This is a genomic window from Halobellus sp. MBLA0158 (genome assembly GCF_041477585.1).
GTDB lineage: Archaea > Halobacteriota > Halobacteria > Halobacteriales > Haloferacaceae > Haloquadratum > Haloquadratum rubicundus.
In genome coordinates, this window is sequence record NZ_JBGNYA010000001.1 from 1 (window position 1) to 110,267 (window position 110,267).

Below are 110,267 nucleotides of genomic sequence, written 5' to 3' on the forward strand. Positions count from 1 at the left end.
ATGTTCAGAGCCTTCCGTTCGGAGGTGGAGGCGGCGGTCGAATCGGCGCTGTCCGCCCTCGACCTCCCGACCGACGACCTCGGGGTCGAAGAGCCCCCGGAGGATATGCCGGCGACGCTGGCGTCGAGCGTCGCGTTCCGCCTGGCCGGCGAGGTCGGCGCGCCCCCGCCGGCCGTCGCCGAGGACGTCGCCAGCGAGATCGACCCCGACGGCTACGAGTACGTCGACCGCGTCGACACGCAGGGCCCGTACGTGAACTTCTACGTCTCCGAGGCCTACTACGCCGACGCCCTCGACGCCGGCCGGGACGCCGGCTACGGCGAACTCCCCGCGACGGGCAAGTCCGTCGTCGTCGAGCACACGAGCGCAAACCCGACCGGCCCGGTCCACGTCGGCCGCGCGCGGAACCCCATCTTCGGCGACGCCGTCGCCCGCCTCCTCGAATACGCCGGCAACGACGTCGAGACGCACTACTACGTCAACGACGCGGGCCGACAGGTCGCGGTGTTCACCTGGGCCTACGAGACCTTCGACGAGTCGGATCTGCCCGACCCCGAGCGCGACCGCGCGGACTACGATCTGGTGCGCTACTACCGGAAGGGCAACGACTTCCTCGAATCCGCCGACGACGAGGCGGTCGCCGAGGCCGAAGCGGAGATCGCCGAGATTATGCAGGGCCTCGAAGCGGGCGACGAGGCGACCTTCGAGCGCGTCGCGACCGTCGTCGATCAGGTGCTCTCGGGGATGCGGACCTCCCTGGAGCGCCTCCCCGCGGAGTTCGACCGGTTCGTCAAGGAGACGGAGTTCATCCGGAACGGCGACGCCGACGAGGTCGTCACGCGGCTGAAAGACTCCGATGCGGCCGTCTACGAGGAGGACGCCTGGCAGTTGGACCTCTCGGAGTACGGCATCGAGAAGAACCTCGTCTTCCTCCGCTCGGACGACACCACCCTCTACACCACCCGCGACCTCGCCCACCACGAGTGGAAGTTCGACAACTACGACGAGGCCGTGACGGTCCTGGGCGAGGACCACAAGCTCCAGGCCGAACAGCTGGAGGCCGCCCTCGACGTGCTGGGCAACGAGACGGACAAGCTCAGACAGACGTTCTACTCGTGGGTGAACCTCCCGGAGGGCGGGATGTCGACCCGCGAGGGCACGGGCGTCGACCTCGACGACCTGCTCGACGAGTCGGTCCGCCGCGCCCGCGAGGAGGTCGAAGACCGCCTCGACACCCGGATCCGCAACGACGACCTGAGCGAGGACGACATCGACCGCATCGCCCGCCAGGTCGGGATCGGCGCGGTCCGCTACGACATCGTCTCCAAGCAGCCAACGAAGGGGATCACCTTCGAGTGGGAGCGCGCGCTGGACTTCGAGGCGCAGTCGGCGCCGTACGTCCAGTACGTCCACGCGCGGTGCTGCGGGATCGAGAGCGAGGCGGCCGAGGCCGGGATCGAGCCCGCCGCCGACGTCTCGGTCCTCACGACCGACGCCGAGCGCGCGCTCATCGAAGAGATCGCGCGCTTCCCCGCGGTGATCGAGCGCGCGGCCGACGACCTCGAACCGCACGTCGTCGCGACGTTCGCCCGCGATTTCGCGGAGACGTTCAACACCTTCTACCGCGAGTGCTCGGTGCTCAACGCCGACGACGAGGCGGTCTCGGCCGCGCGGCTCGGACTCGTCGAGGCGGCGCGCCACACCGTCGCGAACGCCCTCGACGTCCTCGGAATCGAAGCGCCCGAGTCGATGTGAGTCGGTCGGCCCTCCGCTGAGGCCGAGCGGCTCGGATCCGGGACGGCGCTTACAGGAACGGGAGCGCGATCGGGCCGACGGTCCCCGCCACCAGCGAGCCGCCGACGACGAACACCGCCGCGGCCCCGGCGCCCAGCGCCAGCAGTAGGAACAGGACGAGCCACCAGAAGGGAACGCGCGAATCTTTCTCTGCCATACCGACGACTCACCGCACCCGAATAAAAGAAGGTCCCGCTTCGGGCCGCACAGCGGGCGCCCGGGGAAGGGGCACGCCCGACCGCCTCATAGTGATTACTCTCACTGTTTCCCGCCGAACGCCACCCCCGGTGACGGCGTTCAGTGGGAAGAGACGAGAGTAATCACTATCAGCCGAAGAAGCGACCGAAGAGCCCTCGTCCGTTCTCGTCGTCTTCCTCGCTCTCGTCGCTCTCGTCGCCGTTCTCGCCGTCTCCGGTATCGGCGGTGTCGCCGTTCGCGGCCGATCGGGTCGACGACGCGGCCGAGTCGCTCGTCGAGGCGACTTCGTCCGCATCTCCCTCGGAATCGGTGCCGTCGGCGTCCGCGTCACCCTCGGAGTCCTCGTCCGCCAGCGACGTCGTGTACACGCCGCTGTCCGGGTCGTCTGCGACGGCGCCCTCGCGGCCAGCGTCGAGTTCGTCGGGGTCCGCGGGCTCGACCAGCGGCTCGTCCGACGGGGGCGCTTCGGCGTCGTCGACCGCCGCGGGCGACTCGGCCGCGTCGGGAGCGGCGTCCGATGCTGATTCCGAGTCCGGCTCGGAGTCGGCCGCGGCGGCCGTCTCCTCCTCGTCGGGGTCGACCGCGTCAGGATCGAGATCGGCCTCGTGGGAGCCGGCAACGACGATGTCGTCACCGTCCTCGGAGACGTACTCCGCCAGCGCGTCCTCGGGGGAGTCCTCGTCGGTCTCGCCATCGGTCTCGCTGTCGAGATCGATGTCGACGTCGGGGCTGGGGGCGTCGACCGAGACGTCCTCGTCCGGCGCGTCGGATTCCGGCTCCGCGGCGTCCGATTCCGCGGCGTCTGACGCGACGGCGTCCGACTCAGCGACGGTGCCGGCGCCGGCGCCGGCGTCGGCGTCGGCGTCGATCTCCTCGTCCGTGACAGTCGCCGCGAGCGTGCGGAACGCCGCCGCGGCGTCGCTGCCGGGCGCGAAGGTGGTCAGCGGCTCGCCGGCCGCCGCGGCCTGCCCGATCTCGGCGGCGTCGGGGACCGTCCCGAGGATGTCGGCGTCGAGGTGTGCGGCCACCACCTCCGAGTCCGCGTCCGCCGGCGCGGCGCGGGTGAGGACCGCGCCCGCGACGGGGATGTCGAGGCGGTCGGCCACCTGGCGCGTCTTGTCGGTGTCGCCGAGGGCGTCCCGGGTCGGCGTCGACACCAGGATCGCCTCGTCGACGTGGGTGAGCGGGACGACGGTGTCGTTGCTCAGCCCCGCTCCCGTGTCGAGGATGACGTACTCGTAGCGCTCGCGAAGCGCCGCCAGGACCGACTCCATCCCCTCGGGATCGGCGCGGGAGAAGGCGTCGAGGTCCGGCGAGCCGGGGACGACGGCCATCCCGTGCGGCCCCTCGTGGATCGCCTCTTCGACGTCTGCGCCGGCGGATTCCGACCCGCCCGCGCCGTCCGAATCGCCCGGCGCTCCGCCGTCGTCCGCCAGGACGTCGTGGAGCGTCACGTCGCCGAGGGAGACGCCGAGCGCGCTCGCGAGGTTCGCCATTCCGAGGTCCCCGTCGACGACGGCCACGTCCGACCCCGCGGCGGCGAGCACCGCCGCGAGGTTCGCCGCCGTCGTCGTCTTGCCGACCCCCCCTTTCGCGCTGACGACTGCGTATACACGGCCCATAGTCCTGTCTGAGACTCCCACGTCGGGGATATAAATCTGTCCGGGGAATGCGCCGCCGCGGCGGGGGCCGACGCCGCGACGGTCCGGCCGCGAGGGGGTCGCCGCCGGACACGCCCGTAGTCGCAGGTTACTTACCCGCCGGCCGGGCTAGTACTGGTAATGAGTACCGACGCCGAAGAAGTAAACGAAGACCGCCGGAAGTACGAATTTCGGAAGGTCATCGAGGAACTCAAAGACTACGAGGGTTCCGGCACGCAGCTCGTCACGATCTATATCCCCGAGGACAAGCAGATCTCCGACGTCGTCGCCCACGTCACCCAGGAGCACTCCGAGGCCTCCAACATCAAGTCCAAGCAGACCAGAACGAACGTCCAGGACGCGCTCACGTCGATCAAGGACCGCCTGCGCTACTACGACACCTACCCGCCGGAGAACGGCACCGTCATCTTCTCCGGCGCGGTCGACGCCGGCGGCGGCCAGACCGACATGGTGACCCGGGTGCTCGACAGCCCGCCCGAGCCGATCCAGTCGTTCCGCTACCACTGCGACTCGAACTTCCTCACAGAGCCCCTAGAGGAGATGCTGACCGACAAGGGCCTCTTCGGCCTGATCGTCCTCGACCGCCGCGAGGCCAACGTCGGCTGGCTGAAGGGCAAGCGCGTTGAGCCCGTCAAGTCCGCGTCGTCGCTGGTCCCCGGCAAGCAGCGGAAGGGCGGTCAGTCCGCCCAGCGGTTCGCCCGCCTGCGCCTGGAGGCCATCGACAACTTCTACCAGGAGGTCGCGGGGATGGCCAACGACCTGATGGTCGCCAAGCGCCACGAGATCGACGGCATCCTGGTCGGCGGCCCCTCGCCGACGAAAGACGAGTTCCTCGACGGCGACTACCTCCACCACGAGCTCCAGGACCTCGTCGCCGGGAAGTTCGACGTCTCCTACACCGACGAGTCCGGCCTCTACGACCTCGTCGACGCCGCCCAGGACGTCCTCGCCGACCAGGAGGTGATGAAGGACAAGGCCCAGATGGAGGAGTTCTTCAAACAGCTCCACAACGGCGAGAAGGCCACCTACGGGTTCGGGCCGACGCGCAAGAACCTGATGATGGGCGCGGTCGATCGCCTCCTCCTCTCGGAGGACCTCCGCTCCGACGTCGTCGTCTACGAGTGTCCGAACGGCCACGAGCAGTACGAGGTGGTCGATCAGCGTCACGACGATCCCGGCCACGTCTGTACCGAGTGCGGCGAGGAGGCCGAGAAGACCGACCGTGACGACGTGATCGAGCACCTGATGGAGATCGCCGAGCAGCGCGGCACCGAGACCAAGTTCATCTCCACGGACTTCGAGAAGGGCGAGCAGCTGTACGACGCCTTCGGCGGCGTCGCCGGGATCCTGCGGTACTCGACCGGCGTCTAGACACGGCACCTTTTGCGCTGCGGACCGGCGATGCCGGTCCTCGGCAAAAGCTGCACCAAAAGCACATCGTCACCCCCTCAGCGCGGCGGAGCCGCGCTTCGAGGGTTCCTCGGCCCGCTCGCTCACTGCGTTCGCTCGCGGTGCAGCGGTGTACCGTACTTCCGGCTTCGGCCCCCTCGCCACCGACAGTCTCCAGTCGATCCCACCGCTCAGTACCCGAGCAGCGACTCCAACTGCTGGCGGCGACGCCCCAGATCGGCGTGCGGGTCGACGTCGCTGTCGGCGGCGAGTCGGTCCAGCGTCAGGAACACGTCGGCGCCGCCGCGCTCGGCGTGGTCGACGAGCGCCTGAATCGCCGCCCGGTTCGTCGCGAGCGCGTCGAGCAGGCCGAGGAGGAGCACGACCGCGACGCTGCCGTCGCCGTCGGGGATGGCGTCCGGGAGGTCGGCGGCGTCGTGGTGGATCTCGGGGGCCGGATCTGTATCGGCATTCACGTCGGCGTCCGCATCCACGTCGGCGTCGCCAAGCGCGACCGTCCGGAGACAGCGCGGGCAACTCCCGACGACGGCGGCGTCCTCGGGGGCGAACTCCCGCAGGGCCGGCGGGACCTCGACGGAGACGAGCGTGCGGTCGCAGTCGGGGCAGCGAGCGGCCATACTGTGGCTACGCCGCCGGGGAGAAATACGCTGTCGGTCGGCGAGCGGAGCGCGTCCGGGCGACGACAGCGACGGCGAGCCGGCCCCGGATCGGTATCCCTATTCGCGGGGCGGTCGTAGCCGCGGTCGAGAATGGCATCTGACGCCCGCTCGCTTGAGGACCCGCGGACGCACCTCCGCGCGCTCGGGGGCGCACTCGTCGTCGTCGTGCTCGTGGTGCTGCTGGCGTCGGTCGCGGTGTCGCTCGGCTACCCGCTCATCGACGCGGCCGGTATCGCCCGCGACGGCGCCCTGGGGCTGGCGCTCCGCAGCGCGTTCCAGTTCGTCGGCTTCGGCGTCGCCGGCGTCGGCTACCTCGTCGTCACCGACCAGACGGACCTGGTCACGGTGCGGTTCCCGACCCGCGCGGACGCGAAGTGGCTCGCGGGCGGCTTCGTCGCGCTGCTCGGACTCTACCTCGCGGTCTCGGGCGTCCTCACGGCGCTCGGGATCGAGGGCGCCGAGAGCACCATCGTGATGCAGGGCAGCGACCAGCCGGTCTACTTCCTCTATCTGATCCCGGTGACGATCCTGCTGGTCGGGCCGATGGAGGAGCTGATCTTCCGGGGGATCGTCCAGGGGCTGTTCCGACGGGCCTACGGCCCCGCCGTCGCCGTCGCGGCCGCGAGCGCGGTGTTCGCGGCGGTCCACCTGACGTCCTACTCGGGGGAGGGCCTCCTGGCGACGCTCGCGACGGTCCTCGTGCTCGGGGGCGTCCTCGGGATCGTCTACGAGAAGTGCCGGAACCTCGTGGTGCCCGCGGTGGTCCACGGGCTCTTCAACACGGTGCAGTTCCTCGCCGTCTACGCGACGACCACCGGAGTCGTCAGCGGCTGGTGAGCGGTCGCGGAAGCGACGTTCGGTCGCCTCAGGCCGGGTTCTTCCGCGCCAGTTCGGTGCCGCAGATGGGACAGCGGTCGCGGTTCTCCTCGAACTCGCGGCCACACCCCTGACACTGGAAGGTCCACTCGCGCTTCTCGGAGATGCCCTCGCGGGCGATGATCTTCACCGCGACGTCGACGTGGTCGGCGACGTTCTGCATCGCGTAGTCGTCGGTGACGAGCGTGGCGTCGAGCTCGAACGCGGCCGCGAGCAGGCGGACGTCGGTCTCCGAGAGCGTATCGGAGTCTCCGGTCTCGCGGGCCGCGCGCTGGATCTTCTCGACGGTCCCTGCCGCGGGGATGTGGACGTGCATTCCGGACCCCTCGTCGGCGTCGTAGCGGTAGGAGGCCTCGCCTTCCAGTTCCTCCCGGACCATCGGAATGGACGCGATGTCGTCTGTGGTGTGGTACTCGTGGATGAACGCCGAAGAATCGAGAACCTGCATCTGAGCTGATCTCCGTTCGCCTGCGTTACTGTTGGACCACGACGCAGTCGTCGACGCTCTTGACGCGCGAGACTGGGATGCTGAACTTCTCTTCGCCGTCGTCTTGGGTCGTCTCGAAGCGGTGCTGGTCGATGCTGACGTCGTCGAACGGCGACACGAAGAGGTCGCCGATCGCGCCCGTCTTGAGATCCATCTGGATGTTGTGGAGGACGCCGATGTACGTCCCGTTCGAGGTCATCACTTCCTTCCCGGAGAGGTTCTCCGCGAGTTCGTCCGGCATACCCCAGGATACTGCGCACGCCTACATAAACTCCACGGGGGCGTCTGACGGAATCTCCGGGCACATCGGCATCTACGCGTCGAAACCGCCCGCGCGTTCGGTCGCCGACGTCCCGGACACGATGGACTTAACTACAGTCCAGCAGTCACCTATAGGCAAGGAACTTCTCCGGGGTGATTCTCTATGTCTGACACCGACGCCGTCGAGGGGGCCGAAGCCGACGAAGCGGACGGACTGCGGACGCCGATCGTCGCCGTGCTCGGTCACGTCGACCACGGCAAGACGACGCTCTTGGATACGATCCGCGGCTCCGCCGTGAGCGAGGGTGAAGCCGGCGCGATCACCCAGCACATCGGCGCGACCGCCGTTCCGTTGGAGACGGTCTCGGAGATGGCGGGCGACCTAGTCGATCCGACCGACTTCGACCTTCCCGGGCTCCTCTTCATCGACACGCCCGGCCACCACTCGTTCACGACGCTGCGCTCCCGCGGCGGGGCGCTCGCCGACATCGCGGTCGTCGTCGTCGACGTCAACGACGGCTTCCAGCCGCAGACGATCGAGGCGCTGGAGATCCTCCAGCGCACCGGCACGCCGTTCGTCGTCGCCGCCAACAAGATCGACACCACCCCGGGCTGGAACCCCAACGACGGCGCGCCCATCCAGGCCACCTACGAACAGCAGTCCGAGGGCGCCCGGGGCCGCCTCGACGAGAACCTCTATGAGATCATCGGCGATCTCTCCGACGAGGGCTTTTCGGCCGACCTCTACTGGCGCGTCCAGAACTTCACGAAGAACGTCGGCGTCGTGCCCCTCTCGGCGATCACGAGCGAGGGCGTCCCGGACCTGCTTGCGGTCCTGATGGGCCTCTCCCAGCGGTACATGAAAGAGCAGATGGCCATCGACGTCACCGGCCCCGGCGCGGGGACGGTCCTGGAGGTGAAAGACGAGCGGGGGTTCGGCGCGACCGTCGACGTCGTCCTCTACGACGGGAGCATCCGCGCGGACGACGAGATCGTCGTCGGCGGCGTCGACGGCCCGATCGTCACCGAGGTCCGGGCCCTCCTCCAGCCCCGACCGAACGCCGAGATCCGCGTCGAAAAGCGGTTCGACAAGGTCGACGAGGTGCGCGCGGCGGCGGGGATCAAGGTCGCCGCGCCCGAACTCGACGACGCGATGGCGGGCGCCCCGATCCGGGTGATCCGCGACCGCGACAGAGCGGACGTGATCGAGGAGGTCGAGGCCGAACTCGCGGAGATCCAGGTCTCGACCGAGGAGGAGGGCGTCGTCGTCAAGGCCGACACGCTCGGCAGCCTGGAGGCGATGGCGAACGCCCTGCGCGAGGTCGAGATCCCCATCCTCCGCGCGGAGGTGGGCGACATCGCGCCCCGCGACGTCGCGGTCGCCTCGACCGCCAACGAGACGAAGCACAAGGCGATCCTCGGCTTCAACGTCGACGTCCTCTCGAACGCCGAGGACGAACTCGACGAGAGCGACGTGACGCTGTTCGCCGACGACGTCATCTACCAGCTCGTCGAGGAGTACGAGGAGTTCGTCGACGAACTCGAACGCGCCCAACAGGAGACCGTCCTCGACAAGATCGTCCGGCCGTGTCGCTTCCGCATCCTCGAAGACCACGTCTTCCGACAGTCGGACCCCGCGGTCGTCGGCGTCGAGGTGCTCTCGGGCACGCTGAAGAACAACCAACGGGTCGTGAAGTGGGAGGGCAACGAACCCACCCGCGTCGGCCAGCTCTCGGGGATCCAAGAGCAGGGCGAGGACGTCTCGGAGGCGCGCTCGGGGACGCGCGTGTCGGTCGCCATCGACGGGCCCACCGTGGGCCGCCAGATCGAGGAGGGCGACGAGCTGTGGATCGAGCTCCCCGAGAAGCACGCGAAGATCCTCGAACAGGAGCTGTCGGACGACATCCCCGCCGACGAGCTGGAGGCGCTGACGGGCTACCTCGACAAACACCGAAAGCGCGACCCGTTCTGGGGCAAATAGCGACTCTGACCGCGGGCGAAGCTACCGCGCCGTCGGCGTGAGGCCGTCGCCGACGGTATTCATCACCTGGAAGGCGGCGGAGGCGGCGAGGCCGCGGGCCACCTCGTCGCGGTCCTCGTCTGTGAGCCCCGATTCGAGGTCTTCCTCGTCGGGGGTAAAGCCCGCGCTGACCGGGCGACCCGCGGGGGGACGGACGGCGACGGTCGCCTGCGGGCCGTTGGCGCCGTAGGTGAGCTCGGAACCGACCGCGTAGCCCTCGGGCAGATACGCCTCCGTCCGCGAGACGATGCCGGCGACGGCGCTGCGGAGCCGGCGTACCTGCGCTGACGAGAGGTCGACGTCCTCGGGCTTGCCCGCGTCCACGACGCCGGGCGCGCCCGCGTACGGATTGTTTCCGTTCATCGGATGAATAGTCCCGGGTAGGGGGACACGCCGTATAAAAGCGTCGCAACCCCCAATACGTTCGTCGTCCGATCCCGCGGGCGTCGGTCGACCCTCAGAAGATCGGCTCGCTGTCGCCGTACACCGCGAGGGTGACCGCCGTGGTGTAGCCCTCCCCGTCGGCGTCGGCGGTCGTCACCGTCACCTGCTCGTCGACGAACTCCCACTCGCGGAGGTCGCGCCCGGATGCGAGCCCGACGACGACGCTCCGGCGGACGGCCGCGGGGTCCTCGCCGGCGGCCTCGTAGAAGAGCCCCGGACCGGGACCGGTCGCCCAGCCGAGCGCCGCCGAGACGGTGCCGACGCCGCCGGTCGTCGCGCGGGCCTCGACGACGGTGAGCCGCTCGCCGGCGGGGCCGAGGTCGGGCGCGGTGCCGACCTCCTCGACGGTGGCGTCGGCGGGGACGACAGAGGAGACGGGGACCAGATTGTAGTTGTGGACGTTCGCGTCCGCGAGGGCGGCGTCGTAGGAGGCCATCTTCGTGGCCGCATCGCCCACGCCGCGGACGACTCGGATGGTGTTCATACCCGAAGGCAACGCCGCGGAGAATAAGCGGTTACGATCCGGACTCCCGGAGATCGGCGAGAGCGGGCCCGGGACCGATGGGCCGGCGAGCCGGCAGAGCTCAGTACTGGTAGGTCGTCGGACCCGGAATGGTCGTCTGCTCGTCGGCGTCCTCGATCTTCTCGTAGGCGTCGTCGAAGTCCTCGCGGCGGATCTCGGTGCGGCCGTCGCGGATGGCGAACATCCCCGCCTCGGTCGCCAGCGCGGCGATGTCGGCGCCGGAGTAGTCCTCCAGCGACGCCGCGATCTCGCCGAAGTCGACGTCGTCGGCGACGTTCATCTCGCGGGTGTGGATCCGGAGGATGTGCTCGCGGCCCTCGACGTCGGGCTTGGGGACCTCGATGAGGCGGTCGAAGCGCCCCGGCCGGAGGATCGCCTCGTCGAGCATATCGAAGCGGTTCGTCGCGGCCATAATCCGGACCTCACCGCGCTCCTCGAAGCCGTCCATCTCCGAGAGCAGCTGCATCATCGTCCGCTGGACCTCCGCGTCGCCGGAGGTCTTCGAGTCCGTCCGCTTCGAGGCGACGGCGTCGATCTCGTCGATGAAGATCACCGCGGGCTCGCGCTCGGCCGCGAGGTCGAAGAGGTCCCGGACCAGCCGCGAGCCCTCGCCGATGAACTTCCGGACGAGCTCGGAGCCAGCCATCTTGATGAACGTCGCGTCGGTCTCGTTGGCGACGGCCTTCGCAAGCATCGTCTTGCCCGTGCCCGGAGGGCCGTACAGCAGGACGCCGGAGGGCGGGTCGACGCCGACTTCCTCGAACATCTCGGGGCTCTTCAGCGGGTCCTCGACGGCCTCGCGGACCTCCCGCACCTGGTCGTCGATGCCGCCGATGTCCTCGTAGGCCACCTCGGGCGAGTCGTCGATCTCCATCGCCTGCGCGCGGGAGTCGGTCTCGTCGTCGAGGATCTGCTGGATGGCGAAGGAGTCGTTGATCGCGACGCGGTCGCCGGCCTCCAGTTCGGAGTCCAGGTGCGGCGACGCCTCAGTGAGGACCTCCTGATTGTTGCCGTGCTGTTTGATCACGACGCCGTCGTCTGTCAGTTCCTCGACGGTCGCGAGGTACAGCGAGGAGGTCTTCAGCGTCTCGTTGCGGCGCTTGAGCTTCTCGACTTCCTCCCGCAGTTCCTCCTGGCGGTCGGTCGCCTCCGAGAGGCGTTCGTCGAGCTCGTCGTTGACCGAGACGAGGCGCTCGTAGTGCTGGCGGATGGCCGCGAGGCGTTCGGCTTCCGACATCTCTGGATCCAGGTCCAGACGCGGCCGGTCTGGGAGCGACGGACTCCGGGACATCAGTTAGCCGCACTTGGAGGTGGGCGTAAATGTGCTTTTGGGTACGCCCGGTTCCTGTCGGTTCTTAAGTGCTCCCACCGTTCGTCCCCCGATTTTCGCGGACCCGCCTGCGGGAGGAACCGCGCAGATCCGCGGTGCTCGCACCCTACTCTTCGAGCCGCTCGCGCTGGTAATCGCCGTCGTAGACGCCCGCGTGGTCCGCCTCCGCGAGGACGAGCTGGGCCACGCGCGCGCCGCGTTCGAGCCGGACCGGGTGGTGGACCTGCAACAGCCCCTCGCCACGGCCCTCGTAGCCCGCGTCCCAGACGGCCGTGTTGAGCATACACGAATTCCGCATCAGCGTCGAGCGCGGGTAGAGGAAGCCGACGTGACCGTCGGGGATCGCGATCGTCTCCGCGTACTGGAGGATGTAGCCGCCGGGGTCGAGCGCGAAGACGTCCGCGCCCGAGACGACGTCGTCGTCCGCGTCGACGTCGCCGGCGTCGACGGGCGAGATCGACTCGCGCGCGCCGACGGTCTTGCCCTCCCGACCGACGTAGCCGGGAGCGGCGGGTTCGAGGACGTCGCCGAGGGTGAGGTCGACGCCGTTCGGCTGTACCTGGTCGTCGGTGACGGGGTCGATGTGCTCGGCGACGAAAGAGCCGGAGCGGAACATACCGGTGTGGGTGCGACCCGTCCGCAAAACCGTTCCGTCTCGTGATGTGGAACGAATCCCGGTCCCGCCCGTCGGCGACTCCGTCGAATCCCGGAGGGCGGAACCGAAACCCCACCACTGCGGTACTGTCTGTTCGTATCGAATTAGGACCAGCTATGTGTATAAGGATCATATCTCCGACCTCAAACACGCGGGATTTATAGTTGTAGACGGTCGACTGCCGGCTGTTATGGGACAGACGCTCACGGAAAAGATTCTCGACGACCACCTCGTCGAGGGCGACCTCGAACCCGGAGAGGAGATCGGGATCGAGATCGATCAGGTTCTCGCACAGGACACCACCGGAACGATGGTCTGGCTCCAGTTCGAGGCGCTCGAACTGGACGAGGTACAGACGGAACTGGCCGCGCAGTACTGCGACCACCAGACGTACCAGTTCGACTTCAAGAACACCGACGACCACCGCTTCCTGCGGTCGGCCGCGGGCACCTACGGCGCGTACTTCTCCCGTCCGGGCAACGGCATCTGCCACAACGTCCACAAGGAGAACTTCGCCGCGCCCGGGAAGACGCTGCTCGGTTCGGACTCCCACACGCCGACCCCCGGCGGCCTCGGCCAGCTCGCGATCGGCGCCGGCGGCCTCGACATCTCCGTCGCGATGGGCGGCGGCGCCTACTACGTCGAGATGCCGGAAGTCGTCAACGTCCGCCTCGAAGGCGAGCTCCCCGAGTGGTCCAGCGCGAAGGACGTCATCCTCGAGATGCTGCGCCGGCTCTCGGTGAAGGGCGGCGTCGGCAAGGTCTTCGAGTACACCGGTCCGGGCGTCGAGACGCTCTCGGTCCCCGAGCGGACGACGATCACCAACATGGGCACCGAGCTCGGCGCGACCTCGTCGATCTTCCCGACCGACGAGAAGACGAAGGACTACCTGGCGCGCCAGGGCCGCGAAGACGAGTACGTCGAGCTCTCGCCCGACGAGGACGCCGAGTACGCCGACGAGATCGTCATCGACCTCTCGGAGATCGAGCCGCTCGTGGCGAAGCCGTCGATGCCCGACAACGTCGTGCCCGTCCGCGAGGTCGCGGGCGAGTCCGTCGAGCAGGTCATCGTCGGCTCCTGTACGAACGGCGGCTACGAGGACATCCTCCCGGCCGCGAAGATGCTCGAGGGTCGTCAGGTCGACATGAAGACCGAGATGATCGTCGCACCCGGCTCGAAGCAGGCCTCGGAGATCCTCGCCCGCGAGGGCTGGACTGCCGAGATGATGGCGGCCGGCGTCAACTTCTCGGAGGCGACGTGTGGTGCCTGTATCGGCATCGGCCACGTGCCCGCCTCCGATTCGGTCTCGGTGCGGACGTTCAACCGCAACTTCGAGGGCCGCTCGGGCATCGAGGACGACTCGGTCTTCCTCGCCTCGCCGGAGGTCGCCGCCGCCGCGGCGATCAAGGGCGAACTGGTCGACCCCCGCGACCTCGCGGAGGAGCTCGGCGACCTCGAAGCGCCCGGCGTCGAACTCCCCGACGAGTACGACGGCTCGAAGACGGACATCATCGAGCCCGAGGAGGCCGTCGACGACGAACTCGTCAAGGGCCCCAACATCGGGAGCGCACCGATCGGCGAGCCGCTCGAAGCCGACATCGAGGGTGAGGTCCTCCTGAAGATGGAGGACAACATCACGACCGACCACATCATCCCCGCGACGTCGGACATCCTCAAGTACCGCTCGAACATCGAGAAGCTCTCGGAGTTCACGCTCTCGCGCGTCGACGACACGTTCGCACAGCGCGCGCTCGACGCCGACGGCGGCGTCCTCGTCGCCGGCGAGAACTACGGCCAGGGCTCCTCGCGCGAGCACGCGGCGATGTGCCCGCAGTTCCTCGGCATCGAGGCCGTCCTCGCGCAGTCGTTCGCCCGCATCCACAAGGCGAACCTCTTCAACTTCGGGATCGTCCCGCTGGCGATCGACGAGGAGACCTACGCGGACATCGACCAGGGCGACGACGTCGAGATCGTCACCGACGTCGCCGAGGCCGTCGCCTCCGGCGAGACCGAGTTCACGATCCGCGTGAACGACGACTGGGAGGCCACCGCCGAACTCGACGCCTCCGAGCGCGAGCGCCGCATCCTCGAAGCCGGCGGCAAGCTCCGCCTCACCAAGGAACAGTACAGCGAGGACAGCGGCGGCGCGGCGCCCGCCGACGACTGATCGGCACTCGCTGAGCCGCTATTCTTCCGTTTTTTCAGCTCCGAGAGCCGCGGGACCGCGAGTCGCGGTCGGCGGGGCGAGCCAGCGGACTTTTGCCGTTCAGCGCCGAACCGAGACGCGTGAGCGATCGGGATTCCGAGCGACGGCGGGCGGGCCGCGAGGACGCGGCCGGTGACGATCCGGCCCAGAGCCGGGGGGACGCGACGCTCCGCCCGGTCGACCGCGCGGACCTGCTGGACGTGCTCGCGATCGAGCGGGCGTCGTTCTCGGATCCCTGGCCCTACGCGGCCTTCGAGTCCGTCCTCGACGCGCCCGCGTTCCTTGTCGCGGTCCGAACGACGAGCGACGGGACCGAGGAGATCCTCGGCTACGTCGTCGGCGACGTGATGCCGAACCACGGCCGCGACATCGGGCACATCAAGGACCTCGCCGTCAGGCCCGACGCCCGCGGCGAGGGCCTCGGACGCCGACTGCTGCGCGAGGCGCTCCTCTCGCTGTCGCTGTCGGGCGCCGTCGTCGTGAAGCTCGAAGTCCGGGAGGGGAACGACCCCGCGCGGTCGCTGTACCGCGAGGAGGGGTTCGAGCCGACGCGGCGCGTGCCGAACTACTACAACGACGGCGAGGACGCCCTCATCCTCGTCACCGAGGTCGGCGAGTAGCCGCGTGACCGCGGCTCGCCGAGGGATCCACAGGCCCTTGTACGCCGCCGCCCTAGCGCCGACGAGATGGGATACGCCTGTCCGGTCTGCGAGACGCCCCAGCAGGACGCCCGGCACCTCGCGAACCACCTCGCCTTCACCGCGATGGTCCACGGCGACGAGCACGAGGCGTGGCTCGACGAGCACGTCCCCGACTGGTCCGAGCTGGGCGAGGCCGACCTCGGGCCCGAGGTCGCGGAACTCGCTCCCGAGGCCGACTACGACCAGGTGTTCGAGGACACGGCGCACGCGCACGGACACGAGCACGACCACGGGCACGATCACCGGCACGGCGGCGTCGATCCCGCGTCCGCGGCCGCGGCTGGCCAGGGATCGCTGGACGAGGAGACCCAGCGGATACTCGCCGAGGCGCGGGAGCTGACCGCGGAGATGCTCGACGACGAGGATGACGGAGCCGATACGGTCGAGACGGACGAGTCCGACACCGAGGAGTAACGAGCGGGACGCTCTCGGAGGCAGTAGCGAACAGCCGGCAGTCGACGAGCCCGCGCGGCGTCGCCGGGCAACCGCAGAGCCGCGCGGGGCGGGCGTCAGATCACGGCGGTGCTGGCCGCGCGTTCGGATATAAACGCTCGCGCCGCAGGGATCGGTCCGGCCGCGAGAGACCGAAAACGTTTGTGCGCGAGTCGCCGACGAGGGCGTATGGAATCGCAGGGAACGCTGTCGCCGGCGTCGATCGAGGAGGCACGGGCCGCGTTCGAGGCCGCGGGCCCGACCGCCCAGCGAGTCGTCCGAGAGACGGCGAAGGCGATGGAGTTCGACCGCGAGGAGTACCGCGAGCGCGTGACGAGCGACGTCGTCGAGCGGGTGCGGAACGCCCTCTTCGCCGATCGGCTGGCCGTCCGCACGGGCTCGCGCGCGGAGTTCGAGTCGTGGGTCGAGGACCACCCGGACTACGACGTCGAGACGATCGGCAGCGACGACGTCGACCGAATCGCCTGGCACGCCGCGCCGTTCGCCGAGACGGCGCTGGCGGCCACGTTCCAGAACGAGCCCGAGGCCGCGGTGGAGACGCTCCGCCGGCAGGCGTTCGGCCGGCTCTACCGACCGCGGTTCGAAGGCGACGGAGACGAGAACGACGGCGCCGACGCCGCGGGAGGACCGGACCGATGAGCGACGACGGCCGGCGGCACGAGTCCCTCCCCGATCCGGACCCCGAGTGGTCCGTCCGGGAGTCCGCGACCGAGTACGAGACCGGGTGGTACACCGGCGGCTACGACCTCGTCGAGCAGCCGAACGGCACGACGAAGCGGTACTACTGGGCCGAGCTCGCCACGGCGGTCGTCGTCGTCGCGGTCGAGGACGGCTCGCTCGTCTGCGTCGAGCAGTACCGGCCGACGATCCGCACGCGGCAACTGGAGCTGCCGGCCGGCATCGTCGAGGCCGGCGAGTCGTACACCGCGGCGGCGGCCCGCGAACTCCGCGAGGAGACCGGATTCGCCGCCGACAGCACGGCGCTCTTGGAGACGGTCTGGTGTGCGACCGGCGTCCTCAGACACCAGCGGGGCTACGTCTTCGCGACGGACCTCAGGCCCGTCGAGCAGGACCTCGACGACAACGAGTTCCTCTCGGTCCGCTCTCTCCCCGTCGAGGAGGCGCTCGACGCCGTGCGGTCGGGGACGCCGAACGACGCGACCCTGGAGGGGCTCCTCCTGGCCCGCGAGGAGGGGCTCATCTGAGACGGGGACAACGTGAAATACCGCCCCGCCGACTGCCTCCTATGGTCGACATCGGCGACGAAGCCCCCGACTTCACGCTGCCGCTCGCGGGCGGCGAGGCGTACAACGACATAGAACCGTTCACGCTCTCGGAGGCGATCCCGGACGGCCCGACCGTCCTGGCGTTCTATCCGGCCGCCTTCACCAGCGGCTGTACCGAGGAGATGTGCTCCTTCCGGGACTCGATGGGCCTCTTCGACGACCTCGACGCGCAGGTGTACGGCGTGAGCGTCGATCTCCCGTTCTCCCAGAACATCTGGATCCGCCAGGAGGAACTGAACTTCCCGCTGCTTTCGGACTGGGACCACGAGGTGATCTACGACTACGACGTCGTCCTCGAAGACATGTACGGGATGCTCGAAGTCGCAGAGCGCAGCGTCTTCGTCGTCGACACCGACGGAGTCGTGACCTACAAGTGGGTCAAAGAGGGGGACAACCCCGACTTCGACGAGCTCGTCGGCGAGGTCGCCGACGCGGTCGCCGAAGTGGCGGAGGCGTAGCCGACGGACACGGGCGGGTGAACGTCACCGTTAACCCCGGCGACGGCCTTCCGCACGTATGTTCGAAGATCGCCCGGACTGCGAGGAGGTCGTCCTCGTCGGCCGGTCGAACGTGGGGAAGTCGACGCTGATGCGGGAGCTGACGGGCCACTCGAAGATCACCGTGGGCCAAAAGCCCGGCGTCACCCGGTCGCCGAACCACTTCGACTGGGCCTCGGAGGGATTCATGTTCACGGACCTCCCCGGCTTCGGCTTCATGTCCGGCGTCGACGAGAGCCGCCGCGAGCAGATCAAGACCGACGTCGTGCGGTACATCGAGTCGAACGCCGACGAGATCCTCACGGCGGTCCTCGTCGTCGACGGCAAGAGCGTCATCGACATCATCGACCGCCACTCCGGCCCCGACGAGATCCCCCACGACGTCGAGCTGTTCCACTTCCTGTGGGAGCTCGACGTGCCGACGGTCGTCGCCGTCAACAAGATGGACAAGGTCGACGACCGCGACGAGCGGCTGGACGACCTCTGTGATCGCCTGGGACTGCACCCGCCGTGGAAGCAGTGGCGGGAGACGATCGCGCCGATCAGCGCCAAGCGCGGCGACATCGACGCCCTGGAGGAGGCGCTCCGGACGAACTTCCACGAGCAGAAGCGCGACGACCTGCTGAAGTTCGTGAGTTAGCGCGGCGATCTACGGTCGAAAGGTGGCTCGGCGAGAAGGTGTCATCACAAGGGGCTGAGTGGGGGTAACCCTCGTCATCGCCACCGGTCGCACATCGACGTGCCCGACGCAAGAATCCCTCGTTTGGCGCCGAGGCGGGCCCGACGTTCACGTCCACCCTGCGTTTTCGGCGTGTTCTTCGGCGACGGCTCGAACGTCCGCGCCCGATAGCAGTCCGGCCTCGGTCGCGATCCCGTCGATCAATTCTCCCGGAGTGACCTCGAACGTCGGCGCGTGGACCGAGACGTCGCGGTCGCCGTCGTAGACGAGATCGGCGGGCGAGCGCTCGTCTGGGGCCTCCCGATCAGACACCTCAGCGCCAGACGGCCGGACTTTGTCCCGCGAGGCGACGACGTAGACCGGAGCGCCGAGCGAGCGGGCCGCGAGCGCCAGGACTCTGGTTCCGGTCTTGTTCACGACGCCCCCGTCCGGAAACACGGAGTCGGCGCCGACGAGCGCCGCGTCGACGTCGTATCGGTCCAGCGCCGTCGGGAGCGCCGCCTCCGTCGTCAGCGTCACCGCCGCGTCGGTCGCGTCGACGGCCCGCTCAGCGACGTCGACGCCCTCGCGCTCGGGACGCGACTCGGCGACGAGCAGGCGAGCCGGACCCAATCGATCGATGGCCTCGCGGACCGTCCCCGAGCGCGAGAGCGTCGCGATCGCCGTCGCGTCGGCGTCGCGGAGGCGCCTCACCGCCGTCGCGGCGGCTTCCTCGTCGGCCGCGAGCGCCGCGCCGAGGGCGTCGATGGCGCGGTCGACGACCGCATCGGGATCAGGTGCGGCGCCGTCGCTCGCGCGGATCGCGTCGGCGACGACGCGGTCGATCCGGTTCGCGATCGCCGCCATCCCCGGACGGGCCGTGCGGAGGTCGCGCGCGGTCGCGGCGACCGCGTCCCAGTCGTCGGCGTCGGCCTCCGCGGCGGCGTCGCGGAGGGCTTCCAGCGCGCGGGCGGAGATCCACGCCGACCCGTGGGTGCGGTCGCTCTCGACGTCGTCGACCGTCGGCCCGACGCGGCGCCACGTCTCCCAGAGCCGCGGGACCGTCTCTCTGTCCCGGATCGCGGTCGGATCGGTCCACTCGACGGCGGCGAGCTCCTCGTTGGGCGTCACCTCGCGCGTGTCGCTCTCGAAGAGGAACGGATGGACGGTGAACGAGCCCGCCTCGTCGTCGACCGCCAGGGGCTCGCCCGCGCGCACGAGGTCGATGCGGTCGTCGGTCAGGCCGGTCTCCTCGCGGAGTTCGCGCCGCGCGTCCGCCTCGGCGTCGTCGGGGTCGCCCTCGACGTAGCCCGAGACGCCCGCCCAGCGTCCCCGGTACGTCCCGACCGCGTCGCTCCGGCGGGTGAGGAGGACCTCCCCGCGCTCCCGCACGAAACACGTGACCACGTGTGCCATCACGCCGTGATTCGGGTCGAGGGGTAACGGCCTTTTCCCGTTCCGGAGCGCGTCCGGGAGCAGGCGGGGACTCGAACGCGGGGCATACCGGAGACGCCCGCCACCACCTGTTCGCTTTTCACCGGGGCGCGCCCTCGGCCTGTATGGAGCTGTTCGCAGTCCCCGACCTCCCCGAGATCCGGGCGGGCCACGATCTCGCGGCGCTGATCCGCGACGCCGTCGATCTCCGCGAGGACGACGTCGTCTGCGTCGCCTCGACGGTCGTCTCGAAGGCCGAGGGCCGGTCCGCCGACCTCGACGACTTCCCGGCGGGGCCTCGGGCCCGCGAGATCGCCGCACGGCTGGCGGATCACACCGGCGAGGAGAAGGACCCGCGGTTCGCCCAGGCCGTCCTCGAAGAGAGCGTCGAGGTGCTGATGGAGGCGCCGTTCCTCCTGACGGAGACCCGCTTCGGCCACGTCGGCGTCAACGCCGGTATCGACCGCTCGAACACGGCCGGCGGCGACCTCCTGCTCCTCCCGAAACGGCCGAGCGAGAGCGCAGCGCGCATCCGCTCCGGGCTCTCGGCCGACCGCGTGGTCGTCACCGACACCTGCGGCCGGCCCTTCCGACACGGCCAGCGGGGCGTCGCGATCGGCTGGGCCGGCCTCGCGCCGGGGCGAGACTGGCGCGGCGAGCGGGACAGAGACGGCCGCGAACTCGACGTCACCGTCGAGAACGTCGCCGACGAGCTCGCCGCGGCCGCGAACCTCGTGGCGGGCGAGGGCGACGGCGGGACCCCGGTGGTGGTCGTCCGCGACTTCGAGTGGGGCGACCACGGCGAGAGCGACGCCCACTTCCGGGAGGTCGAGACCGACTTCGTCCGGCAGGCGATCCGGGAGTGGTCGTATGAGTGACGACGCGGGCCGTGGGGGGCGCGGCGGACCGACGCTCGGGATCGAACTCGTCCCCGACGAGCCGATTCCGGACGTCGTCGCCGAGGGCGTCGCGGCCGAGCGCGCGGGCTACGACCTCGCGTTCGTCACCTGCCACTACAACAACCGCAGCCCGTTCGCGACGCTCGCGCGGCTCGCCGCCGAGACCGGTGAATTGGAGATCGGTCCGGGGATCGCGAACCCCTACGAGCGCCACCCCGTGACCCTCGCCGCGGAGACGGCGACCGTCGCTGACCAGGCGCCGGACCGGACGGTGTTCGGCATCGGCCCGGGCGATCCCTCGACGCTCCGGAACCTCGGCCTCGACGAGGAGCGGGGGCTCCGATCCGTCCTGGAGGCGTTCGAGGTCGCCCGCGACCTCTGGGCGGGCGAGCGCGTCACCCACGACGGGACGTTCGAGGCGGCGAACGCCGGGCTGAACTTCGCGGTCCCCGGCGAGATCCCCGTCTACGTCGGCGGCGAGGGGCCGCATATGTGCCGGATGGCCGGCAAGCGCGCCGACGGCCTGCTGTTCAACGGCTCGCACCCCGACGACCTCGCGTGGGCGCACGAGCGGGTCGAGGAGGGGCGCGCGGAGCGCGACGGCGACGCGGAGGATTTCGAGTTGCTCGCCTACGCGAGCGTCAGCGTCGGACCGGACGCCGAGGCCGCCCGCGAGGCCGCCCGGCCGCCGGTCGCGTTCGTCGTCGCCGGAGCGGCGCCGCCGGTGCTGGAGCGCCACGGGATCGACGCCGACCGCGCCGAGACGATCGGCGAGCACATCAGCGCCGGAGAGTTCGGCGAGGCGTTCGAGCGCGTGACGCCGGCGATGATCGAGGCGTTCTCGGCCGCCGGGACGCCCGAGACGGTCACAGAACGGATGGCCGCGCTGTTGGACCACGCCGACGGGATCGTCGTCGGCTCGCCGCTGGGCCCGGAGCCCGAAACGGCGATCGGGCTGGCGAGCGAGGCGTTCGAGCGAGCCAGCGAGGAGTAGGCGCCGAAAAGGCAGTCAGCGGGCCGTGCGGTCGGCGGGCGCCTCGCGGGCGCTCGACCCGAGACCCGTGAGGAGATTCACGAGCGCGCCCGCGGCGAGGTACGCGAAGTACGCGACCGTCGCGGTCGTCAGCGCCGCGCCGACGACGAACGACAGGGCGGTGATCGGATCCACGCCGAGCAGCACCTCGAAGACGAAGATCCGGACGAGATCGACGACGCTCGTGAGCAACTGTACGACGAAGCCGAGTACCGAGACCATACCAGCGGGTTCGGACTCATCGTATATGTGTGTGCGGAATCGCGCAGCGAGTCGCCACCGCTAAGCCGACGCCGCCGCAGGGGTCTCGTATGGGCCGGGACCGGTCGCTCGACGAGTTCGTCGGCGGCGGAAGCGACGGCGCCGAGACCGACTCGGACGGCGACGATCACGACGCGGGCGTCGACGTCGACGCGGATTCCGATTCTGACCCCGATGTCGACGAAAGTGCCGATTCTGATCCCGGTATCGACACGGATGCCGAGTCCAATTCTGTCCCCGACGTCGACGCCGATATCGAATCTGACGCCGATTCCGACGAATCCGGCCACCCCGATCCGCAAGACGTCGAGCCGGCGGCGGCGACCTACCGGTGGGAGCCCGACGGCGCGGAGTGTCCGGCCTGCGGCGCGACCGTCGAGCGGCTCTGGTCGGGCGAGGACGGGAAGGGCCAGGTCTGTGCGGACTGCAAGGACTGGTGACGAGAGAGACCGAAAAGAAGCGGGCTATTGCTCCCCGTCGCCGTCGGCGATCCGGAGCGTGAGGACGATCACGACGAGGATCACGCCGCCGATGAGCCAGTAGCCCTCGTCGAAGTAGCCGCGATCGGCGAGCGTCCCGAAGAGCACGGGCCCGGCCGCGCCCAGCGTCGCGGTCGCGGTGCGGACGACCCCCAGACCCGTCCCGCGGACCGAATCCGAGAACGCGTCCGAGAAGTACGACTGCGTGATCGCCCCCGAACCGAGCATCGGGCTCACGAGCGCCGTGACGGCGACGAGCGCGGGGAGCCCCTCCACGAGCGGCAGGATCGCGAAGCCGACGACCGGACCGGCGAGCACCGCGACCAGCGACCAGCGGAGGCCGACCCGGTCGTAGGTCGCGCCGGCGACGGGCTTCACCACGACGCCGACGGCGAAAAAGAGGCTGAAGAGCAGCGACGCCGTCGCCGAGGCGAGGCCCTTCTCCTCGACGAGGTAGGTGGGGTACAGCCCCGTGAACGCCTGCCAGATCAGGATGTAGAGAAAGAGGATGAACGCGATGAGGACGACGTTCTGCCGGCGGAGTTCGGCGAGGACTCGCCGGGCGGTGTCCGTCGAGAGCTCGTCGACGCCGCCCGCGTCGGCGTCGGCGCTGCGGGGCAGCGCGGCCCACAGCGCGACCGCCGCGACGACGAGCAGGGGCGCGATGAACCCGAGGCCGGCCTGCCAGGCGACCGCGGCCGCAATCGCCGCGGCGATCGGCGGGAGGACGGTCTGGCCGAGGTCGCCGGTCGCCATCGTGGCGCCGAGCGCGCTCCCGATCCGATCGGGGTAGAGGTCCGCGAGCATCGTGATCCGCGCGATCGGGTACAGCGACTGGCCGACGCCGACGAGCGCGGTCGCAGCGAAGAGAAAGAGCGCGCTCGGGGCCGAGACGACCGCCGCGATCGCGACCGCGACGACGACCGTGCCGGCGGTCATCACCGAGCGCTCGCTGTATCGGTCCGCCAGGATCCCGCCGGGCAGCTGGCCGAGCGCGGACCCGAGCCACAGGACCGTGACCAGGAGCCCCGCGACCGAGAGGCTCAGGCCGTAGGTCTCCCGGAAGTACGGGAGCAGTACGGGGTAGATCATCCGCGCGCCGAGGAGCGTCCCCCACGTGCCGGCGATGGCGACGAACGGGCGGGCCTTCCCGTCGCCGAGGAGCGCCCGCGCTTCGCGACCGATCGAGGCGACGACGCTCATCGACGCGTCGCGGGGGCGTCGCCCCCGCGGGAGGGAATCGATAGACGGCGACTCATCGGGCGGAACTGGTCGCGACGGCGGTAAATCGGTGTCGAATCGGGTCTTCAGTCCATCCGCGTCCCGCGGCGGCCGAAGCCGCGGACGAGCGTCGCCTCGTCGATCGAGAGCACCGTCGGGCGGCCGTGCGGGCACGCGTACGGATTCTCGCAGGCGCCGAGGCGCTCGATCAGCGCCGCGGCCTCCTCGGCCCCCAGGTCGTCGCCCGCCTTCAGCGACGGGTGGCACGCGAGGTCCGTCAGGAGCGCGTCGCGGCCGTCGTCGGGCGACTCGCCGCGCCGGAGGGCGTCGACGGCGTCCGCGACGCTCGCGGGGTCGGCGGCGCGGCCCATCGGGGCGGGGACCGCGCGCACCCGGACGGTCGATTCTCCGAACGGCTCGATCTCGTACCCCAGCGCCGCGAGGTCGTCGCGGTGGGCGTCGACGGCGGCGCGCTGGGCGGGCGTCAGCTCCACCGTCGCGGCCGGATCGACCGGCGCGCGCGGCGTCTCGCCGTCGACGGCGGCGCGGAGCCGCTCGTAGTTCACGCGCTCGTGGGCCGCGTGCTGGTCGACGACGAGGAGGTCGTCGTCGGCCTCACAGAGCAGATAGAGCTCGCGGAACTGCCCGATGACGTCGACGTCCTCGAACGCCGACTCCGCCTCCGAGAGCGGTTCGAGCGCGTCGTCGAGGTCCATCGAGAGGTCCTCGGCGCGGCGCCTGTCGCTCGTCGAGAGCGCGTCGCGGACGGCGGCCTCGACGCCCGCCGCGACGGCGTCGGGGTCGCGGAGCCTGACCTCGCGCTTCCGCGGGTGGACGTTGTGGTCGGTCCACGAGTCGGGCAGCGACACCGACACGACCGCGATCGGCGCGCGATCGTCCGGCAGGAGGTCGCCGTAGCCCTCGACCACCGCGCGTCGGAGGCGGGCGTTCCGCACGGGGCGGCCGTCGACCGCGACGTAGACGTGTTCGCGCCGAGCGCGCGTGATCGAAGGCTGAACGAGAGCGCCCCGGAGCGTCAGGTCGCCGGCCGAGTCGCCGTCGGCGTCGAGCCCCCGCTCGGCGTCGACCGCGACCGTTCTCGACGCGACCTCGCGGTCGTAGACGCCGAGCAGCGCGTCGTCGAAGGCGCCGGTCCCGGGCGTCGAGAACACCTCGCTGCCGTCGTGTGCGAGGGAGAACGAGACGTCGGGATTGACGAGCGCGTACCGCGAGGCGGCGTCGCTCACGCGCGCGAACTCCGTCGCCGCGGCCGACAGCGACTCGCGACGGGCGGGCGCGTCGGCGAACAGCTCCCGGACGGTGACGGTCGTCCCGCGCCCGCGCCCAGTCGGCTCGACCAGATCGGCCCCCGGGCCGCCGCTCGCGACCACCCGGGTACCGCGGGGGCCGCCGTCGTTCGTCAGGAGTTCGAGAGTCGCGACGGTCGCGACGCTCGGGAGCGCCTCGCCGCGGAAGCCGAGGGTGTCGACCGCCGCGAGCGACACCCCGCGCCGGAGCTTGCTCGTCGTGTGCCGCTCGACGGCGAGTTCGGCGTCCTGCGGGCTCATCCCGCGGCCGTCGTCCCGGACGCGGATCCGCTCTCTGCCGTCGCCCGCGACGTCGACGTCGATCCGGGAGGCGCCCGCGTCGAGGGCGTTTTCGAGCAGTTCGACGACGACGTCCGCGGGCCGGGTGATCACCTCGCCGGCGGCGACGCTGGCGACCGTCTCGTCGTCGAGCCGGCGGACGGCGGCGTCGGCCTGCGCGTCCGGGCGCTCCTCACTCATTCAGTTCGCGCTGTAGGCGTTCCAGGGTGTTGAGGGCTTCGAGCGGCGTGGTCCGCGCCACGTCGAGGTCGCGGAGCTCGGCTAAGACCTCCCGTTCGGCCTCGCCGAGGTCGTCGAAGTCGCCGTCGATCGCCAGTCCCTCGGGGTGCCCGTTCGAGCCGGCGTCGAGGCCGTCGACGTAGGCCGCCAGCGTGTCTCTCGGGTCGTCAGAATCGTCATCGGCGGGATCGCCGGTCGAGACCGACGCGTCGGCTCCGGTATCGGACGAGTCCGCGTCGCCGCCGTCTCTCTCGGTCGCGGCGTCGGACGTGCTCGCGTCGGCCCCCGGCGCCGACGACTCCCGGAGGTGCTCGCGGGCGCGTGCGACCACGCGGTCCGGCACGCCGGCGAGTCTGGCAACCTCGACGCCGTAGGACGACGACGCGGCGCCCTCGGCGACGCGGTGGAGGAACGTCACGTCCGGCGCGTCCGTGTCGGCGTCCGGCGAGTCGGCACCGTCGCCGTCCTTGCCCTCGCCTTTGCTCACCGTGAAGTGGAGATTGAACGCGTTCGGGAGCTCTTCGGCGAGCGCGGTCAGGTCGTGGTAGTGAGTCGCAAAGAGCGTCGTGGCGCCGACCTCGTCGTGGACGAACTCCGTCGTCGCGCGGGCGATCGCGAGGCCGTCGGCCGTCGAGGTCCCTCTCCCCACCTCGTCGAGGAGGACCAGCGAGTCCTCGGTGGCGTCGTGGAGGATCTCGGTGAGTTCGGCCATCTCCCGCATAAACGTCGACTGGCCGCCGGCGATGTCGTCGGAGGCGCCGACTCGGGTGAAGAGCCGGTCCAGCACGGGCAGTTCGGCCGCGTCCGCCGGGACGAAACTGCCGGCCTGCGCGAGCAGGCAGATCAGCGCGACCTGGCGCATGTACGTCGACTTCCCGCTCATGTTCGGCCCGGTGATGACGGCGACGTGACCGTCGGCGAAGTCGATCCCGTTGGGGACGAACTCGGCCTGGGTCCGCTCGACGACCGGGTGCCGACCGGCGTCGATCGCGATCTCCTCGGCGCCCATCTCCGGGCGGACGTAGTCCGCGCTCGCGGCGACGGTCGCGAACGTGGCGAGGACGTCGAGCCGCGCGAGCGCGTCAGCCAGCGACTGGAGCCGCTCGGTCTCGGCGGCGACTTCGGCACGGACGTCCCGGAAGACCTCGTACTCCAGGGCGTCCGCCCGCTCTGCGGCCGAGAGGATCTCGTCCTCCCGGCGCTTGAGTTCGGGCGTGTAGAACCGCTCGGCGTTCTTCAGCGTCTGCCGGCGGGTGTAGTCGTCGGGGACGCGATCGAGGTTGGGGTTCGTCACCTCGATGTAGTAGCCGTGGACCTGATTGTACCCGACTTCGAGGGAGTCGATGCCGGTGCGCTCGCGCTCGCGCTCTTCGAGAGACGAAACCCACTCGCGGCCCTCGCGCTCGGTCGCGCGGATCTCGTCGAGTTCGTCGTCGAAGCCCTCGCTGATGACGCCGCCCTCGGTGATCTCCTGGGGCGGGTCGTCGACGATCGCCTCGCCGATCAGGTCGCGGACGTCCGCCAGTTCGTCCAGCGACTCCCGGAGGTCCGCGAGGGCCTCGGACTCGGCGTCGGCGAGGGCGTCTTTCACCCCGGGGACGACGTCGAGCGTCGTCTTCAGCGCCCGGAGGTCGCGGGCGTTCGCGCGCTCGCGGGAGACGCGGGCGGCGAGGCGTTCGAGGTCGTACACCCGATCGAGGTGGTCGCGGATCGTCTCCCGCGTGAGCGGCCGCGAGAGCAACTCCGCGACGGCGTCGTGGCGGCGTTCGATCTCGGCCTCGTCGATGAGGGGCCGTCGGAGCCACGCTTCCAGTTTCCGGCGGCCGAGGGCGCAGGCGGTCCGGTCGACGGTATCCAAGAGCGTCTCGCCGCGGCCGGGATGCCGCGAGTCGAACAGTTCCAGGCTGCGCATCGCCGTCGCGTCGATCCGGAGCGACTCCCGGAGGTCGTACCGGCGGATCCGCGAGACGTACGAGAGCGCGCCGTCGTCGCCCTGGGTGTACTCGGCGTAGTCGAGCAGCGCGCCGACCGCGCGGCGCTCGACCGGCGAATCGAGGACCGCCGTCGGCTCCGCGACGTACCGCGAGAGCGTCTCGTCGGCCCGGTCGAGCGCGAACGCCTCGGGGCCGCGGTCGGTCAGCATCGTCTCGAAGCCGAGCGCCGACGGGTCGAACCCGAGCCCCGCGGGCGCGAGCACCTCCGGGGGCGCGAGCCGTTCGAGTTCGGTGCTGATTCGGTCGGAGTCGGCGCTCGTCACCTGGCACTCGCCCGTGGAGACGTCGAGGGTCGCGAGCGCGGTCCGGGAGTCGTCGCCATCGCCTCCGGGATTTTGCCTTCCTTCCGCCTCGACGACGGCGGCCAGGTACGTCGCGCTCGCGCGGTCCAGCAGTTCGTCGTCGACGACGGTCCCGGGGCTGACGACGTTCGTGACCGCGCGGTCGACGAGGCCGGAGGCCTCCTCGGCGTCTTCGACCTGGTCGGCGACGGCGACGCGGTACTCCGCGTCCAGCAGGGGTTCGAGGTACGAGGCGGCGTTGTCGATGGGGATGCCCGCCATCGCGTAGGTGCCCGTCGAGTCCTCGCGCTTGGTCAGCGTCACCTCGCAGATCCGGGCGACGACCTCGGCGGCCTCGCAGAAGGCCTCGTAGAAGTCCCCGACCTGAAAGAGCACGATCGCGTCGGGGTGGGCCTCACAGAGGTCGAGGTACTGCGAGAGCATCGGCGTGAGCTCCTCGCGGCGGTCGAGCAGTTTCTGCGGGGGGCCCTCCGGCTGGCGGTCGCGCTCGCCGTCGGCGTCGGTCCGGGTGCCGGATTCGCCCGGCTCCGGGGCTGGCTCCTCGCTTGCGTCGGACCCTGCGCCGTTCACACCTACCGGACGGCGGCCGAAGACCAAAAGCGGACGGGAAGCCGATGGGCGGCGCGCGGCGCGGTCAGGGCTCGCCGCGGAAGCGACCGACGAGCCGGTCGCGGTAGAGATAGCCGACCGCGGACAGGGTGAGGACGACGGCGGCGACCGCGGCGGCGGCGCCGAACCGATCGGCACCGAGGAACTCGCCGACGACGTTCGCGAGGAAGAACGCCGGCGTGCGGCCGACCACCGCGAGCGCGACGAGCTGCCACAGCGGGAGCCGGGTGAGCCCGCCCGCGAAACAGATGACGTCGTCGGGGAGCCCCGGGACGAGAAAGCAGACGAACAGTCCGACGCGGGCGTAGTCGTCGCTGACGGAGTCGAAGGTCGCGAGCGCGTCGTCGTGGACGATCCGCTCGACGTACGCCCGGCCGAACCGCCGCGAGAGCCAGAAGGCGGCCGCGCTCCCGACAGTGATGCCGATCATATTGTAGAGCGTCCCCCACCACGCGCCGAAGAGGTAGCCGGCGACGACCGCCAGGATCTGTCCCGGGACCGGGGCGGCGACGACCTGCACCGCCTGGAGCGCGATCAACACGAGCGGCGCCCAGACGCCGTACTGGCCGATGAACGCCCGGAGCGCGGGGGCGTCGGTCAGGAGCGCGAGGTGCCGGCGGGCGAGGAACGAGAGCCCGGCGACGACGACCGCGACCGCGACGAGGTGGACGAGGAAGCGGCGCTTGTCCTCCGGGGAGGCGAAGATCCGCACCGAGTCGAGCCGCGTCCGGAGCCGCGCCAGGCGTTCGCGCACGCTCTGTCGGACGCCGCCGCGCTACTTGAACGGTACCCCGCCGGCGCCAGCAAAGTTACGTGGTCGCGGGGGCTATGTCGTCCCAACAGCGCGGGCCGACGCGTCGCTGTCGGCGCGGTCGGTGCCGCGCTCGCTGCCCCCACAATGACCGACGTAGACGCCCTATCAGACCCGGAGACGGAGTCGAGTTCGGTCTCCCCGCTTCCCGTCGACGAAGCGGCCGACCTGACCACGCGCATCGCCGACAACGTCGAGCGCGTCATCGTCGGCCACCGCGACGCGATCGAGCACATCCTCGTCGCCCTCTTCGCCCGCGGCCACCTCCTCTTGGAGGACGTCCCGGGCGTCGGCAAGACGATGCTCGCGCGCGCGGTGGCGACCTCGCTGGACGGCTCGTTCAAGCGGGTGCAGTTCACGCCCGACCTCCTGCCCTCCGACGTGACCGGCGTGAACGTCTTCAACGAGAAGACCCGCGAGTTCGAGTTCCGGCCCGGCCCGGTGTTCGCGAACGTCCTGCTGGGCGACGAGATCAACCGCGCGCCGCCGAAGACCCAGGCCGCCCTCCTTGAGGTGATGGCCGAAGAGCAGGTGACCGTCGACGGCGAGACCCACCGCGTCCCGGACCCCTTCACCGTCATCGCGACGCAGAACGACGTCGAGCCCGGCCGGACCTACGAGCTCCCGGTCGCCGAGGTCGACCGCTTCACGAAGAAGATCCGGCTGGGCTACCCCAGCGAGGACGAAGAGACCGAACTCCTGGGCCGGCTCACCGGCGAGCACCCCATCGAGTCCTTAGAGCCGGTGGCCGACGTCGGCGACGTCAGGCGCGCGCGGTCGACCGTCTCCGAGGTCACCGTCCGCGAGCCGGTCCGCGCGTACGTCTCGCGGCTGGCGAAGTACACCCGCGAGCACGCCCGCCTGGGCGCGAGTCCGCGCGGCGCCATCGCGCTCGTCCGGGCCTCACAGGTGCGCGCGGTCTTCGAGGGCCGGGGCTACGTCACGCCCGACGACGTACAGACCGAGGCGCCGACGGTGTGGAGCCACCGCGTCCGGACCGACACGGAGGTCGACGGCGCGACGGTCGTCGAGCGCGCCCTCGAAGAGGTCCCCGTCGAGTGAGTGGTGAGTAGCGAGCCGATGCGACCGACACGACGCGGATACGCCGTCGCGGCCGTCGTCGCCGCCGCCGTGGCCGTCGGCGCGGCGTTCGGGGCGCGCTCGCTGGACGCCGTCGTCCTCCCCGGAATCGTCGCGCTCGTCGCCGCCGCCGTGCAGGTCTGGCGCGCGCCGGCGCCGGGCGTCGAGCGCGCGCTCCCGCCGGCCGACGAGCCCGGAACGACGGGAACGGTCGAACTCCGGCTCGACGCGCCGCGGACCTACCCCGCGACGGTCCGCGATCGGCTACCGGCGGGCGTCGCCGTCGCGGGGAGCGGCGCCGACGGTGAGAGCGCTTCGGGCGAGTCGAACGAGTCGAGCGAGGCCGTCGTCGACGCCGCCATCGGCGGAGCCGTCAGCTACGAAATCGCCCGGCTGCGACGCGGGAGACACGAGATCGGTCCACTCACGGTCGTCGTGACCGACGTGCTCGGGCTCTTCGAGCGCACGATCGCGCTCGACGTCCGCAAGGACCTGCTCGTCTTCCCGCGGGTCCGGCGGCTCTCGGGGTCGGCGGAGGCGAACCTCCGGGCGCTCACCCAGTCGCGGCGGGCGACCCGCCGCGACGAGTTCGACGACCTCCGCGAGTACGTGCGCGGCGACGCGCTCCGGGACGTCCACTGGAAGTCCTCGGCCAAGCGCGGCGAGCTGATGATCCGGGAGTTCACCGCCGAGACCGACCCCGACCGCGTCACCGTCGTCGCGGGCGTCGCCGGCGCGGAGCGGCCGCGCGGCGAGGCCGAAAATGAGGACGAAACCGACTCGGGCGCGGATCCGCTGGCCGACGCGATGGCCGAGGCCGCGGCGACGGTCTGTCTCGCGCTGATCCGCGAGGGCGCGAGCGTGCGGCTCTCGACGCCCGCCGGGGAGGTCGACGCCGGCGTCGACGACACCCGCGCGGTGCTCGATCACCTCGCGGTCGTCGGCCGCGGGCCGGTGCCCGCACTCGACGGCGAGCCCGACGTCGCCGTCGTCGTCGACGACGAGCGGACCGTCGTCCGGTTCGACGGGCGCGGGCACCGCTTCGAGTCGATGATCGGAGAAGCCGACGGGGGCCTTCCGAACGGCCGATCCGCAGTCGGTGCCGACGTCGCAGCCGACGGCGACGCGGACCGTCCGGATGCGTCGAGCGGAGCGGGGCGAGTCGCACCCGCCTCCGGGAACCGCCGCGGCGGGGGGTCGTCCGGATGAGCGCCGTCGAGCGGCGGACGGGCTGGGTCGGGCGCCTGCTCCGCGGGCGAACGCTCGCCGTCGCGGGGCTGGCCGCGCTGACGTGGGCCTACGCGAGCGTCCTCTGGCGCGTGACCGACGTCGTTGGCGGGGGCCAGCAGTTCCTCGGCGTCCTCGTGGCGTCGTTCGGCCTGGCGCTCCTCGTGGGGCGGTTCGTCGGCGTCCGGGTCGCCGTCGGTCTCGCCTCGGCGCTCTTCGGGCTGGGGCTGGCGGGGTACCTGCTCGCGCTCCCGCAGAGCCAGCTCCAGCTGTTGACGCCGCAGCGCGCGCTCGCCGACACGGTGGCGCTCCTGACCGGGCTCTCGATCCTCCGGCTCGTCGGTGCGGGCGTGTGGGCGACTGCGGTCCTCCCCGGCCCTGTCTTCCTCTCGTGGTACCTCGCGGTCCGGCGGCGGTACGTCGCCGCGGCCGTCGCCGGCGGGCTCGCGCTCGGGCTCGTCGTGCTCACCGGTGACGCCGACGGCGTGACGACGCTCGTGGGCGTCCTCGGCGCGACGGCGACCGTGGCCGCGGCGACGTTCGAGCGCCACGGCGTCGACGTCGGCGGGCTCGACGCGCTGACAGTCGTGCTCGCGGCGATGGTCGTCGCCTCGGCGACGCTGACGGTCGTACCCGGAGCGGCCGGATCGCCCATTCTCCCGGACCGCGGCTCGCCCACGGTGGAGGCGAACCTCGTCGAGTCGCGGGACCGGGTCGAGATCGTCGGGAGCATCCGCCTCTCTCCCGAAATCCGGTTCACCGTCGAGAGCCCCCGTCCGCAGTACTGGCAGACCGGCGCCTACGACCGCTACACCGGCGACGGCTGGGTGCGGACCGGGACGGCGAACCGCTACGATGGCCCGCTGCGCGGACCGCCGGGGCCCACCGATCCGCTGGAACAGACCGTCACGGCGCGGGACTCGATGTCGGTCCTCCCGGCGGCGTGGCGGCCGATCTCGCTCGACGGCGCGGTGAGCGAACGCGCGGTCGTGACGCCGCAGGGGACGCTCCGACCCGGCGGGACGCTCCAGTCCGGCGAGCGCTACACCGTCCGCAGCCGGGTCCCGCAGGCGAGCCCCGAGCGCCTCCGGGCGGCCGGAACCGACTACCCCGACCGCGTCACCGACTCGTACCTCCAGCTGCCGTCGAGCACGACCCAGCGGGTCCGCGAGCGGGCCGCGAGCGTCACCGCGGACGCCGAGACGCCCTACGCCGAGGCGGTCGCGATCGAGCGGTACCTGGAGTCGAACAAGGAGTACTCGCTCAGCGTGCCGCCGTCGAGCGGCGACGTCGTCGACACCTTCCTCTTCGAGCGCGACGCCGGCTACTGCACCTACTACGCGACCGCGATGGTCGTGATGCTGCGCTCGGAGGGCGTGCCCGCGCGATTCGTCACGGGCTACACCGCGGGCGAGCGGACGGGCGACGGCGAGTACGCCGTCCGCGGGCTCAACTCCCACGCCTGGGTGGAGGTCTACTTCCCCGATGTGGGGTGGGTCCGCTTCGATCCGACGCCCGGGGGACCTCGGGAGACCGCCGAGGAGGCGCGGCTCACGGAGGCCCGACAGAGCGGCGAGACGAACGTCGACCTCCCGGGGCCGAACGAGACCGTGACGCCGCCGCCGGTCGGAGCGCCCGCGGGTGCGACCACGCCGCAGCTCCCCGCGGGAGCGACGCCGGGGGCGTCGAACACGACGCCGGGGACGACGAACGCGACGCCGACGCCGACACAGGCCGGAAGTTCCCCGGCGAGCGATAGTGGGTCGGGCCCGCTGCCGGTGCCGCTCCCGTCGCTGCCCTCGCGCCGGACGCTCCTGATCGGCGCGGTCGCGCTCGTCGGCCTCACGGCGGGCGCGAGACGGACGGGGACGGCCGGGCGGATGCGGCGGCTGCTCGCGGTCCAGTACCAGCGGCGCCGCGATCCCGAGACCGACGTCGCACGCGCGTACCGGCGGGTCGCGACCGTCCTCGAACGGAGGCACCGGCCGCGGCGGCCCGGCGAGACGCCGCGGGCGTACCTCCGATCGCTCCCCGACGGGCACGGCGGGGCGGCCGAGGCGTGCCGCGTCGGCGACCTGTACGAGCGCGCCAGATACGGGGACGGCGTCGACCGCGACGACGCCGACGAGGCCGTCGCGCTCGCGGACGACCTCGTGCGGTCGGCGACGCCGGTGCTTCGGTGGTTCCGGTCCCGCCCCTGATGCCGCGCGCGGTTCGGTGCCCGGTGAGCGTCGAGGGTCGGCGGCGCCACGGAGCCGCGACGGGCGGTCAGCGAGCGGGCCAAGCGACCGGGCGGCTGTGCGCTCGACGCGGGGTCCCGATACTGTTTAATATCCCCATCTTGTAGTTTCGGACTGTAATGTCGGAAGTCTGCTCGACGTGCGGACTCCCTGAGGAACTCTGCGTCTGCGAGGACGTCGCCAAGGAATCCCAGGAGATCACCATCCGCATCGACGAGCGCCGCTACGGAAAGGAGGTAACGATCATCGAAGGCTTCGACCCCAAGGACGTCGATATGGACAGTCTGTCCTCGGACCTGAAGTCGAAATTCGCCTGCGGCGGCACGGTCGAGGACGGCGCCATCGAACTGCAGGGGAACCACACCGGTCGCGTCGAGGACTTCCTCCGCGACAAGGGCTTCAACGTCGCCTGATCGGTACCGCCTGAGCGTCCCGCGTCGAGCGGCTTTTTCGTTCTTCACGTCGGGAGCCGCGGCGCTGTCGTGACAGCGCCCCGAACCGAAAGACCTCTGCGGGTGGACCGCGCCCATCGGATATGGTCGACTCGGATTGGTGGGTCGGCGTCGCCCTCCCCCCGCTGCTCGAAGTGGTCGGGCTGCTCGCGCTGTCCCTGTCGGACACCGTCGACGGGCCCCCGACCGCGCTGGATGTCCTCCCCGCGGCGTTCGTCCTGCTGAGCCTCGTACTGATTCCCGTGTTCGCGATCGCGCTGTATGTCGACGCGCGAGCGGTCGCGCGGAGCGCGGAGACCTGGACGCCGGATCCCCGCCTGTGGGGCGTCGCGGGCGTGGTCGCGCCCGCGGTCGGGCTCGCGCTCGTCGACTCTCCACTGCTCCTGTTCGTCGGGAGCGCGTACCTCCTCCGTCGGTTCCGACCGCGGGATCCGAGCCCCGCCGGCATCGGCCCGGACGCCCACGAGGCGGTCGGGGAGGCCGACGACCGGGGCGCGTCGGCGGCGAGCGGCCGGTCCCGAGAGCGTGTCTCCCGGTGGTACTACGGCGTCGCGCTCACGGTCGCGGCGTTCGCCGTCCTCGCGGTGGCGGTGCCGCTGCTCGGCGCCGTACTCGGCGTGTCGGCGAACGCGGAGTTCGTCTACGAGACGATCCCGACCGTGGGCGTCTTCCTCCCGCTCGTGGTGCTTTTGGCCCTCGTCGCGGCGCTCGTCCTGATCCCGGTGTTCAGCGTCTCGCTGTACCTCGACGTCCGGGCGGTCCGCGAGAGCGCGGTCGGCTGGACGCCCGACCGCCGGATCTGGGGCGTCGTCGCGGGCGTCCACCTCCTCAACGTACTCGTGCCGATGACGTGGCTGCTGTCGGTGCCCGCGGGCGGGTACTACCTCTGGCTCCGCCACCGGCGGGTCGGGCGGCCGTAGATGAGCGCCGCCGCCGCTCGAAGGCCGGGATGGCAGCCGTTCGACACCCAAGAGGAGAGCGGCGAGACCGACACACTCCAGGGTACCCTCGCGCGTGACCCCGGCGGGTCCGGAACGAATACTTATATGAACCTGTTTAATATTGGTGATCGATAAGCGATGGGACGCGGCGGGGGCGACGAAGTCGACGTCGGCGACATCTCACCAGACGCCTGGCGGCTCCTTCGGGTCGCGGCCGGCTTCGAGCAGCGGACCATCGAACGAAAACTCGACGACATCATGCAGGCTCACGTCTCGATGCTCGAAAACGACACCCGCAGCCTCTCTCGGGACCGCCTGGATCAGCTGTTCGAGCTGTATCGGACCAATTTGACCGACGAGCAGATCCGCGTGCTAGTGGAGCACTTCTGATGACACGGACGCTACGACTACCGGCGAACCGAACGGCCCTGGCACTCCTCGTCGCGCTCGTCGCGACCGCCGCGATCGCCGGCGCGCCGACGCCGCCCGGCCTCGACAGGGCGGGCCAGCTGGCGCTGGCCACGATGGCGCTGGCGGCGATCCTGTGGGTGACGAAGGCGCTGCCGCTGGCGTTGACGGGCCTTCTCATCCCGGTCGTCCTGACGATCTTCGGCGTCTACCAGCGGATGGAGGCCGCGCTGTCCGGCTTCGCCGACCCCCTCATCTTCCTGTTCGTGGCCGGGTTCATGCTGGCGGAGGCGCTCCAGACGCACAACATCGACCGGCGGCTGGCGCTGCATCTCATCAACGCGCTGGGGCGGTCGCCGCGGCTGCTCATCCTGGCGATCATGCTCTCGACGGCGTTCCTCTCGATGTGGGTGTCGAACACGGCCACGACGGCGATGATGATGCCGGTCGCGCTGGGCGTGCTGGCGGGCGTCGTCGGCCGCGACGCCCCGGGCGAGGGAGCCTCCTCGAACATGCGCGTCTCGACGCTGCTCGGGACGGCCTACGCCGCCAGCGTCGGGGGCGTCGGGACGCTCATCGGGACGCCGCCGAACGTCGTCGCCGTGGCCTTCCTCGACCGGCTGGTCGGGATCGAGATCTCGTTCGTTCAGTGGCTCGCAGTCGGGCTGCCGATCGTCGCGGTGACGCTGCCGCTGACGTGGTATCTCCTGACGTTCTGGCTGTATCCGCCGGAGATCGACGACGTGAACGAAGCCCAGTCTCAGGCCGGGGAGTTCCTCTCCGAAGAGGGGCCGATGTCGACGCACGCCCGCCGCGCGACGTACATCTTCGCGGCGACCGCCGCGCTGTGGGTGCTCGGCGGCCTCGGGTTCCTGTTCGAGGGCGTGCTCCCGTCGGCGTGGCAGGTGACGCTGTTCGGCGGGGAGGGCGCGAGCGTCTTCGGGCTGGAGGGCCACCGCGGGATCCTCTACTTCGTCGTGGTCGGCCTGCTGGCGATCCCCGCGCTCGTGGTGAGCGGCGCCGACGACTGGGAGAACCTCATCGACATCGACTGGGGGACGATCCTGCTGTTCGGCGGCGGCATCTCGCTGGCCGACGCGCTGGGGGAGACCGACGCCACCGCGTGGCTCGCGCGGTCGCTCTTCGATACCGTCGTCGGCGCGCCGCTCCCGCTCGTGGTCCTCACCGTCGTCGTATTCGCGGTGCTGGCGACGGAGCTCACCTCGAACACGGCCACGACGACCATCCTGGCGCCGATCCTCATCGGGCTGGGGAGCATCCTCGCCGGGACGCTCGGCGTCGACCCGATCCCGGCCGCCATCTTCCTGACCGTCACCGGGGCGATCGCCGCGAGCTTCGCCTTCGCGCTCCCGGTGGCGACGCCGCCGAACGCGATCGTCTTCGGGAGCGGCCACCTCGAACAGCGCGACATGATCCGCGCGGGCGTGATCCTGAACGCGGTGATGACGCTCGTGCTGACTGTGATGGCCATCCTCCTCTTCGAGTTCGTCTGGCCGCGGGTCCTCTGGTAGCCCGAGTACGGGGCGCATCCACCGTCGCGTCCGCGAGTCTCCTTTCGAACCCCGACGCGTAGCCGGACGAGCACGGTTACGTGCAGTCGGCGAGCGGGCGACCAATCCGGCCGTCCGCGCTCCCGAGCGGTCCGGACGACTACGTAGCCACCAGGACGTCACATATCGATCATTAACATTTATAGCGGTGACATTCAATGAAACGCACAGGTCGTGTATCATCGATACACGCCGGTCTAGCACCTATGACGGACAAACAGAACCGACGGACGTTCCTCAAGGTTGCAGGGAGCACAGGCGCAATCGGAATCACCGGACTCGCAGGCTGTTCCGGCGGCGGGGGCTCGGACTCCGGCGGCGACTCCTCGGGCGACGGCGGCGGCTCGACGGACAGCAGCGGCGGGACGACCGGAAGCTCCGACAGCGGACCGGAGACCATCACCCTCGGAGGGTCGATGAGTCTGACCGGCGACAACGCCGACCTGGGGCAGCTGTACAAGGACGCCTACGAGCTGACGATCCAGCGCATCAACGACAACGGCGGCGTCGAGGCCGGCGACGGCAACACCTACGAGCTGGAGATGATCCTCCGGGACGACGGGACCGACGCCTCGACCTCCAAGAGCATCTACCAGGAGCTCATCGACCGCGAGGGGGTCGACTACCTGCTCGGGCCCTACTCCAGCACGGTCACGCTCCCGGCCAGCGCGGTCGCGGCGCAGAACCAAAAGCCGATGGTCGAGGGCGGCGGCGCGAGCCCCGAGATCTTCGCGCAGGGCAACGAGTGGATCTTCGGCCTCCTGCCGACGGCGAACAAGTACGCGAAGAGCTACATCGACATGTGCCTCGCGCAGGACCCCACGCCGGAGTCGATCGCCATCCTCGCCGAGGACGGCACCTTCAGCCAGTCCACCGCCGACGGCGCGCGGAACAAGATCGAAAACACCGACCTCGAACTGGTCGTCGACCAGACGTTCCCGTCGAGCACCTCGGACCTCTCGACGAACCTGGGTCGCGTGCGCGACGCCGGCGCCGACATCCTGCTGCTGTGTGCCCACCAAAAGCACAACATCATCCTGGCGAACCAGATGGAGAGCCAGAGCGTCAACGTCGACGCCGCGATGGGGACCGTCGGCAGCCTCAACGAGTCGTTCAAGGACGAGGTCGGCGCGAACGGCGACTACATGTACGGCCCCTCCTCGTGGGCGGTCAACGCCGACTTCGAGGACCCGGTGTACGGCTCGACCGGCGAGTTCGTCTCCGCGATCGAGGAGAACTACGACTACACGCCGGACTACCACAGCGCGGCGGGCGAGGCCGTCATTATGACGTTCGTCAACGCGTTCGAGAACGTCAGCGAGATCACGCCCACCAACGTCCGCAACCACATCCGTGACGCGGAGTTCTCGACGGTCTACGGGACGGTCTCCTTCGACGACAGCGGCGTCATCAACAAGAACATGCTCGTCTACCAGTGGCAGCCCGAGCCGGGGCTCCAGATCACCTACCCGGACAACGTCGCGCAGTCGGACCCCATCTACCCGATGCCCGACTGGAGTGAGCGCTGAGACAGATGGCGTTCACGCAGTTCGTCGTCAACGGCCTGCTCATCGGGGCGATCTTCGCGGGGGTCGCCGTCGGCTTCGCGCTCATCTGGGGCGTCGTCGACATCATCAACCTCGCCCACGGCGATATGGTGATGCTCGGCGGCTACACCTCCTACTGGGCGCTGAGCCTCATCACCGGCAACGCGGAGGGCTCGCCGCTGTTGTTCCTGGCGACGATCCCGGCCGCGATCGCGGTGCTGTACGTCGTCGGGTACGTGCTCCAGCGGACGCTGGTGTCGCGGGTGATCGGAACCGACATCTTCCTCACGCTGCTCGTCACCTTCGGCATCAGCATCGCGATCCAGCAGCTGGCGATCCAGGCGTGGTCGGCGAACCCCCGGTCGATCCAGGTCGGCTTCGCCGATCCGTCGATCAACGCCGCGGGGCTCGTGATCCCGAAGATGAAGCTCGTCGCCTTCGTCGGCGCGCTCGTGCTGACCGCCGCGCTCTACCTGTTCCTGCAGAAGACGCGGACGGGGCGGGCGATCCGGGCGGTCTCGCAGAACCCCGAGGCCGCCGCGCTCGTCGGCATCGACGTCGAGCACACCCGAGCGGTCACGTTCGGCATCTCCTCGGCGATCGCCGGCGGCGTCGGGGCGTTCATCGCGACGATCCTCAACATCCAGCCGCAGATGGGCCTCATCTACACGCTCAAGAGCTTCGTCATCGTGGTGTTCGGCGGCGTCGGCTCCATCCCGGGGGCGCTCGCGGGCGGGCTCCTCCTCGGGACGGTCGAGGAACTGACCGCGGGCTTCGTCTCCTCGCAGTGGACGCTCGCGGTGAGCTTCACGCTGCTCATCGTCCTGCTCGTGGTCAAACCGAACGGCCTGTTCGGCCAGGAGGCTGAACGATGAGCACCGGCGAGTCCGACAGCGGCGAAGGACTGCTCCGGTCGATCGTCCCGCCCACGCAGGTCGAACGGGTGTTCGACTTCTGCGACGCCCACGCGTGGAAGCTGCTCCTCGCGATGGTGGTCGTCGGCGCCCTGCCGCCCCTCTTGGGGCTCCAGCAGGGCTACTACATGACCGTCATCTCGGAGATGTACCTCTTCGCCATCCTGGCGCTGTCGTGGGACATCGTCGGCGGCCAGACGGGCTATCCGAGCTTCGGAAATATGGCCTTCTTCGGGATCGGCGGCTACACCACCGCGATCTTGGTGAAGGACTTCGCCGTCGCGTTCCCGGTGGCGATGATCGCCGCCGGACTGCTCGCCGTCGCGTTCGCGGCGGTCATCGGCGCCGCCGTGCTCAGGCTGCGCGGGCACTACTTCGCGATCGCGACGCTCGGCGTCCTGCTCGCGGCCCAGCAGGTCTCGCGGATCATCGACATCACCGGCGGCGCGAGCGGGAAGATCCTGCTCGACGTCCCGCCGGGGACCGTGTTCTACTACCTCTTCTTCGGCGTGCTCGTCGCCGAGATGGCGGTCGTCTACTACCTCTCGAACACGCGGTTCGGGTTCATCCTGAACGCGATCCGCGACGACGAGGAGAAGGCGACCGCGATGGGATTCAACACGGCCTACCACAAGACGGCCGCCTGGATGCTGGCGGCGCTCTTCACCGGCCTCGCGGGCGGGGGGTACAGCCTGTTCAACACCTTCATCGACCCGCAGACGGCGTACAACGGCGCCTGGAACGTCGAGCTGATCGCGATGGCGCTGCTCGGCGGCTCCGGCACCGTCGCCGGCCCGGTCATCGGCGCCTTCGGCCTCCACACCGTCATCGAGTACGTCGAGACCGCCTTCGTCGGCTGGCAGCTCGTGATGCTGGGGCTCGTCGTGATCGTCACCGTGATCGAGTTCCCCGAGGGCTTCGTCGGGACGCTCAGGGAGTACGCCGGCGAGATGGAGTACTACAAGCGCGGCGGGATGGCCGCCGTCGAGGACGAGGAGGTGTCGAGCGATGAGTAAGGCGACTGACCCGACCGACGCGGCGGAGACAGAAGCGACCGCGAGAAGCGACGACCGGGCCGTGCTCCGGACCGACGGCGTCACGAAGCGCTTCGGCGGCCTGACCGCCGTCGACGACGTCAACGTCACGGTGAACGAAGGCGAGATCGTGGGGCTCATCGGCCCCAACGGCGCCGGGAAGTCGACGCTGTTCAACTGCATCACGGGGACGCTCCAGGCCGACGAGGGGTCGGTCTACCTCCAGGGACAGGACGTCACCGGCTGGCCCGAGTACAAGATCGCGCGGGCCGGCCTCGGGCGGATGTTCCAGGAGACCCGGATCTTCGGCGATATGACCGTCGAGAAGAACCTCCTCTTGGCCGCTCAGGAGGGCGGATCCGAGGTGAGCAGTCTGCTCCGCCGGCCGGACGAGTCGCTCCAGGCGCGGGCCCAGGAGCTGCTCGAATACGTCGACCTCGGCGGGCTCGCGAAGACGCGGGCCGGGCGACTGAGCTTCGGCCAACAGAAGCTCATCGAGTTCGCGATGGAGCTGATGGCCGAGCCGGACGTCCTCCTGATGGACGAGCCGGCCGGCGGCATCAACCCCTCGATGCTGGAGAACCTCATCGAGTACATCCGGACCGCCAACGAAGACGAGGAAGCGACGATCTTCCTCATCGAACACAACATGGACTTCGTGATGGAAATCGCCGACCGCATCTACGTCCTCGCCCACGGCGAGCGGATCGCCGAGGGCACGCCCGAAGAGATACAGAACGACCAGCGCGTCCTCGACGCGTACCTGGGGAGGGAGTGATCGTGGCGACGACTTCCGACTCTGAGACCGAAACCGATTCGGACTCGGAACCCGACCCCGAGACCGACCACGGGGACGCGCTCTTGGAGATGCACGACGTCGTGGCCGGCTACGGCAACACGACCGTGCTCCACGACGTCAACATCGCCGTCGACGACGGCCAGATCGCCTGCCTGATCGGCCCGAACGGGTCGGGGAAGTCGACGCTGATGAAGAGCATCTACGGCTTCGCCGACGTCAAGGCGGGGACGGTCACGCTCCGGGGCGAGGACATCACCGGCCGCTCGCCCCAGGAGAACCTCGCCAACGGGATGAGCTACGTCCTGCAGGAAGCGAGCGTCTTCCCGGGGATGAGCGTCCACGAGAACATGCTGATGGGCGGGTACGTCTTCGAGGACGACGAGCGCGCCAACCGCCGCGCCGAGGAGCTCTACGACGAGTTCCCGATCCTCGGAGACATCCGCGACCAGCGCGCCGGGACCCTTTCGGGCGGCCAGCGCCGGCTGCTCGAACTCGCCCGCGCGCTGATGGTCGACCCGGAGGTGATGATGCTCGACGAGCCGTCGATCGGCCTCGAACCGCGCTTCATCGACGACGTCTTCGAGCGGATCAAGCAGCTCAACGACCTAGGGACGACCATCCTGCTCGTCGAACAGAACGCCGAGAAGGGGCTCTCGGTCGCCGATCGCGGGTTCGTGCTCGCGAGCGGCGAGATCAAGTTCACCGGCACCGGCACCGAACTCCTCAACGACGACGAGGTCGGCCGGCTCTACCTGGGGGGATAACCGATGTATCGGATCCTCCTCCCCGTGGACGACGACGCGAAGCGCGCCCGCGCGCAGGCGGACTTCGTCGCCGACCTCCCCGGCATCGACGACATCGAAGTCGTGGTGACCCACACCCTGACCGACGAGGAGGTCGGGGCACCCGACGAACTGCGGAACGTCGACCGTGTCGATACGGTCCGGCTCGTCCGCGACCGCCTCGAAGACCGCGGGCTCGACGTCGAACTCGCCGAGGCCCGACACCCGCCGGCCGACGGCATCCTCGAGATCGCCGCGGAGTTCGACATCGACCACATCGCGATGAGCACCCAGCGGCGCTCGCCGGCGGGGAAGGCCCTGTTCGGAAGCGTCGCTCAGACGGTGTTGCTCGACGCCGACGTGCCGGTCACGATCGTCACGACCGACGACGAATAGACCGGCGAGTCGCGCGGTTTTTCAAGCGGAAATTCGGGATTCTTTCCGCTCGGGAGTGATATCGAATCGGAGACGTTTCGCAGACGAATCCGTTCCTTCGGAAGAACGCGTAAGGGGAGTGGACTCGCTGGGATTTGAACCCAGGGCCTCTTCCTTGCGAAGGAAGCGATCTACCACTGATCTACGAGCCCGCACTCGATTCGAGGATGGCGCGTCATTTGTACCTTCTGTTTCGTCCCCTGCGCGTGAGGCGATCACACGCGAAGAGGTGCGCGTGACGCTGACGCCTTAGCGCCGTGAGCCGACGTGTCGCGAGATCGCGGCGTCGGTCGGGGCGTCAGTCTCGGACCTGCTCAGTCCTCGAGGACGATCTCGATGCTGACGTCGTTCGGCACCTGGATCCGCATCAGCTGCCGGAGGGCGCGTTCGTCGGCGTCGATGTCGATGAGACGCTTGTGAACGCGCATCTCCCAGTGTTCCCACGTGGCGGTCCCCTCGCCGTCGGGGGACTTCCGCGCGGGCACTTCGAGCGTCTTCGTCGGCAGCGGGATCGGACCGCTGAGGTTGACCCCCGTCTTGTTCGCGATCTCGCGAACGTCGTCGCAGATGTCGTCGAGGTCGTCCGGGCTGGTCCCGGCCAGACGGACGCGTGCCTGCTGCATCTATCGCTCGTTGACGTCGAGGACCTTCCCGGCCGCGATGGTCTGACCCATGTCGCGGACCGCGAAGGACCCGAGCTCCGGAATCTCGCCCGACGGCTCGATGCTGAGCGGCTTCTGCGGTCGGACCGTGACGACCGCGGCGTCGCCGGACTGGATGAAGTCGGGGTTCTCCTCGGCGACCTCGCCCGAGGAGGGGTCGAGCTTCTGATCGATGGACTCGATCGTACAGGCGACCTGCGCCGTGTGGGCGTGGAAGACCGGCGTGTAGCCGGCGGTGATGACCGAGGGGTGCTGCATCACGACGATCTGGGCCTGGAACGTCTCGGCGACCGTCGGCGGGTCGTCGGCGGGGCCGCAGACGTCGCCGCGGCGGATGTCGTCCTTGCCGATGCCGCGGACGTTGAACCCGACGTTGTCACCGGGGCCGGCCTGCGGCACTTCCTCGTGGTGCATCTCGACGGTCTTGACCTCGCCGCCGACGTCCGACGGCTGGAAGGAGACGTTGTCGCCGGGGCTGATGGTACCGGTCTCGACGCGTCCGACCGGGACCGTCCCGATGCCCGAGATGGTGTAGACGTCCTGAATCGGCAGGCGGAGCGGCGCGTCCGTCGGCGGCTCCGGCTCCGGGAGGTCGTTGAGCGACTCCAGGAGCGTCGGGCCGTCGTACCAGGACGTGTTCTCGGACCGCTCGGCGACGTTGTCGCCCTCGAAGGCCGAGATCGGGACGTAGGTGGCGTCGTCGGAGTTGAACTGGACCTGCTTGAGGAGCTTGTTGACCTCGTCTTTGACCTGCTTGTAGGAGTCCTCGCTGTAGTCGACGAGGTCCATCTTGTTGATGCCGATGATGAGCTCGTTGATGCCCAGGGTGCGGGCCAGGAAGACGTGCTCGCGGGTCTGCGGCGCGACGCCGTCGTCGGCGGCGACGACGAGCACCGCGTTGTCGGCCTGCGAGGCGCCCGTGATCATATTCTTGACGAAGTCACGGTGGCCCGGACAGTCGACGATGGTGAAGTAGTACTCGTCGGTGTCGAACTCCTGGTGGGCGATGTCGATGGTGACCCCGCGCTCGCGCTCCTCGGCGAGGTTGTCCATCACATAGGCGAACTCGAATCCGCCCTTGCCCTTCTCTTCGGCTTCCTCGCGGTGCTGCTCGATTACGTGCTCGGGGACGGATCCTGTCTCGAACAGGAGTCGCCCGACCAGCGTACTCTTTCCGTGGTCGACGTGGCCGATGATGGCCAGGTTCTGGTGCGGTTTGTCACTCATAGGTGGGTCACGCGCTAAGGCGCTCTGTACCGCCTTCTTTGGCCAGAAAGCCCTAAAACCATTTCGATACGTAGACGGCCGAAACGCCGCAGTATCGCGGTTTGTGGGACCATCTACCACGGGTCGCTGCCGCACTTTTCGACCGGATCGACGCGGAACCGAGTCACCGAAGCGCCGGCAGCGACGCGCGGCGAGCGCGAAAGCGGCCGAAAGGAGCGAAAACGAGCCGATCGCAGGACTGCGGAGGGACCGTGTCGGTATCAGGTAAGATCGACGACGCGATTCCAGCGGCGGCGGTGCCGCAGGCTATCGGTCTTCCAGCCGACCGACGTCGCCCAGCACGGCCGAGGCGGTCTCCGGGCCGCCGGCGCCGCGGCCGCTGAGGTTCAGTTGGCCGGCGTGGTCGGTCTCCAACTGGACGATGTTCCGCGTCCCGGTCACGGCGAGGGCGGCGTTCTGCGGGACGAGCCGCGGCCCGACGCGGATGCCGTCCCGGGTCGCCTCCCCGACGAGCCGGATCGTCCGGCCGTCCTCGGCGGCCAACTCCAGGGCGCTGCCGGGGACGTTCGTGATCCCCTCGACGTCGGCGTCGTCGAGGGTGTACTCCGTCTCGCCCTCGGCGAGCACGTTCGCGAGGATGACGCACTTCAGCGCCGCGTCCGTGCCCTCGACGTCGAAGGTCGGGTCCGCCTCGGCGACGCCGAGGTCCTGGGCCTCCGCGAGGACGTGTTCGTAGTCGATCCCCTCGGCGGCCATCCGCGAGAGGATGAAGTTCGCCGTCCCGTTGAGGACGCCCCGGGCCGCCTCGACGTGCGACGGCGAGAGGTCCTCGACCGTCGAGACGATCGGGATCGCGCCGCCGACGGTGGCCTCGAAGCGGACGTTCCCGGCGCTCTCGCGCTCTAAGTCCCGGACGTCGCCGTAGCGCTCGGCGACCGGCCCCTTGTTCGCGAGGACGACGTGGCGGTCGCGCTCCAGCGCCGTGCGAAGGTGCGAGAAGCCGGGCTCGGCGTCGCCGAGCGTCGTCGGCGTCGCCTCGACGAGGACGTCGTAGTCGGCCTCCAGCGCCGCCTCGGGGTCGGCGTCGCCGACGCGGCCCTCATCGGACTTCCGGTCTAAGGCCGCCTCGGTGTCGATGCCCCCGGCGTCGACGGCGGCCGACGACGAGTCCGCGAAGGCGACGATCCGGTGGCCGTAGTCGGCCGCGAGGTCGACGACTGAGCCGCCGACCGCGCCGGCGCCGACGACCGCGAGTCGCTTGCCGCTCATACGGCTCCCCCCGCGAGGGGTTCGACCACGTGGAGGTCCTTCTCCTCGGCGATCTCGCGGACGAGCGAGATCGCTTCGGCGGTCTCGCCGGCGCGGGTCGCCATCCGGAGCCGGGCGCTGGAGGTGTCGCTGCGCCCCTCCGGCGCGTTGAGCGAGAAGTCCGCGATCGACGTCGAGGGGTACTGTTCGATCCGACGGAGCGTATCGGAGAGGTCCGTGTCGACGAGGTGGCCCACGAGGACGACGACGACCTCCTCGGCGTAGTGTTCGGCGCCCGCCTGGACGACGTTGACGCCCTCGTCGCGCAGCGCGGCGACGATGGCCTCGAAGCGGTCCGGGGTCGCCTCGACGTCGACCTCCACGGGGATGCGGCCACGCGGGGTGACGTTCCCCCGCTCGTGGAAGATCGACAGGAGGTTCCCGCCGTTCGCTGAGATGGGTTCCAGCGCCGCGAGCAGTTGCCCCGGCTGGTCGGCGAGTTCGAGCCGGATCGTGTGGGGCTGGGGCTCGCCGTCGGCGTCGGTGTCGGCGGCGTCGGCGTGGGACGTACGCGAGCGGGTCGCGCCGCCGGAATCGCCGGAGTCCGGTTCCTCGTCGGCGTCCGCGTCGGAATCGAGCGCGGACGTCACTGGCGGATCACTCCCTGGCGGGAGGGGGCCTCACGAGCCACGGTTCGGTGAGAGACGACGACTCGACGGTCCGTCCGGGCGACGGGTCGAGGTCGTGAGGTCGAAGCCGTACACATACCCGAACGTCAACCCCCGGACCGATATAAGCCTTCGTCGATGCACGCGTTGCCGGCGGCGAAAACTGCCGGCGTCCCGCCCGGCGCGCTAGATGCGCGGCAGCGAGATCGTCACCGTGGTCGCGTCGTCGTGTTCGGTGAACGAGATCTCGCCGCCGTGGGTGTCGGCGACGGTCTTTGCGACCCACAGCCCCAGTCCGCTCCCGTGGGTCAGCTGTGTGATGTCGGCCTCGCCGACGACGACGTCCCGCTCGTGGGACGGAATGCCGTCGCCCCGGTCGGAGACCGAGAGCTCGACCGCGTCGGGGAGGACCCGGACCGACGCCTCGACCGGCGGGTCGCCGTGCTCGGCGGCGTTCTCCAGGAGCTCGTCCAGGGCCGTCCGGAGGCCGTCGCTCGCGCGGACCCGCGCGTCGATGTCGTCGGGCGCGTCCACCGAGAACGCCGCGTCGGGGAACCGATCCCGCGCGTGTGCGACCGCGCCCTCGAGTACCGCGACCGGGTCGGTCTCGCGGTACTCCTCGGGGCTCCGGTCCCGCTCGCGGGTGATCGTCTTCGCGCCGTCGGCGAGGCTCCCGACCGTCTCGGCGCTGCGTTTCAGCACGTCCGCGGACTTCTTGAGCCGCTCCTCGCTCGGGACGGTCGCGACGATGTCGGCGTGGCCCGCCAGCACCTGCGCCTCGTTGCGGAGGTTGTGCCGCAGGACGCGGTTCAGCACGGCCGTCCGGCGGCGCTCCCGGGCGAGCTGTTCGGCGCGCACCCGGCGGGCGTCGTAGACGCCGATGATGACGTGGGCCGCCGCGCCGATTGCCAGGAGGTTGCCGACGGTGAACATCGACGGCGCGATCCCGCCCGACAGTCGGTTCTGGGCGTACGCGTGCGCGAGCATCACGCTCCCGAGGACGACGATTCCCAGGAGGTTCCAGATCGCGATCCGGAGCGCGTTGCGGTCGCTGAAGCCGCTGTAATACAGCAGGCCGCCGACGGCGACGAGGCCGAGCGAGACGACGCCCCCGACCGCGCCGAGTACGACCGACAGCGGGCCGCCGCCCGAAAGCAGCGGAAAGAGGTTCGGTACGAGCAAGACGAGACCGGTGGCCGAGATGATGGCGCTCGCGAGGAGCCGGACGGCGGAGGGCCTCGCAGGAGCGACAGACTCCGGCGGCGAGCCGAACCCGACCCGATCGAGGAGCGTGAGGAGTTGTGTGCGCATCTGCTGTTGGCTACTGGTCGGACACCCGCTTGAAATTATGGGGCCGAGTATCGGTGTCGATAGCGGACGGGAAAAACGGAACCGCGTCGAACCGCGGGCCGACGGCGCGCGTGACGCGCGGGGTCACGCGGGCGTCAGATCGTCAGAACTGGTCGACCGACTGCGGGAGTTCGAGCTTCATTCCCTTGCGCTCGCGGATCTCCATGATCTTCTCGCGCTGGAGGTTGTCCGAGAGCACGCGGAAGCCGGCGTTCTCGGTGTTCCACGAGGCGCGGCCCTCCGTCGCCGAGCGGATGTCCGAGGAGAACCCGATCATCTCTTCGACGGGCGCGATGCCCTCGATGACCATCAGGTCGCCCTCCTGGAACATGTCGTCGACGCGGCCGCGACGGCCCTGGATCTCGCCGGACGCCGAGCCCATGTGCTCGGAGGGAACGTCGATGCGGACGTTCTGGATCGGCTCTAAGAGCTTGATGTCGGCGTCGATCAGCGCGCGGTGGACCGCGTCGCGGACGGCCGGGATGACCTGTGCGGGACCGCGGTGGATCGTGTCCTCGTGGAGCTTCGCGTCGTGGAGCCGGAGCAGCGCGCCCTGGACCGGCTCGTTGGCGAGCGGGCCGTCGTCGAGCGCCTCTTCGAGGCCCTCGATCACGAGCTCCATCGTCTCGTTGAGGTGCTGGATCCCCTTCGTGTCGTCGATGAGGATGTTCGTCCCGTGGATGTGCTCGACGTTCTGGGAGGTGTCCTTGTCCATCCCGGCCTCCTGCAGCGCCTCGCGGCGCTCCAGTTCGGGCATATCCATCGAGGCCTCGCCGAGCTTGATCGCGTCGACGACGTCCTCCGGGAGGGGCTCGACCGTGATGTAGAACTTGTTGTGGCGGTTCGGCGAGACGCCCTCGACCTCGCGGGAGGCGTCCTGCGGCGACTCGCGGTAGACGACGATCGGTTCGCCGGTCTGGACCGGGATGCCCTGGTTCTTTTGGATGCGCTGGGTGATCACTTCGAGGTGGAGCTCGCCCTGGCCGCTGATCAGGTGCTCGCCGGTGTCCTCGTTGATCTCCACCCGGATGGTCGGGTCCTCCTTGGCGACCTGCTGGAGCGTCTCGATGAGCTTCGGCAGGTCGTCCATATTCTTCGCCTCCACGCTTTTCGTGATGACCGGCTCGGAGATGTGCTCGATCGACTCGAACGGCGTCATCTCCACCGACGAGACGGTGGAGCCGGCGATGGCGTCACGCAGGCCCGTGACGGCCGCGATGTTCCCCGCGGGGACGCCGCGGTCGAGCTCCTCGCGCTCGCCGCCCATAAAGATCCCCACGGACTGGACACGGTTCTTGCCCGCCGTCCCGGAGACGTACAGCTCCTGGCCCTGCTTGATGGTCCCGCTGAACAGCCGGCCGGTCGCGATCTCGCCGGCGTGGGGGTCCATCGAGATGTCGGTCACCATAAAGACGACCTCGCCGTCGTCGTCGACCTCGCGCATCTGCCGAGCGAGGTCGGTGTCGTCGTCGCCGCGCCAGACGCGCGGGATGCGGCGGGGCTGGGCGTCGAGCGGGTCCGGGAAGTGCTCGGCGACCATATCGAGGACGACGTCCGAAAGCGGCGTCTTCTCGTGGAGCTCGCGGCGCTGGTCGTTGCGCTCCATCTCGATGATCTCGGGGAAGCCGATGCCGGTCTCGGCCATCGACGGCGCGGAGACGCCCCACTTGTAGAGGGCCGACCCGAAGGCGACGGTCCCGTCTTCGACGGAAACCGTCCAGTCGTCGACGTTGTCCATATCCTCGGTCATCCCGCGGATGAGCTCGTTGACGTCGCCGATGACGTCCATCAGCCGCTCTTGCATCTCCTGGGGCCCCTCCTGGAGCTCGGAGATGAGGCGGTCGACCTTGTTGATGAACAGCGCGGGCTTGACGCCCTCGCGCAGCGCCTGCCGGACGACCGTCTCGGTCTGCGGCATCGCGCCCTCGACGGCGTCGACGACGACGAGCGCCCCGTCGACCGCGCGCATCGCGCGGGTCACGTCGCCGCCGAAGTCGACGTGGCCCGGCGTGTCGATGAGGTTGATGAGGTGGTTTTCGTCCTCGTACTCGTGGGTCATCGACACGTTCGCCGCGTCGATGGTGATCCCGCGTTCCTGTTCGTCCTCCTCTGTGTCCATCATCAGCCGGGTGGCCTCGCCCTCGTCGGCGATCATTCCCGCCCCCGCGAGGAGGTTGTCCGTCAGCGTGGTCTTCCCGTGGTCGACGTGAGCGGCGATGGCGATGTTCCGGATCTGCTCCGGTTTGTCCATCAGTTGCTCACACTCTTGTACGATCTTCTTTCGTCGGCCCATTATGTGACCCTGTACCGGCAGGAGGGTCAAAAGGGTAGTGTTTTGCCGCCCGCGGAATCGCCGGATACGGCGGCCGCTGAGCGGGGTATGCACCCTTTTGACACAGTTCGGCGGTTCCGTTCGGCGACTCGGTCGAGCGCCCGCGTCCGGGCCGATCCGGAGTAAGAGTCTTATCGGGCCACCCCGTGAGAACGATACGCATGGACCTACGAGTGCGCGGCGACGTCCCGGCGGACCCGTTCCTCGGCGCGGCGGACCTCCTCGAAACCGAGTGCGACCTCGACCGGCCTGTGTACGTCGACGTCCGGACCGACCCCGACGAGCGGACCTGGGCGGCCCACTACGAGGACCGCCACGTGCTGAACATCTCCCGGCAGGCGGCGACGAGCGCGATGGCGCGCGAACTCGCCGTCCACGAGCTCGCACATATGGCCCGCAACGAGGAGGGGCACGTCTCGCATCACCTCCAGACCGAAGAGGCGCTCTTTCTCGCGCTCTCCGGCGAGTCCGTCGAACGCCGGAAGGTCGCCCACTGCTATCAGATCGCGAACCACATGAAGGACATCTACGCCGACGACATCACGCTCTCGGTGACGCCGCCCGAGAAGCTGGTCTCGTTCCTGGAGTCCGAGCTGGCGCGGGCGGTCGCGACCCGCGAGTCTCCCTCGCCGTGGCCGGACTCCCGACGGGTGACGGCGGGGTCGGACCCCGAGATCACCGCCGTCAACGCGGCGTTCGCGCTCGGCCTCGTCGAGCGCCACGGCGTCGTCGACCGCGACCACCGGCTCTACGACCTCGCGCACGCGGCCGCCGACGACGCCCCCGGCATCAACCTCCAGGCCTTCAAGCGGCGCTTCCGCTCGCTCGGCGAGGACCCCTCCGACAGCGAGTACCGGAAAGCGCTCGTGGACGCGACCCGGGCGTACGCCGTCGGCGAGCCCGGCGGCGGCGACGTCGCCGCCGACTGACCGAACGGGCGCGGAGCCGTCGCTGATCGAGCGTCGAAACGGAGAAGATCGCAGAACCGCGAACCGAACGCCGAACGAGAGGGCGAACGGCCTACCGGGCCGCTTCCGCGACGCGCTCGGACTCTTCCTTCTGGCCGATGGCGTACGACTGGACGTCGTAGTCGGCGGCGCCGACGAGCACCTGCGCGAGCGCCTCGGAGGCGTCCTGGGACGTCTTGTAGGAGCCGCGCTGGGTCCCCTCGGCGATGAACTTCAGCGCCTGGTCGACGCGGCGCTGGGGCGCGACGTCGACGGCCTGCGGGACCGAGATGCCGCCGTACTTGAGGCGGACGGTCTCCTCGCGGGGCGCCGCGTTCTCGACCGCGCGCACGAGCACCTGCACCGGGTTCTCCTCGGTGCGCTCGTGGACCTCCTCGAAGGCCTCCTTGACGATCTTCATCGTCTTCTGCTTGTGGCCCGTGTTGTCCTCGGTCTGCATCAGGCGGTTGACGAGCCGCTCGACGATGCTGATCTCGGACTTCTTGAACTGCTTGGATGCGTGGCGGCCCATCGTGTGGGCGATGGGCGTGACGTTGATGTAGCGCTCGGTCGAGGGGTCCGAGTACTCGATCTCGGTGACGTCCCAGACGCCGAACAGCTGGGCGTTCGTCTCCGCTTCCTCGCTGTCGGCGGGGGCGTCGGGTTCGGGGGATTCGCTCTCGGACATCTTAGCGCACCGGCTTTTCGGCGTTGCCGCGGACCAGTTCGATGAGCGAGACGCCGTTGACCTTCTCGACCTTGTAGTTCACGCCCGAGAGGTCGCCCATCGCGCGACCCTTCGCGCCGCCGATCCCGGCGATCGTGACCTCGTCGTGCTCGTCGATGAACGAGATCGCGCCGTCGCCCGGACAGAAGGCGGTGACCTGCTTGCCGTTCTTGATCAGCTGGACCCGGACGCACTTTCGGATCGCCGAGTTGGGCTGCTTCGCTTCGATCCCGACCTTCTCCAGGACGATCCCGCGTCCCTGCGGGGCCCCTTCGAGGGGATCGGACTTCGCACCGAGACCGCGCTCGCGGCGCGCGTACTCCGAGTCGGACCAGCGTCGCTTCTGCCGGTCCTGCTTGAGTTTGCGCGCGGCGTACTTGCCGTTCGCCATAGTGACCCGGAGTTCCCGGCGGAGCTACTTAAGCCTCCCTTTTCGAGCCCGACGAGACGGACGCAGGGCCGATTAGCGACCCCTAAGGAGGATTCTGCGGCCGTCGTTCGGATTCGAGACACCGCCGCTCCGGAGGGGAAAGCGACTGTCCGGCGTAGAGAGCGTGTCGTTGCCGGCGCTCACCGATCGTCGGGATCGATCGCGTCGCCGTCGGCGCCGTCGGCTGAGCCCCGCCCGCCCGCGGCCGACGCGTCGTCCTCGACGTCGACGGACAGCTCGCCGCTGAGTTCGTGGCCCGACGGCGGCCCGAGCGTCAGGCCGACCTCGTCGAAGCGGGACTTCACGCGCCGCCGGAAGTCCGATTTGAGCGTCACCAGATCGACGTCCATCGGGTCGCCGACCCAGAACTCCGCCCGCAGGCGCACCGAGCTCCCCTCGAAGGAGACCAGCCGCGCGGTCGGGTCGGGCTCTTCGAGGATCCGGTCGTCGCCGCGGGCGACCTCGACCAGCTCCCGGAGCGCGAGCTCCGCGTCGTCGCCGTACGCGACGTCGACGACCTCGTCGACGCGGTAGCGCTGGCGCCCGTACGGCCGGGTGAGCGTGTTCGCGGTCAGCTCCGTGTTGGGGACGGTGACCGTCTCGTTGTTCGGCGTCCGGACGCGGGTCACCCGGAAGTCGACCGCCTCGACGACGCCCTCGCCGCCGGGCCAGGCGATCCAGTCGCCGACGTTGAAGTCGGGGTCGGCGACGAGGAAGAGCCCGCTGACGAGCGAGCCGACGACCTGCTGGCTCGATGCGCCGACGACGAGCGTGAGCGCGGCGGCGACGATCGAGAGATCCGTCAGGAGCCGGCCGAAGCCCGCGCCCGCGATCCCGGCGACGAGCGCGAGGAGGATCACGAACGCGTGGAAGTACGTCTGGACGGCCGTCTCGATGGTAGGGTTGTTCCGGTTCCGCGCGACGACCACCCGGACGACCGCCGGGAGGACGAGCAGCCGCCCGACCGCGTACGTCGCGATCGCGGCGATCGCGAAGCCCGAGACCGCGCGCACGATCTCGGCGTAGGGCTCGCCCGCGATCCCGTCGACCGCGCCCGGAGGGACGAGCTGCGCCGGCGGCGCGCTCGCGAGGGAGAGCAGTCCCTGATACACGTCTCCGACAGCGGGACACGAGTACAAAAAGGTGTAGTCGGCGGCGGGGGCCGATCCACTCGGCCCGCGGCCCGGCTACGTCAGTTGGATGTCGTCGATGTCATAGTGCCGCTCGGCGAGCGTCCGCGCGGTCTCGATGTGCTTTCCCTCGGCGCCGATCGCGACGCCGCGGTCGTCCTCGGGCACCTCGACGTAGGCGACGGTCTCGCCGCCCTGCTCGGAGAGGGTGACGTGCCGGACCGCGGCGGGCGCGAGCGCGCTCTCGACGAACGCGGCGGGCGTGTCGGCGTCCTCGACAAGCTCGACGTCGCGGCCGATCGAGTCCTCGACGGTCCGGACGTGTGCGCCGCCCGGGCCGATCGCCGCGCCCATCTCGCCGGCGGCGACCAGGATGACGACCCGCTCGTCGTAGCAGAGACAATCGCGGGCCGTCGCGCCCGTCTCGTCCTCGAAGAGGGCGATGTATCGCCGCGCCTCGTCGGAGAGCGTGATGCGCATCGGGGTCAGTCGTCCGCGCGGTCCGGGGCCGACGCCGAGGAGCCGCCACCGTCCGCCTTGAGCGAGCCCATCCGTAGGTCGACGTCGCCGGTGCCGATCGAGACGGGCTTGCCGACGATGACGTTCTCGATGACGCCGTCGAGGTCGTCCTCCTCGCCGTGGACCGCGGCGTCGAGCAGGTGATTGACCGTCACCTCGAAGGCCGCCCGCGCGAGCACGGAGTCCTTCGAGCCCGAGATGCCGTGGCGCCCGATCGATTCGATCTCGCCGCGGTTCGTCATAATGTCCGCGACGAGCATCAGGTGCCGGACGTTCACGTCGTCGAGACCCTGCTCGCGCAGCGTCTCCATCGTCTCGTCGATGATCGCCTCGCGGGCCGCCTCGATCCCGAGGTTGCGGTAGATCTCGTGGATGTTGTTGCTCGTGGTGCGGGAGGCGTCGACGCCCTCGATCGAGAGCACGTCGCCGAAGGCCGACCCCTCGGTGTAGAGGACGAACTCCTCGCCGTCGGTCCGCTCGTTGTCCTCCTTGCGGATGACGACGCGGGAGATGTCCTCCAGCCCCTTGAACACGATGTCGCGGAGCTCTTCGACCAACTGGAGGAGCCGCCGGTAGCTCGGCTCGTCGGGGCCGAACTCGATGAGCGTCTCCGACCGACGGGTGTCGACGCCGAGGGCGTCCTCGATCGTCTCGGCGATCTCCTGGGCGACGGTGTCGACGTCGTCGACGGTCGGCCACCGCTCGTCCAGCGTGTCCTCGTTGAGGTCGACCTGGACGATCATGTCCGCGACGTTCGTCGAGATGTCGCCGAGCGCGAGGATCTTCGTCGCCTCCATCTGCCAGACGACCTCGTGGGCGCGCTCGCGGTTCTCGGCGTACTCGTCTTCGAGGTGGACCGTCATCATCGGCGTGTCCGGGGTCTTCCGGGCGTCCACGAGCTCGATGAGCCGCGGGAGGCCCTGCGTGACGTCGATCTCGGCGACGCCCGCGTAGTGGAACGTGTTCATCGTCATCTGCGTCCCGGGCTCGCCGATCGACTGCGCGGAGACGGTCCCGACGGGGTCGTGGGCGTCGACGCGGGAGTCCTCGTACCGCGAGTGGATCGCCTGGGCGATCTCGTCGGCCTGCTCGGTGGTGACGCCCTCCCGGTCTTCGATCGTCTCGTAGATGCGGTGCCGGAGGCTCTCGGGCAGGCCGTAGTCCCGCACGATCGCCTCGATGTCGTCTGTGACGTGTTCGTACTCCTCAGTCATCGGACTCCACCTCCAGGCTCTGGGCCTTGTCGAGGCCCGGCCCGGCGTACTCGGAGATGTTCGTCGGCCGCTCCTGCCGGCCGAGGAACTGCTCCTTTTCGGCCTCGGAGTCGAACTCCGCGTCGAGGATGCGGTCGGCGATGTTCTCGACGTCGATCGGGTTCTCCTCGGAGGAGGAGACCTTCACGGGCGAGGTGCCGTCCTCGCCGAACTCGAACTGGACGACCGTCCCCGAGGTGTCGCGGACGGTGCCGTCGTACTGCGCTTCCAGCTCGGAGAGGGCGTTGATCAGCCGGCGCTGGAGGTACCCGGACTTGGAGGTCCGGACGGCCGTGTCGACCAGCCCCTCGCGGCCGCCCATCGCGTGGAAGAAGAACTCCCGCGGGGTCAGCCCGCCGCGGTAGCTGTTCTCGACGAAGCCGTGGGCCTCCGCCGAGAGGTCGTCCGGCTTGTAGTGGCTGAGGGTCCGCCCCTCGTAGCCGCGGTTGATCCGCTCGCCGCGGACGGCCTGCTGGCCGACGCAGCCGGCCATCTGCGTGAGGTTCAGCATCGAGCCACGCGCGCCGGAGCGGGCCATCACCACGGCGGGGTTGTCGTCGCTGAAGTGGTCCTCGGCGATCTCGCCCGCGGAGTCGCGGGCCTTGCCGAGCTGCTGCATAATCTTCATCTCCAGGGTCTCGTCGACCGTCCGGCCGGGGAGCGATTCGAGCTCGCCGGCCTCGTAGATCTCGATGAGCTCCTCGACGCGGTCGTAGGCGCTGCCGATCGCCTCGTCGACCTGCGCTGTGGCCTCGTCCGGGATGGACTCGTCGTCGATCCCGATCGAGAAGCCGAAGTGCATGATCGCGCGCATCGCCAGCGAGGCGACCTCGTTGACGAACACGCGGGCGCGGGTCTTCGAGTGGAGCTTCGCCAGGGTGTCGACGACCTCGCCGCCGAAGGCGCCGACGGCGTCCTCGTCGATCGTCCCCGAGACGAGCCGCCCGTCCTCGATGACGACCTCGTCGCCGGCCGAGGAGGTGAACTCGAGGTTCAGGTCGTCCGGCAGGAGCTCGCTGAAGAGCTGGCGGCCGGTCCAGTAGGGCTCGCCGGTCTCGTCCTCGCCGACCGGCTCGGGGAGCGTGTCGATGCTCGTCGCCCGGAGCAGGTCGAGCGCCTGCGTCTCGGTGAACTCGGGGTTGCCGTTCGTGAGGAGGTAGGTGCCCGAGATGTGGTCCTGGATCGCGCCGATGATGTTCTCGCCGAAGCGCGGGCTGAGCATCTGCTCTTGGACGCGCATCAGGACGCGGGCCTCCGCGCGCGACTCCTCGGTCTGGAGCGCGTGCATGTTCATCTCGTCGCCGTCGAAGTCGGCGTTGTACGGCGGGCAGACGACGGTGTTGAGCCGGAAGGTCTTGTACGGCATCACGACGACCTCGTGGGCCATAATCGACATCCGGTGGAGTGACGGCTGGCGGTTGAAGATCACGATGTCGCCGTCGATCAGGTGGCGGTTGACCTCCCAGCCGGCGTCGATCTTCTCGGCGAGCTCCTCGCAGTTCTTCTCTGTCACCTTCAGCCGGCGGCCGTCGGGGCGTTTGACGTAGTTGGCGCCGGGGTGGCCCTCGGGGCCGTTGCGGACGTACTGCTTGGCCCGGTCGAGGTTCCGCTCGGAGACGTTCATCGTCTGGGTCATCTCGCGGGCGACGCGCTCGGGGACGCCGACCTCGTTGAGCGAGAGGGTGGGGTCCGGCGAGATGACGGTCCGCGCGGAGAAGTTCACGCGCTTGCCCGACAGCGACCCGCGGAAGCGACCCTCCTTGCCCTTCAGGCGCTGACTGAGCGTCTTGAGCGGCCGGCCGGAGCGGTGTCGCGCCGGCGGCGTGCCCGAGATCTCGTTGTCGATGAAGGTCGTGACGTGGTACTGGAGCAGCTCCCAGAGGTCCTCGATGATCAGCTGGGGCGCGCCGGCCTCGCGGTTCTCCATGAACCGCTGATTGATCCGGATGATGTCGACGAGCTTGTGGGTGAGGTCGTCCTCGGAGCGCTGGCCGTTGTCGAGGGTAATCGACGGCCGCGCGGTGACCGGCGGGACCGGCAGGACGGTCAGGATCATCCACTCGGGCCGCGAGCGGCTCGGGTCGATCCCGAGGGTCTCGATGTCCTCGTCGGGGATGTCCTCGAACCAGTCGCGGATGTCCGAGGGCATGAGCTTGTTCATGTCCTCCTCGGTGAGGTCGACGTCGAGCGCCTTCTCGATCTTCTTTCTGTCGTCGCCGACGGGGCGGAACTCCCCGGAGAGGATGTCGTTCACGCGGCTGACGTCGAGGCCGCTCTCCTCGGCGAGCTCCGACGGGGAGACGCCGCCGTCGCCGTCGTCGTCGGGCTGCATCGCCGAGGCGATGCGCTCGGAGTAGTCGCCCGCGAGGACGTCCTGGACCTCGTAGTAGGTGGTTGGCTTCTCGTGTTTGATGTCGTGCTGGGGCGCGCCGCAGTGCGGGCAGCGGCCCGCCTTCCGCGCCTGGCGCACGGCCGACTTCAACACGTCGGTCCAGTCCTCGCCGAGCTCCTCGTTGCGCTGGAGCGCGTCGCGGTACTCGTCCTGCTCGTCGGCCGTCAGCGAGAGGCGACCGCACTCCCGACAGGTCGAGCGGAGCAGGCGGCGGATGAGCTTGGTGAAGCCGACGTGGATGACGGGCGCGGCGAGCTCGATGTGGCCGAAGTGGCCGTTACACGAGCCCGAGTGCGACCCGCAGGTGCGGCACTCCAGGCCGGGATCGATGACGCCCAGCCGGGGGTCCATCAGGCCCATATCGATGGGGTAGCCGTCGTCGTCGTAGGTGTCCGCGGTGATGATCTTCGTCGCGGACATGTCGCGGTACGTCTCGGGGTCCATCAGCCCGAACTGGATGGCGCCGATCTCTTTGGGTGTCTGCATTGACATTGTGTTAGACTGCGTCTTCGAGGTCCAGTCGCGGTCGGATGCCGAGCGCGATCATCTCATCGAGGAGGAGCTTGAACGCGTAGCTGATCTCGATCTCGTGGATGTCGTCCTCGTCGCCGGTGACGGGGTCGTAGATGCGGCGCTGGCCGCGGTCCTCGACGGCGACCATCCCCGTGTCCGCGGAGATGTACACCGTCTCCTTGTCCGAGGAGTCGAGCAGGCGCTCCTGCAACACCATCGCGGCCCCGTGGCCGATGACGGTGTCGCGCTCCATCTCGCCCAGCCGGAGGCCGCCCTCGCGGGCGCGCCCCTCGGTGGGCTGGCGGGTGAGCACCTGCACCGGCCCGCGCGAGCGGGCGTGCAGCTTGTTGCTCACCATGTGGTACAGCTTGTGGTAGAAGATGGTCCCGACGAAGATCTCGGCCTCGATCTTCTCGCCGGTGACGCCGGAGTACATCACCTCTTTGCCGGAGGACTTGAAGCCGTGGTCTTCGAGCGCCCCCCGGAGTTCCTCTTCGTCTTCGCCCTGGAAGGCGGTGCCGTCGACGCGGCGGCCCTCGAGCGCGCCGACCTTGCCGCCGAGCATCTCCAGGACGTGGCCGACCGTCATCCGCGACGGCAGCGCGTGGGGGTTCAACACGAGGTCGGGCACGACGCCCTCCTCGGTGAACGGCATGTCCTCCTGGGGCGCGAGGTGGCCGACGACGCCCTTCTGGCCGTGGCGGGACGCGAACTTGTCCCCGAGTTCGGGGATCCGCTGGTCGCGGACGGAGACCTTCGCCAGTTTGGAGCCGTCCTCGCCCTCCATCAGCGTGACCGTGTCGACGACGCCCGACTCGCCCGAGCGCATCGTCACGGAGGTCTCCCGTCGCTTCTGCGGCGAGAGCCCGCCCATGTCGTCGGGCTCTTCGAGGAACCTGGGAGGAGATGTCTTCCCGAGGAGGACGGAGTTCTCGTCGACCCGGGTTTCGGGGTTGACGAGGCCGTCCTCGTCGAGGTGGGTGTAGGCGTCCTCGCCGCGGGCGCCGCGGACGTCCTGGCTCGGGATCTCGAAGCGGTCCTCCTGACCGCCGGGGTAGCGGCGCTCCTCGCCCTCGTAGGTCCGGAAGAAGTGCGAGCGCGCCATCGCGCGGTCTACCGAGCCCTGGTTCATCACCAGCGCGTCCTCGATGTTGAAACCTTCATACGACATCACGGCGACGACGAAGTTCTGGGCCGCCGGCCGCTCGTCGAACCCGATCTGCTCTGTGGTCTGGGTCTTGACCATCGACAGCTGCGGGTAGTGGAGGAGGTGCTGGCGCGTGTCGGGCCGGATGCGGTAGTTCGCCGCGGGCAGTCCGAGGGACTGCTTCATCATCCCCGCGCCCATCGTAATCCGGGGCGAGGCGTTGTGCTCGGGGTAGGGGATCATCCCCGCGCCGATGCCGAAGATGAGCTGCGGGTCGATTTCGAGGTGCGTGTGATCCTCTGTGACCTCGTCTTCGTCGACGGCGACGTAGATGTCCTCTTCCTCCTCGGCGTCGATGAACTCGACGTAGCCGCGGTCGACGAGGTCCTCGAACTCCAGGGCGCCCTCCTTGACCGCCTGGATCTCGTCGTCGCCGAGCAGCGGTTCGCCGTTCTCGACGACGATCAGCGGGCGCCGCGCCCGCCCGGCGTCGGCGTTGACGATGACCTCGCGGGTCCGCTCTTTCACCGAGACGTTGACCATCTCGCTGACGTCGCCGCGACGCCGCGCTTCTCGGATCTGTTCTGCGAGCTGTTCGGGGTCGGGATGGGTCCCGACCAGACTGCCGTTGACGTAGACTTTCGCCTCGCGTTGTGCCTGAGCCATGTTAGTCGTCCGCGGGTGTTCCGGTTGCCGGCCCCTCGATGCCGGGGATTCCTTCGACGCCCATCGACGCCAGTTCGCGCTTGAGGGCCTGTTCGTCCTCGATGTTCTGCGAGAGCTCCATCGCCTGTGCGAAGTTCTTCACCAGTCCGCAGTTCGGCCCCTCGGGGGTCTCGGAGGGGCAGATGCGACCCCACTGGGTCGCGTGCAGGTCGCGCGCCTCGAAGTGCGGCTGACTCCGCGACAGCGGGCTCCGGAGCCGCCGGAGGTGCGAGAGCACGCCCATGTAGTCCGTCCGGTCGACGAGCTGGGAGACGCCGGAGCGGCCGCCCACCCAGTTGCCCGTCGCGATCGGGTGTTCGAGCCGCTCTGTGAGCACGTCCGAACGGACGACGGTGTTGACCGTGAGCTGCCGATTCCGCATATTCGCCCGTTCGAGCTGGTACTTCACGTCGCGGGCGAGCTTGTTCAGCGCCGTCCGGAAGAGATCCTTCATCAGGTCGCCGGAGACCTTCAGGCGCTTGTTGGCGTAGTGGTCCTTGTCGTCGGACTCGCGGCGACCGAGCGCGAGCTCGAAGCAGGCCTCGGCCATCCGGCAGAGGTAGTACGCCTTGTTGATGCGGACGTCCTCGTCGTCGACGCCGTCCTCGTGGAGGTGCGGGAGGAGGTAGCGGTCGATGACGTAGTTCGCCCGCTTGAGCTGGTAGTTCTTGCCCTGGCCGCCGGCGACGCGCTTGCCGAGCGTCTCGATGGCCTCCTCTTCGGTCTGGACGTCGGCCTCCTCCAGATTTTCGAGCATGAACTTCACGATCTCGGGGTCGTCGGAGACGCGGTGGACGATCTCCTCGTCGGATTCGAGCCCGAGCGCGCGGACGAGCGTCACGAAGTTCACCGAGCCGGAGACCGAGGGGAAGGAGACTTCGAGCAACCCTTCGCGGTTGCGCTCACACAGCACCAGCGCGCGGTACCCGCGGCGCTGGGAGAACGTCTTCGCGACCTGGATCTCGTCGCCGTACTTGGAGTCGTACTCCGCGAGGATCTTGTTGGGCGCGAGGTCCTCGCTCGTCATCAGCACCCGCTCGGAGCCGTTGACGATGAAGTAGCCGCCGGGGTCGACGGGGTCCTCGCCGATCTCGATCAGGTCCTCGTCGGACAGGCCGGCGATGTTGCACTTCGTCGAGCCGACCATGATCGGCATCCGGCCGACCTTCGTCTCGGTGGTGTCGACGACGACCTCCTCTTCTTCCTCGCCGCCGCGCACGATGGACATCTCCATAAACACCGGCGCGGCGTAGGTGATGTTCCGGAGGCGGGCCTCCTGCGGGAACAGCAGCTCCTCGGAGCCGTCGGCCTCGCGGACGCGCGGGGTCTCGACGCGGACGTCGCCGAGCTCGACGAAGACGGGCTCTTCGCCCTCCTTGTCGCCGATGTCGGTCTCGATCCGTTCCTTCTCGGTGACGACGTCCTGCATCCCCCGCTCGAGGAAGTTGTTGAACGAGCGGAAGTGGTGTTCTGCGAGCCGTTCCTCGGAGAAGTACTCGCGCGAGACGACGCGTCGGTCCTGTCGGTTCATTCGATCACCAGTCGGTAGGATACCGCTTTGTCTGTGGTTCGGGAGTCGCGGACGATCTTGACGACGTCGCCGGGCTCGGCCTCGTCGGGGAGCGCCGGGTCGCGCCGCTTGATCTTCGGGAGATCGGTGCGCTTGACGTCGTACTGCGTCAGCATCGACTCGACCTCCTCCTCATCGATGAGCGTGTGCTCTGGGACGAGCTCGTGTTGGCTTACGTCTACCATGTCTTGTGATGGGGTGTGGGTGGTGAAGAAGTTCTCACGGGATACTACAGCCCGGTTCGGATGGGAGCCATTTAACGCTTGCCAACTCCGAGTCGGAGAAGCGCGGCTCACCGCCACGGGGGACCAAACACCCGTGTTGGGTCGACACACGGACGTGGTGAATATAGATGTTGCGGCGATCGCAACGCGGTCGCGACGCGATTTTATATACCATCACGCCGCCAGCAGCCCCGTGACCTGAGAGCGGTCCCGCGGCGGGCTGCGGGTGTCCGGCACGTCGGCGCGGGCGTGGTAGTGCCGGCTGTTCGCCCTTCGTTCGAGCCGAGCCCCGCGTCCGGCCGCTACTCGACGACGAGGCTCGTCCGGTCGTCGACCGCTTCGGCCTCCTCGAAGTCACCGCCGCCGAGCAGGCCGCGAGCGGCGCGTTTGCCCCACTCCACAGCCGGCTGGGAGAACGTCGACACCGACGCCAGCTCGCCGTAGAGCACGCAGGCGGCCTCCATCTCGTAGAGCAGCGAGCCGAGGCTCCGCTCGTCGACCGCGTCGATCTCGATCCGGATCGCCGGCACGCCCGACGCCGCGAGGCTCGCCTCCGTCGCCTCGAACTCGGCGTCGAGCAGGTCGCCGAGCGAGGAGCCGCCGAGGTACGAGAGGCCCGACAGGTCGGTCTCGGGGATGTCGCGGTCGACGCGCTCCTGCGGCCGGACGAGCGTGACGAGCTTGTCCCGCGGCCCGGCGCGGTAGAGCTGGAGCTGGGAGTGCTGGTCGGTCGCGCCGAGCGCCCGCGCCGGCGTCTGTCCGAGCCCGTCCTTGCCCAGGCTCTCGGCCCACAGCTGCGCGAACCACTCGGCGAACGTCTCCAGGCGCTCGGCGTAGGGCATCATCGCGTTCGTGAGCGCGCCGCGCCCGGCGAGCGCGTACGTGGTCGCGCCGTACGCGTAGGCGGACGTCTCGAACAGCGACCCGGAGAGCCCGTCCGCCGCCTCGGCCGCGCCGTCCCTGATCGCGTCGAGGTCGTGGCCCTGGATCGCCGCGACGGCGAGCCCGACCGTCGAGAGCGCCGAGAACCGCCCGGGGACGCCGTCGGGGACCGGAAGCGACGGGAGGTCGTGTTCGGCCGCCAGCCCGCGGAGGTTCCCCTCCTCGCCGGTGGTGACGAACGTCCGTTCGGTCCAGTCGACGCCCGCGTCCGCCATCGCGTCGCGGACGACGAGGAAGTTCGCGAGCGTCTCCGCCGTCGTCCCCGATTTGGAAACCACGTTCACGACCGTCCGGTCGAGCGGCAGCGACGCCAGCAGTTCGGAGACGTGCTCGGGGTCGACGTTGTCGAGGAAGTACGCGTCCGGGTCCGACGGGGCCGAGAGCGCATCGGCGAAAGTGGCCGCGCCCAGGGCGCTCCCGCCGATGCCGACCGTCAGCACGGCGGCCGGATCGTCGAAGGGCGCGACGGCGCTCCTGATCGCGTCGAGGTCGACGGTGTCGGGGAGATTCAGCGCCGCGTAGCCGTGTTCGGCGTTCCGGCGACCGGCCTCGATCCGCTCGTGGGCCGTCGCCACCTGTTCGTCGAGCCGTTCGAGCGACGCCCGCGAGACGCCCGGGGTCGCATCGAGCGCGCTGCCGAGATCGACGTGCATACGCGTCCACTACCGCGCCGGGCGAAAAAGCGGTCGGTTGGGAGCGCGCCGGGCGAGGTCGCGAGCGCGCCGGACCGGTCCGTTGAAACGCCCGCGCGCCCTACGGCGACCGATGGCATCCGACTACGGCGGCGTCTTCGGGGCGTATCCCTACGCCTTCCGGGCCAGCGAGTCGCGGCTGTTCAAGCTCTACGTCGTCGCGAGCGCGCTCGCCGTCGCCCTCATCGGCCTCTTCGTCGGCATCGCGCTGGTCGTCCTCATCGGCCAGACTGCGGCGGTCCAAGGCGGGTCGCTCACGCTCTCGCGGGCGTTCTACGTCGTGATCGGCCTGCTCGTCGTCCTCCCCGCCGTCGCGCCGACGCTCGTCGTCGCGCGTCGGCGGCGGAAGAACGTCGGGGCGTCGGCGCGCCACGAGGCCGCGCTCGCGATCGCGGGGTTCGTCTTCCTGCTGTCGCTGTACCTCGGCCTGGTCGCGTCGATGCCGGAGACGTTCACGCTGGACGGCGAGACGGTGGCCCGGCCGGCGCCGTCGGGGCTCTTCGCCCCGGTGATCGCCGCGCTGTACGCGATCCCGCCCGTCCTCTCGTGGATCGTCCCGCTCTCGGGTGCGTCGCTCGTCGGGATCGCCCACTGGCTCTTCCGCTGACGTGAGCCGGCGCTCATCGTCGAGTCCGCGACGAAACCCGCAAGTGCGCCGGCCGTCTACCGGCGGGCGATGACTGACGCCGATCCCACGAGCGAAGAGCGGATCGAGGGCACCTTCCTCGTGACCGCCGCGGACGACGCCTCGGCGGTCCTGAAGAACGTCGAGAGCGGACAGGTCCACACGCTGTCGTCGAACCCCGGCGTCGAGCGCAACGACGTCGTCGAGGGCGCCGTCTCGCCGGACCCGCCGATGAACGTCTCTTACCGGCTCATCGAGACGGTCTCGCGGCGGTCGCTGTCGGTCGAGCGGAGCGAGGAGCCGCCGACCGCCAACAGCGAGGAGATCGCCGCGTCCCAGGAGGTCGGCGAGCTCACGCGGAAGCCGCGCGCCGGAGACGGCGAGATCCACGTCATCACCGTTCCCGAGGACGACACCGAGGCGGCCGTCGACGACGTCCTCGACGACGAGGAGGGGCTGCTCTCGCGGGCCGCCCGGCTCGACGTGAACCGGGTCGAGATCCGCTCGTCGCCGGGCGTGCTCGCGGTGCGGTACATGCCGTAGTCGGGGCGGACACCGGACGGTCGAACCCGGTCGTGACTCGCAGAGTCGAGCATAAGAAGGCTTATTCGGCGCGGCTCTCCACCGGCATCTATGGTCGAGTTTACGGTACCGGAGGTCGATTACACCCGGTACACGAACCGCCAGCTGGCGGCGATCCCGCTCGCCGTCCTGGTGGTGGCGCTCCTCGTCATCGCGGGCTGGTACGTGATGACGGGATCGCCGGTGAATCAGGGCATCGCGTTCACCGGCGGGACGGAGGTACAGGTGGCGATCGACGGGCCACAGTCCGCGGCCGAACAGCAGATCAGAGACGCCTTCTCGGCCGAGCCCGAGTCGATCCGCTCGGTGCCGGCACAGAGCGTCTACGTCGTGACGTTCCAGTCCGAGGCGGGGTCCGGGGGCGTGAGCGCCTCCGACCTGGAGCAGCAGGCCGAGGCCGCCGGACTCGACGTCCGATCGATCTCGTCGGTCTCGGCGAGCTTCGGCGCGAACACGCAGGTGCTCGCGCTCGGCGGCCTCGCGGTCGCCTTCCTCGGGATGAGCGTGCTCGTCTTCGCGATGTTCCGCGTGTTTGTCCCCTCGGTCGCGGTCGTGCTCTCGGCGTTCTCCGACATCGTCATCCCGGTCGCCCTGATGAACGTCCTCGGGATCGAGCTGTCGCTGGGGACGGTCGCGGCGCTGTTGATGCTCATCGGGTACTCCGTCGACTCGGACATCCTCCTGAATAACCACATCCTGCGCCGCTCGGGCGACTTCTACGAGTCGACTTACCGCGCGATGCGGACGGGTGTGACGATGACGCTGACGTCGATCGCCGCGATGATCGTGATGACGATCACGGCGACGCTGTTCGGGATCCAACTCCTGGCGGCGATCGGGACCGTCCTCGTCTTCGGGCTCGCCGCGGACCTGATGAACACCTACCTCTTGAATCTGAGCCTGCTCCGCTGGTACAAATTCAAGGGGGTGTCCCGCTGATGGTCGACGTCCGCGACAACTGGCGGATCCTGCTCTTGGTCGTGTTCATCCTCGTCTCCGGGTTCGCGCTACTCTCGCCGACGCTCGCGCCCGACGACGGGGGCGCCGGCGGCGACGTCGCCGCCACGAGCAGCGTGACGAACCTCCAGTACGGTCTCGAACTCTCCGGCGGGACCCGCGTCCGCGCCCCGCTCGTGGGCGTCACCGCCGAGGGCGTCGAGTTCGGCGGCGACGACGCCCGGACCGTAGAGCAGGCCGTGGCCGCGGAGCTCGACGGCGCCGGTCCCGCAGACGTCATCGCCCGCGCCGGCACGGCGGCCGGACAGACGACCGCACAGCCGCAGTCGGGGTCGACCGCGACCGTCGAGGTGACCGCCGAGGGCGTCGCGACCGAAGACCTCGCGTCGGCCCTCGACGCCGCCGGCTACGGATACGAAGACGTCCGCGGGGGCGTCACCGAGGCGACCCGCCAGGAGGTCGTGCGGATCCTCCAGAACAAGATCAACGAGGCCGGCCTCTCGGGCGGGACCGTCCAGCAGGTGACGACCGCGCAGGGCGAGAACTACGTCCTCGTCGAGGTGCCGAACCAGGACGCCTCCCAGGTCCGCGAGCTGGTCGCCGAACGCGGGACCGTCGTCATCGAGGCGTACTACCCGACCGACGGCAACTACACGCGAGAGGTCGCCCTCCAGCAGGACGACTTCCAGAGCATCGGAACGGCCCAGGAGGGCCAGAGCACCGGCGCCTACGTCCCCGTGACCGTCCGGGAGTCGATCGCGCCGGAGTTCCAGCAATCGATGGTCGACACCGGCCTCGCCCAGCAGGGCGGGACCCGGTGTACCTACCAGCAGAACCCCAACGGCACCGAGCCGTGTCTCCTGCTCGTCGTCAACGGCGAGGTGACGAACGCCTTCGGGATGAGTCCCGGCCTCGCTGACACGCTCCGGAGCGGTGCCTGGGCGCAGGACCCCGTGTTCCAGCTCCAGACCACGAACATCTCCGAGGCCCAGCAGGTCTCGATCAACCTCCGCGCGGGCGCGCTCCCTGCCCAACTGGACTTCTCGCAGGACAGCGGCGGGACGGTCTCGTACATCTCACCGAGCCAGGGCGCGGACTTCCGCGTGAACTCGCTCATCACCGGGATCATCGCCGTGCTCGCGGTCAGCGGCGTCGTGTTCGTCCGCTACAGCGACGCCCGCGTCGCGGCGCCGATGATCGTGACGGCGCTCTCGGAGGTCGTCATCCTGCTCGGGTTCGCCGCCGGGATCGGCTACCCGCTTGACCTCTCTGTCATCGCCGGCTTCATCGCCGTGATCGGGACCGGCGTCGACGACCTGATCATCATCGCCGACGAGGTGATGGCCGAAGGAGAGATCAACTCCAGGCGCGTCTTCCAGTCGCGCTTCCGGAAGGCGTTCTGGGTGATCGGCGCGGCGGCGGCGACGACCATCCTCGCGATGTCGCCGCTGGCGATCCTCTCGCTCGGCGATCTCCAGGGCTTCGCCATCTTCACCATCCTCGGCGTCCTCGTCGGGGTGCTCATCACCCGGCCGGCCTACGGCGACATCCTCCGGGCGCTGACGACGGTCGACCGCTGAGCGGTCGGCCATCCCCGATCGGAGCGGGAGCCGAGTCGCCGGACGGCTCTCACCCTATGAGAATAGGCGTCTGTTTAAATGCGAACGCGCTCCAAGGCTGAACTGTACCGGGCGACGACTGATGCCGGACGCTCCGACGAACCCAACGATGCCCACTGATCCCCACCCCCTCGACGTCGATTCGCCCGAAGACGACCGCGGCGCAGCCGGCGAGCCGACGCTCTCCAGCCGGCGTTACGTCGCCCGAATCGAGACCTACGAGGACGCCCCCGACGAGTGTACGATCTTCCCGCAGGACGCGGACGCCGACGAGCTCCCGACGACGTGGGTGTCCGCCGAGGCGGGCTCGTACGTCTCGCTCGAAGCGATGCGGTGAATCGCTCCCGGAGCGGCGCCGTTCAGAACTCCGAGAGCCCCGACTGCTCGGCCGCCGCGAGGACGTCCTCGGACGTCGACCACGACGCCCGGGCGCAGTCGGGGAGTTCGCCCGTCGCCTCGACGTAGCGCCGGAGGAACTCCCGCGTCGTCGGATCGCTCGGGTACCCGCTCCCGACGGGGCCGTACTCTGCGAATTCGTCGTCGAGCGCCTCGATTCTGGCGTCGCGTTCGACCTTCGCGACGACCGACGCGGCCGCGACGAGCGGATACGTCTCGTCGGCGCCGTGTTCGGCGTACACCGCGACCGACGGACCGCCATCGCTCGCGCGCTCGCGGACGCGGCGCGCGAACCGCGACTCGCTCACGTCGCCCGCGTCGGCGACGACCCGGTCGCCCTCGCGAGCGACCGCCGCGACGGCCTCGGCGTGCGCCGCGACCGTCAGGGAGTTCATATCCGTCTCGGGGTCGTCGATGCGCTCGGTCGGGACGACGGCGACGCCGACGTCGACGTCGGGAGACGTCCGAAGCGCCTCGGCGAGGTCGCGTCGCGTCGCCGGCGAGAGCCGCTTCGAGTCGTCGACGTCGTCCGGAATCCGGGCGGGCGCGGCGCGGACGGCGGCGGCGACCATCGGGCCGAGCACGGGGCCCTTTCCGGCCTCGTCGGTGCCGATGGCGACCTCGTCGGGGTGTGCGTCCGTCGCCCCCTCCTCGTCGTCGCGGTCGTGGGTCATTCCGCGGCGTTCGGGGCGTCGGCGTCGCCCGCGTCGTCGGTGCTCTCGTCGTCCATTCCGTCTCCGCCGTCGACTGCCGATTCGAGGAAGTACGCCTCGTCCTCGAAGTCCCCCTCCTCGCCGTAGACGCCGACGACGTCCAGCGCCGTCACCTCGGCGTCGACGCCGAGCAGGCCGGCGAGGCTCGGCTCGGTCCGCCCCTCGTCGCCGGAGACGAGCTCCTTGATGTAGAGGCCGCCCTCGCCGTGGATTTCGACGGTGGCGTGGTAGGCGTCCTCGCGCTCGCCGTCGGCCTCGTAGACCGACCGTTCGCGGGTGAGATTCGCCCGGCGGTGATCGACGCGGTGGGGCGTGTACTGCTCGATCGTGGCGCCTTCCAGTTCCGCGAGCGCGTCGGCGAGGGCGTCGTCGTCGACGGCGTCGCCGAACTCGACCTCGGCGCGGTACCGCTTCGAGGCGTCCAGGCCCTTGACGCGCTCGACCATCTCGTAGGTCGCGAGCCGCAGTCCCTCGACCTCGACCTTCCCCCCGGCGAAGGCGTTGATGTCGCCCTCCAGGCGCTCGGTGTCGACCCGGCGGCGCCGCGGCTCCATCACCTCGATGACGAACGGCCGGCCGGTGCCGAGCATCCGCGCGTCGACGTCCTCGCGGCCGGCGCCGTGGAACTTCGCGTCGGTGCCGTCCATCACGTCGCGGACGACCGGCGCGGTCAGGCCCTCGACGCTGTCCTGGTAGAGGTAGCCGGTCCCCTCGCAGGTCTCACACTGCTGTTTGCCGACGTAGCCCGAGCCGTCACAGTCGCTGCAGGGCCACTCCGTCTGCGGGATGTCGCGTTCGAGCTTCCGGTAGCGCCCGTAGACGAACGCCGAGTGGACGTCGACCTCGACGCGATCGGCTTCCAGGTCGAGCGTGAACTGCACGTCCGGGCGCCCGAACTCCACGGTCGTGTCGGTGCGGCGGCCGACGCGCTTGCCCACCTCGCGGTTGAACTCCGACTTGAAGAGTTCGCCCGCCTCGGGGTCGAGGCCGGCGGTCTCCCGGAGGAGTTCCTCGTTCTCCTCGATCAGCGGTGGGGTCCGGGTGCCGACCTGGTAGGTGTCGAACGCCGTATCGGAAACGGCGTCGGCACAGCGCGCGGCCCACTCGTCGAACTCGGCGCACCGGCCCTCGCAGACCCAGCAGGACTCGGTGTCGACCGGCTCGTGGGGCTCGTCGTCGTCGAGCGCGGCGGCGATCCGCAGGCTCCGGCCGCGGTCTTCGTTCGTGAGCCCGTGGCTCCGGTCGGCGAAGACCCGGCCGAGACAGGCGTCACAGACCGGGTCCTGCGCGGCGAGCGCGCGGGCGTCGTCGAGGATGCTCATACCGCTACGAACGGGGCGCAGGGCTTCTGTCTTGTCCTTCGGCCCGTGAGGATCGGCGATCAGACGACGCCCGCGACGCCCGAGAGCCACCAGACGGCGGCGAGCCCGGCGGCGCCGACCGCGACCGTCAGGAGGAGTATGCCCAGACCGAGCGCGGCCACGACTCGGCGGTCCCGGCGCTCGCCCCGCGGGTCGTCGAGCCGCGCTTCCAGGAGGCGGACGTTCCGGTCGTTCGCGCGCCAGACCGCGTCGAACGCGTCGCCGACGAGCGGGAGCGAGCCGACGACGGCGTCGACGAGGACGTGGAGGCACATCCGCGCGAGCGTCGCCCGCGGGACGCCCAGCGCCGCGGCCTCGGCGATCACGTAGGCCGAGAGCGCGCCCGCGGCGGCGTCGCCGACGCCCGGGAGCAGGCCCAAGACGGGGTCGAGGCCGACGCGGACGTTCGTGCCCGGAATCGCGACCGCGCTGTCGAGCGCGCGGCTGAGGCGACGGACGCGGGCCAGCCGCACGCGCTCGGCCTCGGTCAGGTCGGCGGCTCGGGGTAGTCGGGCGTCGGCGTCCTCGTCGCGGACGGGAGCGGGGGCGTCTCCGGGCGGCGACTCGTTCGCGCGGGTCACGGTCCATAGACGTCCGGCGGGGGCATCGGCGTTTCGCTCCGCCGGCGGACCCGCCGCTTTGATCGCTCGCGTCGCGCGCCCGCCGCTCCGCCGAGAGGCGGCCCGACCGGCCGCCTTCGTGGTCCTTAGGTCCGCCGAGCCCGAACCGGACGGTAATGGGAACGCCCGCGATCGAGATACGCGACCTGCGGAAGTCCTACGGCGACGTACAGGCGCTGGACGGGATCGACCTCACCGTGCCCGAGGGCTCCTTCTTCGGTCTGCTCGGTCCCAACGGCGCGGGGAAGACGACGTTCATCAACGTCCTCGTCGGCCTAGTCCGCAAGAGCGGCGGGACGGCGCGCGTGTTCGGCCACGACGTCGAAGACGACTACCGGTCGGCGCGCGACCACATCGGCCTCGCGCCCCAGGAGTTCAACGTCGACCGCTTCTTTCCGATCCGCGAGGTCCTAGAGCACAAGGCCGGCTACCACGGCGTCCCGCGGGACGAAGCCGCCGAGAGGGCCGATGAGGTGCTCAAGCGCGTCGGCATCTACGACAAGCGCGACACCCGCTTCGACTGGCTCTCCGGCGGGATGAAGCGCCGCTTTATGCTCGCGCGGGCGCTCATCACCGATCCCGACCTCCTGATCCTCGACGAGCCGACCGCCGGCGTCGACGTCCAGCTCCGGCGCGAGCTCTGGGAGACCATCGTCGACCTCAATCAGCGCGGGACGACGGTCCTGCTCACGACCCACTACATCGAGGAGGCAGAGCGGCTCTGCGACGAGGTCGCGATCCTGGATTCGGGCCGCGTCGTCGACGTCGCCAGCCCCGAGGAGCTGATGGACCGCGGCACCGACGACGTCGTGATCAAACTGCGCGAGGCGCCGACCGCCGTGCCCGACTTCGCGGCCGAGGACGACCGCGTCGAGGAGGTCGACCTCGACGGGGAGCGCCTCGTCGTCACCGCGCGGCAGGGCGGCCTCGTCGCGCCCGATCTCGTCCGACAGCTCGACCGCGCGGGACACGAGATCGTCGACCTGGAGATCCAGCGGACCTCCCTGGAGGAGGTCTTCGTCGAGATGACTCGCCCCGAGGAAGAGCGCGCGACCCCGGAGGTGGCGGTCGAATGAGCTCCGAGACGCGGAGCGATCGGGCCTCCGAGTCGGCCGGTCGCACGGGCCTCACGGGCTTCGTCTCGCTCCTGCGGCGTGAGGTCCTGCGGTTCATCCGCCGGCCGCGCAACACCTTCGTCCCGCCGTTCATCACGAACGTCCTCTACTTCTCGGTGTTCGGCGTCATCCTCGGCGAGCGGATCGACGAGATCGCCGGCGTCCCGTACATCCTCTTCATCCTCCCCGGGCTGGTGGTGCTGGGCGCGATCTCGAACGCCTTCGAGAACACCTCGTTCAACATCTTCCACGGCCGGTGGAACCGCTACATCGAGGAGGTGCTGACCTCGCCGCTCTCGTATCGAACGATGGTCGGCGCGTACGTGCTCGCGGCGGCGATCCGCGGCGCGATCGTCGGGGTCCTGATCGCGCTCATCGGCGCGTTCTTCACCTCCGTCGGCGCGGCCCAGCCGTTCTACCTCGTCGCGTTCGGCGTCGTCATCACGGTGCTCTTCGCGGGCCTCGGCGTCGTCGCCGGGCTCTGGGCCGACGACTTCGACGACCTGACGATGCTGAATCAGTTCATCCTGCGTCCGCTGGTCTTCTTCGGCGGCGTGTTCTACTCGCTGAACGAACTGCCGGAGACGGTCCAGCAGGTGTCGCTCCTGAATCCGATGATCTATATGGTCAACGGCGTCCGGTACGGCTTCCTCGGCGTCAGCGAGGTCGATCCGAACGCGTCCCTCGCGGTCCTGACCGGGCTCGCGGTCGCGGTCGTCGCGCTCGACGTCGCGCTCTTCCGGCGCGGGTACGGCCTGACCGACTGATAGTGATTACTCTCGTCTCTTACCGCCGAACGCCGTTACCGGGGGTGGCGTTCGGCGGTAAACAGTGAGAGTAATCTCTATGAGGCGCGAATGGGGTTCGCTCAGGTGGTCTGCTGACCTCCCGTTGGTGAAATCGCATTTTGTGCCACACGAACCCCTTTAGGGCGACACCCCTACCTCGGTGATGCAGTATGAGCAGTAACTCATCCGCGACCTCGGCGAAGGCGATATTCGTCGTCGCCGTCGTCGCGGCCGTCCTGGTGAGTGCGGTGCTCGCCCCCGTTGCCCACGACTACGCGACCTCCGCCCAGTCCGACGGGACGGTGTCGGTCATCACGGTCTCCGGCACCATCTCGTCGACGACGGTGGACGGGATCGCAGAGGACCTCCGCAACGCGCGGACCAACGAGTCCGTCAAGGCGGTCGTCCTCAAGGTGGACAGCGGCGGCGGGGCCGTCGCTCCCAGCGAGCGATTGTACCTCGAAGTGTTACGAACAGCAGAAGAGATGCCGGTCGTCGCGTCCGTCCAGGGCGTCGGCGCCTCGGGCGCGTACTACGGGATGCTGCCGGCCGACGAGATCTACGTCCTCTCTTCCTCGCAGGTCGGGAGCGTCGGCGTGATCGGGACCGGCGGGACCACCCCGCTTCCGGACTCCGTCATCCGCACGGGGCCCGACAAGGCCCAGCCGACGACCGATCAGCGACGGCGGACGATCGAGTCGCTCAAGCGGCAGTTCGTCGGGCGCGTGATGGAGCACCGCGGCGAGACCATCACCCTCTCGCGCGAGGAGGTCGCCTACGCGAAGACCTACCTCGGGCCGGAGGCCGTCCAGAACGGCTACGCCGACGACATCGGCGCGCTCCCGACGGCGATCGACCGCGCGGCCGAGATGGCCGGGATGGACAACTACGACGTGGCCAGACAGGAGCCGCCGAGTTCGCTCGGCCTGATCCTCCTGGCCAGCGACACCGACAACGGCACGATGATCTACAAACGGAGCGATCGGACGAACGGGCTCGCCCCCGTCACGCAACCGCTGATGGTGGACGAAATCCCCTACTACGACCCGGAGGTGTCGGCGAATGCAAGCGCGTGACCTCACCCGTCCCGCGATCGCGTTCGTCGTCATCGTCGGACTGGTCGTCGGGGCCTCGGCGGTCGCCCCGCTCGTCCTCGGCGGCGGCACGCCCGAGGTGACGAACCTCGCCCAGCAGCAGACCGACGCCGACGCGGTCCGCGTCGCCGCCGCCGAGGAGAGCGGCGAGATCACGATGGACAGCGACGCCGAGAGCAAGACGATCCTCATCGATCAGGCCCACGGGAACGACCTCTCCGACGAGAAGCTCTCGACGCTCGTGAACACGCTCGTCGAGAACGGCCACGAGGTCCGCGTCGTGACCCAAGACCAGGCCCGCGGCGAGGCGTGGAACGAGTCGCTGCGGAGCGCCGACGCGTTCCTCGTCGCTAACCCGAGCCAGCCGTACACGCCGTCGCAGCTCGCGGGCGTCCGCGCCTTCAACGACGCCGGCGGCCGGGTCCTCCTGCTGTCGGATCCGCCCTCCTCCGGCGGCTCGGTGATCAGCCTGCTCGGGGTGGCCGTCTCCCAGCCGTCGAGCGGCGGCCCCAGCCTGAACTCGGCGTTCGGCGTCTCCGCGCAGTCCGGCTACCTGTTCAATATGCAGGAGTACGAGACCAACTTCCAGAGCGTCTACGCGACGCCCGGAAGCGGCTCGCTCTCGGAGGGCGTCGACCGGGCCGTCTTCCACGACGCGGCCGCGGTCTCGACCGCGGACGGCCAGACCGCGCTGTCGACGACCGAGGGGACGAAGCTCTCGACGACGCGCCGCGCCGACACCTACGCGGTGGCGGTGCAGTCCGGCGACGTCGCGATGGTCGGCGACACCGACTTCCTCGCGCCGACGAATGCCTACGTCGCGAGCAACGAAGCCTTCATCGGCAACCTCGCGGACTTCCTCGTGAGCGGCCAGAAGACCGGGAACGCCCCGGCGCCGCCGTCCTCGGGATCGCCGACGGGACCGACCGCGCCGACGCGGCCGACGGCGGTCTGAGACGCGCGGTCGATTCGGACTAAGATCGCCGCTCCCGCGTTCTCCGTCCGCTCTCGGAGCGAAAGCGCGCGATTCTTGACGGGGGCGCGTCGACACCGGCTATGCGACAGTTCCTAATCGTCGGCCACGACGCGCCGACGACGCCCGACTTCTCGCTCGACGACGTCGCGGGCGGCGCCGGCCGCCTCGACGTGCTCTGCCGCTGTGTCACGAGCGCGTTCTTCCTCTCGCACGCGATCCGCGAGGACGTCCGGGTCCACCTCGTCCTCGGCGACGCGTTCACCGTCCGCTTCGACGGCGCGGACCTCCGCCGGCTCAACCCCGACGAGCGGAGCACGGCCGCGCTGATCCGCACGGCGTTAGACCACCGCGAGGACGCGATCGGCCACATACCCGCCGAGAGCACGCCCGGCGTCTCGATCCGCCGGATGGGATTCGAGGCGACGCTCGCCGACCTCGCCGACGAGGCGACCGTCGTCGAACTCCACGAGGACGGCGCCCCCGTCGCGGACGTCGACCCGCCCGCGGACCCGCTCTTCGTGCTCTCGGACCACCGCGACTTCAGCGACGCGGAGGCCGACCTCCTGGCCGACGCGGCGGACGAGCGAGTGCGGCTGAGTCCCGAAGTCCTCCACGCCGACCACGCGATCACCGTCGCGCACAATTACCTGGACACCGACGGCTACACCACCTACTGAGAGATGAGCGACGCCGATGCTGACACCACCGCGGGAGACCGCCGGACTACGCACGCGCCTGACCGCGACGACCGTTTTGCGGTCCCGCTCGTCGGCGTCGCCGTCGATCCGGAGACGCGCTGTGCGCACTGGGACGACGCGGTCGACATCGTGGCGCTCCGCTTCGGTTGTTGTGAGGCGTTCTCGCCGTGCCACGCGTGTCACGACGAGGCCACCGAGCACGATCCCGAGCCGTGGCCGCGCGAGCGGTTCGACGAGCCGGCGGTGCTGTGCGGCGCCTGCGGAGCGACGCTCACGGCGCGGAGGTACCTCGACGGCGACGACGCGTGTCCCGCCTGCGGCGCGGCGTTCAATCCGGGGTGTCGGCGCCACCGGGAGCGGTACTTCGAGGTCGGCGGCGACGGCGAGCCGAACCTCGACGCCTGACGGGCGCGGCGCGGGCTCTGACGGTTCGGAAGCGTTAAAAGAACGAACGACGACGGTACGAGTGTGGGCCGGTGGGGTAGCTTGGTATCCTTCGGCCTTCGGGTGGCCGTAACCGCAGTTCGAATCTGCGCCGGCCCATTTTTCCCCACTTCAGAACGACGAGCCGCCGCTATGGACCGTATTCGCCTTCGGACGGAGGAACGCTCACAGCAGCGCCGCCACGATCACCGCGCCGTTCCACACCGTCACGACGAACCCCAACATACAGAGCGCGAGCGGAACGCCGATGCTGTGCGGGTGAGGGACGATCCGGTACAGGCCATAAAAGCCCGCGACGACGGCGACCTTCAGCGGAACGAGGAGCGGGAGCCCGTAGGTGTTGATCAGCCAGGCCACGAGCGGGCTCGCCTCGACGACCGTGTGCAGGTGATAGCCCGAGAGCGTCGTGACGACGTCGCCGACGAGAAAGAACACTATCGTCCCCTGCCACCAGAGGGGAGTCAGTCCGGACAGCAGTTCGATCGAGGAGTCCGAGTGGGTGTCAATCATCGTCGGGAGGGGGCCTTCGGTGCGGCTTTCGGTCGCGGCGAACGACCACGCGGCGACTGACGCCGCCTGACGGATGGATGACGTGACGTTCGGAAATTCGATTAGACTGACGTGTACTAAGTGTTTGGTTTGCGCCCCGGTCACACGCGATCACACGGCGGCGTACGCGACGAGGTATCCGGCTGCGGCGACCGTGAGCGCCGTGAGCGCGCCGACGACCGCGACGAACCGCGGGTCGCGGTCGAGCCCGGCGGACGATCGGACGGCGTCGCCGCCGCGGGCGGACAGCCAGATCCACCCGCCCACGAGGAGCGCAAGCGGAACGATCGTGAAGCCGAGGACGTGCGCGTCGGCGATCGTCGGCCGCGGGAGGACGAACGCGGCCGGCGCGTACACGAGTCCGAGGCCCGCACGCGGGTCGACGGCGTCGCGGAGGGCGGTCTGCGACCCGCCCGGGGAGGCCAGCTGCGCGTAGACCGCCACGGCGGCCCAGACCGCCGCGACCTCGACGAAGAGGATCCCGAGGAGGTTCAGCGTCGGATCGACCGAGAGGACGACGCGCTCGGTCAGGAGCGGTGGGCCGAACGGCGACAGCAGCGGCGGCGGCGACGCCAGGAAGACGTCGCCGAACGGGTGAGTCAGAAATCCGACGCCGGCGGCGAGCATCGTCGCGGTAGGTGGAAGAGGGGTTCGTCGGGCGACGGCGGCCCCGGCGACGGCCGCGACGAGGAGGAACGCGGCCGCGACGACCGCCGCGGAGAGTCCGACCGTCGAGCGGAAGCCCCACAGGATCGCGAGCCCCGCCAGGAGAGCGACGGCCGCGGTGACGACGGCGGACGGCGACGGGTCGGATCGGCGCGCTCGCCCGACGAGGTGGCCCGCGCCGAAGGCGAGCGTCGCGGCGGCGCCGACGGGGAGCGGATGGGTGACGACGCGGTGGACGCGGTTTGCGACGCCCCAGAACGCCTCCCAGCCGAGCGGGACCCCGCCGGCGACGGCGGCGGCGTACGTGGCGACGGCGTACGCGACGTCGAGGTCCGGGAGGAGCGCCGCGAGCGCGGCGACGCCCGCGAGCGCGAGCGCGGTCCGCGCGTCGCGGCCGGCGCGGCGCGCACCCCACCCCGCGAGGGCGAACGCGAGGCACTCGTGGCCGACGAACATCGCTCGTCTCCGCGCTGGCCGCCGGGCGAGATAGGTCTTGTCCTCGCGGGGCGTCTCCGCTGGCGCGGCCGGCGGCGGATCTTTGTCCGGCGAGCGCCAACGGGTGGTCGTGAACGGGACCGCCATCGACCACGTGAAACTGCAGATCCCCGCCGACGGGATCGAGACCGCACTGGCGTTCTACCGGGACGGGCTCGGCTTCGAGATCGACGGGATGGACCTGTACGAGTCCGGCGAGAAGCCGTTCTTCTCGGTCCGGCTCGCGCCCGGCGCCGTGATCCACCTCGAACCGTCCGACGACTTCGCGGCGCCGTCGCGGACCGCCTACGACCACGTCGCCGTCCGCGTCGACGACACGATCGAGGGGGTCGAGGCGGCGCTCGACGACGCGGGGATCGAGATCGACCGCCGGCTCGACCCGCTGGGCGCGACGGGCGTGGCGCCCGCCGTGTACGTCACGGACCCGTTCGGCTACCGGATCGAACTGAAGGCCGAGCGGGCGTAGCGCCGCGGCGACTCCGGCGGCCGACACCGAACGGTTTTTCTCGCTGTTGCCCCGTGCTACACCCAGTCGATGCGATCCAAGGTCCCCGGACTCGGCGGCTCCCGCTCCGCGGAGCGCGCCGGCGCGCTGCTCGCACTCGCGGGCGTCGTCCTCTTCATCTCCTCGCTCGTCGTCGGCGCCGCGCTCGCCCCGGACGTCGGCGCCGCCACCGACGGCGAGACGCGGCAGACGCTCGTGGGGTCCCACGGCGGCGGCCCCGGTCTCCACGAGAAGGGCTCTGTCTACCTCCTCGACGGCCGCGAGATCCAGTGGCGCGCCGGCGACACGGACAGCTACTTCGACGTCACGATGCTCCCGGACGGGCGGGTGATGGCCGGCTTCATGGACGGCGGCTACACCGACTGTGCCCCCTACGAGTCCCCCTGCACCCGCACCGGCTTCCGGATCATCGATCCGAACGCCGGGAGCGAGGCCGGTCCCGAGATCGTCTCCGAGTACTCCTTCCCGGTCCGGACGCCGAAGAACAGCGAGGTCCACGACGTCGAGCGGCTGGACTCGGGCGAGTACCTCGTCACGGACATGGAGTACGAGCGGATCTTCACCGTGAGCGAGGGCGAGATCACCTGGCAGTGGAACGCCAGCGAGCGCTACGACGCGCCCGCGGATCCGACCCGGACCGACTGGCTCCACATCAACGACGTCGACGTCATCTCCGAGGACCGCTACCTGGTCTCGGTCCGCAACGCGCACCAGCTCGTGATCGTCGAGCGCGGCGAGGGCGTCGTCGAGGTGATCAACGAGGGCGACGGCGACGGCGGCAGCCCGAGCTCGAGGGGCGATCCGACGGTGCTCCGCCAGCAGCACAACCCCCAGTGGCTCGGCAACGGGACCGTGCTGGTCGCCGACAGCCACAACGATCGGATCGTCGAACTGCGGAGAAACGAGAGCGGCGACTGGAACGTCGCGTGGGCGCTCTACGAGGCCGAGGGCGTGACGTTCAACTGGCCGCGCGACGCCGACCGCCTCCCCAACGGCAACACGCTCGTCACCGACTCGCTGAACAAGCGGATCGTGGAGGTGAACCGCACGGGCGCGACCGTCTGGAGTTACGGGACGCCGCAGGTGCCCTACGAGGCCGAGCGACTGCCGGCAGGCGAGCGGGTCGGCGGCGTCGCCTACGCCGACGGCGGCGGCGCGACGACGATCGGCGAGGGCCGGGACGTGCCCGTGCTGTCGTTCCTGCTCGTCGTCCTCCAGACCGGCCTCCAGACGCCGTTCTGGTTCGGCGAGGCCCACGTCGCGGTCGCGCTCATCTCGCTGGCGTGCGTGCTCGGCGGGGCGGGAACGGCCCTGCGGGGTCGGCTCCGCGGGTAGGGCTCGACCGCGAGGACCCCCCTGCTTCTTGCCCGTCGAGGTGGAGACACGGATATGGTCGACAGCGAGCCTTCCAGCGGCGACGACCTGGCCTGGACGACGACCGGGAGCGACATCGACTACGCCTGCCCGGGCTTCGAGGTGCGGCGCGACGACGTGGTCCTGCCGGACGGCACCAAGACGGACTTTCACTACGTCGACGAGCCGCCCGCGGTGGTCGTCCTCCCCTTTACGCCCGACGGCGACGTCGTCCTCGTCGAGGAGTGGCGCCAGGCCGTCGGGCGCGTCAACCGCGGCCTGCCCGCCGGGACGGCCGAGTCCGACGACGCCGACCTCGACGACGCCGCACGCAGGGAACTCGGCGAGGAGACCGGATACGAGGCCGACGCCGTCGAGCACCTCTTCGCCGCCGAGCCGGCCAACGGCCTCCTCGACAGCGTCCACCACTACTTCGTCGCTCGCGGCTGTGAGCCGTCGGGCGAACAGGACCTCGACTTCAACGAGAGCATCCGCGTAGTCACCGCCGACTACGACGACCTCCTGACCGAGGTCCTCGACGGGGACGTCCGCGACGGCCGGACGGCGCTCGGGATCACCCGCTACGAACTCGCGGAGCGCTGGCGGTGAGGCCGGTCGGCCGACGATGACGGCGGCACGCCGACGGTGACGGAGAGCGGAGAGACGAAGCGCTTTGACGAGAACGGAGAGACGAAGCGTTTTGACGCGGGGGTCCGTACTGCGGGTGTGTCCCCCGAAACCGATTCAGTCGGCGGCGCCGACGGGCTCGCGGACGGCGAACGGCTCCGGGCGGTCGTCCGGGCGCTCGCGGCCGCCGTGCTCCTGGCGGGCGTCGGCATCGCGGTCGGCGGGATCCTGGTCCTCGCCGCCGCGTTCGTCTTGGGCCTGTCCGGCGTCGATATCACGCCGCTCCTGAGTATCGTCCTCTCGCTTGCCCTCGCGACCGGCGTCGGCTTCGGCGGCGTCGCGCTCGCGTATCTCCGGTACCGCGGTCAGGGACTGGACTACGTCGGCGTGGCGGTGCCCTCCCTCCGCGAGGTCGCGTTCGTCATCGCCGGCTACGTGGCGGCGATGGGGCTCCTGGTCGTCGCGTCGGTGATCATCTCGACGACCGGCGCGGAGGCCGCGCCGAACACGGCCGCGGAGGTCGGGATGCAGAACCCCGAGATCCTGCTCCTCCTAGTGCCGGCGTCGCTGCTCCTGATCGGACCGGGCGAGGAACTGCTCTACCGCGGCGTCGTCCAGAACCGCCTCGGCGAGGCGCTGCCCGCGCCCGCCGCGATCGTCCTCGCGAGCCTCATCTTCGCGTCGATCCATTACTTCTCGCTCGCTGGCGCGCCGCGGGCGCGACTGGTCAGCATCTCCGTGCTCGTGCTCCCGACGCTGGTCTTCGGAACGGTGTACGAACTCACCGACAACATCGTCGTCCCGGCGCTGATCCACGGGATCTACAACGCGACGCTGTTCTCGATGCTGTATCTCACGCTCCAGTTCGCCGGCTCGGAACAGTTCCCGCAGGCGCTCGTCGCCGGGGTCTTCTGAGCGGCGCGGGCGAGTTCGGGTCGATCCGAGTTCAGGTCGGTCCGAGTTCGGGCCGGATCGAATCCGAGTCAGAATCCGGAACCCGAATCGATCGACGGCGCGTACGCTACACCAACGTCCACGCGAAATAGAGGCCGCCGAGGAGGAACGCGACGCCGACGACCTGGACGAGTCGCCGCCAGCGGGTCGGGAACGCGTTCCCGGCGTCCGCGCCCGCATCCGCCTTTCCCGCCGAGGCGCCGTCCTCGCCGTACCGGCCGTATCGGTCGTCGGGCAGCCGTCCGGCGGCCTGGATCCGGACGACGGTCTCGGGCGAGGCGACGAACAGCAGTCCGAGCGCGACCCCGAGGACGGCGGCCGCGAGCGTGCGGAGGTCGACCATCGGCCGTTACCCGCGCAGGCGCTCGATCCGCTTTTCGATCGGCGGGTGCGTCGCGAACAGGCGGGCGAGGCCGCGCTCCTCGCCGAAGATGCAGAGGGCGTTCACCTGCGAGTCGACCGCGGACTCCTGGGTCCGCTCGTTCCCGCGGCTGATCTTCTCCAGGGCGCGGGCGAGCGGGTCGCCGCCGCCGATGGCGTCGGCGGCGTCGCTGTCGGCGACGTACTCCCGGTACCGGGAGATGGCGAAGACGAAGAGCATCACGAGCAGTTGGGTGATCTGGCCGACGACGATCGCGAGGAAGAAGTCCGCGATGTCGTTGTCGCCGGTCAGGAGCACGGCCCACTGGGCGACGATGGCGACGATGGAGGCGACCCCCTGGCCGAGCACCATCATCACCACGTCGCGGTTGCGGATGTGCGCGAGCTCGTGCGCGAGGACGCCCTCGACCTCGTCGGCGCTCAGCCGCGAGAGCAGTTCCTCGCTGACGACGACCGTGCCCGCGCCCTTGCGACCGACCGCGAAGGCGTTGGGGACGCCCATCCGCGCGATCATCAGCCGCGGCTTCTCGATGCCCATCGACTCCGAGAGCGACTCGACGCGCCGGTGGATCTCCGGGTACCGGTCCTCGGGCAGGTCCTCGGCGCCGACGCTCCGGATCGCCATCCACTTGCCGACCTTGTACTGGACGCCGACGAAGAGCACGCTCCCGAGCAGCACGAGCGAGAGCGGCCAGCCGAAGACGCCCATCACGACCACGGCCGCGACGGCGTAGAAGGCGAACAGGATCGATCCGACGATCGCCATCCGCGCTTTCAGTCCGAGGTGTCTCATACGGGGTTTTGTCGTCCGCGCGGACACAAGAATCCGGTGGTCGGCGGCGAGCGGGGAATCGGCTGACGGCGTCCGAGCTGTTGGCCGAGTGACCGCTCGGACGTGCGTTTATATGCGATGCCGCGGCCAGCGCCACCGTGATCTGACGGTCGCCCCGCGCCGAGAGCGGGTGTTCGGCACAGCGGCGCGGGCTACGGAGCAAGTGTGCCGACTGTACGCTATGCGGCCCGGGAGCGGCGGCGCCGACCGGAAAGCGACGGTTCTTACCGGCGGCTCTCCCTACCCGCGGTATGCGCGATCACTTCGAGGTCCGTCGGGGGGACGCCGCCGGGCGGATCGGCCGGCTGTCGGTCCCCCGCGCGGGCGTCACCGTCGAGACGCCGGCGCTGATGCCGGTCGTCAACCCGAACATCCGGACCATTCCTCCGAGAGAGCTCGAATCGGAGTTCGGCGCGGAGATCCTGATCACGAACTCCTACATCGTCCACAGCACCGACGACCTCCGCGAGCGGGCCGTCGAGGAGGGGCTCCACGACCTCCTCGGCTTCGACGGCGCGATCGTCACCGACTCGGGCTCGTTCCAGCTCGCGGAGTACGGCGAGATCGACGTGACGACGCGGGAGATCCTCGACTTCCAGCACGAGATCGGCTCGGACGTCGGGACGCCGATCGACATCCCCACGCCGCCGGACGTCGGCCGGGAGCGCGCCGAGCGGGAGCTAGAGCAGACCGAGGCGGCCCTGCGGGACGCCGAGGCCGCCGACACCGGCGAGATGCTGGTGAACGCGCCGGTGCAGGGGTCGACGTACCCGGACCTGCGCGAGGCGGCCGCCGGCCGCGCGGACGCGACCGACCTGGACGTGTTCCCCGTCGGCGCGGTCGTGCCGCTGATGAACAGCTACCGCTACGCCGAGATGATCGACGTCGTCGCCGCGGCGAAGCGCGGCCTCGGCCGCGACGCGCCGGTCCACCTGTTCGGCGCGGGCCACCCGATGATGTTCGCGGTCGCGGTCGCGGCCGGCTGTGACCTCTTCGACTCGGCGGCGTACGCCATCTACGCGCGCGACGATCGCTACCTGACCGTGCGGGGAACCGAGCACCTCGAAGACCTGGAGTACTTCCCCTGCTCGTGTGCGGTCTGCGCCGCGCACGATCCCGAGGAACTGCGCGGGTACGACGACGAGGAGCGCGAGCGCCTGCTGGCCGAGCACAACCTCCACGTGTCGTTCGCCGAGATCCGACGCGTGAAGCAGGCGATCCGCTCGGGGAACCTCCTCGAACTAGTGGAGTCGCGGGCGCGGTCCCACCCGGCGATGCTCGACGGCTACCGCGCGCTCCTGGACCACGCCGACCAGCTGGAGCGCGAGGATCCGATCTCGAAGGGCTCGTTCTTCTACCTCTCCGAGGAGTCGGCGCGCCGGCCGGAGGTGCGACGCCACCACGAGCGCGTGACGCGACTCGATCCGGAGGGCGAGGTGCTGCTGACCGAGGGCGGCATCCCCTCGGGCGACGCCTACGACGCGGCCTGGCGGGTCGTGCCGCCGTTCGGGCCGTTCCCGCGGGCGCTCTCGGAGACGTACCCGCTCACGGCCGAGGTCCCCGAGCGGAGCGACCGTCACGCGCAGGAGGCGGCCGCCGAGGGCGTCCGGGAACTGGTCGAAGCCAACCCCGGAACCGAGTTCGTCCTCGCTCACGACGACTGGCCCGCGTCGGCGCTAGCTCGGGTCCCCGATCGGGTCGCAATCGAGACGCTCGGCGGCGGTCGGTAGCCGACGCAGTCACCGCTCATCGGGCGCGACGTCGGCCATCCGCTCGGAGAAGTCCCACGAGTGGAGTCGCTCCGGCGACACCCGGATGCGGACCTCCTCGCGGTCGGGCCCGAGCAGGCGGTCGCCCAGTTCGTTGTCGGTCCCGCCCAAGTACCGCTCGAAGAGCGCCCGGAGCAGTCGCTTTTCGGTGTCCGGCTCGATCGACGCCGTCCCGCGGCCGCGGACGCCGCGGTACGGGTAGTCGTTGGTCGAGACCTCGAAGGAGACCTCGGGCTCGTGTCGGAGGAAGTCCACGACGTCCGCGTCGGCGCTCGTGGCACAGAGGATCTCCCGGTCGCGATCGGCGTCGCCGAGGCCCTCTGCGGGCGACCACCCCTCGTCGTCGACGGCGTCGCCGTCGGCCCAGACGTACCACAGCGAGAGCATCCAGGGGGTGTCGCCGGGCGTCCGGCAGCCGAGGCGAACGGGCACCCGGGCCGCCGTCAGGAACTCGTCGATCCCGGGGCGGGACCACGCGCCGGAGACGTGCATACGCGGGGATGGGACGCGGGGTGGCAAAAGTGCGCGGGCCGATCCGGGTTCGGCGGAAACGGAAGCAGGAGCAGGAGCGGGGACGGGAGTGAGAGGCGAAATGAGGGCTCGCGAACAGACAGATAATTCACGCTCGACAGCGCATGCGGGTGTATGACCGATTACTTTGAGGTACACAGGCGCGACGGGGCCGCCCGCCTGGGGGAGCTCCGACTCTCGGATCCGCTCCGGACGCCGGCGCTCGTCGACGGGAGCGTCGACGACGCGGGCAGCCTCTGGACGGACGAGCGCGGCGTCCCGAAGGGGTACAGGGAGATCCTGACGGTCCTCCCGCACCGGTCGTTCCCGGCGGGCACCGACGAGCGCGTCCAGGAGTCGTTCGCGGTCGACTACCCCGACGTCGACTACCCGAGCGCGGCGGTCGTCACGCCCGAGACGGCCGACGACTACGGCGCCGACGCGTACATCCTCTCGAACGCGAGCGGGTTCGTCGGACACGCCGCGGCCTTCCGCGAGGAGCTCATCGCCGCGCGTGAGGCGCTGCCGGCCGATACGGCGATCTACCTCTCGGGTGTCGCGACCCCGCGCAACGCCGCGACGCTCGTCTACGCCGGCGTCGACCTCCTCGACGCCAAGCGGGCGCGCGTCCGCGGCCTCGAAGGCTTCTATCTCACCTCGGAGGGCGAGTACTTCCTCGAAGACCTCGACGAACTGCCGTGTTCCTGCCCGGCGTGTCGCGGCAAGCACGTCGGCGAGGGCGTCCGCGGCGACGACCCCACGTCGGATCCGGCCGCCTTCGACGGCGAGGACTGCGCCGACCACAACGAGTACGCCCTCGAATCGGAACTGGCGACGGTCCGTCGACGGATCCGCGACGGCCGGCTCCGGGACTACATCGAGGGACAGGCCCGTCACGATCAGTGGCTCACGGCAGCGTTCCGGGAGTTCGACCAGCAGTACGGCTACCTGGAGGAGCGGACGCCCGTCGTCCGCGACACCGAACTCGCCGCCGCGACCGAAGACAGCCTCCGGCGCGTCGAGATCCAGCGGTTCGCCGAGCGCGTGACGACCCGGTACCGAAACCGGTTCTCGAATCCCCTCGTGTTGGTGCCGTGTTCGGCCACGAAGCCATACAGCGAGTCCCAGAGCCACGCGCAGTTCCACGACGCGATCCAGTACCGTGGGCACGTCGCGTCGATGACCTCGCCGATCGGCGTCGTCCCGATGGAACTGGAGCTGACCTACCCCGCCCAGCACTACGACACCGTCGTCACCGGCCGGTGGTCCGAAGACGAGAAGTCGTTCGTCGCCGACGTCCTCGGGCGCTACCTCGATCGCAACGACTACCCGCGGGTGATCGCGCACGTCCCCGACGAGGGCTACCGCGAGATCTGCGAGCGCGTCGCGGCCGACGTCGACGTCCCCTTCGAGTACACCGTCGAGGATCACCCGACTACGACCGATTCGCTCGCGAACCTGATGTCGACCCTCGACGAGGAGCTGAAATACAGCCGCCGCGAGCGCCAGCACAACACCGTGAAGGCGCTCGCGGACTACCAGTTCGGTCCCGGCGCGGGCGACGACCTCTTCGCGGACGTCGACCTGCAGGTCACGAGCCGCTATCCGAAACTGCAGGTCCGCGACGGCGACACCGAGGCGGGAGACGGCAACGACGACGGCCAGCAGTTGGCGACGATGGTCCCGCAGTACGGCGTCCTCTCGCTCACCCTCGACGGCGCCCGCGTCTGGGCGGAGTCCGACGTGCCGACGAAGCGCGTCGAGATCGACGAGTTCGTCCCGCACGGGAGCGTGCTCGCGCCGGGCGTCGTCGACGCCGACGAGGAGATCCGCGTCGGCGACGAGGTCGTCGTCGAGGGGCCGCGCGCCTTCGGCGTCGGCCGCGCGCAGATGTTCGGCGCGGAGATGGCCGAGTCGACCCGCGGCGAGGCGGTACAGATGCGGCACGTCGAAGAAGTAGAGGAGTCGTAGGAGGCACGTATGCCGCCGACAGTCGCCGCGTGCCAACTCGACGTGAGCGACCTGGCCGTCGGAGCCAACCTCGACGCCGTCGAGCGCCGGGTTCGGGACCTTCCGGACCGCGTCGACGTGGCGATCTTCCCGGAGTACGCGCTCACCGGCTTCGTGGCCGACGACCGCATCCGGGACGTCGCTGTCGACCGCGACGGAGAGCCCGTAGACCGAATCGAGGCGTTGGCGCGGGAGTCGACGACGGACCTCCTCGTCGGCTTCGTCGAGCGCGACGGCGACGCGCTGTACAACGCGGCGGGCTACGTCGCGGCCGACGGGTCGCGGACAGTCTACCGGAAGCGACACCTCTGGGATGGCGAGCGGGAAGTGCTTGAACCCGGAAACGATCTGATGACGGTCGACTCGCCCGTCGGCGAAGCGGGAATCCTCACCTGCTACGACCTCAATTTCGTCGGCGACAGCGCCGCGCTCGCGCGCCCGGAGGTCGAAGCCCTGTTCGTGCTCGGCGCCTGGCCCGCGGCCCACAGCGAGAACTGGACCCTCCTGCTGCGTGCGCGGGCGCTGGACGGCGTCCGGTGGACAATCGGCGCGGGGCGAACCGGCAGGCGGAAGCTCGCCGACGCCCGCGAGGTCGCGTACGCGGGCCGGTCGCTGGTCGCGAGCCCCGACGGCGGGATCCGTGCGAGCCTCGACAGGCAGGAGACCGACCTCGTCGTCGACCTCGATCCCAAGGCGCTCGCGCGGCAGCGGGACCTGGTCGGAGTCTACGACGAGGAGGGCGGACGCGGCGGCGAGTCGCGCGCGAGCGAGTGAGTCGCCGATGCCCGCGACTTTTTCATCCTGGCCCCCCTCGGTCGAGGTATGACGGACAACGCACCGGAGACGGACCGCGAGGTCTCCCTCGGCGTGCCGCAGGGCGTTCTCGAATCGCTCCCGGAGGACGGCCAGAACGCCGCGGCCGATATGAAAGAGGCCGTCGCAGGGCTGGAGCGCAGCCTCCAGGGGGCGATCGAGTCGGCCGACTCGGACTCGGAGGCGGCGGGCTACGCCGTCGACGCCATCGAGCACCTCGAAGACCGGATGGAGACCTACGACGGCTTCGTCCCGGAGCTCCGCGCGTGGGGCCAATCGCCGATCTACGCGATCGCGTGGCGGAACCTCTACGCCGAGGTGATCGCCCAGCTCTACGAGCACGAGTGGCTCGCGGACCACATCGACCGCGAGCGGAACTACCGGATGGTCGAAGACGGCATCCGGTTCGGGGACTGACAGGACCTCGGGACGGCGGCGACGTCTGCGACGCACACCAGCGCGCATCTTTTTTGCCGGCCGCGCTCCAGATTCGAGTATGTCGTTGCAACTGCGGTTCTTCGCCACCTTCCGGGAGGCGGTGGGGACGAAGACGATCACCCGCGACTACGACGCCGACACCGTCGGCGACGTCCTCGTCGCGCTCGAACGCGAGTTCGAGGGGCTGGCCGGCGAAATTCTGGACGATGGCGCGGTCCGACCGCAGGTGAACGTCCTCCTGAACGGCCGGGACATCGAACACCAGTCGGGCGTCGAGACGCCGATCGAACCGGACGACACGCTGAGCATCTTCCCGCCCGTCGCGGGCGGGGCGGGGAACGCGTGAGCGCCGAGTGGGAGACCCGCGAGCGGTCCTACCGGGGCATCTCGGTCCGGCTGGCTCGCAAGTACCTCGGAAAGCTCGGCGGCACCGCCGTCGACGACGAGCGCGTCGAGGCCGACGACTGGGCCGCCTCGCTGTCGGCCTCGAAGGTCTCGATCGGCCCGACGCTGGAGCTGACCGAGGTGACGGTGACGTTCGAGGGCGACCCCGACGCCCTGGACGACCTCATCGAGCGCTTCTCGCAGAAGGCGATGCGCGCCGGGGGCTGAGGGGGGACGATGATCGGCGACGGCGCCCCGCGCGGCGGTGACGAGCCCGAGGACGCGGACTCCGAGGGGCCGACGGTCCCGCTCGACGGCGACGTGCTCCTGTACGCGGGCGCGACCGCCAGCGTCGCGCCGGGACAGCTCGGACCGCTGCTCCGCCGGGTGCAAGCGGCGCTCGGCGGTCGGATCGACCGGTACCGACGGGCGTACGAGTGCGTCGCCGACGACGGGGCGCGCGCGGTGTTTCTCTGCCCCGAGGGTCACTGGGCGGAACTCGGCGCGGAGCTGGAACTGACCGACAAGGAAGCCGAGGCCGCCGAACGGGCGCACGCCCAACAGCTCCGGCGGATCGGCACCGAACAGGGTCGCCGGGACGAACTGGAGACGGCCTTAGAGATCAGGGAGGCGGTCGTGATCGGTCGCGACGAGGGGGCGAAAGAGTAGTGGCAGTAGAAATAACGCGCTGAGAGGACCTCAGGACTCGTTGCGCTCTTCTGCTGAGTTCGAGCGTTCCTCGACGGCCTCGTAGTACCGCGAGAGGAACTGCACGCGGGAGGGATCGGCGTCGTCGTCGCCCGGGCCGTCGATCGACTCGGCGTCGGCGGCCGTATCGAAGGCGGCCTCGCGTTCGAGGTCGACCAGGAGGGCTTCGAGGTCGCCCCGAGGCTGGTGACAGAGGTCGCGGTAACACTCCTTGCAGAGGTGTTCGAACGACTTGCCGTGTCGCTCCCAGCGGTTGCCGTGCTTGTCGTACTCGCGCGCCTCCGAGCGGGCGAGCGACGTCCCGCAGGCGATGCAGACCACCGTCGTCTCATCCCGGTTGTTCCGGGAACGCCACATACGGAAGCCCACGACCCACCCGCACTTAGCGTTTTTCCGCGCGGCCCGACGGCGGGGCCGAGTCCGTAGGCCGGGGCGGGGACGGGGATCACGAGTCCGGCCGTGTCGCGTCATTTATCGGCCGGCGCGCCGTTCGGCCGTGTATGCAGGTCAAATCCCGACACCACCTCCGCGCCGACGAGATCGACGACCTGGAGGCGACCATCGAGGCGGGAACGGGCGTCGAACTCGACGGCGACACCTACGAGATGGTCGAGCTCGCCGACGAGTCGTTCGACGTCGTCCTCGTCGACGGCGAGCCCGACGTCGTCCGCCTGGAGGGCGAACCGTCGCTGACCGTCCGGGGCGCGAACCGCCACGAGCCCACGAGGAACGTCGTCACCGTCGACGCGGGCGCGATCTCGTTCGTCAGCGACGGCGCCGACGTGATGCGGCCCGGCATCGTCGAGGCCGACGGCGAGATCGAGGCGGACGACCTCGTCACGGTCGCCGAGGAGACCCACGGGAAGGTGCTGGCGATCGGCCGCGCGCTCGTCGGCGGCGACGAGATGACGGGCGACTCCGGGAAGGTCGTCGAGTCGATCCACCACGTCGGCGACGACCTCTACGAGTTTTCGGTCTGAGGGGCCCGAGGCCGCCGCTCCGGCCCGCGCTCGCGGCCCAGCATCCGAGGCGTCAGACGCGCGTCTGACGTAAGAACTAACGTGTTACTGGCGTTTGGGAGTGGTATGGGGATAATGAGCAAGATCATCAGCGGGGGCGGACAGCACACGACCGACGAGTACCTCGACCTCGATGTCGAGGGGATCGAGGGGTCGACCGGCGAGGCCGGCGCCGGGATGCGCGTCCGCATCGCGACGATCAGCGGGAAACAGGACGTCATCGACATCAAGGACGCCGTCTACGACGGCGACCTGGTGATCGCTGACATCACGCGCCACACGACGAGCGACAGCACGATGGAACACATCATGGACGACCTCCGGCAGGTCGCCGAAGAGGTAAACGGCGACATCGCCCAGAAGGGCGACGACCAGGTCATCATCGCCCCCACCGGCGTCGGCGTCGCGCGGCAGAAACTGAACTGAGTCGCGGCCGCGGTCGGTCCCGTTCGGCGGTCGGACCCGAGCGACGACCGCCGTGTCGACCGCCGGAACCGACGAACTTTCCTCTCCGCTCTCCGTACCGCCGCCCAGATGAGCAAGGACTTCATCGAGGTTCGAGGTGCGGAGGAACACAACCTCAAGGACCTCGACGTCCGGATTCCGCGGGAGACGTTCACCGTCGTCACCGGGCTCTCGGGGTCGGGCAAGTCGTCGCTCGCCTTCGAGACCGTCTACGCCGAGGGCCAGCGGCGGTACATCGAGTCGCTGTCGGCGTACGCCCGCAACTTCCTCGGGCAGATGGACAAGCCCCAGGTCGAGGCCGTCGAGGGGCTCTCGCCGGCGATCTCGATCGACCAGAAGAACGCCGCCAACAACCCCCGCTCGACGGTGGGGACCGTCACCGAACTGCACGACTACCTCCGGCTGCTGTACGCCCGCGTCGGGACGCAGTACGATCCCGTCACCGGGGAGGAGGTCGGCGAGCAGTCCGCCCAGGAGATGGTGAGCCAGCTCCTCGAACTCCCGGAGGGCACCCGCGCGAAGATCGCCGCGCCGGTCGTGCGCGACCAGAAGGGCGCCTTCGAGGATCTCTTCGACGACCTGGTCAGCGAGGGCTACGCCCGCGTCGAGGTCGACGGCGAAGAGTTCGACCTGACGCTCGACGAGCCGGACCTGGACAAGAACTACGACCACACGATCGACGTGATCGTCGACCGCGTGAAGATCCGAACGGAAGACCGCTCGCGGATCGCCGACTCCGTCGAGACGGCCCTGGAGGAGGCCGACGGCGTCCTGAAGGTGATCGTCCCCGACCCGCCCGCGGACGTTCCCTTCGCCTCCAACACCCGCTCGACCGGCGCGCTCGCCGGCGAGGGTGACGACCGGCTCGTCGTCGAGTTCTCGGAGGAACTCGGCAATCCGAACTCGGACTTCCAGTTCTCCGAGATCGAGACGCGCTCGTTTTCGTTCAACAGCCCGCACGGCGCCTGTCCCGAGTGCGAGGGGCTCGGCCAGACCAAGGAGGTCGACGAGGACCTCGTAGTTCGGGACCCCTCGAAGCCGATCAAGCACGTCTTCGAGGCGTGGTCGTACAACCGCTCCTATTATCGAACGCGGCTCGACTCGGTCGCCGAGCACTTCGGCGTGAGCGTCGATACGCCGTTCGAGGAACTCGATCCCGAGGTCCAGCGACAGTTCCTCTACGGCACCGACGAGGAGGTCGTCTTCGAGCGGGAGACCCGGAACGGAACGAGACGGAAGACCAAGCGCTTCGAGGGCGTCATCCCGAACCTCGAACGCCGGCACGTCGAGACCGACTCGGAGTCGACCCGCGAGCACATCGAGGACTATATGGCCGTCACCACCTGCCCGGCCTGCGAGGGGACGCGCCTGAAGGAACAGTCCCGGCACGTGCTCGTCGCGGGGACGTCGATCACCGAGGTGAACCGGATGAGCATCGGCGACGCGCTCGATCACTTCGAGGGCCTGGAGGAGGAACTCACCGACCGCGAGCGGACGATCGCCGAGGAGATCCTCAAGGAGATCCGCGCGCGCCTCGGCTTTATGGAGGAGGTCGGCCTCGAATACCTCACGCTCGACCGCGAGGCCTCGACCCTTTCCGGAGGAGAGAGCCAGCGCATCCGGCTCGCGACCCAGGTCGGCTCCGGGCTCGTGGGCGTGCTGTACGTCCTCGACGAGCCCTCGATCGGGCTCCACCAGCGCGACAACGACCGGCTACTCGACACCCTCGAAGGGCTGCGTGACCTCGGGAACACCCTGCTCGTCGTCGAGCACGACGAGGAGACGATGCGCCGCGCGGACAACATCATCGATATGGGCCCCGGCCCGGGCAAGCGCGGCGGCGAGATCGTCGTCCAGGGCGACTTCGACGACGTCTGCGACACCGAGGACTCCGTCACCGGCGACTACCTCGCCGGGCGGAAGGAGATCCCCGTGCCAGAGGAGCGCCGCGACTCCGACTCCGAACTGCTGATCCGCGGCGCGCGCCAGCACAACCTCAAGGATCTGGACGTCTCTATCCCGATCGGGCAGTTCACCGCGATCACGGGCGTCTCCGGTTCGGGGAAGTCGACCCTGATGCACGAGATCCTCTACAAGGGGCTGGCGCGGGAGATGAACGACAACACCTCGGTCGACCCCGGCGACCACGACGCGATCGAGGGGATCGACGAGATCGAGACCGTCCGCCTGATCGACCAGTCGCCGATCGGTCGGACGCCCCGATCGAACCCCGCGACCTACACCGGCGTCTTCGACTACGTCCGCGAGCTGTTCGCGGAGACGAAGCTCGCCAAGCAGCGCGGCTACGAGAAGGGCCGCTTCTCGTTCAACGTCAAGGGCGGTCGGTGTGAGGCTTGCGGCGGGCAGGGGACCGTGAAGATCGAGATGAACTTCCTCTCGGACGTCTACGTCCCCTGCGAGGAGTGCGACGGCGCGCGCTACAACGACGAGACGCTCGACGTCGAGTACAAGGGCAAGACGATCGCCGACGTGCTCGATATGGAGGTCTCCGAGGCGCTCGAATTCTTCGAGGCCAACTCCCAGCTCCGCCGGCGGCTCCAGTTGCTCGAAGACGTCGGCCTCGGCTATATGACGCTCGGCCAGCCGTCGACGACCCTCTCCGGCGGCGAGGCCCAGCGCGTGAAGCTCGCCGAGGAGCTGGGCAAAAAGCAGACCGGCGATACGCTCTATCTCCTCGACGAGCCCACGACGGGGCTCCACAAGGAGGACGAGCGCAAGCTGATCGAGGTGCTCCAGCGGCTCACCGACAACGGCAACACGGTCGTCGTCGTCGAGCACGAACTCGACCTGGTGAAGAACGCGGACAACATCGTCGACCTCGGGCCCGAGGGCGGCGAGCACGGCGGCGAGGTCGTCGCGACCGGCACGCCCGAAGCGGTCGCCCGGACCGAGGAGTCCCACACGGGGCGATACCTCCGCGACCTGCTCCCCGACGTTGACGCCGAGGGCCCGCGCTCGGACCGGCGGACGCCCGCCAAGCCCGCCGACGACGACTGATCGCCGTTTTCTGGGCGAGCGTTTATATACGATCGCCGGGGCAGACGCTCCGTGATCTGAGAGCGGCCCCGCGTCGTACAGCGGTCGTTCGACACAGCGACGCGGGGTAGACGGGGCAGGTGTCGACTGTACGCCATTCACACGAGACAGCCGCGGCATCCCCCAGCTGCCGCTATCTCCAAGTGAGAACGCCGCGTCGTGACAGATATGAGCACCTGCTACGCCGCCTCGCGGGCGGGCGTGCTGGTCGTCGACATCGGCGCCACGGAAGCCAACGGCGACGCGGCCGGCGTCGCCGCGGGGCCGGCGCTGACGGACCACGACGTCGAGTGCCTCGACGCCGCGAGCGACGCCCCCGAACGGGCCTTCTGCGGGACGTTCGACGCCGGCCTCCACCGGACGGTCGACGGCGGTGAGTCGTGGGAACGGGTCGGGAGCGAGCCGCTTCCGGAGTCGGTAACGAGCGTGACGATCGCACCGCGCGATCCCGACGTCGTCTACGCCGGGACCGAACCGAGCGCCGTCTACCGCTCGACCGACGGCGGCGACACCTGGGAAGAGCTATCGGGGCTCACGGACCTCCCCTCGGCGCCGGAGTGGTCGTTCCCGCCGCGGCCCGACACCCACCACGTCCGCTGGGTCGAGGTCGATCCCAGCGATTCCGACCACCTCTACGTCGCCGTCGAGGCCGGCGCGCTCATCCAGACCCACGACGGCGGCGACACCTGGGAGGAGCGGTCGCCGACCACGCGGCGGGACACCCACTCGATGGCGATCCACCCGGACGCCCCCGACCGCGTCCGCGCCGCCGCGGGCGACGGCTACGCCGAGAGCGACGACGCCGGCCGGAACTGGACGTTCCCGCAAGAGGGGCTGAAACACCGCTACTGCTGGAGCGTCGCGGTCGATCCCGGCGATCCCGAGCGGGTGCTCCTCTCGGCCGCGGCGAGCGCGCGCCGGGCCCACACGCCCGAGCGGGCGGCGTCGTACTTGTACCGACAAGACGGGTCGACGAGTGGCGGCGACGCCGCCTGGGAACGCCTCGACGACGCGGGCGTGCCGACCGGCGAGGGCGTGCTCCGGCCGACGCTCTCGGGCGGGACCGAAGCCGGCGAGCTGTTCGCGCTCACAGACCGCGGGCTCTACCGGACGGGCGACGGCGGCGACGCCTTCGAGCGGGTCGAAGTCGAGTGGCCCGAGTCGTTCCGCGAGCGGACGACCCGCGGACTCGCGGTGGTGTGAAGCGAGCGGCGGCTCCGAGAGGAGTCGCGAGCGAGGACACCGATGCGACAGCGACAGCGAAGGTATTTGCCGCCGCACCCGATAGGGACGGGTGATGTACGATTTCGCGGTCGTGGGCGTCGGCCCCGCGGGGGCGCGCTTCGCGCGGGGCGCGGCCGAGGCGGGCTACGACGTCGTCGCCTTCGAACAGGGGACCGTCGGGACGCCGCTGGCGTGTTCGGGCCACGTCAGCACCGACATCTGGGGGTACGTCCCCGACGACGCGAAGCCCGAACTCCTCCAGAACCGCGTGTACGGCGCCCGCTTCCAAGTCGGCGGCCCGGGATCGACGGGCTACCCGTTCTACAAGCGCGAGGAGGTCTCGAACGTCATCGACCGCGTCGAGCTGGACCGGACGCTCGCCGACTGCGCCCGGGCGGCGGGCGCGGACGTCCGCGAGCGCCACACCGTCGTCGACGTCGACGAGCGCCACGACGGCGTCGAACTGACCGTCTCGAACGCCGGCGAGACCGAGACCGTCCGCGCGAAGATGGTCGCGGGCTGCGACGGGCCGACCTCGCGGGTCCGGCGCGGCTGTGACCTCCCCGAGCCGGGCGAACTCATCCACGGCGTGCTCGCGTTCGATCCCGAGCCCGACGGCGGCGACTTCGTCGACGTCCACCTCACCGCGCCGCGCTTCTTCGCGTGGCGGATCCCCCGCGGCGACGCGGGCGTCGAGTACGGCCTCGCCGCGCCGCCGGGCGAGTCGGTGAACGACCTCTTCGACCGCCTCACCGACGCCTACGACGTCGAGACCGAGCACTTCTGCTCCGGCGCGATCCCGATCGGCCCGCCGGAGCGCGTCCACGGCCGGCGCGTCTTCCTGATCGGCGACGCCGCGGCGCAGACCAAGCCCTTCACCGGCGGCGGGATCCTCTACGGGATGACCGCCGCCGACTGCGCCGTCGACGCCGTCGACCCCGACGACCCGGCGACCCTCCGCGACTACGAGTCCGCGTGGCGCGCCGAACTCTCCCGCGAGATCGCCCTCGGTCACTGGCTCCGGCGGGCATACTCGCTCCCGGAGCCCGTCCAGCACCTCGGGCTGCGGACCCTCTCCGGCGAGATCGGGGTCCACATGGACAAGCCGTCGTCCTTCTTTTCGGCCGCGAACCTGCGGAAGATGCTCGGTATCGGGCGTAGCGGCGAACAGTAAGCGGCGGCGACAGAGATCAAGCACACGGGCCATAACTGACGGCGGCTACGCGTCGCTGTCCGTCTCACAGACCGTTCGGAACCGGAGTCGCACGGTCGCGGGCGCGGACGCGTCGTAGGAGATCTGACCGCCGACCCGCTCTGTGGTCCAACGGACGAGCCACAGGCCGACGCCGCCGGCGTGCTCTGTCGGCCGCTCCTCGTCGGTCTCGAAGACGTTCCGCTCCTCGGGGGGGATCCCCGAGCCCTGGTCGGAGACCGAAAGCGTCGTCCGGTCGTCGCCGGCGTCGATGCGGACAACGACCGGCGGCGCCCCGTGTTCGAGGGCGTTCTCGATGAGCTCGACGATTCCCAGGGAGACGCTCTCGTCGGCCTGGACGACCGCGCGATCGGGGAACTCCGTCCGGACGTCGGCGTCGGGAGAGGCGTCCAAGACCTCCTCGACGGCGTCGGTCGCGATCGCGACGAGGTCCCGGTGTTCGAGCGTCTGTGAGGACTCGTCGACGACGTTGCGGAAGCGCCGCGCGCTCTCGCTCTGCCTGACGAGGTCCTCGCCGGCGTCGGTGATCCGGTCGGCCACCTGCCGCACCGCCGGGTCCTCGTTATCGGCGAGCTGTTGCGCGTAGCCCAGCACGACGTTCATCCGGTTGCGGACGTTGTGGCGGAGGACCCGATCGAGCACCGAGAGGCGCTGCTGCTGGCGGACGGACTCGGTCACGTCGCGCTGGAAGCCGAGGTAGTTCGTGACCTCGCCGACGGCGTTGCGGACGGGCATCACGTCCAGCGCGTTGTGGAACGGATCGCCGTTCTTCCGGTAGTTCAGGATCGTCACCGACACGGGCCGCTCGGCGTCGATGGCCCGCCGGAGCCGGGCGACCGTCTCGTCGCTCGTATCCGCGCCCTGGAGGAACCGACAGTTGCGGCCGATGACCTCCTCGCGGTCGTAGCCCGTGATCTCGGCGAACCGATCGTTGGCGTAGATCATCGGATTGTCCGGGAGCGACGGGTCGGTGATCGTGATGCCGATCGACGCCTCGTCCATCGCGCGTCGGTACAGGTCGAGCCGCCGCTCGCGTTCGATCCGCTCTGTCAGATCCTGCGCGAGGACGAGCCGCTCGTCGCCCTCGCCGGTCAGGACCGCCGAGAACTCACAGATCGCGGCGCCGGTGTCGGTCTCGAAGACGACCGTCCGTGACCGCGCGCTGGACTGGGAGACGTGCGCCGGCGCATCTTCGAGGACGTGCCGGAGCGTCTCCCGGTCCTCGCCGGCGACGAACGACGCGAGCGACTCCCCGCGGACGGCCTCGCGGTCGCGGCCGAGCAGCCCCTCGGCGGCGCGGTTCATCGCCTTGATCGCGCCGTCTTCGACCAGGAACTTCGGGCTCGGCGCCAGCTCGAACAGCCGCCGGTAGCGCTGTTCAGTCTGCCGCAGCTCCTCGTCGAGGCGGCGGCGACGCGACAGCGTGTCGATCCGGAAGCGGAGTCGCCCCGGATCGATCGGCGGCGTCACCACGTCGTCGACCAGCTCGCGGATCTCGGGCGGGAGCCTGTCGAACGCGTCCGCCCGGTTCTCGACGAGCAGACAGGGCATAAAGGGCTGCTGCCGCGACCGCCGTTCGCGGACCTCGGGCTCGATCGCCCGGAGCCCCGGGGCGTCGACGAGGCAGATGTCGAACTCGGGAAGGGAACCGTCGACCCCGATGTCCGGCGAGCACTCGACGAGGGCGTAGCCGGGGGAGTCGCGGACCCAGTCGACGAGGACGTCGCGGTTTCCTCGATTCGAGACCGCCACGAGGACGACCGTGTCGTCGGTCTGCGGCGTCGGATCGGACATACGGGGTCACTCTGGCTCCGACCGGTCCGATCCGTCCCGCGCCTCGGGGTCACGGCTCCGCTCGAAGGGGTGGTCGTCCCCCCAGTCGGGCGTACCGGTGAGGATCCCGCGGAGCCCGGCCAGCGGGTCGCCCACGCGGATCCCCGCGCCCGTGATCTCGAACTCCCGGAGCGTCCGCTCGAAGTCACCGGTGCGCTTTTTGAGCACCCCGACGGCCTTGTGGAGTTCGCCGGAGACTTCGAGATACCGGAGGAACAGGATGTTGTCGGCGAGGTAGCTGATGTGGGTGCTCGTGGGCTCGAAGGTTCCCGTCACCGAATCGAGGTCGTCGATGAAGACGACCGTCACGCCCGTCCGCTTGAGGTAGCGGCCGAGCGCGTGGAGCTCGCGGACGAGGTCGTCCTCCTCGCCCCGGATCGAGAGCCGGTAGCCCGAGATGCCGTCGATCACGACGAACTCCGCGTCCGCGGTCTCGACCTCGCGTCTGACCCGGTGGGCGAACTCGTCGGGCGAGATGGACAGGGGCTCGACCGCCTCGACGACGAGGTCCCCGGAGGCCTCCAGGTCCGCCACCGGCAGTCCGATGCTCGACGCGCGCCGGTGGAAGGTGTCCGGAGTCTCCTCGAAGAGGTAAAAGAGGGCGCGCTCGCCCCGCGCGGCGGCCTCGGTGGCGAACTGAGCGGCGGTCGTCGTCTTGCCGACGCCACTGGATCCGCTGATGACGGTGACCGTGCTCCGCTCGATCCCGCCGTGGAGGAGGTCGTCGAGCTCGTCGACGCCCGAGGGGAGCGTTCCCGAGCGCTCGCGCGGCTGGTGCGCGTCCGGCGAGAGCTTCGTGAACACCGCGATCCCGCCGTCCGAGATCCGCATCGTGTGCGCACCCGAGAAGAAGTCCGACCCGCGGAACTTCGTCACCTCGACCGTCCGGCCCTTGGCGGCGTGGTCGAGGTGGATGCTCCCGTCGCAGAGGTATTCGAGCGTGTGCCGCTCGCCTTCCAGCGCCTGTTGGCCGCTGAAGAGCACCGTCGCCGACTGGTCGGTGAGGTACTGGACGAAGCCCGAGACCTCCTGGCGGAACTGGTACTCGTCGGGCGTGAGATACTGGAGGTGCGTGAGGGGGTCGACGAACACCCGATCGGGCTCGTGGGCCTCGACGGCGTCGACGATCCGGGCCGCGACGTCGTCGCCCTCGACGACGTCCGGCTCGAACACGTCGTAGGACTGCTCGGAGACGAAGCGCTCGGCGCCCGGCGAGAGGTCCAGGAAGTCGATCCCGTCGGTGTCGAAGCCCAGCCCCTCGGCGTCGCGGCGGATGTCCTCGGGGTCCTCCTCGAAGGCGACGAACAGGGCGTTCTCGCCCGCGTCGACGCCCGCGGTGAGGAAGTGGAGCCCGACGATCGTCTTGCCGGTGCCGGCGCCGCCGGTCACCATATACGCTCGCTCCCGGAAGAGCCCCCCGCAGAGGATCTCGTCGAGCCCGTCGATCCCGGTCGAGACGCGAGCGCGTTCGCTCATTGATAGATCGGGGGACCGCGAGATATTGATTGTTTGGGCGGTCCGCCGGGTCGTGTTTAGTTAAGCGCCAGAGTAATATTCGACGTAGAAAATCTACAACGTCGATAATTGCTAGGTGAACTGATTGTCCGGTTACGGTTAGTAACTTAATCAATGTCAAACCCAGAACGGAACGCAGACGTGTGAGATTACTCAAAACCTCACGGATCAGGTGTTACACAAAACAATTACTCACAGTATTAACTAAACACGGCCGTCCGCCGTCTGTCCCGGTCAGCCGTCCGAGTAGTCGGGGAGCCGCGCGGACGTCGCGCTCCCCTCGACGAAGGGAAGCGCCGCCCGGTCGGCGTCGACCGCCCCGTCGCCGGCGGGGACCGAGACCCCTTCGGCGAGGTCGGCGTCGAAGTCGACGAGCGCGAGCGCGATCGGCGCATCGAGCAGCGGACTCGCCGTCGCGCGCGTCACCGCGCCGACGACGTCGCCGTCGGCGCGGACGTCGGCGCCGGAATCGGGAACAGCGTCGCCGTCGATCCGGAGGCCGACGAGGCGCTGGCTCGGCCGGCCGCGATTTTCGACCTTGGAAATGACCTCCTGGCCGACGAAACAGCCCTTCTCGAAGTCGACGGCGTTGCGGAGGCCGAGGACGTTCGGGATCCGGTCGCGGAGTTCGGTCGCGAACAGCGGCGTCCCGGCCTCGGCCGTGAGCGTCTCCCAGGTGCGGTAGCCGAAGGGGACGGCGTTCATCCCGAAGGTGAGGAGCGTCTCGAAGACCCGTTCTGCGGCGTCGGCCGAACAGACGACCTCGTAGCCCTCCTCGCCGGCGAGGCCGTCGCCCGCGACCACGGTCACGCCCTCGCCGCCCATCGACCCGCGGACGAACGACAGCGGCGGCTCCGGCGCGCCCGCCTTGTTGAGGACGCTCGCGACCTTCTCGGTCGACTTCGGTCCGTGAACGCCGAAGACGGCGAAGTCGGTCGAGGCCTCCCGCACGTCGACGTCCTGGATGAAGACCTTCTCGCTCCAGTCGTCGACGAGCGGCCCGGCCCGCGTCGGCGGCGTGAAACAGAGGAGGCGCTCGCCGGCGTTGTAGACGTAGAGGTCCGTCTCGATCCGCCCTTGGGGATCGAGGAGGAGCGCGTAGACTCCCTCGCCGTCGTCGCGGGGGACCCGATTCGAGACGGTGTCGTCGACGAACTCGATCCGGTCGTCGCCCTCGACGACGACGACGCCGTAGCCCATCTCGATCACGCCCGCGCCGTTGCGGACGGCCCGGTGCGTCCGCTCGGGGCGGCCGTAGTGGCGGACGAGCTTGCGGCCGTCGCGCTCTTCGAACGTGGCGCCGTGGTCTTCGTGTTGCTCCGTGACGACGGTCATCGTGCGTCCGTGGGGGCTCCGATGGGAAAACCGCAGCGTCCCGGATCGCTCGGTCGGCCTGATCGCCCGGATCGCCGAGGCCCTCGGAGGCGGCGATCGGACCGATCTGGGCGCTAGAGGCCGAACTTCTCGCGCAACGCCTCGACGAACCCCCGCTCGTCGTGGCGCTCCTCCTCGGGATCGGGGACCACTTTCTCGTCGACGAGGATGACGACCCGGTCGTCGTCACCGTTCTGGACCGAGATCAGCCCGTCGCGCTTCAGGGCGGCGAGCGCCTCCTCGATGCCGTCGATGTCGGCGTCGACGGCGGCCCGCACCTCGAAGACGGTCATCCCCTCTTCGGCACGGTCGACGAGCGCGTCGAGCACCGCTACTTCGACCTCGGGGCGATCTCGGAACTCGCGCCGCGCTCTCATAGGCGGACGTTCGCCCCCATCGGGTATACGCTTACCGCCGCCAGCGCCGCGGGCGGCCTCGGCGGCACGCGCCAGCGGGCTCCGTCTGCCGCCCGTCAGACGCAGGAGGTACACTTTTGGCGCTGACTGCCGGAACAGCGGGTAATGGGACTCAAGTGCCGTCTTCTCGGGCATACGTACGGGGAGCCCGAGGTCGAACGCAACCGGGAGGAACAGGGCGACGAGGTCGTCGTCACGATCCGCGAGATCCAGGCGTGCGAGCGGTGCGGCGACGAACAGGTCGTCAGTCAGAACAAGGAGGTGACGGCGATCCGCTCGCCCGAGGAGGTCGGGCTCGACGGGGACGCCGGGAGCGAAAGCGGCGCCGCCGCCGCGGCGGCCGACGCGGCCCCACAGGACGCCACCGACGGCGAGGCGGCAGAGCAGCCGACCGTGACGCCCGCGGAGTCGACCGCCGACCCGGCCGCCGACGAGGGAACGACCGCGGACGCGACGCCGGAGGGCTCCGAAGCGGAATCGACGGCCGCCGACACGGCGTCGGCCTCGGCGCCGGCCGCGGACGACGGCGGCGTGATCGACGAGGCCGAAGCCGAGACCGGCGGCGCGAGCGACGGCTGGGAGACCGGCAGCGACGATTGGGAGGACGTCGAGCCGGACGGGGACGCCGACGACGCGGTCATCCTCGACGACGCCGAGACCGAGCGCGACGAGACGCAGTGGCCGGAGGAGACCGACACGGACCCCCAGCGGGCCGCCCGCGAATCGGCGGCGCGCGAGGAAGGGGCCGCCGGCGCCGAGCCCGACGCCGACAACGAGGTGACGAACGACGCCGAGATCATCGACGCCGACGACGGGCAGTCGGGCGCCGGCGCGAGTGCGGACGCGAGCGCGGACGCGGACACCGGTCGCGAGCGCGGCGAGTGGGCCGGCCGCGACGCCGGGTCGGCCTCGAACGGCTGGCCCGACCACGAGGGCGAAGACGAGGGCTACGCGGCGACGCCCGGCGGCGACGCGGACGTCGAGTTCGACAGCGGCGGCGGCCTGACGCCCGAGGTGAACGGCCACGCCGACGCCGACGACGACGCCGACGCCGAGACGATCGAGGGGATCGCGGCCGGCGCCGACGACGCGCGGGCGGCCGCCGAGCGGAACGCGGGGGTCCGACCGGAGGCCGCCAGCGAGGGCGAAGAGGGCTTCGCACGCGCCGGGGAGTCCACGACCCTGGAGTCGGACGTGCCGGACGACCGGGTGGAGTTCTACTGTCCGAACTGCGGGCACAGCCGCGTCGCCGGGGCGTCGTCGATGCGCGCCGGCGACATCTGCCCCGAGTGCAAGCAGGGCTACATCGCCGAGCGCGAGCGGTAGCCGACCGACCCCTCGATCGGTGACGAAACAGGTAAACCGCCACCTACCGAACCACGGCCTATGAAGGAGTACAAGATGCGTCGCGGGGAGACCCTCGAAGAGCGCATCCCGGATATGGAGGCGACGGTCGAGGAGTACTTCGGGCCGATCACGGGCACCACCGAGTACAAGGGCAGCGACCTCTACGTCGTCGACGAGCCGGACAACCCCGTGTTCGAGCGCGTCGTGGCGGGCGCCGTTTCCTACGGCAGTAAGAAGGACCGACTCGGCGTGGAGTTCGAAGAGCGCGATCCCACCGAACTTGGCCCCGACGACCTCGAAGCCGCGGGCGACGCCGTCGACGCCAAGAACGACTTCCTCCTGGAGGCGACCGGCCGCGACGCGAAGTCCCGCCGCGACTCGATGAAGCGCGCCGTCGAGGACGACGCCCCGGATTACTGAGCGTCGAGCGCGCCAATCGAAATTCCGCGCGCTCGCGACCCCGCGAGCGTTCGCCGTCGCCGCGATCGGGGACGCGAGACGGACGCCCGGTCCCACTTTTAATTCGGTGCGCCGAGTAGGTCCACGGAGAGATGGCGATCGAAACGATCCTACTAGCCGTCGGCCCGGACGAGAGAGAACGCATCGACCGACTCGTCGAGGCGGCGATCGACGTCGCCGGACCGACGGGAGCGAGAGTGATTCTCGGACACGTGTTCACAGACGAGGAGTTCGAGCGGGCGGTCGGGAACCTCGACCGGGACGTCGAGGTCGGCGAGATCAGCGCCGACGACGTCGCCGGGCGGTTCGTGAATGTCCGCGACGCCGCGGACCAGCTGGAGGCGGCCGGAGTCGACTACGAGATCCGCGGCGCGATCGGCGAGCACGGGCGGGCGATCGTCGAGCTCGCCGACGACGTCGCCGCCGACCGGATCCTCGTCGGCGGCCGCCAGCGTTCGCCCGCCGGCAAGGCCGTCTTCGGGAGCACCGCCCAGGAAGTGCTGCTCAACGCCCCCTGTCCGGTGACCCTCGTCAGGTCGGATACGCGGTGACGCGCGCCGGAGACGGGGCGGGAACGCGGGGCGGCGGTCGGGCCGCCACGCCCGGTACAGCGGCTCCGAACCCGCTTAGTTAAGTGTCGCGGTCACACGTATTCGACACGATGGCCTACTACGTGGGCGTCGACCTCGGGGCGACGAACGTCCGGGCGGTCGTCGCCGACGGCGACGGGACGGTTATCGGATCCGCAGACGACGGCACGCCGCAGGGGCCGACCGGGATCGCGATCACCGAGGCGGTCCTCGGCGTCGTCCGCGAGGCGTGCGGTCACGCGGGCATCGATCCCGAGCAGGCGAACGCCGTGGGGATCGGCTCGATCGGCCCGCTCGACCTCGCGGAGGGGACCGTCGAGGACCCCGCGAACCTCCCCGACACGATCGATCGCATCCCCCTCACCGGGCCGCTTTCGGTCCTCTGTGAGACGGATCGGCTCTTCCTCCACAACGACACGGCCGCGGGCGTCATCGGCGAGCGGTTCTACTCCGAGCGCAACCCCGACGACATGGTCTACCTCACGATCTCCTCGGGGATCGGCGCGGGCGTCTGCGTCGACGGCCACGTCCTCGCGGGCTGGGACGGCAACGCCGGCGAGGTCGGCCACCTGACGCTCGACCCCGAGGGCCAGATCACCTGCGGCTGCGGCCACGACGGCCACTGGGAGGGCTACTGCTCGGGCAACAACATCCCGAACTACGCCGAGTACCTCGCCGAGAAGGAGGACGCCGAGACGGCGCTTCCGGTCGGCGATCCCGACTTCTCGGCGGTCGACGTCTTCGAGCACGCCGACGACGACGCCTTCGCCGCGCACGTGGTCGAGCGCCTCGGCCACTGGAACGCGATGGGCGTCGCCAACATCGTCCACTCCTTCGCGCCGATCATCATCTACGTCGGCGGCGCGGTCGCGCTCAACAACCCCGAACGGGTGTTGGAGCCGATCCGCGAGCGGATGGACGAGATGGTGATGACGAACGTCCCCGAGATCCAGCTGACAAACCTGGGCGACGAGGTCGTCGTCAAGGGGGCGCTCGCGAGCGCGATGACGGAAGGAACGGGCGACCGCACGCGGATGTGAGTGGAGGGGGTCGCCGGCCGCGGGACGGCCGCGGCCTCCGGAATGGAAGATCGTGACACACTTTTCTCGGCTCGCGGCGGCCGCGAGCACAACCGCAAAGTTCCAAACCCTCGAACGCGAAGGGCGTGCAATGAGCGAATCCGAAGGGCCGCTCCGCGAGCGCATCGAGACGTGGATGGTCGGACAGATGCCGATCATCCGGATGCACGGGGGCGAAAGCGTCGTCCGGAAGGCCGACCCCGAGACCGGCGAGGTCGTCGTCGAACTCGGCGGCGCCTGTGCGGGCTGTGGGATCTCCAACATCACCGCCGACAACATCAAGGCCGACCTCATCACGGACTTCGAGGAGGTCGAAGACGTCCGGGTGAAGGTGCCGAGCGCCGGCGACCACACGAACAGCACCGTCGAGGGCGGTCGCGGCGGCGAACTCCAGTACGGCTCCGAAGACCCCGGCCACTTCTGATACCGACGCCCGCGGACAACGTTTAGTCCGCCGAGACCGAGTGAGGACCGTGGCCGACGCCGATCCCGATTCCGACCCCGGCGCGAGACGGGAGTTCGCCTTCGAGCTCGGGCTCTGTGCGCACCTCGAAGCGGCGACCGACTGGCTCGTCGGCCGACAGCTCGGCGCGGCGGTCGAGCGCCCCGGCCGGCGCATCGTCGACGTCGTCGGCGTCGCGCCCGGGCCGGCGTTCGACGACCGCGCACGGATCACCGCCGAGACGGTCCCCGTGCGCGCCGTCGAGAGCGACGTCGGCGTCGGCGAGGCCGTCCCCAGGCGGCGAGCAGTCCGCGAGACCACGGGGCTGACCGACGCGCTCGTCGACCGGGCGATCGAAGTGGGCTTTTTCGCGACCGAGCGCCGCAACGGGCGGGAGTACCTCCGGCAGACGACGCGCTACCCCGACGAGTGGTTCGACCGCCTCGTCGGCATCGAGAACAAGCCCGACCTGGGCTCGCCGGGCGCGCTGGAGCGCCAACTCCGCACGGACGTCTCGCTGGGGCTCTTCGAGGCGGTGATCCTGGCGACGGAGAGCCACGTCACCCGCGCGCACCTGAACCGGATCCCCGACGCCGTCGGCGTCTGGCGGTTCGATCCCGACGTGGGCGAGCGGACCGTGGTCCGCGAGCCGACGGCGCTCGCGACCGACGAGGGTGGCGTCGAACTCGTCGAGCGACGCCCGCTGGAGACCGAGATCGCGATCGTCGCGGCCGACGCGAAGGCGCGGGCGCGGCGGCGGATCGCCGAGCGCGCCTACGGGAAGGGCTGGCGCACCTACGACCTCCCGGCGTGCGAACACGCGGCCGCGACAGACGACGGCCGCCCGTACTGCGCGCGGTTCGAGCGCGTCGTCGACCCGAGCCGGACGTGCCGCGACTGCGACGCCCGAGAGCCGGGGCGCGCGCCGGCGGTCGACGTCGACGCGCTCCGAGCGTCGCGAACGGCCTGGGAGCCCGACCCGTCGGGCGTTCGGCGCCGGCAGTCCGGGCTGGACCGTTTTCAGTGACTGAGAATTTTTAGGAATAGCGCCTCGAAGTTGAGATCGCGGTTCTTAGTTGCTGAAAATCGGGCCGTGTTTATACCGTATTCCTCCCGCCATATGCAAATGTGAGGTGAAGGACGATGGCAACTTCAACCCGAACGACGCTCGGCAATCCGCTGGACTTCGACCTGCAGGGGACGATGGCGGGCTACTGGGTCGCGGTCCTGCGCGTGATCACCGGCTACTGGTTCCTCCACGCGGGGATCACCAAGTTCGCCTTCATCGCGGGCGAGCCGTTCAGCGCGCAGGGGTGGCTGGCCAACGCGCCCGCCGCGAGCCCGATCCAGGGCTTCCTCATGTGGGCGGGCCAGACCCCCTGGATGCTGGAGTTCACGAACTTCATGATCCCGATCGGTGAGACGCTCATCGGGCTCGGCCTCGTCGTCGGCGCGCTCGTCAGGCTGGCGAGCTTCTTCGGGGCCTTCCTGATGGTGTTCTTCTACCTCGGGAACGCCGCGTGGAGCCACGGCCTGGTCAACGGCGACCTGATGGGCCTGCTGCTCTTCGTGACGATGGGCGTCCTCGGTGCCGGTCGCGTCCTCGGCCTGGACGCGATCATCGAGGACATGGACTTCGCGGACACCCGGATCGCGAAGTACCTCCTCGGGTGACCCGAGGGCCCGATTCCGGCGCCACCAGTTTCCGTCCGTCTCCGGTGCGGAGCCGCGTTCTGCGTTCGTCGCTCGTCACGCGCTGTCGACGCCCCTGAACTCGAAGCGGGCGCCGCCGCCGTCGCTTTCGGCGACCGTGACCGTCCAGCCGTGCGCCCCGGCGATCTGTTCGACGATCGCGAGACCGAGGCCGCTCCCGGAGTCCCGCGAGGTGTAGCCGGCTTCGAGGACCCGGTCGCGGTCGCCCTCGGGGATCCCGGGGCCGTCGTCGGCGACGAAGAACCCCGAGCCGTCTTCGAGCGCGCCCACGCGGACGGTCACGTCGTCGCCGGCGTGTTCGATCGAGTTCCGAAAGAGGTTCTCGAAGACGTGACGGAGCCGGTCCGGATCGGCCCGAACCGCCGCGTCGGTCTCGACCGCCAACTCCGCGTCGGCGGTGTCGACGGCGGCCCACGACTCGGTGGCGACGGAGGCGAGTTCGACCCGGCTCGTCTCGCCGACCGCCCGCCCCTCGCGGGCGAGCGTGAGGGTGTCGTCGATGATCGTCTCCATCCGGTCGAGCGACGACTGGATGGTCTCGATGTGGTCCTCACAGCCGTCGCAGTCGGGCAGTCGCTTCTGTTCGAGCAGGGTCACGTGGCCGCTCGCGACGTTCAGCGGGTTCCGGAGGTCGTGGGAGACGACGCCGGCGAACTCCTCGAGGCGGTCGCGCTCGCGCTGGAGTTCCTCCTGCTTGAGCCGGATTCGCTCGGCCGCGAGCTCGCGCTCGATGGCCCGGGCCTCGAACACGCCGACCAGGAAGCCGACGCCGGCGCCGATGGCGAGCGCCCACCGCGCCCAACTGAGCGCGACGATCACGAGGTCGGGCGGGAGGGCGACCATCAGCCCGACGTTGATGAGAAGGAAGATCGCGCCGCCGCCGAGCGTCCAGCGGACGATCCGCCCGTACCGGCGCTCGGACACCGTGCTCGCGGCGAGCCGGTAGCTCCCGTAGACGAGGCCGACAGCGAAAGGGAGGGACGTGACCACGCCGACGATGAAGCCGTCCGGGAGCGGGCCGCCGCGCGAGAGCAGGGCGACGACCTCGATCGCGGCCAGGAGGACGAACGCGGCGCCCAGACCCGCGACCGTGCGCAACGCACCCAGATCACGATCGGGAACCCCCGGCATCGATACCCAGGGCTTGCGCGGCTACCGGAAAGGTCTTTCCACTACCCGAAGGCGATCCCGAACCCGCTCACAGCTCGTAGGTCTCGCCGTCGACGGCGAGCGGTTCGGCGAACGCTTCCTCGGCCGGATAGAAGTGGGCGGTGTGGACGATCCGCGTCTCCGCGGCAGCGAGGTCCTCGGCGAGGTCGATCGCGCCCTCGCGGGTCATGTGCTTCGAGCCGAACGTCCGGGGGACGCCGCGGTCGTCGTGGTGGTCGCCGCCGAGCGGGTGGTGCTCGCAGAGCGCGGCGGGGACGATCCCGTCGGCGAGGAACAGGTCCGGATCGCGCAGGACCGCCCGCGACGCCTCGGGGACGGCGTAGTTGGTGTCGCCCGACAGCGAGAGCTTCGCGCCCGTCTCGGGGTCCTCGATCGCGAGCCCGTAGCAGACGAGCGGCGGGTGTTCGACGGGGACGAGCGTCACCTCCAGCCCGCAGACCTCGAAGGGCTCCAGCGGCGTCCGGGGGTGGACGCGCACCCGGTCGAGGTAGTCGTACTTCCGCGTCACGGTCTCGGCGACGCTCTCGCCCGTCTGCGGGTCGGTCTCATCGGCGGCGTAGACCGGGAGGTCGTCGAGCAGCCGGTATGCGTTGCCGAGCCCGTCGAGGTGGTCGAAGTGAATGTGGGTGACGATGCCGGCGTCGGGGAGCGGCACCTCCTGGGTGAGAAACTGATGGCGGAAGTCGGGGCTGAAGTCGACGAGCAGCGACTCGCCGGTGCGCTCGTTCTCGACGTGGACCGAAAAGCGCGTGCGCTCGATCCCCCGGCGCCGCGCCTCGGCGCAGGTGTCGCAGTCGCAGCCGACGGTCGGCGTCCCGGTGGTGTCGCCCGTTCCGAGGAGCGTGACCCGCATCGCCTCGGAGTGAGAACCGAGCGGGCATATATTGTCGCCTCTCCGGTCGACGCCGGCCATTGAAATGCGACGGCGACGGAGGGCCGGTGGTCCCCACCCGACGTGGATACCTCGCGAGCGCGGTCGTCTGCTGCGGCCTCGCGGGATGCATCGGCGGCGGCGAGCCGGAGCTCGTCGTCGCGAACGGCTTCGGCGAACGGATCACCGCCGACGTCACCGCGACGCGCGAGTCGGACGGGCGCGTCGTCGTCGACACGCGGGAGTCGGTGTCGGCAGACGGGCGGGCCGCGTTCCGGTTGGCGACCGACGGCGTCGCGGCGTACCGGATCCAGGTCGTCGCCGTCGACCGCAACGCGGGCGGCAGCGCGACCTAGCGCGTCGCCGAGAGCGACGGGGTCCGAGCCCGCCTCCGTCCGAGCGGCGGCGACTTTTCGGAGCGGTGAGCGCGAGGCGCGGTTCGGCGGCCGGGGAAGCGGAAAGCACTTTCCGTCGGTGGCGGAAGCCCGAGAGGATGGTCCCCTCCGATTCGCACCCGCGGCAGTCAGATCTCGGGCGGCTCTCGCGGCGTCGGCTCCTCGCGCTCGCGTGTACCGCCGCGGCCGGCGGCCTCGCCGGCTGCAACGCCGTGACCGGCCGCGACGACCCCGCCGACCTACACGCCGGCGACTGGCACGCCTACGGCAACGGCCCCGAGAACGGAAATCGCGTGAGCGGCGGCGCGCCCGAGCCCACCGAGCACGCGCCGCTGTATCCCGCAGACTGGTCGTACGCGCCGCCGGTCGTCGACGGCGAAATCGTGTACTTCGCCGCGGAGCGGGAGGCCGTCGCGATCGGATTCGACGGGAGGGAGCGGTGGAGCCGACGGCTCGGCGGCGAGGCGTTCGGGGCGCCCGCGCTCGATCCCGACCGGGGGCGCCTGTACGTGCCGACGCGCGGCGGCGAACAGGGCGGTTCTCCGAGCGACGGCGCGGACGCGGCGTCGGTGGTCGCGCTCTCGGTCGACGGCGGCGACGTCATCGACACCCACCGCGTCGGCGACGGGGCCACCTACGGCGTCACGGTCGTCGACGGCGACGTCTACGCGCGGAGCGCGACGGCCTGCGTCCGGCTCGGCCCGGACGGCACCGAGCGCTGGCGAGTGTCGCTGGAGCCGCTCGTCTACGACGAGTACAACCTCGGCGACTCGACCGCGACGCAGATCCCGCCCGCCGTCGCGGACGACGGGGTCTACGTCCCCGACCGGGACGCGCTCGTCCGGCTCGACCGCGAGAGCGGCGAGGAACGCTGGCGGGTCTCCGTCGACACGCCGTACGCCGCGTCGGTCGTCGACGACCGCGGCGTCGTACAGACGGGGTGGCAGGAGACGGTCGCGGTCGACCGCGCCGGCGAGGAGCGGTGGCGTCGCGACCTCCACAGCCGCGCCGCGGCCGCAGTCGACGGCGACGACGTCTACGTCGTCGCGGGTGACCTCTACGAACTCGACGCCGAGTCGGGGGAGTCGAACTGGCACGCGCACGTGCCGAGCGAGGGCACCGCCGCCCCCGTGGTGACAGACGACAGCGTCGTCGTCGCGGGGAGCGGCGTCCGGGCGTTCCGCCGGGACGCCGGGGGCATTCTCAGCCCGGAGCGACTCCGCTGGCGGGCGGACTCGGTTCACGTGACCGCGTACGCATCGCCCGTGATCGCGGCCGGGGGGCTGCTCGCCGTGGGACCGTTCGGATTGCAGGTGCTCGATACCGGAGACTGAGCGGCGAAACGTCGCCGCGGTTTAGTGGTCGTGGGCGTGATCGTGATCGTGCGAGTGGCCGTCGGAGCCGCCGCCGTCGCCCGCGACCAGCTGTTCGCCGTCGGACATCATATCCATATTCTTGAGGTTGTCGCGCTCTTCGAAGTCCTCGACGGCTTCGACGATGTCGTCTTGGGTGAGCGTCGTCCGCTCTTCGGTCAGCGCCTCCAACACGGCCTCCCGGAGGACCATCCGGAGGTCCGAGCCGGTGAGCCCCTCGGTCAGTTCGGCCGCCTCCTCGGGGTCGAAGTCGGCGATGTCCATCCGCTTTGTGATGATCCGGAGGATGTCCGCACGCATCTGCTCGTCGGGCTTGGGGAAGTTCACGATCTCGTCGAAGCGCCGCCACGCCGCCGAGTCCAGTTGGTCGGGGTGGTTCGTCGCGCCGATGAGGATAACCTCGTCGCGGATGAGCGAGATGTCGTCGATGCTCTTGAGCAGCGTGTTGACCGCGCGCTTCAGCGCCGCGTGCTCGTCGGAGCGGCGCGTCTTCGCCACGGAGTCGAACTCGTCGATGAAGAGGATGCACGGCGAGAGCCGCTTCGCCACCTCGAAGGTCTTCTCGACGTTCTTCGCCGTCTCGCCGAGGTACTGGCTCGTGATCATCGAGAGCTTCACCTCGACGAAGGGGAGG

111 protein-coding genes and 2 tRNA genes (1 of these 113 running past the window's edge) are annotated in these 110,267 nt (G+C 69.9%); 65 read left to right on the forward strand and 48 right to left on the reverse strand.

The annotated features are described in order from the left end of the window. A complete protein-coding gene (argS, locus tag OS889_RS00005; protein ID WP_372386431.1) occupies positions 1–1,755 on the forward strand; it encodes an arginine--tRNA ligase in 1,755 nt (584 codons plus the stop codon). A 49-nt stretch (positions 1,756–1,804) separates the two neighbouring features. On the opposite strand, the gene OS889_RS00010 is transcribed toward argS, so the two are convergent. Then, positions 1,805–1,951 carry a hypothetical protein gene (locus tag OS889_RS00010; RefSeq protein WP_372386432.1) on the reverse strand — a complete coding sequence of 49 codons (147 nt, stop codon included), beginning with the start codon at positions 1,949–1,951 and terminating at the stop codon, positions 1,805–1,807. 169 nt (positions 1,952–2,120) lie between these two features. Beyond that, a complete protein-coding gene (locus tag OS889_RS00015; protein WP_372386433.1) occupies positions 2,121–3,614 on the reverse strand; it encodes a nucleotide-binding protein in 1,494 nt (497 codons plus the stop codon). A 159-nt stretch (positions 3,615–3,773) separates the two neighbouring features. On the opposite strand from OS889_RS00015, the gene prf1 reads away from it, so the two are divergent. Further along, positions 3,774–5,024, forward strand: a complete 1,251-nt coding sequence (gene prf1, locus OS889_RS00020; RefSeq protein WP_372386434.1) for a peptide chain release factor aRF-1 — start codon at positions 3,774–3,776, stop codon at positions 5,022–5,024. Between the two features lie 209 nt (positions 5,025–5,233). On the opposite strand, the gene OS889_RS00025 is transcribed toward prf1, so the two are convergent. Further along, positions 5,234–5,680 (reverse strand): DUF6276 family protein, encoded by a 447-nt coding sequence (locus tag OS889_RS00025; RefSeq protein ID WP_372386435.1) that lies wholly within the window; start codon positions 5,678–5,680, stop codon positions 5,234–5,236. A 132-nt stretch (positions 5,681–5,812) separates the two neighbouring features. On the opposite strand from OS889_RS00025, the gene OS889_RS00030 reads away from it, so the two are divergent. Beyond that, on the forward strand, positions 5,813–6,559 hold the full coding sequence (locus OS889_RS00030; RefSeq protein WP_372386436.1) for a CPBP family intramembrane glutamic endopeptidase: 747 nt from the start codon (positions 5,813–5,815) through the stop codon (positions 6,557–6,559). A gap of 28 nt (positions 6,560–6,587) precedes the next feature. Here the strand turns inward: OS889_RS00030 and OS889_RS00035 are convergent, their stop codons facing one another. Next, positions 6,588–7,046 carry an NOB1 family endonuclease gene (locus OS889_RS00035; RefSeq protein ID WP_372386437.1) on the reverse strand — a complete coding sequence of 153 codons (459 nt, stop codon included), beginning with the start codon at positions 7,044–7,046 and terminating at the stop codon, positions 6,588–6,590. A gap of 25 nt (positions 7,047–7,071) precedes the next feature. Beyond that, positions 7,072–7,326 (reverse strand): PRC-barrel domain-containing protein, encoded by a 255-nt coding sequence (locus OS889_RS00040; RefSeq protein ID WP_372386438.1) that lies wholly within the window; start codon positions 7,324–7,326, stop codon positions 7,072–7,074. A 183-nt stretch (positions 7,327–7,509) separates the two neighbouring features. Here OS889_RS00040 and infB point away from each other — a divergent pair, with 183 nt between their 5' ends. Next, a complete protein-coding gene (gene infB, locus OS889_RS00045; RefSeq protein ID WP_372386439.1) occupies positions 7,510–9,327 on the forward strand; it encodes a translation initiation factor IF-2 in 1,818 nt (605 codons plus the stop codon). Positions 9,328–9,348: 21 nt separating this feature from the next. Here infB and OS889_RS00050 read toward each other — a convergent pair whose 3' ends face one another. The 4 genes from OS889_RS00050 to OS889_RS00065 all read right to left on the reverse strand — a co-directional run bounded on the left by OS889_RS00050 (position 9,349) and on the right by OS889_RS00065 (position 12,279). Beyond that, positions 9,349–9,729 carry a DUF5811 family protein gene (locus OS889_RS00050; protein ID WP_372386440.1) on the reverse strand — a complete coding sequence of 127 codons (381 nt, stop codon included), beginning with the start codon at positions 9,727–9,729 and terminating at the stop codon, positions 9,349–9,351. A 94-nt stretch (positions 9,730–9,823) separates the two neighbouring features. Continuing rightward, complete coding sequence (locus OS889_RS00055) at positions 9,824–10,294, reverse strand: pyruvoyl-dependent arginine decarboxylase (protein ID WP_372386441.1); 471 nt, start codon at positions 10,292–10,294, stop codon at positions 9,824–9,826. A 100-nt stretch (positions 10,295–10,394) separates the two neighbouring features. Beyond that, positions 10,395–11,624: a proteasome-activating nucleotidase Pan2 gene (gene pan2, locus OS889_RS00060; protein WP_372386442.1), complete on the reverse strand. Its 1,230-nt coding sequence runs from the start codon at positions 11,622–11,624 to the stop codon at positions 10,395–10,397. A gap of 145 nt (positions 11,625–11,769) precedes the next feature. After that, positions 11,770–12,279 (reverse strand): deoxyuridine 5'-triphosphate nucleotidohydrolase, encoded by a 510-nt coding sequence (locus OS889_RS00065; protein ID WP_372386443.1) that lies wholly within the window; start codon positions 12,277–12,279, stop codon positions 11,770–11,772. A 229-nt stretch (positions 12,280–12,508) separates the two neighbouring features. Between OS889_RS00065 and OS889_RS00070 the strand changes: the two genes are divergently transcribed. From OS889_RS00070 to engB, 7 genes are all read left to right on the forward strand, one after another. Beyond that, positions 12,509–14,485, forward strand: coding sequence for an aconitate hydratase (locus tag OS889_RS00070; RefSeq protein WP_372386444.1), 1,977 nt, complete (start codon positions 12,509–12,511; stop codon positions 14,483–14,485). 230 nt (positions 14,486–14,715) lie between these two features. Beyond that, entirely contained in the window at positions 14,716–15,144 is a 429-nt protein-coding gene (gene rimI, locus OS889_RS00075; RefSeq protein WP_372391484.1) for a ribosomal protein S18-alanine N-acetyltransferase, read from the forward strand. Between the two features lie 66 nt (positions 15,145–15,210). Further along, positions 15,211–15,639 (forward strand): DUF5810 domain-containing protein, encoded by a 429-nt coding sequence (locus OS889_RS00080; RefSeq protein WP_372386445.1) that lies wholly within the window; start codon positions 15,211–15,213, stop codon positions 15,637–15,639. Between the two features lie 207 nt (positions 15,640–15,846). Then, positions 15,847–16,317 (forward strand): DUF5809 family protein, encoded by a 471-nt coding sequence (locus OS889_RS00085; RefSeq protein WP_372386446.1) that lies wholly within the window; start codon positions 15,847–15,849, stop codon positions 16,315–16,317. Continuing rightward, complete coding sequence (locus OS889_RS00090; protein WP_372386447.1) at positions 16,314–16,883, forward strand: NUDIX hydrolase; 570 nt, start codon at positions 16,314–16,316, stop codon at positions 16,881–16,883. Before OS889_RS00085 ends, OS889_RS00090 begins: the two co-directional genes overlap by 4 nt. A 41-nt stretch (positions 16,884–16,924) precedes the next feature. Further along, positions 16,925–17,422 (forward strand): redoxin domain-containing protein, encoded by a 498-nt coding sequence (locus tag OS889_RS00095; protein WP_372386448.1) that lies wholly within the window; start codon positions 16,925–16,927, stop codon positions 17,420–17,422. A gap of 58 nt (positions 17,423–17,480) precedes the next feature. Continuing rightward, on the forward strand, positions 17,481–18,101 hold the full coding sequence (engB, locus tag OS889_RS00100; protein WP_372386449.1) for a GTP-binding protein EngB: 621 nt from the start codon (positions 17,481–17,483) through the stop codon (positions 18,099–18,101). 147 nt (positions 18,102–18,248) lie between these two features. On the opposite strand, the gene OS889_RS00105 is transcribed toward engB, so the two are convergent. Then, positions 18,249–19,535 (reverse strand): eIF2B alpha/beta/delta subunit family protein, encoded by a 1,287-nt coding sequence (locus OS889_RS00105; RefSeq protein WP_372386450.1) that lies wholly within the window; start codon positions 19,533–19,535, stop codon positions 18,249–18,251. Positions 19,536–19,678: 143 nt separating this feature from the next. Between OS889_RS00105 and OS889_RS00110 the strand changes: the two genes are divergently transcribed. Then, complete coding sequence (locus OS889_RS00110) at positions 19,679–20,431, forward strand: coenzyme F420-0:L-glutamate ligase (protein ID WP_372386451.1); 753 nt, start codon at positions 19,679–19,681, stop codon at positions 20,429–20,431. Beyond that, positions 20,424–21,446: a 5,10-methylenetetrahydromethanopterin reductase gene (locus tag OS889_RS00115; protein WP_372386452.1), complete on the forward strand. Its 1,023-nt coding sequence runs from the start codon at positions 20,424–20,426 to the stop codon at positions 21,444–21,446. The genes OS889_RS00110 and OS889_RS00115 overlap by 8 nt, the downstream gene beginning before the upstream one ends. A gap of 15 nt (positions 21,447–21,461) precedes the next feature. Here the strand turns inward: OS889_RS00115 and OS889_RS00120 are convergent, their stop codons facing one another. Beyond that, entirely contained in the window at positions 21,462–21,707 is a 246-nt protein-coding gene (locus OS889_RS00120) for a DUF8024 family protein (RefSeq protein ID WP_372386453.1), read from the reverse strand. A gap of 89 nt (positions 21,708–21,796) precedes the next feature. Here OS889_RS00120 and OS889_RS00125 point away from each other — a divergent pair, with 89 nt between their 5' ends. Continuing rightward, entirely contained in the window at positions 21,797–22,186 is a 390-nt protein-coding gene (locus OS889_RS00125; protein ID WP_372386454.1) for a DUF7573 domain-containing protein, read from the forward strand. Between the two features lie 24 nt (positions 22,187–22,210). Here OS889_RS00125 and OS889_RS00130 read toward each other — a convergent pair whose 3' ends face one another. From OS889_RS00130 to OS889_RS00145, 4 genes are all read right to left on the reverse strand, one after another. Next, the gene (locus tag OS889_RS00130) at positions 22,211–23,428 is read right to left on the reverse strand and encodes an MFS transporter (protein ID WP_372386455.1); all 1,218 of its coding nucleotides are present in this window, start codon (positions 23,426–23,428) and stop codon (positions 22,211–22,213) included. Positions 23,429–23,532: 104 nt separating this feature from the next. Then, positions 23,533–25,233, reverse strand: a complete 1,701-nt coding sequence (gene mutL, locus OS889_RS00135; RefSeq protein ID WP_372386456.1) for a DNA mismatch repair endonuclease MutL — start codon at positions 25,231–25,233, stop codon at positions 23,533–23,535. Then, positions 25,226–27,991, reverse strand: coding sequence for a DNA mismatch repair protein MutS (gene mutS / locus OS889_RS00140; protein ID WP_372391487.1), 2,766 nt, complete (start codon positions 27,989–27,991; stop codon positions 25,226–25,228). Before mutS ends, mutL begins: the two co-directional genes overlap by 8 nt. A gap of 211 nt (positions 27,992–28,202) precedes the next feature. Further along, the gene (locus OS889_RS00145; RefSeq protein WP_372386457.1) at positions 28,203–28,931 is read right to left on the reverse strand and encodes a TVP38/TMEM64 family protein; all 729 of its coding nucleotides are present in this window, start codon (positions 28,929–28,931) and stop codon (positions 28,203–28,205) included. A 144-nt stretch (positions 28,932–29,075) separates the two neighbouring features. Here OS889_RS00145 and OS889_RS00150 point away from each other — a divergent pair, with 144 nt between their 5' ends. From OS889_RS00150 to OS889_RS00210, 13 genes are all read left to right on the forward strand, one after another. Then, positions 29,076–30,050, forward strand: coding sequence for an AAA family ATPase (locus OS889_RS00150; RefSeq protein ID WP_372386458.1), 975 nt, complete (start codon positions 29,076–29,078; stop codon positions 30,048–30,050). Between the two features lie 18 nt (positions 30,051–30,068). Further along, positions 30,069–31,277, forward strand: a complete 1,209-nt coding sequence (locus OS889_RS00155) for a DUF58 domain-containing protein (RefSeq protein WP_372386459.1) — start codon at positions 30,069–30,071, stop codon at positions 31,275–31,277. After that, positions 31,274–33,496, forward strand: a complete 2,223-nt coding sequence (locus OS889_RS00160; protein WP_372386460.1) for a transglutaminase TgpA family protein — start codon at positions 31,274–31,276, stop codon at positions 33,494–33,496. The genes OS889_RS00155 and OS889_RS00160 overlap by 4 nt, the downstream gene beginning before the upstream one ends. Before the next feature lie 158 nt (positions 33,497–33,654). After that, positions 33,655–33,948, forward strand: a complete 294-nt coding sequence (yciH, locus tag OS889_RS00165; RefSeq protein WP_372386461.1) for a stress response translation initiation inhibitor YciH — start codon at positions 33,655–33,657, stop codon at positions 33,946–33,948. A gap of 122 nt (positions 33,949–34,070) precedes the next feature. After that, the gene (locus OS889_RS00170) at positions 34,071–34,907 is read left to right on the forward strand and encodes a hypothetical protein (protein WP_372386462.1); all 837 of its coding nucleotides are present in this window, start codon (positions 34,071–34,073) and stop codon (positions 34,905–34,907) included. Between the two features lie 159 nt (positions 34,908–35,066). Beyond that, positions 35,067–35,318: a DUF8599 family protein gene (locus OS889_RS00175; RefSeq protein ID WP_372386463.1), complete on the forward strand. Its 252-nt coding sequence runs from the start codon at positions 35,067–35,069 to the stop codon at positions 35,316–35,318. Next, positions 35,318–36,868 (forward strand): SLC13 family permease, encoded by a 1,551-nt coding sequence (locus OS889_RS00180; protein ID WP_372386464.1) that lies wholly within the window; start codon positions 35,318–35,320, stop codon positions 36,866–36,868. Before OS889_RS00175 ends, OS889_RS00180 begins: the two co-directional genes overlap by 1 nt. 245 nt (positions 36,869–37,113) lie before the next feature. Beyond that, positions 37,114–38,436 carry an amino acid ABC transporter substrate-binding protein gene (locus tag OS889_RS00185; protein ID WP_372386465.1) on the forward strand — a complete coding sequence of 441 codons (1,323 nt, stop codon included), beginning with the start codon at positions 37,114–37,116 and terminating at the stop codon, positions 38,434–38,436. A gap of 5 nt (positions 38,437–38,441) precedes the next feature. Next, complete coding sequence (locus tag OS889_RS00190; RefSeq protein WP_372386466.1) at positions 38,442–39,329, forward strand: branched-chain amino acid ABC transporter permease; 888 nt, start codon at positions 38,442–38,444, stop codon at positions 39,327–39,329. After that, positions 39,326–40,384: a branched-chain amino acid ABC transporter permease gene (locus tag OS889_RS00195; RefSeq protein ID WP_372386467.1), complete on the forward strand. Its 1,059-nt coding sequence runs from the start codon at positions 39,326–39,328 to the stop codon at positions 40,382–40,384. The genes OS889_RS00190 and OS889_RS00195 overlap by 4 nt, the downstream gene beginning before the upstream one ends. Then, positions 40,377–41,180, forward strand: a complete 804-nt coding sequence (locus OS889_RS00200) for an ABC transporter ATP-binding protein (protein WP_372386468.1) — start codon at positions 40,377–40,379, stop codon at positions 41,178–41,180. Before OS889_RS00195 ends, OS889_RS00200 begins: the two co-directional genes overlap by 8 nt. Before the next feature lie 89 nt (positions 41,181–41,269). Beyond that, on the forward strand, positions 41,270–41,965 hold the full coding sequence (locus OS889_RS00205) for an ABC transporter ATP-binding protein (RefSeq protein ID WP_372391489.1): 696 nt from the start codon (positions 41,270–41,272) through the stop codon (positions 41,963–41,965). Between the two features lie 3 nt (positions 41,966–41,968). Beyond that, complete coding sequence (locus tag OS889_RS00210) at positions 41,969–42,379, forward strand: universal stress protein (protein WP_372386469.1); 411 nt, start codon at positions 41,969–41,971, stop codon at positions 42,377–42,379. 119 nt (positions 42,380–42,498) lie between these two features. Here the strand turns inward: OS889_RS00210 and OS889_RS00215 are convergent. From OS889_RS00215 to OS889_RS00245, 7 genes are all read right to left on the reverse strand, one after another. Beyond that, a tRNA-Ala gene (locus OS889_RS00215) sits at positions 42,499–42,570 on the reverse strand. Between the two features lie 162 nt (positions 42,571–42,732). Beyond that, positions 42,733–43,041 (reverse strand): 30S ribosomal protein S10, encoded by a 309-nt coding sequence (gene rpsJ, locus OS889_RS00220; protein WP_049985148.1) that lies wholly within the window; start codon positions 43,039–43,041, stop codon positions 42,733–42,735. Next, on the reverse strand, positions 43,042–44,307 hold the full coding sequence (gene tuf, locus OS889_RS00225; RefSeq protein ID WP_372386470.1) for a translation elongation factor EF-1 subunit alpha: 1,266 nt from the start codon (positions 44,305–44,307) through the stop codon (positions 43,042–43,044). It lies immediately after the preceding gene. Positions 44,308–44,613: 306 nt separating this feature from the next. Further along, positions 44,614–45,576: a homoserine dehydrogenase gene (locus OS889_RS00230; protein ID WP_372386471.1), complete on the reverse strand. Its 963-nt coding sequence runs from the start codon at positions 45,574–45,576 to the stop codon at positions 44,614–44,616. Then, the gene (locus tag OS889_RS00235) at positions 45,573–46,205 is read right to left on the reverse strand and encodes an amino acid-binding protein (protein ID WP_372386472.1); all 633 of its coding nucleotides are present in this window, start codon (positions 46,203–46,205) and stop codon (positions 45,573–45,575) included. The genes OS889_RS00230 and OS889_RS00235 overlap by 4 nt, the downstream gene beginning before the upstream one ends. Positions 46,206–46,409: 204 nt before the next feature. Further along, positions 46,410–47,534, reverse strand: a complete 1,125-nt coding sequence (locus OS889_RS00240) for a sensor histidine kinase (protein WP_372386473.1) — start codon at positions 47,532–47,534, stop codon at positions 46,410–46,412. A 142-nt stretch (positions 47,535–47,676) separates the two neighbouring features. Continuing rightward, positions 47,677–49,866, reverse strand: coding sequence for an elongation factor EF-2 (locus tag OS889_RS00245; RefSeq protein ID WP_372386474.1), 2,190 nt, complete (start codon positions 49,864–49,866; stop codon positions 47,677–47,679). A gap of 200 nt (positions 49,867–50,066) precedes the next feature. Between OS889_RS00245 and OS889_RS00250 the strand changes: the two genes are divergently transcribed. Continuing rightward, entirely contained in the window at positions 50,067–50,834 is a 768-nt protein-coding gene (locus tag OS889_RS00250) for a DUF5781 family protein (protein ID WP_372386475.1), read from the forward strand. A 91-nt stretch (positions 50,835–50,925) separates the two neighbouring features. Here the strand turns inward: OS889_RS00250 and OS889_RS00255 are convergent, their stop codons facing one another. The 10 genes from OS889_RS00255 to OS889_RS00300 form a co-directional block, all read right to left on the reverse strand. Continuing rightward, complete coding sequence (locus tag OS889_RS00255; protein ID WP_372386476.1) at positions 50,926–51,540, reverse strand: 30S ribosomal protein S7; 615 nt, start codon at positions 51,538–51,540, stop codon at positions 50,926–50,928. Between the two features lies 1 nt (position 51,541). Beyond that, positions 51,542–51,970: a 30S ribosomal protein S12 gene (locus OS889_RS00260; RefSeq protein WP_372386477.1), complete on the reverse strand. Its 429-nt coding sequence runs from the start codon at positions 51,968–51,970 to the stop codon at positions 51,542–51,544. Between the two features lie 179 nt (positions 51,971–52,149). Continuing rightward, positions 52,150–53,121 carry a mechanosensitive ion channel family protein gene (locus OS889_RS00265; RefSeq protein ID WP_372386478.1) on the reverse strand — a complete coding sequence of 324 codons (972 nt, stop codon included), beginning with the start codon at positions 53,119–53,121 and terminating at the stop codon, positions 52,150–52,152. A gap of 75 nt (positions 53,122–53,196) precedes the next feature. Then, a complete protein-coding gene (locus OS889_RS00270) occupies positions 53,197–53,619 on the reverse strand; it encodes a NusA-like transcription termination signal-binding factor (protein WP_372386479.1) in 423 nt (140 codons plus the stop codon). A gap of 5 nt (positions 53,620–53,624) precedes the next feature. Then, positions 53,625–54,872, reverse strand: coding sequence for a DNA-directed RNA polymerase subunit A'' (rpoA2, locus tag OS889_RS00275; protein ID WP_372386480.1), 1,248 nt, complete (start codon positions 54,870–54,872; stop codon positions 53,625–53,627). Beyond that, positions 54,865–57,789, reverse strand: coding sequence for a DNA-directed RNA polymerase subunit A' (locus OS889_RS00280; RefSeq protein ID WP_372386481.1), 2,925 nt, complete (start codon positions 57,787–57,789; stop codon positions 54,865–54,867). The genes rpoA2 and OS889_RS00280 overlap by 8 nt, the downstream gene beginning before the upstream one ends. A 10-nt stretch (positions 57,790–57,799) precedes the next feature. Beyond that, a complete protein-coding gene (rpoB, locus tag OS889_RS00285) occupies positions 57,800–59,629 on the reverse strand; it encodes a DNA-directed RNA polymerase subunit B (protein WP_372386482.1) in 1,830 nt (609 codons plus the stop codon). Between the two features lies 1 nt (position 59,630). Further along, on the reverse strand, positions 59,631–61,199 hold the full coding sequence (locus OS889_RS00290; RefSeq protein ID WP_372386483.1) for a DNA-directed RNA polymerase subunit B'': 1,569 nt from the start codon (positions 61,197–61,199) through the stop codon (positions 59,631–59,633). Beyond that, positions 61,196–61,423, reverse strand: coding sequence for a DNA-directed RNA polymerase subunit H (locus OS889_RS00295; protein WP_372386484.1), 228 nt, complete (start codon positions 61,421–61,423; stop codon positions 61,196–61,198). The genes OS889_RS00290 and OS889_RS00295 overlap by 4 nt, the downstream gene beginning before the upstream one ends. 341 nt (positions 61,424–61,764) lie before the next feature. Further along, a complete protein-coding gene (locus tag OS889_RS00300; RefSeq protein ID WP_372386485.1) occupies positions 61,765–63,057 on the reverse strand; it encodes a phosphoglucose isomerase-related protein in 1,293 nt (430 codons plus the stop codon). 112 nt (positions 63,058–63,169) lie between these two features. Here OS889_RS00300 and OS889_RS00305 point away from each other — a divergent pair, with 112 nt between their 5' ends. The 5 genes from OS889_RS00305 to OS889_RS00325 all read left to right on the forward strand — a co-directional run bounded on the left by OS889_RS00305 (position 63,170) and on the right by OS889_RS00325 (position 67,216). Further along, positions 63,170–63,703, forward strand: coding sequence for a DUF8056 family protein (locus OS889_RS00305; RefSeq protein ID WP_372386486.1), 534 nt, complete (start codon positions 63,170–63,172; stop codon positions 63,701–63,703). A 69-nt stretch (positions 63,704–63,772) separates the two neighbouring features. Continuing rightward, positions 63,773–64,264: a DUF5812 family protein gene (locus OS889_RS00310; protein ID WP_372386487.1), complete on the forward strand. Its 492-nt coding sequence runs from the start codon at positions 63,773–63,775 to the stop codon at positions 64,262–64,264. A gap of 90 nt (positions 64,265–64,354) precedes the next feature. Next, entirely contained in the window at positions 64,355–65,242 is an 888-nt protein-coding gene (gene secF / locus OS889_RS00315) for a protein translocase subunit SecF (RefSeq protein WP_372386488.1), read from the forward strand. Beyond that, complete coding sequence (locus OS889_RS00320; protein ID WP_372386489.1) at positions 65,242–66,840, forward strand: preprotein translocase subunit SecD; 1,599 nt, start codon at positions 65,242–65,244, stop codon at positions 66,838–66,840. The genes secF and OS889_RS00320 overlap by 1 nt, the downstream gene beginning before the upstream one ends. Positions 66,841–66,988: 148 nt before the next feature. Then, entirely contained in the window at positions 66,989–67,216 is a 228-nt protein-coding gene (locus OS889_RS00325) for a DUF7511 domain-containing protein (RefSeq protein WP_372386490.1), read from the forward strand. A 22-nt stretch (positions 67,217–67,238) separates the two neighbouring features. Here OS889_RS00325 and rnhB read toward each other — a convergent pair whose 3' ends face one another. From rnhB to OS889_RS00340, 3 genes are read right to left on the reverse strand one after another with little or no spacing between them, the layout of a single operon-like run. Beyond that, entirely contained in the window at positions 67,239–67,949 is a 711-nt protein-coding gene (rnhB, locus tag OS889_RS00330; protein WP_372386491.1) for a ribonuclease HII, read from the reverse strand. Next, entirely contained in the window at positions 67,946–69,310 is a 1,365-nt protein-coding gene (locus OS889_RS00335) for a tRNA pseudouridine(54/55) synthase Pus10 (RefSeq protein ID WP_372386492.1), read from the reverse strand. The genes rnhB and OS889_RS00335 overlap by 4 nt, the downstream gene beginning before the upstream one ends. Positions 69,311–69,369: 59 nt before the next feature. Then, entirely contained in the window at positions 69,370–69,930 is a 561-nt protein-coding gene (locus OS889_RS00340; RefSeq protein WP_372386493.1) for a DUF4112 domain-containing protein, read from the reverse strand. A gap of 155 nt (positions 69,931–70,085) precedes the next feature. Between OS889_RS00340 and OS889_RS00345 the strand changes: the two genes are divergently transcribed. The 7 genes from OS889_RS00345 (at position 70,086) to OS889_RS00375 (ending at position 75,183) form a co-directional block, all read left to right on the forward strand. Further along, complete coding sequence (locus OS889_RS00345; protein WP_372386494.1) at positions 70,086–71,045, forward strand: ABC transporter ATP-binding protein; 960 nt, start codon at positions 70,086–70,088, stop codon at positions 71,043–71,045. After that, positions 71,042–71,851, forward strand: coding sequence for an ABC transporter permease (locus OS889_RS00350; RefSeq protein ID WP_372386495.1), 810 nt, complete (start codon positions 71,042–71,044; stop codon positions 71,849–71,851). The genes OS889_RS00345 and OS889_RS00350 overlap by 4 nt, the downstream gene beginning before the upstream one ends. A gap of 191 nt (positions 71,852–72,042) precedes the next feature. Then, a complete protein-coding gene (locus OS889_RS00355) occupies positions 72,043–72,948 on the forward strand; it encodes a S49 family peptidase (protein ID WP_372386496.1) in 906 nt (301 codons plus the stop codon). After that, positions 72,935–73,921, forward strand: a complete 987-nt coding sequence (locus tag OS889_RS00360; protein WP_372386497.1) for a DUF4350 domain-containing protein — start codon at positions 72,935–72,937, stop codon at positions 73,919–73,921. Before OS889_RS00355 ends, OS889_RS00360 begins: the two co-directional genes overlap by 14 nt. A 101-nt stretch (positions 73,922–74,022) precedes the next feature. Then, the gene (gene trmY / locus OS889_RS00365) at positions 74,023–74,619 is read left to right on the forward strand and encodes a tRNA (pseudouridine(54)-N(1))-methyltransferase TrmY (protein ID WP_372386498.1); all 597 of its coding nucleotides are present in this window, start codon (positions 74,023–74,025) and stop codon (positions 74,617–74,619) included. A 3-nt stretch (positions 74,620–74,622) separates the two neighbouring features. After that, positions 74,623–75,045, forward strand: a complete 423-nt coding sequence (locus OS889_RS00370) for a CHY zinc finger protein (RefSeq protein ID WP_372386499.1) — start codon at positions 74,623–74,625, stop codon at positions 75,043–75,045. Between the two features lie 65 nt (positions 75,046–75,110). Beyond that, a tRNA-Pro gene (locus OS889_RS00375) sits at positions 75,111–75,183 on the forward strand. 66 nt (positions 75,184–75,249) lie between these two features. On the opposite strand, the gene OS889_RS00380 is transcribed toward OS889_RS00375, so the two are convergent. After that, positions 75,250–75,594: a DUF5658 family protein gene (locus OS889_RS00380; protein WP_372386500.1), complete on the reverse strand. Its 345-nt coding sequence runs from the start codon at positions 75,592–75,594 to the stop codon at positions 75,250–75,252. A 150-nt stretch (positions 75,595–75,744) separates the two neighbouring features. Beyond that, positions 75,745–76,755: a metal-dependent hydrolase gene (locus OS889_RS00385; RefSeq protein ID WP_372386501.1), complete on the reverse strand. Its 1,011-nt coding sequence runs from the start codon at positions 76,753–76,755 to the stop codon at positions 75,745–75,747. A 109-nt stretch (positions 76,756–76,864) separates the two neighbouring features. Between OS889_RS00385 and OS889_RS00390 the strand changes: the two genes are divergently transcribed. The 4 genes from OS889_RS00390 (at position 76,865) to OS889_RS00405 (ending at position 80,194) form a co-directional block, all read left to right on the forward strand. Continuing rightward, complete coding sequence (locus tag OS889_RS00390; RefSeq protein ID WP_372386502.1) at positions 76,865–77,260, forward strand: VOC family protein; 396 nt, start codon at positions 76,865–76,867, stop codon at positions 77,258–77,260. Positions 77,261–77,329: 69 nt separating this feature from the next. Further along, positions 77,330–78,634 (forward strand): hypothetical protein, encoded by a 1,305-nt coding sequence (locus OS889_RS00395; RefSeq protein WP_372386503.1) that lies wholly within the window; start codon positions 77,330–77,332, stop codon positions 78,632–78,634. A gap of 54 nt (positions 78,635–78,688) precedes the next feature. Beyond that, positions 78,689–79,261, forward strand: coding sequence for an NUDIX hydrolase (locus tag OS889_RS00400; protein ID WP_372386504.1), 573 nt, complete (start codon positions 78,689–78,691; stop codon positions 79,259–79,261). A gap of 117 nt (positions 79,262–79,378) precedes the next feature. Continuing rightward, positions 79,379–80,194: a CPBP family intramembrane glutamic endopeptidase gene (locus OS889_RS00405; RefSeq protein WP_372386505.1), complete on the forward strand. Its 816-nt coding sequence runs from the start codon at positions 79,379–79,381 to the stop codon at positions 80,192–80,194. 106 nt (positions 80,195–80,300) lie between these two features. Here the strand turns inward: OS889_RS00405 and OS889_RS00410 are convergent, their stop codons facing one another. Then, positions 80,301–80,576 (reverse strand): hypothetical protein, encoded by a 276-nt coding sequence (locus OS889_RS00410; RefSeq protein WP_372386506.1) that lies wholly within the window; start codon positions 80,574–80,576, stop codon positions 80,301–80,303. A gap of 6 nt (positions 80,577–80,582) precedes the next feature. Beyond that, complete coding sequence (locus OS889_RS00415; protein ID WP_372386507.1) at positions 80,583–81,407, reverse strand: M48 family metallopeptidase; 825 nt, start codon at positions 81,405–81,407, stop codon at positions 80,583–80,585. Positions 81,408–81,697: 290 nt separating this feature from the next. Between OS889_RS00415 and tgtA the strand changes: the two genes are divergently transcribed. Further along, a complete protein-coding gene (gene tgtA / locus OS889_RS00420; RefSeq protein ID WP_372386508.1) occupies positions 81,698–83,176 on the forward strand; it encodes a tRNA guanosine(15) transglycosylase TgtA in 1,479 nt (492 codons plus the stop codon). Positions 83,177–83,185: 9 nt separating this feature from the next. Here tgtA and OS889_RS00425 read toward each other — a convergent pair whose 3' ends face one another. Further along, on the reverse strand, positions 83,186–83,707 hold the full coding sequence (locus OS889_RS00425) for a pyridoxamine 5'-phosphate oxidase family protein (protein WP_372386509.1): 522 nt from the start codon (positions 83,705–83,707) through the stop codon (positions 83,186–83,188). A 153-nt stretch (positions 83,708–83,860) separates the two neighbouring features. On the opposite strand from OS889_RS00425, the gene arcS reads away from it, so the two are divergent. The 6 genes from arcS (at position 83,861) to OS889_RS00455 (ending at position 88,039) form a co-directional block, all read left to right on the forward strand. Further along, entirely contained in the window at positions 83,861–85,696 is a 1,836-nt protein-coding gene (gene arcS, locus OS889_RS00430) for an archaeosine synthase subunit alpha (RefSeq protein WP_372386510.1), read from the forward strand. Positions 85,697–85,705: 9 nt separating this feature from the next. Then, positions 85,706–86,509, forward strand: coding sequence for a carbon-nitrogen hydrolase family protein (locus tag OS889_RS00435; RefSeq protein WP_372386511.1), 804 nt, complete (start codon positions 85,706–85,708; stop codon positions 86,507–86,509). Between the two features lie 48 nt (positions 86,510–86,557). Further along, a complete protein-coding gene (locus OS889_RS00440) occupies positions 86,558–86,965 on the forward strand; it encodes a DUF7971 family protein (protein ID WP_372386512.1) in 408 nt (135 codons plus the stop codon). Positions 86,966–87,044: 79 nt separating this feature from the next. Beyond that, on the forward strand, positions 87,045–87,332 hold the full coding sequence (locus OS889_RS00445) for a ubiquitin-like small modifier protein 1 (RefSeq protein WP_372386513.1): 288 nt from the start codon (positions 87,045–87,047) through the stop codon (positions 87,330–87,332). Next, positions 87,329–87,598: a MoaD-like domain-containing protein gene (locus OS889_RS00450; RefSeq protein WP_372386514.1), complete on the forward strand. Its 270-nt coding sequence runs from the start codon at positions 87,329–87,331 to the stop codon at positions 87,596–87,598. The genes OS889_RS00445 and OS889_RS00450 overlap by 4 nt, the downstream gene beginning before the upstream one ends. Before the next feature lie 9 nt (positions 87,599–87,607). Continuing rightward, complete coding sequence (locus OS889_RS00455) at positions 87,608–88,039, forward strand: DUF8048 family protein (protein ID WP_372386515.1); 432 nt, start codon at positions 87,608–87,610, stop codon at positions 88,037–88,039. A gap of 30 nt (positions 88,040–88,069) precedes the next feature. Here the strand turns inward: OS889_RS00455 and OS889_RS00460 are convergent, their stop codons facing one another. Beyond that, complete coding sequence (locus OS889_RS00460; RefSeq protein WP_372386516.1) at positions 88,070–88,435, reverse strand: DUF7562 family protein; 366 nt, start codon at positions 88,433–88,435, stop codon at positions 88,070–88,072. Positions 88,436–88,578: 143 nt separating this feature from the next. Here OS889_RS00460 and OS889_RS00465 point away from each other — a divergent pair, with 143 nt between their 5' ends. The 5 genes from OS889_RS00465 (at position 88,579) to OS889_RS00485 (ending at position 95,017) form a co-directional block, all read left to right on the forward strand. Then, on the forward strand, positions 88,579–89,058 hold the full coding sequence (locus tag OS889_RS00465) for an RNA-binding protein (RefSeq protein ID WP_372386517.1): 480 nt from the start codon (positions 88,579–88,581) through the stop codon (positions 89,056–89,058). Positions 89,059–89,163: 105 nt separating this feature from the next. Then, entirely contained in the window at positions 89,164–89,523 is a 360-nt protein-coding gene (locus OS889_RS00470; protein ID WP_372386518.1) for a cell division protein SepF, read from the forward strand. Positions 89,524–89,631: 108 nt separating this feature from the next. Next, the gene (gene uvrA / locus OS889_RS00475; protein ID WP_372386519.1) at positions 89,632–92,580 is read left to right on the forward strand and encodes an excinuclease ABC subunit UvrA; all 2,949 of its coding nucleotides are present in this window, start codon (positions 89,632–89,634) and stop codon (positions 92,578–92,580) included. Between the two features lie 207 nt (positions 92,581–92,787). After that, positions 92,788–93,822 (forward strand): WD40/YVTN/BNR-like repeat-containing protein, encoded by a 1,035-nt coding sequence (locus OS889_RS00480; protein ID WP_372386520.1) that lies wholly within the window; start codon positions 92,788–92,790, stop codon positions 93,820–93,822. 94 nt (positions 93,823–93,916) lie between these two features. Continuing rightward, on the forward strand, positions 93,917–95,017 hold the full coding sequence (locus OS889_RS00485; protein WP_372386521.1) for a geranylgeranyl reductase family protein: 1,101 nt from the start codon (positions 93,917–93,919) through the stop codon (positions 95,015–95,017). 45 nt (positions 95,018–95,062) lie between these two features. Here the strand turns inward: OS889_RS00485 and OS889_RS00490 are convergent, their stop codons facing one another. The 4 genes from OS889_RS00490 to OS889_RS00505 all read right to left on the reverse strand — a co-directional run bounded on the left by OS889_RS00490 (position 95,063) and on the right by OS889_RS00505 (position 100,155). Then, on the reverse strand, positions 95,063–96,850 hold the full coding sequence (locus OS889_RS00490) for a PAS domain S-box protein (protein ID WP_372386522.1): 1,788 nt from the start codon (positions 96,848–96,850) through the stop codon (positions 95,063–95,065). Between the two features lie 6 nt (positions 96,851–96,856). Beyond that, positions 96,857–98,365, reverse strand: a complete 1,509-nt coding sequence (locus OS889_RS00495; protein ID WP_372386523.1) for an ATPase domain-containing protein — start codon at positions 98,363–98,365, stop codon at positions 96,857–96,859. A gap of 273 nt (positions 98,366–98,638) precedes the next feature. Beyond that, the gene (ygfZ, locus tag OS889_RS00500; RefSeq protein ID WP_372386524.1) at positions 98,639–99,739 is read right to left on the reverse strand and encodes a CAF17-like 4Fe-4S cluster assembly/insertion protein YgfZ; all 1,101 of its coding nucleotides are present in this window, start codon (positions 99,737–99,739) and stop codon (positions 98,639–98,641) included. Between the two features lie 113 nt (positions 99,740–99,852). Then, positions 99,853–100,155: a DUF6432 family protein gene (locus OS889_RS00505; protein WP_372386525.1), complete on the reverse strand. Its 303-nt coding sequence runs from the start codon at positions 100,153–100,155 to the stop codon at positions 99,853–99,855. Between the two features lie 144 nt (positions 100,156–100,299). Between OS889_RS00505 and OS889_RS00510 the strand changes: the two genes are divergently transcribed. The 7 genes from OS889_RS00510 (at position 100,300) to OS889_RS00540 (ending at position 105,785) form a co-directional block, all read left to right on the forward strand. Beyond that, positions 100,300–101,520 carry a DUF7093 family protein gene (locus OS889_RS00510; protein ID WP_372386526.1) on the forward strand — a complete coding sequence of 407 codons (1,221 nt, stop codon included), beginning with the start codon at positions 100,300–100,302 and terminating at the stop codon, positions 101,518–101,520. Between the two features lie 60 nt (positions 101,521–101,580). Next, entirely contained in the window at positions 101,581–101,961 is a 381-nt protein-coding gene (locus OS889_RS00515) for a DUF5611 family protein (RefSeq protein WP_372386527.1), read from the forward strand. Between the two features lie 131 nt (positions 101,962–102,092). Then, complete coding sequence (locus OS889_RS00520; protein WP_372386528.1) at positions 102,093–102,551, forward strand: universal stress protein; 459 nt, start codon at positions 102,093–102,095, stop codon at positions 102,549–102,551. 110 nt (positions 102,552–102,661) lie between these two features. Further along, a complete protein-coding gene (locus OS889_RS00525) occupies positions 102,662–103,630 on the forward strand; it encodes an ROK family protein (protein WP_372386529.1) in 969 nt (322 codons plus the stop codon). A 130-nt stretch (positions 103,631–103,760) separates the two neighbouring features. After that, entirely contained in the window at positions 103,761–104,093 is a 333-nt protein-coding gene (locus OS889_RS00530; protein WP_372386530.1) for a NifU family protein, read from the forward strand. Between the two features lie 49 nt (positions 104,094–104,142). Further along, positions 104,143–105,138, forward strand: coding sequence for a DUF5787 family protein (locus OS889_RS00535; RefSeq protein WP_372386531.1), 996 nt, complete (start codon positions 104,143–104,145; stop codon positions 105,136–105,138). 116 nt (positions 105,139–105,254) lie between these two features. Further along, a complete protein-coding gene (locus OS889_RS00540; protein ID WP_372386532.1) occupies positions 105,255–105,785 on the forward strand; it encodes a TQO small subunit DoxD in 531 nt (176 codons plus the stop codon). 75 nt (positions 105,786–105,860) lie between these two features. On the opposite strand, the gene OS889_RS00545 is transcribed toward OS889_RS00540, so the two are convergent. Both OS889_RS00545 and OS889_RS00550 read right to left on the reverse strand, forming a co-directional pair. After that, positions 105,861–106,955 carry a sensor histidine kinase gene (locus OS889_RS00545; RefSeq protein WP_372386533.1) on the reverse strand — a complete coding sequence of 365 codons (1,095 nt, stop codon included), beginning with the start codon at positions 106,953–106,955 and terminating at the stop codon, positions 105,861–105,863. 67 nt (positions 106,956–107,022) lie between these two features. Next, positions 107,023–107,847 (reverse strand): MBL fold metallo-hydrolase, encoded by an 825-nt coding sequence (locus tag OS889_RS00550; protein WP_372386534.1) that lies wholly within the window; start codon positions 107,845–107,847, stop codon positions 107,023–107,025. Between the two features lie 86 nt (positions 107,848–107,933). Here OS889_RS00550 and OS889_RS00555 point away from each other — a divergent pair, with 86 nt between their 5' ends. Both OS889_RS00555 and OS889_RS00560 read left to right on the forward strand, forming a co-directional pair. Further along, the gene (locus OS889_RS00555; RefSeq protein WP_372386535.1) at positions 107,934–108,221 is read left to right on the forward strand and encodes a hypothetical protein; all 288 of its coding nucleotides are present in this window, start codon (positions 107,934–107,936) and stop codon (positions 108,219–108,221) included. Between the two features lie 137 nt (positions 108,222–108,358). Then, on the forward strand, positions 108,359–109,594 hold the full coding sequence (locus OS889_RS00560; RefSeq protein ID WP_372386536.1) for an outer membrane protein assembly factor BamB family protein: 1,236 nt from the start codon (positions 108,359–108,361) through the stop codon (positions 109,592–109,594). A gap of 21 nt (positions 109,595–109,615) precedes the next feature. Here the strand turns inward: OS889_RS00560 and OS889_RS00565 are convergent, their stop codons facing one another. Beyond that, a protein-coding gene (locus OS889_RS00565) for an ATP-binding protein (RefSeq protein ID WP_372386537.1) crosses the window boundary here: on the reverse strand, positions 109,616–110,267 show its final stretch. Its footprint extends 743 nt past the window's final position; 652 of the gene's 1,395 nt are visible here — the last part of the coding sequence; its start codon lies beyond the right edge, outside the window; the stop codon is at positions 109,616–109,618.

Bases quoted from the DNA above. Each gene is read 5' to 3' on its own strand.
- argS (WP_372386431.1), top strand. From the start codon at position 1: ATGTTCAGAGCCTTCCGTTCGGAGGTGGAGGCGGCGGTCGAATCGGCG.
- OS889_RS00010 (WP_372386432.1), bottom strand. From the start codon at position 1,951: ATGGCAGAGAAAGATTCGCGCGTTCCCTTCTGGTGGCTCGTCCTGTTC.
- OS889_RS00015 (WP_372386433.1), bottom strand. From the start codon at position 3,614: ATGGGCCGTGTATACGCAGTCGTCAGCGCGAAAGGGGGGGTCGGCAAG.
- prf1 (WP_372386434.1), top strand. From the start codon at position 3,774: ATGAGTACCGACGCCGAAGAAGTAAACGAAGACCGCCGGAAGTACGAA.
- OS889_RS00025 (WP_372386435.1), bottom strand. From the start codon at position 5,680: ATGGCCGCTCGCTGCCCCGACTGCGACCGCACGCTCGTCTCCGTCGAG.
- OS889_RS00030 (WP_372386436.1), top strand. From the start codon at position 5,813: ATGGCATCTGACGCCCGCTCGCTTGAGGACCCGCGGACGCACCTCCGC.
- OS889_RS00035 (WP_372386437.1), bottom strand. From the start codon at position 7,046: ATGCAGGTTCTCGATTCTTCGGCGTTCATCCACGAGTACCACACCACA.
- OS889_RS00040 (WP_372386438.1), bottom strand. From the start codon at position 7,326: ATGCCGGACGAACTCGCGGAGAACCTCTCCGGGAAGGAAGTGATGACC.
- infB (WP_372386439.1), top strand. From the start codon at position 7,510: ATGTCTGACACCGACGCCGTCGAGGGGGCCGAAGCCGACGAAGCGGAC.
- OS889_RS00050 (WP_372386440.1), bottom strand. From the start codon at position 9,729: ATGAACGGAAACAATCCGTACGCGGGCGCGCCCGGCGTCGTGGACGCG.
- OS889_RS00055 (WP_372386441.1), bottom strand. From the start codon at position 10,294: ATGAACACCATCCGAGTCGTCCGCGGCGTGGGCGATGCGGCCACGAAG.
- pan2 (WP_372386442.1), bottom strand. From the start codon at position 11,624: ATGTCCCGGAGTCCGTCGCTCCCAGACCGGCCGCGTCTGGACCTGGAT.
- OS889_RS00065 (WP_372386443.1), bottom strand. From the start codon at position 12,279: ATGTTCCGCTCCGGCTCTTTCGTCGCCGAGCACATCGACCCCGTCACC.
- OS889_RS00070 (WP_372386444.1), top strand. From the start codon at position 12,509: ATGGGACAGACGCTCACGGAAAAGATTCTCGACGACCACCTCGTCGAG.
- OS889_RS00080 (WP_372386445.1), top strand. From the start codon at position 15,211: ATGGGATACGCCTGTCCGGTCTGCGAGACGCCCCAGCAGGACGCCCGG.
- OS889_RS00085 (WP_372386446.1), top strand. From the start codon at position 15,847: ATGGAATCGCAGGGAACGCTGTCGCCGGCGTCGATCGAGGAGGCACGG.
- OS889_RS00090 (WP_372386447.1), top strand. From the start codon at position 16,314: ATGAGCGACGACGGCCGGCGGCACGAGTCCCTCCCCGATCCGGACCCC.
- OS889_RS00095 (WP_372386448.1), top strand. From the start codon at position 16,925: ATGGTCGACATCGGCGACGAAGCCCCCGACTTCACGCTGCCGCTCGCG.
- engB (WP_372386449.1), top strand. From the start codon at position 17,481: ATGTTCGAAGATCGCCCGGACTGCGAGGAGGTCGTCCTCGTCGGCCGG.
- OS889_RS00105 (WP_372386450.1), bottom strand. From the start codon at position 19,535: ATGGCACACGTGGTCACGTGTTTCGTGCGGGAGCGCGGGGAGGTCCTC.
- OS889_RS00110 (WP_372386451.1), top strand. From the start codon at position 19,679: ATGGAGCTGTTCGCAGTCCCCGACCTCCCCGAGATCCGGGCGGGCCAC.
- OS889_RS00115 (WP_372386452.1), top strand. From the start codon at position 20,424: ATGAGTGACGACGCGGGCCGTGGGGGGCGCGGCGGACCGACGCTCGGG.
- OS889_RS00120 (WP_372386453.1), bottom strand. From the start codon at position 21,707: ATGGTCTCGGTACTCGGCTTCGTCGTACAGTTGCTCACGAGCGTCGTC.
- OS889_RS00125 (WP_372386454.1), top strand. From the start codon at position 21,797: ATGGGCCGGGACCGGTCGCTCGACGAGTTCGTCGGCGGCGGAAGCGAC.
- OS889_RS00130 (WP_372386455.1), bottom strand. From the start codon at position 23,428: ATGAGCGTCGTCGCCTCGATCGGTCGCGAAGCGCGGGCGCTCCTCGGC.
- mutL (WP_372386456.1), bottom strand. From the start codon at position 25,233: ATGAGTGAGGAGCGCCCGGACGCGCAGGCCGACGCCGCCGTCCGCCGG.
- mutS (WP_372391487.1), bottom strand. From the start codon at position 27,991: ATGCTCTCGCAGTACCTCGACCTCTGTGAGGCCCACCCCGACGCGATC.
- OS889_RS00150 (WP_372386458.1), top strand. From the start codon at position 29,076: ATGACCGACGTAGACGCCCTATCAGACCCGGAGACGGAGTCGAGTTCG.
- OS889_RS00155 (WP_372386459.1), top strand. From the start codon at position 30,069: ATGCGACCGACACGACGCGGATACGCCGTCGCGGCCGTCGTCGCCGCC.
- OS889_RS00160 (WP_372386460.1), top strand. From the start codon at position 31,274: ATGAGCGCCGTCGAGCGGCGGACGGGCTGGGTCGGGCGCCTGCTCCGC.
- yciH (WP_372386461.1), top strand. From the start codon at position 33,655: ATGTCGGAAGTCTGCTCGACGTGCGGACTCCCTGAGGAACTCTGCGTC.
- OS889_RS00170 (WP_372386462.1), top strand. From the start codon at position 34,071: ATGGTCGACTCGGATTGGTGGGTCGGCGTCGCCCTCCCCCCGCTGCTC.
- OS889_RS00175 (WP_372386463.1), top strand. From the start codon at position 35,067: ATGGGACGCGGCGGGGGCGACGAAGTCGACGTCGGCGACATCTCACCA.
- OS889_RS00180 (WP_372386464.1), top strand. From the start codon at position 35,318: ATGACACGGACGCTACGACTACCGGCGAACCGAACGGCCCTGGCACTC.
- OS889_RS00185 (WP_372386465.1), top strand. From the start codon at position 37,114: ATGACGGACAAACAGAACCGACGGACGTTCCTCAAGGTTGCAGGGAGC.
- OS889_RS00190 (WP_372386466.1), top strand. From the start codon at position 38,442: ATGGCGTTCACGCAGTTCGTCGTCAACGGCCTGCTCATCGGGGCGATC.
- OS889_RS00195 (WP_372386467.1), top strand. From the start codon at position 39,326: ATGAGCACCGGCGAGTCCGACAGCGGCGAAGGACTGCTCCGGTCGATC.
- OS889_RS00200 (WP_372386468.1), top strand. From the start codon at position 40,377: ATGAGTAAGGCGACTGACCCGACCGACGCGGCGGAGACAGAAGCGACC.
- OS889_RS00205 (WP_372391489.1), top strand. From the start codon at position 41,270: ATGCACGACGTCGTGGCCGGCTACGGCAACACGACCGTGCTCCACGAC.
- OS889_RS00210 (WP_372386469.1), top strand. From the start codon at position 41,969: ATGTATCGGATCCTCCTCCCCGTGGACGACGACGCGAAGCGCGCCCGC.
- rpsJ (WP_049985148.1), bottom strand. From the start codon at position 43,041: ATGCAGCAGGCACGCGTCCGTCTGGCCGGGACCAGCCCGGACGACCTC.
- tuf (WP_372386470.1), bottom strand. From the start codon at position 44,307: ATGAGTGACAAACCGCACCAGAACCTGGCCATCATCGGCCACGTCGAC.
- OS889_RS00230 (WP_372386471.1), bottom strand. From the start codon at position 45,576: ATGAGCGGCAAGCGACTCGCGGTCGTCGGCGCCGGCGCGGTCGGCGGC.
- OS889_RS00240 (WP_372386473.1), bottom strand. From the start codon at position 47,534: ATGCGCACACAACTCCTCACGCTCCTCGATCGGGTCGGGTTCGGCTCG.
- OS889_RS00245 (WP_372386474.1), bottom strand. From the start codon at position 49,866: ATGGGCCGACGAAAGAAGATCGTACAAGAGTGTGAGCAACTGATGGAC.
- OS889_RS00250 (WP_372386475.1), top strand. From the start codon at position 50,067: ATGGACCTACGAGTGCGCGGCGACGTCCCGGCGGACCCGTTCCTCGGC.
- OS889_RS00255 (WP_372386476.1), bottom strand. From the start codon at position 51,540: ATGTCCGAGAGCGAATCCCCCGAACCCGACGCCCCCGCCGACAGCGAG.
- OS889_RS00260 (WP_372386477.1), bottom strand. From the start codon at position 51,970: ATGGCGAACGGCAAGTACGCCGCGCGCAAACTCAAGCAGGACCGGCAG.
- OS889_RS00270 (WP_372386479.1), bottom strand. From the start codon at position 53,619: ATGCGCATCACGCTCTCCGACGAGGCGCGGCGATACATCGCCCTCTTC.
- rpoA2 (WP_372386480.1), bottom strand. From the start codon at position 54,872: ATGACTGAGGAGTACGAACACGTCACAGACGACATCGAGGCGATCGTG.
- OS889_RS00280 (WP_372386481.1), bottom strand. From the start codon at position 57,789: ATGCAGACACCCAAAGAGATCGGCGCCATCCAGTTCGGGCTGATGGAC.
- rpoB (WP_372386482.1), bottom strand. From the start codon at position 59,629: ATGGCTCAGGCACAACGCGAGGCGAAAGTCTACGTCAACGGCAGTCTG.
- OS889_RS00290 (WP_372386483.1), bottom strand. From the start codon at position 61,199: ATGAACCGACAGGACCGACGCGTCGTCTCGCGCGAGTACTTCTCCGAG.
- OS889_RS00295 (WP_372386484.1), bottom strand. From the start codon at position 61,423: ATGGTAGACGTAAGCCAACACGAGCTCGTCCCAGAGCACACGCTCATC.
- OS889_RS00300 (WP_372386485.1), bottom strand. From the start codon at position 63,057: ATGCACGTCGATCTCGGCAGCGCGCTCGATGCGACCCCGGGCGTCTCG.
- OS889_RS00305 (WP_372386486.1), top strand. From the start codon at position 63,170: ATGGCATCCGACTACGGCGGCGTCTTCGGGGCGTATCCCTACGCCTTC.
- OS889_RS00310 (WP_372386487.1), top strand. From the start codon at position 63,773: ATGACTGACGCCGATCCCACGAGCGAAGAGCGGATCGAGGGCACCTTC.
- secF (WP_372386488.1), top strand. From the start codon at position 64,355: ATGGTCGAGTTTACGGTACCGGAGGTCGATTACACCCGGTACACGAAC.
- OS889_RS00320 (WP_372386489.1), top strand. From the start codon at position 65,242: ATGGTCGACGTCCGCGACAACTGGCGGATCCTGCTCTTGGTCGTGTTC.
- OS889_RS00325 (WP_372386490.1), top strand. From the start codon at position 66,989: ATGCCCACTGATCCCCACCCCCTCGACGTCGATTCGCCCGAAGACGAC.
- rnhB (WP_372386491.1), bottom strand. From the start codon at position 67,949: ATGACCCACGACCGCGACGACGAGGAGGGGGCGACGGACGCACACCCC.
- OS889_RS00335 (WP_372386492.1), bottom strand. From the start codon at position 69,310: ATGAGCATCCTCGACGACGCCCGCGCGCTCGCCGCGCAGGACCCGGTC.
- OS889_RS00345 (WP_372386494.1), top strand. From the start codon at position 70,086: ATGGGAACGCCCGCGATCGAGATACGCGACCTGCGGAAGTCCTACGGC.
- OS889_RS00350 (WP_372386495.1), top strand. From the start codon at position 71,042: ATGAGCTCCGAGACGCGGAGCGATCGGGCCTCCGAGTCGGCCGGTCGC.
- OS889_RS00355 (WP_372386496.1), top strand. From the start codon at position 72,043: ATGAGCAGTAACTCATCCGCGACCTCGGCGAAGGCGATATTCGTCGTC.
- OS889_RS00360 (WP_372386497.1), top strand. From the start codon at position 72,935: ATGCAAGCGCGTGACCTCACCCGTCCCGCGATCGCGTTCGTCGTCATC.
- trmY (WP_372386498.1), top strand. From the start codon at position 74,023: ATGCGACAGTTCCTAATCGTCGGCCACGACGCGCCGACGACGCCCGAC.
- OS889_RS00370 (WP_372386499.1), top strand. From the start codon at position 74,623: ATGAGCGACGCCGATGCTGACACCACCGCGGGAGACCGCCGGACTACG.
- OS889_RS00380 (WP_372386500.1), bottom strand. From the start codon at position 75,594: ATGATTGACACCCACTCGGACTCCTCGATCGAACTGCTGTCCGGACTG.
- OS889_RS00385 (WP_372386501.1), bottom strand. From the start codon at position 76,755: ATGTTCGTCGGCCACGAGTGCCTCGCGTTCGCCCTCGCGGGGTGGGGT.
- OS889_RS00395 (WP_372386503.1), top strand. From the start codon at position 77,330: ATGCGATCCAAGGTCCCCGGACTCGGCGGCTCCCGCTCCGCGGAGCGC.
- OS889_RS00400 (WP_372386504.1), top strand. From the start codon at position 78,689: ATGGTCGACAGCGAGCCTTCCAGCGGCGACGACCTGGCCTGGACGACG.
- OS889_RS00410 (WP_372386506.1), bottom strand. From the start codon at position 80,576: ATGGTCGACCTCCGCACGCTCGCGGCCGCCGTCCTCGGGGTCGCGCTC.
- OS889_RS00415 (WP_372386507.1), bottom strand. From the start codon at position 81,407: ATGAGACACCTCGGACTGAAAGCGCGGATGGCGATCGTCGGATCGATC.
- tgtA (WP_372386508.1), top strand. From the start codon at position 81,698: ATGCGCGATCACTTCGAGGTCCGTCGGGGGGACGCCGCCGGGCGGATC.
- OS889_RS00425 (WP_372386509.1), bottom strand. From the start codon at position 83,707: ATGCACGTCTCCGGCGCGTGGTCCCGCCCCGGGATCGACGAGTTCCTG.
- arcS (WP_372386510.1), top strand. From the start codon at position 83,861: ATGACCGATTACTTTGAGGTACACAGGCGCGACGGGGCCGCCCGCCTG.
- OS889_RS00435 (WP_372386511.1), top strand. From the start codon at position 85,706: ATGCCGCCGACAGTCGCCGCGTGCCAACTCGACGTGAGCGACCTGGCC.
- OS889_RS00440 (WP_372386512.1), top strand. From the start codon at position 86,558: ATGACGGACAACGCACCGGAGACGGACCGCGAGGTCTCCCTCGGCGTG.
- OS889_RS00445 (WP_372386513.1), top strand. From the start codon at position 87,045: ATGTCGTTGCAACTGCGGTTCTTCGCCACCTTCCGGGAGGCGGTGGGG.
- OS889_RS00455 (WP_372386515.1), top strand. From the start codon at position 87,608: ATGATCGGCGACGGCGCCCCGCGCGGCGGTGACGAGCCCGAGGACGCG.
- OS889_RS00460 (WP_372386516.1), bottom strand. From the start codon at position 88,435: ATGTGGCGTTCCCGGAACAACCGGGATGAGACGACGGTGGTCTGCATC.
- OS889_RS00465 (WP_372386517.1), top strand. From the start codon at position 88,579: ATGCAGGTCAAATCCCGACACCACCTCCGCGCCGACGAGATCGACGAC.
- OS889_RS00470 (WP_372386518.1), top strand. From the start codon at position 89,164: ATGGGGATAATGAGCAAGATCATCAGCGGGGGCGGACAGCACACGACC.
- uvrA (WP_372386519.1), top strand. From the start codon at position 89,632: ATGAGCAAGGACTTCATCGAGGTTCGAGGTGCGGAGGAACACAACCTC.
- OS889_RS00480 (WP_372386520.1), top strand. From the start codon at position 92,788: ATGAGCACCTGCTACGCCGCCTCGCGGGCGGGCGTGCTGGTCGTCGAC.
- OS889_RS00485 (WP_372386521.1), top strand. From the start codon at position 93,917: ATGTACGATTTCGCGGTCGTGGGCGTCGGCCCCGCGGGGGCGCGCTTC.
- OS889_RS00490 (WP_372386522.1), bottom strand. From the start codon at position 96,850: ATGTCCGATCCGACGCCGCAGACCGACGACACGGTCGTCCTCGTGGCG.
- OS889_RS00495 (WP_372386523.1), bottom strand. From the start codon at position 98,365: ATGAGCGAACGCGCTCGCGTCTCGACCGGGATCGACGGGCTCGACGAG.
- ygfZ (WP_372386524.1), bottom strand. From the start codon at position 99,739: ATGACCGTCGTCACGGAGCAACACGAAGACCACGGCGCCACGTTCGAA.
- OS889_RS00505 (WP_372386525.1), bottom strand. From the start codon at position 100,155: ATGAGAGCGCGGCGCGAGTTCCGAGATCGCCCCGAGGTCGAAGTAGCG.
- OS889_RS00510 (WP_372386526.1), top strand. From the start codon at position 100,300: ATGGGACTCAAGTGCCGTCTTCTCGGGCATACGTACGGGGAGCCCGAG.
- OS889_RS00515 (WP_372386527.1), top strand. From the start codon at position 101,581: ATGAAGGAGTACAAGATGCGTCGCGGGGAGACCCTCGAAGAGCGCATC.
- OS889_RS00520 (WP_372386528.1), top strand. From the start codon at position 102,093: ATGGCGATCGAAACGATCCTACTAGCCGTCGGCCCGGACGAGAGAGAA.
- OS889_RS00525 (WP_372386529.1), top strand. From the start codon at position 102,662: ATGGCCTACTACGTGGGCGTCGACCTCGGGGCGACGAACGTCCGGGCG.
- OS889_RS00530 (WP_372386530.1), top strand. From the start codon at position 103,761: ATGAGCGAATCCGAAGGGCCGCTCCGCGAGCGCATCGAGACGTGGATG.
- OS889_RS00540 (WP_372386532.1), top strand. From the start codon at position 105,255: ATGGCAACTTCAACCCGAACGACGCTCGGCAATCCGCTGGACTTCGAC.
- OS889_RS00545 (WP_372386533.1), bottom strand. From the start codon at position 106,955: ATGCCGGGGGTTCCCGATCGTGATCTGGGTGCGTTGCGCACGGTCGCG.
- OS889_RS00550 (WP_372386534.1), bottom strand. From the start codon at position 107,847: ATGCGGGTCACGCTCCTCGGAACGGGCGACACCACCGGGACGCCGACC.
- OS889_RS00560 (WP_372386536.1), top strand. From the start codon at position 108,359: ATGGTCCCCTCCGATTCGCACCCGCGGCAGTCAGATCTCGGGCGGCTC.